Origin of the sequence: Agrobacterium sp. a22-2 (assembly GCF_012276985.1) — a bacterium.
In the GTDB taxonomy this organism is placed as follows: Bacteria; Pseudomonadota; Alphaproteobacteria; order Rhizobiales; family Rhizobiaceae; genus Allorhizobium.
Genome location: NZ_JAAXMM010000010.1, coordinates 110,138 through 221,653 on the forward strand (window position 1 = coordinate 110,138; position 111,516 = coordinate 221,653).

The 111,516-nt window shown below is 62.2% G+C and carries 109 protein-coding genes and 1 tRNA gene (2 of these 110 only partly in view); 49 read left to right on the forward strand and 61 right to left on the reverse strand.

Features of this window, described 5'->3' with window-relative positions; translation table 11 throughout:
* Positions 1-876 carry the 5' portion of an RTX toxin gene (locus HFC70_RS16720; RefSeq protein ID WP_168474412.1) on the reverse strand. 57 nt of this gene lie to the left of the window's left edge, so 876 of the gene's 933 nt are visible here — the first part of the coding sequence; it begins with the start codon at positions 874-876; its stop codon lies off the left edge, out of view.
* Positions 877-1,088: 212 nt separating this feature from the next.
* Complete coding sequence (locus tag HFC70_RS16725) at positions 1,089-2,132, reverse strand: aldo/keto reductase (protein WP_168474413.1); 1,044 nt, start codon at positions 2,130-2,132, stop codon at positions 1,089-1,091.
* A 201-nt stretch (positions 2,133-2,333) separates the two neighbouring features.
* Here HFC70_RS16725 and fabD point away from each other — a divergent pair, with 201 nt between their 5' ends.
* The 7 genes from fabD to gmk all read left to right on the forward strand — a co-directional run bounded on the left by fabD (position 2,334) and on the right by gmk (position 8,868).
* Positions 2,334-3,278 carry an ACP S-malonyltransferase gene (fabD, locus tag HFC70_RS16730; RefSeq protein WP_168474414.1) on the forward strand — a complete coding sequence of 315 codons (945 nt, stop codon included), beginning with the start codon at positions 2,334-2,336 and terminating at the stop codon, positions 3,276-3,278.
* A 36-nt stretch (positions 3,279-3,314) separates the two neighbouring features.
* Positions 3,315-4,052, forward strand: a complete 738-nt coding sequence (gene fabG / locus HFC70_RS16735) for a 3-oxoacyl-[acyl-carrier-protein] reductase (protein WP_168474415.1) — start codon at positions 3,315-3,317, stop codon at positions 4,050-4,052.
* 276 nt (positions 4,053-4,328) lie between these two features.
* The gene (locus HFC70_RS16740) at positions 4,329-4,565 is read left to right on the forward strand and encodes an acyl carrier protein (RefSeq protein WP_112649669.1); all 237 of its coding nucleotides are present in this window, start codon (positions 4,329-4,331) and stop codon (positions 4,563-4,565) included.
* A 113-nt stretch (positions 4,566-4,678) separates the two neighbouring features.
* Positions 4,679-5,941 (forward strand): beta-ketoacyl-ACP synthase II, encoded by a 1,263-nt coding sequence (fabF, locus tag HFC70_RS16745; RefSeq protein ID WP_168474416.1) that lies wholly within the window; start codon positions 4,679-4,681, stop codon positions 5,939-5,941.
* A 124-nt stretch (positions 5,942-6,065) separates the two neighbouring features.
* Positions 6,066-7,265 carry an endolytic transglycosylase MltG gene (gene mltG / locus HFC70_RS16750; protein ID WP_368669687.1) on the forward strand — a complete coding sequence of 400 codons (1,200 nt, stop codon included), beginning with the start codon at positions 6,066-6,068 and terminating at the stop codon, positions 7,263-7,265.
* Between the two features lie 45 nt (positions 7,266-7,310).
* Positions 7,311-8,201, forward strand: coding sequence for a YicC/YloC family endoribonuclease (locus HFC70_RS16755; RefSeq protein WP_168474418.1), 891 nt, complete (start codon positions 7,311-7,313; stop codon positions 8,199-8,201).
* 4 nt (positions 8,202-8,205) lie between these two features.
* Entirely contained in the window at positions 8,206-8,868 is a 663-nt protein-coding gene (gene gmk, locus HFC70_RS16760; protein WP_168474419.1) for a guanylate kinase, read from the forward strand.
* 70 nt (positions 8,869-8,938) lie between these two features.
* On the opposite strand, the gene rsmA is transcribed toward gmk, so the two are convergent.
* The 7 genes from rsmA to HFC70_RS16795 form a co-directional block, all read right to left on the reverse strand.
* On the reverse strand, positions 8,939-9,769 hold the full coding sequence (gene rsmA / locus HFC70_RS16765) for a 16S rRNA (adenine(1518)-N(6)/adenine(1519)-N(6))-dimethyltransferase RsmA (RefSeq protein ID WP_168474420.1): 831 nt from the start codon (positions 9,767-9,769) through the stop codon (positions 8,939-8,941).
* Positions 9,769-10,788, reverse strand: a complete 1,020-nt coding sequence (gene pdxA, locus HFC70_RS16770) for a 4-hydroxythreonine-4-phosphate dehydrogenase PdxA (protein ID WP_168474421.1) — start codon at positions 10,786-10,788, stop codon at positions 9,769-9,771. The genes rsmA and pdxA overlap by 1 nt, the downstream gene beginning before the upstream one ends.
* A gap of 15 nt (positions 10,789-10,803) precedes the next feature.
* Entirely contained in the window at positions 10,804-11,745 is a 942-nt protein-coding gene (locus tag HFC70_RS16775; RefSeq protein ID WP_168474422.1) for a SurA N-terminal domain-containing protein, read from the reverse strand.
* A 205-nt stretch (positions 11,746-11,950) separates the two neighbouring features.
* Positions 11,951-14,296, reverse strand: a complete 2,346-nt coding sequence (locus HFC70_RS16780; protein ID WP_168474423.1) for an LPS-assembly protein LptD — start codon at positions 14,294-14,296, stop codon at positions 11,951-11,953.
* Positions 14,296-15,384 carry an LPS export ABC transporter permease LptG gene (gene lptG / locus HFC70_RS16785; protein ID WP_168474551.1) on the reverse strand — a complete coding sequence of 363 codons (1,089 nt, stop codon included), beginning with the start codon at positions 15,382-15,384 and terminating at the stop codon, positions 14,296-14,298. Before lptG ends, HFC70_RS16780 begins: the two co-directional genes overlap by 1 nt.
* On the reverse strand, positions 15,381-16,559 hold the full coding sequence (gene lptF, locus HFC70_RS16790; RefSeq protein WP_168474424.1) for an LPS export ABC transporter permease LptF: 1,179 nt from the start codon (positions 16,557-16,559) through the stop codon (positions 15,381-15,383). The genes lptG and lptF overlap by 4 nt, the downstream gene beginning before the upstream one ends.
* Before the next feature lie 103 nt (positions 16,560-16,662).
* Positions 16,663-17,445: a phosphatase PAP2 family protein gene (locus tag HFC70_RS16795; protein ID WP_168474425.1), complete on the reverse strand. Its 783-nt coding sequence runs from the start codon at positions 17,443-17,445 to the stop codon at positions 16,663-16,665.
* A gap of 186 nt (positions 17,446-17,631) precedes the next feature.
* Between HFC70_RS16795 and HFC70_RS16800 the strand changes: the two genes are divergently transcribed.
* Entirely contained in the window at positions 17,632-19,125 is a 1,494-nt protein-coding gene (locus HFC70_RS16800) for a leucyl aminopeptidase (RefSeq protein ID WP_168474426.1), read from the forward strand.
* A gap of 20 nt (positions 19,126-19,145) precedes the next feature.
* A complete protein-coding gene (locus HFC70_RS16805; protein ID WP_168474427.1) occupies positions 19,146-19,595 on the forward strand; it encodes a DNA polymerase III subunit chi in 450 nt (149 codons plus the stop codon).
* A gap of 84 nt (positions 19,596-19,679) precedes the next feature.
* On the opposite strand, the gene HFC70_RS16810 is transcribed toward HFC70_RS16805, so the two are convergent.
* The 6 genes from HFC70_RS16810 to HFC70_RS16835 all read right to left on the reverse strand — a co-directional run bounded on the left by HFC70_RS16810 (position 19,680) and on the right by HFC70_RS16835 (position 26,034).
* Positions 19,680-20,282 carry a TadE/TadG family type IV pilus assembly protein gene (locus tag HFC70_RS16810; RefSeq protein ID WP_168474428.1) on the reverse strand — a complete coding sequence of 201 codons (603 nt, stop codon included), beginning with the start codon at positions 20,280-20,282 and terminating at the stop codon, positions 19,680-19,682.
* On the reverse strand, positions 20,282-20,791 hold the full coding sequence (locus HFC70_RS16815; RefSeq protein WP_168474429.1) for a TadE/TadG family type IV pilus assembly protein: 510 nt from the start codon (positions 20,789-20,791) through the stop codon (positions 20,282-20,284). The genes HFC70_RS16810 and HFC70_RS16815 overlap by 1 nt, the downstream gene beginning before the upstream one ends.
* A gap of 10 nt (positions 20,792-20,801) precedes the next feature.
* Positions 20,802-22,145 carry a TadE/TadG family type IV pilus assembly protein gene (locus tag HFC70_RS16820; protein WP_168474430.1) on the reverse strand — a complete coding sequence of 448 codons (1,344 nt, stop codon included), beginning with the start codon at positions 22,143-22,145 and terminating at the stop codon, positions 20,802-20,804.
* A 132-nt stretch (positions 22,146-22,277) separates the two neighbouring features.
* The gene (locus HFC70_RS16825) at positions 22,278-24,167 is read right to left on the reverse strand and encodes an ABC-F family ATP-binding cassette domain-containing protein (protein ID WP_168474431.1); all 1,890 of its coding nucleotides are present in this window, start codon (positions 24,165-24,167) and stop codon (positions 22,278-22,280) included.
* Positions 24,168-24,291: 124 nt separating this feature from the next.
* Positions 24,292-25,377: a GGDEF domain-containing protein gene (locus HFC70_RS16830; protein WP_168474432.1), complete on the reverse strand. Its 1,086-nt coding sequence runs from the start codon at positions 25,375-25,377 to the stop codon at positions 24,292-24,294.
* Between the two features lie 147 nt (positions 25,378-25,524).
* A complete protein-coding gene (locus tag HFC70_RS16835; protein ID WP_168474433.1) occupies positions 25,525-26,034 on the reverse strand; it encodes a DinB family protein in 510 nt (169 codons plus the stop codon).
* Positions 26,035-26,193: 159 nt separating this feature from the next.
* Here HFC70_RS16835 and HFC70_RS16840 point away from each other — a divergent pair, with 159 nt between their 5' ends.
* The 3 genes from HFC70_RS16840 to ndk all read left to right on the forward strand — a co-directional run bounded on the left by HFC70_RS16840 (position 26,194) and on the right by ndk (position 28,257).
* The gene (locus HFC70_RS16840) at positions 26,194-26,877 is read left to right on the forward strand and encodes a glutathione S-transferase family protein (RefSeq protein ID WP_168474434.1); all 684 of its coding nucleotides are present in this window, start codon (positions 26,194-26,196) and stop codon (positions 26,875-26,877) included.
* A gap of 98 nt (positions 26,878-26,975) precedes the next feature.
* The gene (locus HFC70_RS16845) at positions 26,976-27,686 is read left to right on the forward strand and encodes a DUF1003 domain-containing protein (protein ID WP_168474435.1); all 711 of its coding nucleotides are present in this window, start codon (positions 26,976-26,978) and stop codon (positions 27,684-27,686) included.
* A gap of 148 nt (positions 27,687-27,834) precedes the next feature.
* A complete protein-coding gene (ndk, locus tag HFC70_RS16850; protein ID WP_168474436.1) occupies positions 27,835-28,257 on the forward strand; it encodes a nucleoside-diphosphate kinase in 423 nt (140 codons plus the stop codon).
* 74 nt (positions 28,258-28,331) lie between these two features.
* Here ndk and HFC70_RS16855 read toward each other — a convergent pair whose 3' ends face one another.
* Both HFC70_RS16855 and HFC70_RS16860 read right to left on the reverse strand, forming a co-directional pair.
* Positions 28,332-28,841, reverse strand: coding sequence for a hypothetical protein (locus HFC70_RS16855; protein WP_168474437.1), 510 nt, complete (start codon positions 28,839-28,841; stop codon positions 28,332-28,334).
* Positions 28,838-29,389: a CGNR zinc finger domain-containing protein gene (locus HFC70_RS16860; protein ID WP_168474438.1), complete on the reverse strand. Its 552-nt coding sequence runs from the start codon at positions 29,387-29,389 to the stop codon at positions 28,838-28,840. Before HFC70_RS16860 ends, HFC70_RS16855 begins: the two co-directional genes overlap by 4 nt.
* A gap of 61 nt (positions 29,390-29,450) precedes the next feature.
* On the opposite strand from HFC70_RS16860, the gene HFC70_RS16865 reads away from it, so the two are divergent.
* Complete coding sequence (locus tag HFC70_RS16865; RefSeq protein ID WP_168474439.1) at positions 29,451-30,347, forward strand: branched-chain amino acid ABC transporter permease; 897 nt, start codon at positions 29,451-29,453, stop codon at positions 30,345-30,347.
* A gap of 16 nt (positions 30,348-30,363) precedes the next feature.
* Here HFC70_RS16865 and HFC70_RS16870 read toward each other — a convergent pair whose 3' ends face one another.
* The 5 genes from HFC70_RS16870 to HFC70_RS16890 all read right to left on the reverse strand — a co-directional run bounded on the left by HFC70_RS16870 (position 30,364) and on the right by HFC70_RS16890 (position 34,588).
* Positions 30,364-30,834, reverse strand: coding sequence for a molybdenum cofactor biosynthesis protein MoaE (locus HFC70_RS16870; protein ID WP_168474440.1), 471 nt, complete (start codon positions 30,832-30,834; stop codon positions 30,364-30,366).
* Positions 30,835-30,838: 4 nt separating this feature from the next.
* Complete coding sequence (gene moaD / locus HFC70_RS16875; protein WP_168474441.1) at positions 30,839-31,093, reverse strand: molybdopterin converting factor subunit 1; 255 nt, start codon at positions 31,091-31,093, stop codon at positions 30,839-30,841.
* Positions 31,093-31,680 carry a CDP-diacylglycerol--glycerol-3-phosphate 3-phosphatidyltransferase gene (gene pgsA, locus HFC70_RS16880; RefSeq protein ID WP_168474442.1) on the reverse strand — a complete coding sequence of 196 codons (588 nt, stop codon included), beginning with the start codon at positions 31,678-31,680 and terminating at the stop codon, positions 31,093-31,095. Before pgsA ends, moaD begins: the two co-directional genes overlap by 1 nt.
* Positions 31,681-31,796: 116 nt before the next feature.
* Positions 31,797-33,824, reverse strand: a complete 2,028-nt coding sequence (gene uvrC / locus HFC70_RS16885; RefSeq protein ID WP_168474443.1) for an excinuclease ABC subunit UvrC — start codon at positions 33,822-33,824, stop codon at positions 31,797-31,799.
* Positions 33,821-34,588 (reverse strand): SDR family oxidoreductase, encoded by a 768-nt coding sequence (locus tag HFC70_RS16890; RefSeq protein WP_168474444.1) that lies wholly within the window; start codon positions 34,586-34,588, stop codon positions 33,821-33,823. The genes uvrC and HFC70_RS16890 overlap by 4 nt, the downstream gene beginning before the upstream one ends.
* 370 nt (positions 34,589-34,958) lie before the next feature.
* Here HFC70_RS16890 and HFC70_RS16895 point away from each other — a divergent pair, with 370 nt between their 5' ends.
* Positions 34,959-35,600 carry an outer membrane protein gene (locus tag HFC70_RS16895; RefSeq protein ID WP_168474445.1) on the forward strand — a complete coding sequence of 214 codons (642 nt, stop codon included), beginning with the start codon at positions 34,959-34,961 and terminating at the stop codon, positions 35,598-35,600.
* A gap of 72 nt (positions 35,601-35,672) precedes the next feature.
* On the opposite strand, the gene HFC70_RS16900 is transcribed toward HFC70_RS16895, so the two are convergent.
* From HFC70_RS16900 to HFC70_RS16915, 4 genes are all read right to left on the reverse strand, one after another.
* On the reverse strand, positions 35,673-36,269 hold the full coding sequence (locus HFC70_RS16900; protein WP_168474446.1) for a glutathione S-transferase: 597 nt from the start codon (positions 36,267-36,269) through the stop codon (positions 35,673-35,675).
* A gap of 19 nt (positions 36,270-36,288) precedes the next feature.
* The gene (locus tag HFC70_RS16905) at positions 36,289-37,053 is read right to left on the reverse strand and encodes a ribonuclease (protein WP_168474552.1); all 765 of its coding nucleotides are present in this window, start codon (positions 37,051-37,053) and stop codon (positions 36,289-36,291) included.
* Positions 37,054-37,058: 5 nt separating this feature from the next.
* Complete coding sequence (locus HFC70_RS16910; protein WP_168474447.1) at positions 37,059-37,469, reverse strand: hypothetical protein; 411 nt, start codon at positions 37,467-37,469, stop codon at positions 37,059-37,061.
* A gap of 97 nt (positions 37,470-37,566) precedes the next feature.
* Positions 37,567-38,415 (reverse strand): 23S rRNA (adenine(2030)-N(6))-methyltransferase RlmJ, encoded by an 849-nt coding sequence (locus HFC70_RS16915; protein WP_168474448.1) that lies wholly within the window; start codon positions 38,413-38,415, stop codon positions 37,567-37,569.
* Positions 38,416-38,490: 75 nt separating this feature from the next.
* Here HFC70_RS16915 and HFC70_RS16920 point away from each other — a divergent pair, with 75 nt between their 5' ends.
* Positions 38,491-40,629: a molybdopterin-dependent oxidoreductase gene (locus tag HFC70_RS16920; RefSeq protein WP_168474449.1), complete on the forward strand. Its 2,139-nt coding sequence runs from the start codon at positions 38,491-38,493 to the stop codon at positions 40,627-40,629.
* A complete protein-coding gene (locus tag HFC70_RS16925; protein WP_168474450.1) occupies positions 40,626-41,228 on the forward strand; it encodes an NUDIX domain-containing protein in 603 nt (200 codons plus the stop codon). The genes HFC70_RS16920 and HFC70_RS16925 overlap by 4 nt, the downstream gene beginning before the upstream one ends.
* An 81-nt stretch (positions 41,229-41,309) precedes the next feature.
* Here HFC70_RS16925 and HFC70_RS16930 read toward each other — a convergent pair whose 3' ends face one another.
* Positions 41,310-42,260 (reverse strand): omptin family outer membrane protease, encoded by a 951-nt coding sequence (locus HFC70_RS16930; protein ID WP_168474451.1) that lies wholly within the window; start codon positions 42,258-42,260, stop codon positions 41,310-41,312.
* Between the two features lie 235 nt (positions 42,261-42,495).
* Here HFC70_RS16930 and HFC70_RS16935 point away from each other — a divergent pair, with 235 nt between their 5' ends.
* Positions 42,496-43,287: an SDR family oxidoreductase gene (locus HFC70_RS16935; protein WP_168474452.1), complete on the forward strand. Its 792-nt coding sequence runs from the start codon at positions 42,496-42,498 to the stop codon at positions 43,285-43,287.
* 9 nt (positions 43,288-43,296) lie between these two features.
* On the opposite strand, the gene purN is transcribed toward HFC70_RS16935, so the two are convergent.
* Together purN and purM are read right to left on the reverse strand one after the other, a co-directional pair.
* Positions 43,297-43,953, reverse strand: a complete 657-nt coding sequence (purN, locus tag HFC70_RS16940) for a phosphoribosylglycinamide formyltransferase (RefSeq protein ID WP_168474453.1) — start codon at positions 43,951-43,953, stop codon at positions 43,297-43,299.
* Entirely contained in the window at positions 43,950-45,023 is a 1,074-nt protein-coding gene (gene purM, locus HFC70_RS16945; RefSeq protein WP_168474454.1) for a phosphoribosylformylglycinamidine cyclo-ligase, read from the reverse strand. The genes purN and purM overlap by 4 nt, the downstream gene beginning before the upstream one ends.
* A gap of 243 nt (positions 45,024-45,266) precedes the next feature.
* On the opposite strand from purM, the gene HFC70_RS16950 reads away from it, so the two are divergent.
* The 4 genes from HFC70_RS16950 (at position 45,267) to ppx (ending at position 50,896) form a co-directional block, all read left to right on the forward strand.
* Entirely contained in the window at positions 45,267-46,394 is a 1,128-nt protein-coding gene (locus tag HFC70_RS16950) for an AI-2E family transporter (protein WP_168474455.1), read from the forward strand.
* On the forward strand, positions 46,395-47,108 hold the full coding sequence (gene hdaA / locus HFC70_RS16955) for a DnaA regulatory inactivator HdaA (protein WP_168474456.1): 714 nt from the start codon (positions 46,395-46,397) through the stop codon (positions 47,106-47,108).
* Between the two features lie 63 nt (positions 47,109-47,171).
* A complete protein-coding gene (locus HFC70_RS16960) occupies positions 47,172-49,364 on the forward strand; it encodes an RNA degradosome polyphosphate kinase (RefSeq protein ID WP_168474457.1) in 2,193 nt (730 codons plus the stop codon).
* Positions 49,365-49,375: 11 nt separating this feature from the next.
* Positions 49,376-50,896 (forward strand): exopolyphosphatase, encoded by a 1,521-nt coding sequence (gene ppx, locus HFC70_RS16965; protein WP_168474458.1) that lies wholly within the window; start codon positions 49,376-49,378, stop codon positions 50,894-50,896.
* A 31-nt stretch (positions 50,897-50,927) separates the two neighbouring features.
* Here the strand turns inward: ppx and HFC70_RS16970 are convergent, their stop codons facing one another.
* The 3 genes from HFC70_RS16970 to HFC70_RS16980 all read right to left on the reverse strand — a co-directional run bounded on the left by HFC70_RS16970 (position 50,928) and on the right by HFC70_RS16980 (position 54,541).
* Positions 50,928-51,875 (reverse strand): adenylate/guanylate cyclase domain-containing protein, encoded by a 948-nt coding sequence (locus HFC70_RS16970; RefSeq protein ID WP_246735826.1) that lies wholly within the window; start codon positions 51,873-51,875, stop codon positions 50,928-50,930.
* 313 nt (positions 51,876-52,188) lie between these two features.
* Positions 52,189-53,547 carry an esterase-like activity of phytase family protein gene (locus HFC70_RS16975; protein ID WP_168474460.1) on the reverse strand — a complete coding sequence of 453 codons (1,359 nt, stop codon included), beginning with the start codon at positions 53,545-53,547 and terminating at the stop codon, positions 52,189-52,191.
* Positions 53,548-53,644: 97 nt separating this feature from the next.
* On the reverse strand, positions 53,645-54,541 hold the full coding sequence (locus tag HFC70_RS16980) for an AraC family transcriptional regulator (protein ID WP_246735827.1): 897 nt from the start codon (positions 54,539-54,541) through the stop codon (positions 53,645-53,647).
* Here HFC70_RS16980 and HFC70_RS16985 point away from each other — a divergent pair.
* Entirely contained in the window at positions 54,540-54,947 is a 408-nt protein-coding gene (locus HFC70_RS16985) for a DUF2000 family protein (protein ID WP_168474462.1), read from the forward strand. The two genes, HFC70_RS16980 and HFC70_RS16985, sit on opposite strands and share 2 nt — an antisense overlap.
* Here the strand turns inward: HFC70_RS16985 and HFC70_RS16990 are convergent.
* The 8 genes from HFC70_RS16990 to HFC70_RS17025 all read right to left on the reverse strand — a co-directional run bounded on the left by HFC70_RS16990 (position 54,931) and on the right by HFC70_RS17025 (position 62,823).
* The gene (locus tag HFC70_RS16990) at positions 54,931-55,251 is read right to left on the reverse strand and encodes a hypothetical protein (protein ID WP_168474463.1); all 321 of its coding nucleotides are present in this window, start codon (positions 55,249-55,251) and stop codon (positions 54,931-54,933) included. The genes HFC70_RS16985 and HFC70_RS16990 overlap by 17 nt on opposite strands.
* Positions 55,252-56,256: a DUF2891 domain-containing protein gene (locus HFC70_RS16995; protein WP_168474464.1), complete on the reverse strand. Its 1,005-nt coding sequence runs from the start codon at positions 56,254-56,256 to the stop codon at positions 55,252-55,254.
* A 14-nt stretch (positions 56,257-56,270) separates the two neighbouring features.
* Positions 56,271-57,245: a small ribosomal subunit Rsm22 family protein gene (locus HFC70_RS17000; protein ID WP_168474465.1), complete on the reverse strand. Its 975-nt coding sequence runs from the start codon at positions 57,243-57,245 to the stop codon at positions 56,271-56,273.
* An 88-nt stretch (positions 57,246-57,333) separates the two neighbouring features.
* Positions 57,334-57,828, reverse strand: coding sequence for a GNAT family N-acetyltransferase (locus HFC70_RS17005; protein WP_168474466.1), 495 nt, complete (start codon positions 57,826-57,828; stop codon positions 57,334-57,336).
* A gap of 3 nt (positions 57,829-57,831) precedes the next feature.
* The gene (rnd, locus tag HFC70_RS17010; protein ID WP_168474467.1) at positions 57,832-58,977 is read right to left on the reverse strand and encodes a ribonuclease D; all 1,146 of its coding nucleotides are present in this window, start codon (positions 58,975-58,977) and stop codon (positions 57,832-57,834) included.
* Positions 58,978-59,085: 108 nt separating this feature from the next.
* Positions 59,086-59,976 carry an MBL fold metallo-hydrolase gene (locus HFC70_RS17015; RefSeq protein ID WP_168474468.1) on the reverse strand — a complete coding sequence of 297 codons (891 nt, stop codon included), beginning with the start codon at positions 59,974-59,976 and terminating at the stop codon, positions 59,086-59,088.
* A gap of 84 nt (positions 59,977-60,060) precedes the next feature.
* Positions 60,061-61,467, reverse strand: a complete 1,407-nt coding sequence (locus HFC70_RS17020) for a multicopper oxidase family protein (RefSeq protein ID WP_168474469.1) — start codon at positions 61,465-61,467, stop codon at positions 60,061-60,063.
* Positions 61,468-61,566: 99 nt separating this feature from the next.
* Complete coding sequence (locus tag HFC70_RS17025; protein WP_168474470.1) at positions 61,567-62,823, reverse strand: MFS transporter; 1,257 nt, start codon at positions 62,821-62,823, stop codon at positions 61,567-61,569.
* A 430-nt stretch (positions 62,824-63,253) separates the two neighbouring features.
* Here HFC70_RS17025 and aspS point away from each other — a divergent pair, with 430 nt between their 5' ends.
* Positions 63,254-65,044, forward strand: coding sequence for an aspartate--tRNA ligase (gene aspS, locus HFC70_RS17030; RefSeq protein ID WP_168474471.1), 1,791 nt, complete (start codon positions 63,254-63,256; stop codon positions 65,042-65,044).
* A gap of 208 nt (positions 65,045-65,252) precedes the next feature.
* On the opposite strand, the gene HFC70_RS17035 is transcribed toward aspS, so the two are convergent.
* From HFC70_RS17035 to HFC70_RS17045, 3 genes are all read right to left on the reverse strand, one after another.
* Positions 65,253-66,260, reverse strand: a complete 1,008-nt coding sequence (locus tag HFC70_RS17035) for a lysophospholipid acyltransferase family protein (protein ID WP_168474472.1) — start codon at positions 66,258-66,260, stop codon at positions 65,253-65,255.
* Entirely contained in the window at positions 66,257-67,681 is a 1,425-nt protein-coding gene (locus tag HFC70_RS17040) for a cytochrome P450 (RefSeq protein WP_168474473.1), read from the reverse strand. Before HFC70_RS17040 ends, HFC70_RS17035 begins: the two co-directional genes overlap by 4 nt.
* 185 nt (positions 67,682-67,866) lie before the next feature.
* Positions 67,867-69,063: a hypothetical protein gene (locus tag HFC70_RS17045; RefSeq protein WP_168474474.1), complete on the reverse strand. Its 1,197-nt coding sequence runs from the start codon at positions 69,061-69,063 to the stop codon at positions 67,867-67,869.
* 214 nt (positions 69,064-69,277) lie between these two features.
* Here HFC70_RS17045 and parC point away from each other — a divergent pair, with 214 nt between their 5' ends.
* Both parC and HFC70_RS17055 read left to right on the forward strand, forming a co-directional pair.
* Positions 69,278-71,554: a DNA topoisomerase IV subunit A gene (gene parC, locus HFC70_RS17050; RefSeq protein ID WP_168474475.1), complete on the forward strand. Its 2,277-nt coding sequence runs from the start codon at positions 69,278-69,280 to the stop codon at positions 71,552-71,554.
* A gap of 103 nt (positions 71,555-71,657) precedes the next feature.
* Positions 71,658-72,773, forward strand: coding sequence for a nitroreductase family protein (locus HFC70_RS17055; RefSeq protein WP_210259304.1), 1,116 nt, complete (start codon positions 71,658-71,660; stop codon positions 72,771-72,773).
* 75 nt (positions 72,774-72,848) lie between these two features.
* On the opposite strand, the gene HFC70_RS17060 is transcribed toward HFC70_RS17055, so the two are convergent.
* From HFC70_RS17060 to hemB, 3 genes are all read right to left on the reverse strand, one after another.
* Positions 72,849-73,610 carry an arginyltransferase gene (locus HFC70_RS17060; RefSeq protein WP_168474476.1) on the reverse strand — a complete coding sequence of 254 codons (762 nt, stop codon included), beginning with the start codon at positions 73,608-73,610 and terminating at the stop codon, positions 72,849-72,851.
* Between the two features lie 263 nt (positions 73,611-73,873).
* Complete coding sequence (locus tag HFC70_RS17065; RefSeq protein ID WP_168474477.1) at positions 73,874-74,332, reverse strand: RDD family protein; 459 nt, start codon at positions 74,330-74,332, stop codon at positions 73,874-73,876.
* A 74-nt stretch (positions 74,333-74,406) separates the two neighbouring features.
* Positions 74,407-75,426: a porphobilinogen synthase gene (hemB, locus tag HFC70_RS17070; RefSeq protein ID WP_168474478.1), complete on the reverse strand. Its 1,020-nt coding sequence runs from the start codon at positions 75,424-75,426 to the stop codon at positions 74,407-74,409.
* Positions 75,427-75,582: 156 nt separating this feature from the next.
* Between hemB and HFC70_RS17075 the strand changes: the two genes are divergently transcribed.
* The 11 genes from HFC70_RS17075 to HFC70_RS17125 all read left to right on the forward strand — a co-directional run bounded on the left by HFC70_RS17075 (position 75,583) and on the right by HFC70_RS17125 (position 85,392).
* Positions 75,583-76,020, forward strand: coding sequence for a DUF6163 family protein (locus tag HFC70_RS17075; RefSeq protein WP_168474554.1), 438 nt, complete (start codon positions 75,583-75,585; stop codon positions 76,018-76,020).
* Between the two features lie 130 nt (positions 76,021-76,150).
* Positions 76,151-76,660: a MarR family winged helix-turn-helix transcriptional regulator gene (locus HFC70_RS17080; RefSeq protein WP_168474479.1), complete on the forward strand. Its 510-nt coding sequence runs from the start codon at positions 76,151-76,153 to the stop codon at positions 76,658-76,660.
* A gap of 305 nt (positions 76,661-76,965) precedes the next feature.
* On the forward strand, positions 76,966-78,294 hold the full coding sequence (locus tag HFC70_RS17085) for a murein L,D-transpeptidase (RefSeq protein WP_168474480.1): 1,329 nt from the start codon (positions 76,966-76,968) through the stop codon (positions 78,292-78,294).
* A 149-nt stretch (positions 78,295-78,443) separates the two neighbouring features.
* Positions 78,444-79,943 (forward strand): FAD-binding oxidoreductase, encoded by a 1,500-nt coding sequence (locus tag HFC70_RS17090; protein ID WP_210259305.1) that lies wholly within the window; start codon positions 78,444-78,446, stop codon positions 79,941-79,943.
* 15 nt (positions 79,944-79,958) lie between these two features.
* Positions 79,959-80,363 carry a DUF4383 domain-containing protein gene (locus HFC70_RS17095; RefSeq protein WP_168474482.1) on the forward strand — a complete coding sequence of 135 codons (405 nt, stop codon included), beginning with the start codon at positions 79,959-79,961 and terminating at the stop codon, positions 80,361-80,363.
* A gap of 3 nt (positions 80,364-80,366) precedes the next feature.
* Positions 80,367-81,440, forward strand: a complete 1,074-nt coding sequence (locus HFC70_RS17100) for a hypothetical protein (RefSeq protein WP_168474483.1) — start codon at positions 80,367-80,369, stop codon at positions 81,438-81,440.
* Positions 81,424-81,759, forward strand: a complete 336-nt coding sequence (locus HFC70_RS17105; RefSeq protein ID WP_168474484.1) for a hypothetical protein — start codon at positions 81,424-81,426, stop codon at positions 81,757-81,759. Before HFC70_RS17100 ends, HFC70_RS17105 begins: the two co-directional genes overlap by 17 nt.
* 138 nt (positions 81,760-81,897) lie before the next feature.
* Complete coding sequence (glyA, locus tag HFC70_RS17110; protein ID WP_168474485.1) at positions 81,898-83,187, forward strand: serine hydroxymethyltransferase; 1,290 nt, start codon at positions 81,898-81,900, stop codon at positions 83,185-83,187.
* A 10-nt stretch (positions 83,188-83,197) separates the two neighbouring features.
* Positions 83,198-83,674: a transcriptional regulator NrdR gene (gene nrdR / locus HFC70_RS17115; RefSeq protein WP_168474486.1), complete on the forward strand. Its 477-nt coding sequence runs from the start codon at positions 83,198-83,200 to the stop codon at positions 83,672-83,674.
* Positions 83,675-83,677: 3 nt separating this feature from the next.
* The gene (gene ribD / locus HFC70_RS17120; protein ID WP_168474487.1) at positions 83,678-84,772 is read left to right on the forward strand and encodes a bifunctional diaminohydroxyphosphoribosylaminopyrimidine deaminase/5-amino-6-(5-phosphoribosylamino)uracil reductase RibD; all 1,095 of its coding nucleotides are present in this window, start codon (positions 83,678-83,680) and stop codon (positions 84,770-84,772) included.
* On the forward strand, positions 84,772-85,392 hold the full coding sequence (locus tag HFC70_RS17125; protein ID WP_168474488.1) for a riboflavin synthase: 621 nt from the start codon (positions 84,772-84,774) through the stop codon (positions 85,390-85,392). Before ribD ends, HFC70_RS17125 begins: the two co-directional genes overlap by 1 nt.
* Before the next feature lie 78 nt (positions 85,393-85,470).
* On the opposite strand, the gene HFC70_RS17130 is transcribed toward HFC70_RS17125, so the two are convergent.
* From HFC70_RS17130 to HFC70_RS17145, 4 genes are all read right to left on the reverse strand, one after another.
* Complete coding sequence (locus tag HFC70_RS17130; protein ID WP_168474489.1) at positions 85,471-86,376, reverse strand: hypothetical protein; 906 nt, start codon at positions 86,374-86,376, stop codon at positions 85,471-85,473.
* Positions 86,377-86,657: 281 nt separating this feature from the next.
* Positions 86,658-87,023, reverse strand: a complete 366-nt coding sequence (locus HFC70_RS17135; protein WP_168474490.1) for a hypothetical protein — start codon at positions 87,021-87,023, stop codon at positions 86,658-86,660.
* A 265-nt stretch (positions 87,024-87,288) separates the two neighbouring features.
* A complete protein-coding gene (locus tag HFC70_RS17140; RefSeq protein ID WP_168474491.1) occupies positions 87,289-87,564 on the reverse strand; it encodes an RcnB family protein in 276 nt (91 codons plus the stop codon).
* A 115-nt stretch (positions 87,565-87,679) separates the two neighbouring features.
* Positions 87,680-88,180, reverse strand: coding sequence for a cupin domain-containing protein (locus HFC70_RS17145; protein ID WP_168474492.1), 501 nt, complete (start codon positions 88,178-88,180; stop codon positions 87,680-87,682).
* Between the two features lie 180 nt (positions 88,181-88,360).
* Here HFC70_RS17145 and ribH point away from each other — a divergent pair, with 180 nt between their 5' ends.
* The 4 genes from ribH (at position 88,361) to HFC70_RS17165 (ending at position 92,926) form a co-directional block, all read left to right on the forward strand.
* A complete protein-coding gene (gene ribH, locus HFC70_RS17150; protein ID WP_168474493.1) occupies positions 88,361-88,819 on the forward strand; it encodes a 6,7-dimethyl-8-ribityllumazine synthase in 459 nt (152 codons plus the stop codon).
* 3 nt (positions 88,820-88,822) lie between these two features.
* Positions 88,823-89,305, forward strand: a complete 483-nt coding sequence (nusB, locus tag HFC70_RS17155) for a transcription antitermination factor NusB (RefSeq protein WP_168474494.1) — start codon at positions 88,823-88,825, stop codon at positions 89,303-89,305.
* A 28-nt stretch (positions 89,306-89,333) separates the two neighbouring features.
* Positions 89,334-90,563: an MFS transporter gene (locus HFC70_RS17160; RefSeq protein ID WP_168474495.1), complete on the forward strand. Its 1,230-nt coding sequence runs from the start codon at positions 89,334-89,336 to the stop codon at positions 90,561-90,563.
* A gap of 224 nt (positions 90,564-90,787) precedes the next feature.
* A complete protein-coding gene (locus tag HFC70_RS17165; protein WP_168474496.1) occupies positions 90,788-92,926 on the forward strand; it encodes a sodium-translocating pyrophosphatase in 2,139 nt (712 codons plus the stop codon).
* Positions 92,927-93,011: 85 nt separating this feature from the next.
* Here HFC70_RS17165 and HFC70_RS17170 read toward each other — a convergent pair whose 3' ends face one another.
* Positions 93,012-93,518 (reverse strand): outer membrane protein assembly factor BamE, encoded by a 507-nt coding sequence (locus HFC70_RS17170; RefSeq protein ID WP_168474497.1) that lies wholly within the window; start codon positions 93,516-93,518, stop codon positions 93,012-93,014.
* 279 nt (positions 93,519-93,797) lie between these two features.
* Between HFC70_RS17170 and HFC70_RS17175 the strand changes: the two genes are divergently transcribed.
* The 6 genes from HFC70_RS17175 to HFC70_RS17200 all read left to right on the forward strand — a co-directional run bounded on the left by HFC70_RS17175 (position 93,798) and on the right by HFC70_RS17200 (position 98,155).
* Complete coding sequence (locus HFC70_RS17175; protein ID WP_168474498.1) at positions 93,798-94,340, forward strand: ubiquinol-cytochrome C chaperone family protein; 543 nt, start codon at positions 93,798-93,800, stop codon at positions 94,338-94,340.
* 1 nt (position 94,341) lies between these two features.
* On the forward strand, positions 94,342-94,908 hold the full coding sequence (locus HFC70_RS17180) for a DUF177 domain-containing protein (protein ID WP_168474499.1): 567 nt from the start codon (positions 94,342-94,344) through the stop codon (positions 94,906-94,908).
* Positions 94,909-95,015: 107 nt separating this feature from the next.
* On the forward strand, positions 95,016-96,062 hold the full coding sequence (plsX, locus tag HFC70_RS17185) for a phosphate acyltransferase PlsX (protein WP_168474500.1): 1,047 nt from the start codon (positions 95,016-95,018) through the stop codon (positions 96,060-96,062).
* Positions 96,063-96,081: 19 nt separating this feature from the next.
* Entirely contained in the window at positions 96,082-97,053 is a 972-nt protein-coding gene (locus tag HFC70_RS17190) for a beta-ketoacyl-ACP synthase III (protein ID WP_168474501.1), read from the forward strand.
* A gap of 104 nt (positions 97,054-97,157) precedes the next feature.
* Positions 97,158-97,496, forward strand: coding sequence for an integration host factor subunit alpha (locus HFC70_RS17195; RefSeq protein ID WP_168474502.1), 339 nt, complete (start codon positions 97,158-97,160; stop codon positions 97,494-97,496).
* 128 nt (positions 97,497-97,624) lie between these two features.
* Positions 97,625-98,155: a MerR family transcriptional regulator gene (locus HFC70_RS17200; protein WP_168474503.1), complete on the forward strand. Its 531-nt coding sequence runs from the start codon at positions 97,625-97,627 to the stop codon at positions 98,153-98,155.
* A gap of 75 nt (positions 98,156-98,230) precedes the next feature.
* Here the strand turns inward: HFC70_RS17200 and HFC70_RS17205 are convergent, their stop codons facing one another.
* From HFC70_RS17205 to HFC70_RS17215, 3 genes are all read right to left on the reverse strand, one after another.
* Positions 98,231-98,452: a hypothetical protein gene (locus HFC70_RS17205; RefSeq protein ID WP_168474504.1), complete on the reverse strand. Its 222-nt coding sequence runs from the start codon at positions 98,450-98,452 to the stop codon at positions 98,231-98,233.
* A gap of 198 nt (positions 98,453-98,650) precedes the next feature.
* Positions 98,651-98,727, reverse strand: a tRNA-Pro gene (locus HFC70_RS17210).
* A gap of 183 nt (positions 98,728-98,910) precedes the next feature.
* Positions 98,911-99,579: a hypothetical protein gene (locus HFC70_RS17215; protein ID WP_168474505.1), complete on the reverse strand. Its 669-nt coding sequence runs from the start codon at positions 99,577-99,579 to the stop codon at positions 98,911-98,913.
* A 456-nt stretch (positions 99,580-100,035) separates the two neighbouring features.
* Between HFC70_RS17215 and HFC70_RS17220 the strand changes: the two genes are divergently transcribed.
* Positions 100,036-101,100, forward strand: a complete 1,065-nt coding sequence (locus HFC70_RS17220) for a PHB depolymerase family esterase (RefSeq protein WP_168474506.1) — start codon at positions 100,036-100,038, stop codon at positions 101,098-101,100.
* A 76-nt stretch (positions 101,101-101,176) separates the two neighbouring features.
* Here HFC70_RS17220 and HFC70_RS17225 read toward each other — a convergent pair whose 3' ends face one another.
* The 7 genes from HFC70_RS17225 to HFC70_RS17255 form a co-directional block, all read right to left on the reverse strand.
* The gene (locus HFC70_RS17225) at positions 101,177-101,326 is read right to left on the reverse strand and encodes a hypothetical protein (protein WP_168474507.1); all 150 of its coding nucleotides are present in this window, start codon (positions 101,324-101,326) and stop codon (positions 101,177-101,179) included.
* 81 nt (positions 101,327-101,407) lie between these two features.
* A complete protein-coding gene (locus tag HFC70_RS17230; RefSeq protein WP_168474508.1) occupies positions 101,408-101,704 on the reverse strand; it encodes a DNA-binding protein in 297 nt (98 codons plus the stop codon).
* 58 nt (positions 101,705-101,762) lie between these two features.
* On the reverse strand, positions 101,763-102,986 hold the full coding sequence (locus tag HFC70_RS17235; protein ID WP_168474509.1) for a glycosyltransferase family 4 protein: 1,224 nt from the start codon (positions 102,984-102,986) through the stop codon (positions 101,763-101,765).
* Complete coding sequence (locus HFC70_RS17240; RefSeq protein WP_168474510.1) at positions 102,983-104,230, reverse strand: O-antigen ligase; 1,248 nt, start codon at positions 104,228-104,230, stop codon at positions 102,983-102,985. The genes HFC70_RS17235 and HFC70_RS17240 overlap by 4 nt, the downstream gene beginning before the upstream one ends.
* A complete protein-coding gene (locus HFC70_RS17245) occupies positions 104,227-105,795 on the reverse strand; it encodes an undecaprenyl-phosphate glucose phosphotransferase (protein ID WP_168474555.1) in 1,569 nt (522 codons plus the stop codon). Before HFC70_RS17245 ends, HFC70_RS17240 begins: the two co-directional genes overlap by 4 nt.
* 273 nt (positions 105,796-106,068) lie before the next feature.
* Positions 106,069-107,220 carry a glycosyltransferase family 4 protein gene (locus tag HFC70_RS17250; RefSeq protein ID WP_168474511.1) on the reverse strand — a complete coding sequence of 384 codons (1,152 nt, stop codon included), beginning with the start codon at positions 107,218-107,220 and terminating at the stop codon, positions 106,069-106,071.
* Between the two features lie 3 nt (positions 107,221-107,223).
* The gene (locus HFC70_RS17255; RefSeq protein ID WP_168474512.1) at positions 107,224-107,799 is read right to left on the reverse strand and encodes a polysaccharide biosynthesis/export family protein; all 576 of its coding nucleotides are present in this window, start codon (positions 107,797-107,799) and stop codon (positions 107,224-107,226) included.
* 249 nt (positions 107,800-108,048) lie between these two features.
* Here HFC70_RS17255 and HFC70_RS17260 point away from each other — a divergent pair, with 249 nt between their 5' ends.
* Positions 108,049-109,734 carry a glycosyl transferase gene (locus HFC70_RS17260; protein ID WP_168474513.1) on the forward strand — a complete coding sequence of 562 codons (1,686 nt, stop codon included), beginning with the start codon at positions 108,049-108,051 and terminating at the stop codon, positions 109,732-109,734.
* Between the two features lie 212 nt (positions 109,735-109,946).
* Positions 109,947-111,516: the 5' portion of an exopolysaccharide transport family protein gene (locus HFC70_RS17265; protein ID WP_168474514.1), read on the forward strand. It continues 638 nt past the right edge of the window; only the first 1,570 of its 2,208 coding nucleotides appear in the window; the start codon lies at positions 109,947-109,949; its stop codon lies off the right edge, out of view.

Genomic DNA, 111,516 nt, shown 5'->3' on the forward strand with positions numbered 1-111,516 from the left:
GTCGCCGTCAAGGGTGCCCTCGTCGAAATTGACGGTGATCTTGTCGTCCGACCCGTTGATCAGGATCGACAGGCTGTTGCCGGAGACGGCGATCGTCATGTCGTCGGGGCTGTAGCCCTCAGTGCCGGCAAAGCGGATCGACAGGGGACCATTGGTGTTGACCGTGTCCATGCCGTCGCCGCGGGCAAAGGCATATTCGGCCTCACCGCCGTCGGTCTGGTTACCAGTATTGTTGAAAGTCACCGTGTCATTGCCGGTGCCGCCGGCGGCAAAGATCCGGGATCCCTCGAGGTAGAGCGTGTCGTCGCCGTCGCCGCCATCGACGCCGAGAATGGCGTCAGCCGAGATCTTGATCGTGTCCTTTCCGTCGCCGCCGGAGATGTTCATGGCGAGCTTGCCGGACATCTGCACCGTGTCGTCGCCGGCACCCGCTGTAATGTCGGACACAAAACCCGAGGCGATGTTGAGCGTATCATTGCCGTCGCCGCTGTCGATGCCGGCCACCGCCGCCGTCTTCACGGTCAGCGTATCGTCGCCGGCCGCCGTCGAGACATTGTAGACGGCGCGGCCGGTCAGCGTCAGCGTATCGTCACCCTCGGTGCCGGTGGCGCCGGTGATGTAGCCGAGATTTTCCTCGACGCTGGCCGTATTTGCGTCACCACTGTCGCCAAGCGCCAGGATTTCGATGATGCGCGACAGGGCGCGCTCGGCAGCGCCATCGTTCCAGGAGCGTTCGTCGGAAGCGCCGGAGAGGGGGCGAAAGCCGTTCAGGCTGCCCGAATTGCCGGCGTTGTTCGTGGCAGTGTTTCCGGAAAACAGCTGCGTCGCATAGGAAACGGCATTGGCGCTGCGATAGAATGCGTTGATGGCGGCCATGAGACGCTGAGCTTTCCATGTGCCGGGGCAGGGCGCTGATCGCCACCCCTGGCTCTTGTCTCCGCCATCATACCGGAGATTGATTACCTCATGCTTAAACACGGGCCGCGGGTCAACGCGAGCGATAACCCGATCCTCGGTAAGCAAACAGTAAACGGAAGCGCGTCAAGATCACCCGGGGCAGAGGCTCCGGGCGATGGGTGTGTCAAGGATCAGATCGGCATCGGGTAGGTGCGATGGATCTTGGCGATCTCTTTCAGCATGTCGGGCGTCAGCGTGATGTCGGCGGCCGCGATGTCGGTTTTCAGCTGCGCCATGCTGGTGGCGCCGATGATCACCGAGGCCATGAACGGCCGGGTCAGGCAGAAGGCGATCGCCAGCGCCGAGGGATCGAAGCCATGCTTGGCGGCCATGTCGAGATAGGCCTTGGTGGCCGGTTCCTGCAGCGGCTGCAGCCGTCCGCCGATATCACTGTTGATCGAGCCGCGCGAACCGACCGGCCGGGCACCGCCCTGATATTTGCCGCTCAGGATGCCGCCGGCCAGCGGCGAATAGGCCAAAAGCCCGATAGTCTCGTGGTGCGACAGCTCGGCCATGTCGAGATCGTACGCGCGGTAGAGCAGGTTATATTCGTTCTGCACGGTGGCGACGCGCGGCAGGCCCTTCGCCTCGGCGATCGACAGGTATTTCTGCGTACCCCAGGCAGTCTCGTTGGAGAGCCCGATGGCGCGGATCTTGCCGGCCTTGACGCAGTCGCCAAGCGCTTCCAGCTTTTCGGTAATGTCGGCCAGCGCCTGGGCGCGGTCCTGCGTCGAGGGGTCGTAGTTCCAGACCTGGCGGAAATGATAATGGCCGCGGTTCGGCCAGTGGATCTGGTAGAGGTCGATATAATCGGTCTTGAGCCGCTGCAGGCTGGAATCGACCGCCTCGCGCACGGCGGCAGCGGTAATCGGCGCGCCGCCGCGAATATAGGGTCGGCCGGCACCGGCCACCTTTGTGGCAAGCACCACCTGGTCGCGCTTGCCTGATTTGGCAAACCAGTTGCCGATCATCCGCTCGGTATCGGCATAGGTCTCGGGCGACAAAGGCGTGGTCGGGTAGAGTTCGGCGGTGTCGAAGAAGTTGACGCCGTTGTCCAGCGCATAGTCCATCTGCTCGAAAGCCTCTGCCTCGCTGTTCTGCGAGCCCCATGTCATGGTGCCAAGGCAGATTTCCGACACGGAAATGTCGGTGCGGCCCAGTGTGTTGTATTTCATGTCGTGGTGACCCCGGTGCTTCTGGAATGCTCGAACGAGCTGAAAGGGAAGGCGTCAATGTAGAGCGATTTTGACGCACTGCAAGATGGAACGGCCAGGAACATTAGCCGTGGAGCAGCGGCAGCCATAACCGCGCCAGACTTGACTCCCACATAAAGAATGTGAATTGGAACAAGAAAAAGCGTTAGGAAGGATACCTCCATGAGTGTGGCGTTTACATTTCCGGGTCAGGGCAGCCAGGCCGTCGGTATGGGCAAGGACCTCGCGGATGCCTATCCGGAAGCCCGTGCCGTATTCGACGAAGTCGATGAGGCGCTTGGTCAGACGCTGTCCGACATCATGTGGAATGGCCCGGAAGAGACCCTGACGCTGACCGCCAATGCCCAGCCGGCGCTGATGACTGTCTCGATTGCTGCCATCCGCGTCATGCAGGCCCGCGGCCTCAATCTCTCCGCCAAGGTCTCCTATGTCGCCGGTCATTCGCTCGGCGAATATTCGGCGCTGTGTGCTGCCGGCATGTTTTCGCTCGCCGACACGGCCCGTCTTCTGCGCATTCGCGGCAATGCCATGCAGGCCGCAGTGCCGGTCGGTGCCGGCGCCATGGCCGCGATCATCGGGCTGGAACAGGCCGATGTTCAGGCCGTCTGTTCTGAGGCCGCTGCGATCGGCCCCTGCCAGATCGCCAATGACAATGGCGGCGGCCAGATCGTCATCTCCGGCGGCAGGGAGGCTGTCGAAAAGGCAGCCGCACTTGCCACCGAGCGCGGCGCCAAGCGCGCCATCATGCTGCCGGTCTCGGCCCCCTTCCATTCGGCGCTGATGGCGCCGGCCGCCGATGCCATGCGCGACGCGCTGGCCGATGTGGCGAAAAGCAATCCGGTCGTGCCAGTCATCGCCAATGTCCGTGCAGCCCCCGTCAGCGATGCCGACGAGATTGCCGCCCTGCTGGTCGAGCAGGTCACCGGCCAGGTGCGTTGGCGCGAAACGGTGGAATGGTTTGCCGCCAACGGCGTTTCGACGGTATATGAAGTGGGCGCTGGCAAGGTGCTGACTGGGCTCGCCCGGCGGATCGACAAGACGATCACGGGTGTCGCCGTCAACTCGCCGGCCGATATCGATGCAGCGCTTGCCGCCCTGCTGGGCTGATCCAAACCTCAAGATTTGAAAACAGGGAATGAGTTCATGTTCGATTTAACCGGCCGCAAGGCGCTCGTCACCGGGGCAACCGGCGGCATCGGCGAAGAGATCGCCCGCATGCTGCACGCTCGCGGTGCCACCGTCGGCCTGCATGGAACGCGGGTCGAGAAGCTGGAGGCGCTGGCCGCCGAACTCGGTGACCGCACGCAGATCTTCCCGGCCAATCTGGCCGATCGCGACGAGGTCAAGGCGCTGGGCGAAAAGGCCGAGGCCGATCTTCAGGGCGTCGATATCCTGGTCAACAATGCCGGCATCACCAAGGACGGCCTGTTCGTCCGCATGAGCGATGCCGACTGGGACGCGGTCCTCGAAGTCAATCTCACCGCGACCTTCAGGCTGACCCGCGAGCTGACCCATCCGATGATGCGCCGCCGCTATGGCCGCATCATCAACATCACCTCGATCGTCGGCGTCACCGGCAATCCGGGCCAGGCGAACTATTGCGCCTCCAAGGCCGGCATGATCGGCTTTTCCAAGTCGCTGGCCCAGGAGATCGCCACCCGCAACGTCACCGTCAATTGCGTGGCACCGGGTTTCATCGAAAGTGCGATGACCGGAAAGCTCAACGACAAGCAGAAGGAGGGCATTATGGGTGCCATCCCGATGAAGCGCATGGGCACCGGTGCTGAAGTCGCGTCGGCTGTTCTTTATCTCGCCTCCTCCGAGGCGGGCTACATGACCGGACAGACATTGCACGTCAACGGCGGCATGGCGATGATCTGATTTACCCGCCATCCGCCCCCGCAATTGAATGCGGAGCAAGGGGAGGGTGGCGATTTTCAGGCTTTCCGGCGGGCCTAAACCATGTTAATCGGGCCTTGACTGTGAACAGTCGTCCCGAAAATGACAGGCGACGGTTGTGCTTGTGCACACGACGTAACTATGTAGACCGGGTTGAACGGGATTGCCGGCGGAACCGATGACATGCGGATCGCCGGCTTAAGACAGGGTAGGGCGCCATCGAGGCACCCTTATATTGAAAAGGTCGAGGAAACCGACATGAGCGATATCGCAGAACGCGTAAAGAAAATTGTTATTGACCATCTCGGCGTTGACGCTGAAAAAGTCGTCGAAGGCGCCAGCTTTATCGACGATCTGGGTGCGGACTCGCTCGACACGGTCGAATTGGTCATGGCCTTCGAAGAAGAATTCGGCGTTGAAATTCCTGACGATGCTGCCGATTCCATTCTGACGGTTGGCGATGCCGTGAAGTTCATCGAAAAGGCCCAGCCCTGATCGCTTGAGCATATCGTGGAGCGGGCTCATCGCCCGCTCCGTCAAGGCCCGCTTAGGCGGTCCTTTTTTTGTATACTCAGCAGTTGCTGAATGAGTGGGGTGGGTTACGGGCGATGAGACGTGTCGTTATCACCGGTACCGGCATGGTATCTCCTCTGGGCTGTGGAACAGAGATTACGTGGTCAAGGCTCCTGGCCGGCCAGAGCGGCGCCCGCCGCGTCACCGAATTCGAGGTCGAAGACCTTCCTGCGAAGATTGCCTGCCGCATTCCCGTCGGCGACGGTTCCGATGGAACCTTCAATGCCGACGACTGGATGGAGCCGAAGGAACAGCGCAAGGTCGATCCCTTCATCATTTATGCAGTCGCCGCCGCCGAGATGGCACTGAAGGATGCCGACTGGCATCCGGCCACCGATGAGGACCAGATCGCCACCGGCGTGCTGATCGGCTCCGGCATCGGCGGCATCGAGGGCATTGTCGAAGCGGGCTACACGCTGCGCGACAAAGGTCCCCGCCGCATCTCGCCGTTTTTCATTCCCGGCCGCCTGATCAACCTTGCCTCCGGCCAGGTCTCGATCCGCCACAAGCTGCGCGGCCCTAACCATTCCGTCGTCACGGCCTGTTCGACCGGCGCCCATGCGATCGGTGACGCAAGCCGCCTGATCGCGCTCGGCGATGCCGACGTCATGGTGGCCGGCGGCACGGAATCGCCGATCAGCCGTATTTCGCTGGCCGGCTTTGCCGCCTGCAAGGCGCTGTCGACCCAGTATAACGACGATCCGCAGCGCGCCTCGCGGCCCTACGACCGCGACCGCGACGGTTTCGTCATGGGCGAAGGCTCCGGCATCGTCGTGCTGGAAGAACTGGAACATGCCCGCGCCCGCGGCGCCAAGATCTATGCCGAAGTGGTCGGCTACGGCCTCTCCGGCGACGCCTTCCACATCACCGCACCGTCGGAAGACGGCGATGGCGCTTTCCGTTGCATGACCATGGCGCTGAAGCGCGCCGGCCTGACACCGGCCGACATCGATTACATCAATGCCCATGGCACCTCGACCATGGCCGACACGATCGAACTGGGCGCCGTCGAGCGGCTGGTCGGCGATGCCGCGTCCCGGATTTCCATGTCGTCCACCAAGTCGGCGACCGGCCATCTGCTGGGCGCCGCCGGTGCGATCGAGGCGATTTTCTCTGTGCTGGCCATCCGCGACGGCAAGGTGCCGCCGACGCTGAACCTCGACAATCCCGATGTCGAGACGGCGATCGATCTCGTGCCGCACAAGGCCCGGGAACGGGATGTTCGCGTTGCCCTGTCCAATTCCTTCGGGTTTGGCGGGACGAATGCGTCGCTGGTGCTTCGTCGCCTCGAGGATTGAAGCCAGACCCGGCGCAATCCCGTCGTGGCGAACGGACGACCATCCAGACGGATGGTCCCCTGAACCTGCTTTTGCCGCAATGCTTGGCCAAACAGCGGCATTATCGAAACGAAGAGGATTGCCCGTGAGCGACAACCATCAGAACGAAGGGGCCCCGTTCGGCCGCGATGGCGACAGCGCGGCCAAGGGTCCCATCATTCCCAAGTCGCCAAGTGAAGCCCTGCGTCCCGAGCGCGTGCCGCAGCCGCCCAAGCGCTCGCGGCGTGCCCGCAGCCAGCTGGTCATTTTCCTGAATTTCATCATGACCCTGACGGTCGCGGTCTGCATCATTGCCGTTGCCGCCTTCTACTATGTGATGTCGGTCTACCAGAACCCCGGGCCGCTGGCCAACAACGCCAATTTCGTGGTGCGCGCCGGTGCCGGCCTGGCCGAGATCTCCACCAGCCTGGAGCGCAACGGCGTGGTCTCCGACGCGCGCGTCTTCCGCTATGTCACGGCCACCTATCTCGACGACGGCGACACGCTGAAGGCCGGCGAATACGAAATCAAGGCTGGCGCCTCAATGAAGGACGTCATGGACCTGCTGAAATCGGGCAAGTCGATCCTCTATGCGGTCTCCTTCCCTGAAGGCCTGACGGTGTCGCAGATGTTCAAGCGGCTGGCCGACGATCCTGTGCTCGAGGGCGACATGCCGCCCGACCTGCCGAAGGAAGGCATGCTGCGTCCCGATACCTACAAATTCTCCCGCGGCACCAAGCGCGTCGAAATCATCAACCAGATGGTTGCCGCCCAGGAGCAGCTTGTGGAACAGATCTGGGAAAAGCGCGACGCCGACCTGCCGATCAAGACCCGCGACGAATTCCTCACACTTGCGTCGATCGTCGAGAAGGAAACCGGCAAGGACGACGAGCGCGCCCACGTCGCCTCGGTCTTCATCAACCGGCTGGCCAAGGGCATGCGGCTGCAGTCCGACCCGACCATCGTCTACGGCCTGTTCGGCGGCGAGGGCAAGCCGGCGGATCGGCCGATCTACCAGTCGGACCTGCAGAAGGAAACGCCCTACAACACCTATGTGATCAAGGGCCTGCCGCCGGGGCCGATTTCCAATCCCGGCCGCGCTGCCCTGGAAGCGGTCGCCAATCCCTGGCGCACCAAGGATCTCTATTTCGTGGCCGATGGCTCCGGCGGCCATGCCTTCGCAGCCACGCTCGACGAGCACAATGCCAACGTCAAGCGCTGGCGCAAGGTGGAGGCCGAACAGGCTGCCGCCAAGGGCGCTGCCGCCGACGGAAAGCCGGCCACCGATCCCGCTGTCGCGGACTGAGCCGCCACAGGAAACTGCAACGATCGAACCGTCGGAGACCAAGGCATGGCACTGCAATCGATGACCGGCTTTGCCCGCAGCGAGGGCACTGTCGGGCGCCATCGCTGGTCCTGGGAGTTCCGCTCTGTCAACGGCAAGGGGCTGGACCTGCGTCTGCGCCTGCCGCCTGGCCTCGAACTGCTTGAAACGGAGTGCCGGCGCTTGGCCGGGGCAGCATTCTCGCGCGGCAATCTGCAGATCCAGCTGACCGTCTCGGTCAGCGAAAACCGCATCGAGGCCGTGCTCAACGAAGATGCGCTGGCTGCCGTGCTTGGCCTCAGATCGCGGCTTGGAGCGGAGATCGTCGATCCCGCACCGATGCGCCTTGATGCGCTTCTGTCGATCCGCGGCCTTGTCGATTTTCGCGAGGCGGAGGATGATTCCGACGCAATCGCTGCTCGCGATGCGGCCATCGTCGAGGGCTTTGCCGCAGCCATTGCCGGCCTGCGGAGCATGCGCGAAAGCGAAGGCGAGGCGCTGGGCGACGTTCTGTCGGCGCAGATCAACCGGATCGAGGAATTGACCCTGCAGGTCGAGAACGATCCGTCGCGCACGACGGAGGAGATCGCCCGCAAGCTCGAAGGCCAGATGGCGGCCTTGATGGAGGCCGCCCCCTCGCTCGACCGCGAACGGCTTTATGCCGAGGCCGCCCTGATTGCCACCAAGGCCGATCTTCGCGAAGAACTCGACCGGCTGAAGGCCCATGTCGCTGCTGCCCGCTCTTTGCTCGCCGCCGGCGGCCCGATTGGCCGCAAGCTCGACTTTATGGCACAGGAATTCAATCGCGAATCGAATACTATCTGTTCCAAATCCAATGCCGTCGCCGTGACCGCCGCTGGCATCGAGTTGAAGGTCGTCATCGACCAGTTTCGTGAACAGGTCCAGAATCTGGAGTAGCCTTATGAATCCGGCGGTATCGTCAGTTATCAAGATAGAACGGCGCGGCCTGATGCTGGTGATTTCGTCACCGTCGGGTGCCGGGAAATCGACCATTGCCCGCACCCTGCTCGACAGCGACAAGCAGATCAGCCTGTCGGTCAGCGTCACCACCCGGCAGCGCCGCCAAAGCGAGATCGAGGGCATTCACTACCACTTCGTCTCGCAGCGCGAATTCGAGCGGCTGCGCGATTCCGATTCATTGCTGGAATGGGCGCAGGTGCACGGCAATTACTATGGTACGCCGCGCGAGGCCGTCGAAACCGCCATGTCGGAAGGCCGCGACATGCTGTTCGATATCGATTGGCAAGGCGCCCAGCAGCTGCAGGACAAGATGTCGGCCGATGTCGTGTCGATCTTCATTCTGCCGCCGACCATGACCGAGCTGCAGTCGCGCCTGCATCGCCGCGCCGAGGATACCGAAGAGGTGATCCAGACACGGCTGGCCAATTCGCGCTCCGAAATCGAGCACTGGCGCGAATACGACTATGTCATCGTCAATGACGACCTCGACACGGCCTTCAACGCCGTCCAGTCGATCGTCCGCGCCGAACGCCTGCGCCGCGACCGCCGCCACGGTCTGTTCAATTTTGTCAGTGAGTTGTTGACGGAAACGCCGGTCCGCTAACAGGCAAGGCGAAAAGCCCGCATCATTGCCGGGCGCATGATCATGCGCCCACGCCTGCAATCGTCCAGTTTTAGAGATTATTCGCCAGTGTCACGAATTCTTCGACGCTGAGCGTTTCGGCGCGGCGCTGCGGGTCGATGCCGGCGCGCGCCAGCAGCGCTTCGCCGCCGACCGGCTTGAGGCTCTGGCGCAGCATCTTGCGGCGCTGGCCGAAGGCGGCCTGGGTGACCTTCTCCAGCCTGGCGACGTCGCAGGGCAGGGGCTGAAGGCGAGGCTCGAACTGCACCACCGTGGAGGTGACTTTCGGCGGCGGCGAAAAGGCCTGCGGCGGCAGGTCGAAGGCCATATAGGCCTGCGTGCGCCAGCCACACAGCACGCCGAGCCGGCCATAATGGTCGTCTTCTTCCGTCGAGACGATTCTAAGGCCGACTTCCCGCTGGAACATCAGCGTCATCGACTGCCAGAACGGCGGCCAGCTCTTCGGCAGCAGCCAGTTGACCAGCAATTGCGTGCCGACGTTATAAGGCAGATTGGCGATGATCCTGACCGGCGTTCCGGGGGCCGCCAGCGTCTCGAAATCGATCTTCAGCGCATCGCCTTCGATCACCTCGAGCCGGCCGGGATAGTGTTCGCCGATCTCGGCCAGGGCCGGCAGGCAGCGGGCATCCCGCTCGATGACAACAAGCTTCTCGGCACCGAGCGCCAGAATGGCCCGCGTCAGTCCGCCGGGTCCGGGGCCGACCTCGATGACGGTCATGCCTTCCAGCGGGCCGGCCGTGCGGGCGATCTTCTGGGTGATGTTGAGGTCGAGCAGAAAATTCTGGCCCAATGCCTTGCGGGCATCGAGCCCGTGGCGCTGGATCACGTCGCGCAGCGGCGGCAGTCCGTCAAGGGTTGCCATCAACGACCGGCGTCCCGGCTGATCTTGTCGGCGAGCTTGATGGCGGCGACGAGGCTGTTTTCGCGGGCGATGCCTTTGCCGGCGATGCCGAAGGCGGTGCCATGGTCGGGCGAGGTGCGCACGAAGGGCAGGCCGAGCGTCACATTGACGGATTCGTCGAAATCGAGCGCCTTGACGGGGATCAGCGCCTGGTCGTGATACATGCAGATCGCCACGTCGTAGCGGCGGCGCGCATCCTCATGGAACATCGTGTCGGCCGGCAAGGGTCCGAAGGCATCGATGCCCTCGTCGCGCAGCCGCATGATGGCCTCGTGAATGATATCCTCGTCCTCGTGGCCAAGCGCCCCGCCTTCGCCGGCATGAGGGTTGAGCCCGGCAACCGCCAGACGCGGCGCGGCGATGCCGAAACGGCTCTTCAGATCGTGTGCGGTAATCCGGCATGTCTCGACGATCAGGTCTTCGGTCAGCGTCGAGGGCACGTCCTTGAGCGGAATATGGATGGTGACAGGCACGGCGCGCAGTTTCGGGCCGACCAGCATCATCACCGGCCTGACAGGTACGCCGGTCGCCTTGCCGGCCAGATCGGCCAGAAATTCCGTATGGCCGGGGAAACCGAAGCCCGCCTCGTAAAGGACGGATTTGGCAATCGGATTGGTGACGATGCCGCGCACCTTGCCGCTCATGCACAGCGAGACGGCGGTCTCGATAGCCGCGATCGTGCCGCGTGCCGTGGAGACATGCGGTTCGCCGGCAATCACATCGACGCCGGTCGAGATGGAGATGACCGGCAGGGCCTGCGGGAAGCAGGTCACGGCCTCGTCGGCTGTGACTTCGCGCAGTGGCACGTCGAGCTCCAGCAGCCGTGCCCTGACCGCCAGATTGGCGAGATCGCCGATGAAGACGAAAGGCGGCAGGGCGTGACGGTCGCGGTCGATCCATGCCGCAAGCGCGATATCCGGTCCTATGCCCGCAGGGTCGCCCTGGCTGAGGGCTAGCGGGGCGAGATCATGTGCGGGCATGGATGAATCCGGTTGTCAGCGATAGACGATCTGCGCCTTGGAGCGCAGTTCATCGAGAAATTTCTTGGAATTCGGGTCGTCCTGATTTTCTGCCTTGCCGACATCCTCGGCCCGGAACACCACCTCGGCAGCCACGTCGTCGGAGACTTCGCGCTGGTTGCAGATCGCCAGGTATTCGACGCCCTTTTCCGTGACGCGTGTCCCCGTCGTGCCGCCGCTCGCCTTTTCGATCAGCGGCTTCCACTCCGGCGGCAGTTCCGGCGCCATCACGCGGCCGAGATTGCGGATCGATACGTCGAGGTAGTTCTTGGCAAATTCCATGGCGCCGTCGCAGCCGGGAAACTTCGAACGGGACGCCTCGGCTTCCGATTTGCGCTTGCCGGTGATGGCGTTGCGTTTGGATTCCGGGACGACGAAGATGACCTGCTTGAGGAAATACTCCGTCGTCACCGGCTTCTGCTTGTTTTCCAGCAGGCGGGTCACGATGTCCTGGTTTGACAGCTTGGACTTGGCGCCGTAACGCGCATTGACCAGCCGCGGCCAGCTCATCTGCACGGCGAGATACGCCTTGAAGTGTTCGGCGCCGACGCCCGACTGGTTCAGAATGCTGGTCATCTGCGCGGCCGACAGCTTGTTGGAAGCGGCAAACCGCTCGAACGCCTTGTCGACATCGGCCGTGCTGACCGACATGCCGAGACGGGCGATTTCCTGACGCTTCAGGACTTCATCGACCATTTCTTCCTTGGCAAGCTTGCCGATATCGCCCTTCTGGCGGCGCAGCCGCATGAAGGCCGCGCGCTTGGCAATGTCACCGCTGGTGATTGCCGTCTTGTTGACCACAGCCTTGATTTCGCTGGCCGCAAAGACCGGGGCAGCACCTGGTTCGATGAATGCGAACAAGGCCAGCATGGCCGTGCCGAGCGCCAGTGTTCGTATCGCTTTCCTGCCCATGATCATCCCAAACCTTCCCCCTGCGCCGAAACGATCGCTGCCGCAGGTACGTCCCTTGTGTCTGTCTCAGTATAATAGGCGGCAGGGATTGCACAATCCTTGCGGCAAAACAATGACATCGGCGCCGCATTTCAAGTGATTTCGGCCGACCTCCACGCACGGTGTCGATAGTCTGGCGGCCCAGGCGGCCACCAGCTACGTCGGCTGGCGATCAGTTGAAGCCATCAATGTCCGTGTCACCGACCTTGACATCGCCAAGCGTTCGGAACGTCAGGCGGGCGCCGATCGACCAGTCATTGGCGGATTCGCTGTCAGGGTCGCGCTTCTCTGTGTAGACCAGTGAGAACACGGTGCATTCGTCGGCATAGGAAACGCCGACGCCATGCCGGTTGATCTCGCTGCTGTTGACGTCCCAGGTCAGCGATCCGAAGATCGACCAGTAGTCGCCGACCTTGACGGAAGTGGCGCTCTGCACCTCGTCGTTGGATTCGTCGAAGCCGTATTCCGGCTGCGCGGCAATCTGCGTATAGGTCAGGTTCGTCTGGAACTTGTCATTGTGGAAGCCGACCGTGGCGTCGGTGCGGCGCACGTCGAAGGTCTTCTCGTCGAAGCGCGCATTGGTGCTCAGCGATATGCCGTTCGGTGCCTCGAGGCCGATCATGCCGACAAAGTCGGAGACGTCGCTTTCAAGCCCGGAATTGGCGCCGGCATTGACCAGATCGTCCGTGGCGAACGAATTGAGGCCTGCCACCTGATAGGACTGGCCGAAAATGCCGCGTAGCGCAAAGCCATTGTCGAACGATCCGGTATAGCGGATGCCGACATTGGCGCGGGTGCCGCCCTCGACCCGGTCGTAGCCGGAGAACTTGTCGCGCTCGAACAGGGTAGTCGCGTCGAATACGAAGCTCTGCGCGTCTTCGTTCGGCAGTTCACCGGCCATCTGTTCGTCCGGACGGACATAGAGCTGGGCGATCGGCTCGAAGACATGGCTGCTGTTGTCCGTGGTGACAAGCCACGGATAGCGGGCCTCCAGCCCGGCGGTGACCATGTAGCGGGTCGCCGAGGCGTCATTGGTGTAGTCGCCGGTATAGCCGGCCGGCGAATCCATATCGAGACCGTAGGCATCGCCGCGGGCCGCAAGAAGCGGCGTCAGCAGCAGGCCGCCGGGCGCCGTATAGGTACGCTTCCACTCGGCTTCCGCCGTCAGGCGGGACATGGTGCCCTTCAGGCCGCGGAAACGGTCATTGATGCCGTCGCCATCGCTGTCGACCGCATCGTCGTCGAAGCGCGACAGCACGGTGAAGTTGAGGTTCGCGGACAGTTGTCCACCCGCCACCGGCTCGGGCGCATAATAGCTGTAGTCGAGAGACGGCAGCACGGTGGGCTGGCGCTTCTCGGCGGAGTCGTCCGGATCGGCATCCTGCACGTCGAAATAATAGCCGCGCATGTCGAACGAGTTCCGCTCGCCAAGGCCGGTCAGGTAGACTTGGTTGGTGTGGGTCGTGTCGTCGAGCCCGTCGAGTTCGTAGGTTCGTGCAAAGTTGTTGTCGCTCTGCAGCATGACGTCCCAGCCGAACGACCAGCGAGGATTGACCTTGAACTCGCCCTTGGAGGCCACCATGCCGCGATTGTCGTTCTCGTAGTCGCTGGTGCCGGAATCGAAGTCGTCTGAATTCATCTGGCTGATGCCGGCGATGCGCGACGTCACAGTTCCGGCTTCGAACCGCTGGCGGATTTCGGCGTCCAGCAGAACGCCCTGGCTGGAGAAGCCGGTCGCCTTGACGGTCGCGTCCATCTGGTTGGAGATCGCGTAGTAATAAGGGATCGTCAACCCGAATCCGAGATTCTCGGAGGTGCTCATTTCCGGAAACAGGAAGCCGGACTTGCGCTTCACCGTGTGGTCGGGAACTTCGATGGCCGGCACGAAGGCGATCGGGCGGCCGAACAGTTCGAAGCGTGCCTTTTCGAGCCGTACCGTATGCTTCTCGCCGTTCTGAATGACGCGCTCGGCCTTGATCTGCCACAGCGGCGGACGTTCGGGCCGCTCGGCGCAGGGCAGGCAGGCGGTGTAGACGCCGTTATAGAGCACCATGTCGCGGCCGCCGATCCGCTCGCCGCGCTCGGCCGCCAGACGGGTATTGTCGCTGGTCTCGATTCGCAGAGCATTGACGAAACCGTCGGCGAAATTGTCGGTGACATCGAGCGAATCGGCATAGAGGCGATTGCCGCCCGGCTCGACCAGTTCGATATTGCCATAGGCCATCATCCGGCCGGTCTGCTGGTTATATTCGACGCGCTGGGCCACCATCTGGTAGCCGGCATAGTTGATCTGTACGCCGCCGACGGCTGTGACCTTCTCGGCGTCCTTGTCGTATGTCAGCTCGTTTGCCGCCAGCAGAAGCTTGGAATCGGCGGGAATATTGGGCTCAAGCGAACGCACGGCCTCGGCCCCTTGTGCGCGGATGTCCGCAGCAGAAGCGAGGTATGCGCACAATGAGGCGCCAGTCAGCAGGGCCGTGACAAGCCTTCTGATATTCTTGCGGTCACTTGCCGCCACTAACCATCCTCCTGGTGAAGCAAAATCGTTGCGCCTAGGGCCGTCGCAACGACGACCGGAACCCAAGCTGCAACGAACGGAGGTACTACACCGCTGCTACCGAATGCCTTCACGAGCACTGTTACGACATAAAGCACGAAGCCCGAAATGATTCCACCCAGAATCACCGACCGCGACTGGTTGAACCGGCTAAATTTTAGGGACACGGTTGCTGCAATCAGGGTCATCGCAACCAGAAGAAAGGGGAGCGAGAGCATGGAATGGAATTGGGTCTCGAGCGCCTTGGTGGAGACGCCGAATGATTTTGCGACGGAAATTTTCTTAGAAAGCTCATAAAATGCAACGGTTTCCGGCTGAGCAAGACGCTCTTGAATGAATTCCTGTTTCAGGTTGGTACGGACTTCCGCTGTGGCGAGCCTTACGGCGATTTCGCCGGGCCGGGTTTCCGTCACATCGTTAAGCAGCCAGTAACCATCTTTCAACTTTGCCGATTCGGCATCCTGCCGCAAGATGATGCGTCCGCCGCTGTCGAAGTGAACGAGAACGGCATCGACGAGCAGCGTTCCGTTCTCGAGCACGGTATTGGCGCCGATGATGGTATCGTCATTGCCGCTGATCTGGCGCAGCCATGGAATATTGGCCGATCCGCTCGACGTGCTGCTGGCATCGCGCCAGGAGGATTCGATCTTCAGCGCCTGGCTCTGCCCCCAGGCGGCAAGCGGATTGATCACCAGCATGGTCAGCAGGCCGACCATGAAGGCGCCGGCGATGAAAGGTGTCATGAACTGCCAGACGGAAATGCCGGCAGCCCGCGCCACCACCAGTTCCGATTTCCGGTTGAGGGCGATCAGCGTCGTCATGCCGGCAAACAGCGTGATGAAGGGCACGGTCTGCTGCAGCAGGAGCGGCAGGCGCATCGCCGTGATATACAGCACGCCCGACAGCGAATAGCCGGTGAGGCCGGCCAGACGGCCGGTGATTTCGCTGAAATCGATCAGGTAGATGATCGAGGTTACGCCGATGAAGAACCAGAAGATGGTCATCGCATAGCGTTTGAGAAAATAGCGACCGAGGGTGGTAAACATCAGGAACCGCCTCCGTTCGGCTGGCGGTCGCTGCCCGGCAGGCGTTTCTCGATCGCCGTCTGCGCCCGGCTGATCAGGTTGCGCAACGGGCGGGGCAGATGGGTCTTCTTGTTGCTCAGCAGCGCCAGCGCCGCAAGCGCACCGCTCAGCATGGGCGTCGCATAGATCGCCGGCACGAAGGCGGCGTTGTTCTCGGCCTGGTTGGCGCTGTAGAAGGACAGCCAGCGCAACAGAAGCGCCAACGTCAAGGCAGCGACCATCGGATGCAGGCGGGCTTCGCGATGCGAGCGGGCGTCTCCTGCAACCACCAGGGAGATCAGGGCCAGCGACAGCGGGAAGCTCCAGTCGGCCAGGCGTCGGTGCAGTTCGGAACGGTATTCGCCGGGATGGGCCTTGACGTCGGGGTCGGTCGGGTCCGGATTGAGCAGGAACGGCAGGCCGCGGTCGGAGGCGCGCAGCCGCGCCTGGCCACGCGTCTGCGTCAGGTCCGAAAGATCGAAGGAATAGGAATCGAAGCGGACTACCGAGACATTGCCGTCGGGCGCCTTGCGGTGCACCTCGCCGTCGCGCATGATCAGCGCGGTGCCGGTCTCATCAACCGCACCTTCGCGCGCATAATAGATGAGTTCGAAGGCCGGATCGCGCGAATCCGCGACGAACAGCCCCTTCAGCACCCGGCCCGACTGGCGTTCCGAAATCTGCACGTAGAGACCTTCCTCGACCCGCCGGAAGCTCTTCTCCTCGATGACGGAGGACAACAGGTCGGCATAGGCCGCCGCGATCATGTGGCGGGCAGCAACGCGGACCTGCGGCTCGATCAGATTGGCGATCAGGAAGGACAGCAGGCTCAGGCCCACGGCAAAGGCGATGATCGGCCGGGTGATGATCGAGCGGGAGGCGCCTGCCGCATCGATGACGGCCAGTTCGGAATCGTTGTTCATCGCCGTCAGGGTCTGGGTGATGCCGATGACCAGGGCGAAGGGCATGACGATCGGGATGATCGTCGGCAGAATCAGCGTGGCAAGCGTTGCAAACGAGCCGATCGACTGGCCGCTGTCGGTGACCAGGTTGATGCGCGCCAGCACCTGCGTCGTCCATATGATGGCCAGCACCGGCAACAGGGCGGTGAGGAACATCTGCGCGACGCGCCGCAATATGTAAAGTTCAAGAAGCTTCATGCCGGACCCTGTGAGCGCCCCTATTTGCCTATGGCCGCGTCAAAAGACAAGCCCCGTTTCGTTTGGTTTGTGAACGGAGGCGTTTCCTTTTCGGGCTATGGCATCACACTTGGGCGTTAGTGCGGGCTTTCACGAGATCAAATGTGGCAAAAGTCGACGCGAAGACAGTGACGGATAGCAGCCAGCCAAGCACGACGTCGGACAGGTAGTGCCCGCCGAAACTGACGCGCATCGCCGCCATGGTCACCGACAGGACGAGGATCGGCGGCCCGAGCACCGGTCTCAGGCGGACCGGCAGCAGAATGACCAGGCAGGCCAGCCAGCCGGCTCCTGCCGCCTCGCCGGAGACGAAGGAGCAATTGCTGTCGCACAACCCGCCGAAGGAGCCAGCGGCGGTAAAATCGAGGTCGCCGCCAAACAGATCGGTCTCATTGGGCCGTGGCCGGCCGGAAAGGCTTTTCAGGATGAGATTGACCAGGATGTAGGGGCCGATGACGAAGGAGAGCAGGGCGAGCGAAATCGTCCGGGTCTTTGCCCGCTGATAGGTGGCGCCGTGATGCTGCAGGCAGCCGATCAGCAGCCAGAGCATGAACAGGGCGGCCAGCGACGGCAGGTAGAACAACACCTTGCGCAGTTTGACCAGGACCCGCTCAGCAGCATTCGGAAAGCTTCCGCAGGCAAGCGAGGTTGCCTGCGGCTCGAGACAGTCGAGGGGCTGGAAAAAGAAGCGTGCCGCGGCAATGTCCACCTGTGGAAAGGCATGAAAACCTGCCAGCAGCAGAAACCACAGCGCCGCAAACCCGAGCGCCCATTGTTGCGCCGGCCTTTCGGATATAGGCAATGCCCAGGTGGCGCGGCCGTTGATGGTTGTCACGACGAGAGACATGGCGGCATGCTTTCCAGGTCGGCATTGATCGGAGCGGTGTGTTGCCTAGCAGGTCAACATGAAAGCCGCACGACGGCTGTCGCCAACCAAAATCGGGGAGCCAGGGAACTGGCCCTTGCTTTCAGGCCCGAAACCGACATGATCGGCGCTCATTGTGTTTTCAGCATGTTTTGTAAGGTCCTGCCCATGTCCGCCAAGATCGAAATCGGCTTCGCCAAGTCTCCCCGCCTGTCTGGCGATCTCGCCATTCTCCTGAAAGCCTCCGACGCCGAGCTGCCGGCCGGCGCCGCCGAGGCCGATCCGTCGGGTGTCTTCGGCAAGGCCGCCGATATCGCGAAATTCACCGGCAAGGCGATGGGCAAGCTCGATATCGTTGCGCCGCACGGCTCGCCGGTCGACCGAATCGTCGTCATCGGCCTGGGCAAGGCGGAGGCGGTGATCGCGCATGACTGGCTGAAGGCCGGCGGCACGGCAGCCTCCGTCCTGAAATCGGTGGACAAGGTGACGATCTTCATCGACGCGCCCGGCGTCGAGGTCAGCCCCAAGGCCGCCGCCGACTTCGCGCTCGGCATGCTGCTGCGCAATTACAGCTTCGATACCTACAAGACCCGCAAGAAGGACGATGAGGAAAACGGCCCGGCCAAGCAGGTCAAGGTGACCATCGTCACGGCGGACGCTTCCGCCGCCAAGAAGGCCTTTGCCGATGCGCAGGCCGTGGCCGAGGGCGTGATCCTCGCACGCGATCTCGTCAACGAGCCGGCCAATATTCTCGGGCCTCTCGAATTTGCCGCCAAGGCCAAGGAGCTTGAAAAGCTCGGCGTCGAGGTGGAAATCCTCACTGAAAAGGACATGAAGAAGCTCGGCATGGGCGCACTGCTCGGCGTGGCGCAGGGCTCCGTCCGCTCGCCGCGCCTTGCCGTCATGCAGTGGAAGGGCGGTAAGGCCAAGGATAAGCCGATCGCGTTCGTCGGCAAGGGTGTCGTGTTCGACACCGGCGGCATCTCGATCAAGCCGGCCGGCGGCATGGAAGACATGAAGGGCGACATGGGCGGTGCGGCGGCCGTCACCGGGCTGATGCATGTCCTGGCCGCCCGCGAAGCCAAGGTCAATGTCGTCGGCATCATCGGTCTGGTCGAAAACATGCCGGACGGCAATGCACAGCGTCCGGGCGACATCGTCACCTCCATGTCCGGCCAGACCATCGAGGTCATCAATACCGATGCCGAGGGCCGTCTCGTACTGGCCGATGCGCTGTGGTACTGCAACGACCGCTTCAAGCCGGAGTTCATGATCAACCTGGCGACCCTGACCGGCGCCGTCCTGGTGGCGCTCGGCACCCAGCATGCCGGATTGTTTTCCAACAACGATACGCTCGCCGACAATCTCCTGAAGGCAGGTCTCGCCTCCAACGAGCGCCTGTGGCGCCTGCCGCTTGGCAAGGACTACGACAAGCTGATCGACAGCAAGTTTGCCGACATGAAGAACTCAAGCGGCCGCCATGCCGGCTCGATCACCGCCGCTCAGTTCCTCAAGCGCTTCGTCGGCGAGACGCCGTGGGCCCATCTCGATATCGCCGGCACGGCCATGTCTTCGCCCTCCGACGAGATCAACCAGTCCTGGGGATCGGGCTTCGGCGTGCGCCTGCTCGACGAACTGGTGCGCGCCCACTACGAGGCGTGAGCATTCGCGGAGCCACCCTTGTGACCGACGTCCTTTTCTACCACCTGACCGAAACCAGGATCGAGGACGCGCTGCCGCCGCTTTTGGAAAAAAGCGTCGAGCGCGGCTGGCGGGTGGCGGTGGAAATGCGCGACGCGGAACGCCGCGACCGGCTGGACCAGCATCTGTGGACCTATCGCGACGAGAGCTTCCTGCCGCATGGCACGGATGTTTCGGAAACGGCCGGCGAACAGCCGGTCCTTCTGACGCTGTCGGCCGACAATCTCAACCAGGCCACGGTGCGTTTCTTCATCGATGGTGCCGTGCCGGGCGAGGGGTTGCCCTATGACCGCGTGGTCTTCGTCTTCGACGGCCATGACCAGGAACAGCTGGAAGGGGCGCGGGGCCAGTGGAAGGCCCTGAAGGCGCAGGGCCATACGCTCACCTACTGGCAGCAGAACAATGAGGGACGCTGGGAAAAGAAGGCGTGAGTTTTCTGGGCAGGATGTCACGTCCGGCCCATGTCTCTTCGAAAAGCCCAGCGCCGCAACCGCTATCTCTGCCGGCAGGACTTTCTACTCTTGCGACACGGTGTTGCCGACGCGCGGTCTTGAAATCGCGCTGCTGGTCAGATGGTAGCTGTCCAGCCCGGTGATCTCGGACAGCAGCGCCGTGAAGATCGTGGTGATATCGTGCTCGACGGTCGTGACGACCAGTTGCACGCCGCTTTCGGCGATGTTTGCCGGAATATCGACGGGCGAATTGGCACCCTTGGCCAATGCTGCTGTCTGATAGCCGTAGGACCAGGCGACGGTGGCCGTGCCGGTCGAACTGACATTGAGCACCGACACAGTGACCTTGAGCGCTGCGGTATCGAAGGGTTCCAGAATGCTGACCGCGCCCTCCACCAGGGTTTCCACCCCGGACGTGCTCCAGCTCGATTCCTGGGTCATGATGTCGCTTGTGGTGGCGGAGATCTGATCGAGGCGGCGGCTGACCATCAATCCCTCGCCGAGATCCAGCGTGGCGGCAAACAACACGATGATCAGCGGCAGGATGAGCGCGAACTCAATGCCTGAAATGCCGCGGCGGTCGGCCGCCAGACGGGTGAGCAGCCGCGTGCCGCCATTGCAGTCCTTCGGGCCGGATCGACGGTCGGGAAGAGCGGGGCGGGGCATCAGAAGGGCTCGTTTCTAAACAGGGACGCGGCGGCCAGGACATAGGTTCCGTCGTCCAGGGTATGGGCGTCCACACCGGCAAAGCCGAGCACGCTGTACCACGGCAGGAAGGCCTGGATCAGCATATAGTCGCTGGAGGCGCCGGCCGAGAAGCTTTCCGTGACCGAAAGAACCCCGCCGCTGACGCCCGAGACATAGGTCGCCGACGAGAAATCGGTCATGACGACGGTCCTGACCAGCAGATTTTCCGTGCATTCGAAGGAGAGGACCATGTTGGCGCACATCTCTGTCTTGAAGTCGTCGAGATCCCAGCCTTCCGATGCGGCAATCCCGGTTCTGACCTCGCGGGCGGTGCGCTGCAGCGCTGCGTCCAGCGTGCTGTCGACGAAAAACATCAATGCCACTTCGAGGATGGCGAAGAGAAGGACAAAGAACGGCATGGCCAACAGCGCAAATTCGATGGCCGTCGCCCCATTTTCGTCCCGGACCAAAGACCGGTGCAGACGCATGGGCGGGCTCCTAGTTCGTCAGCCGGACTTTGTTGAGATACTGATGAAACAGCGTCGAAAGGCCCGCCTCGATCTCATCGGAAGAATTGGCCTGAATGAACAGGTCGCTGCTGGACGCGCAGTCCGACAGGGCGACCGGAATATACGCCAGGCGGGTCTTGCTGCCGTAACCCGATTTGATCGTGCCGCCCCAGACCGACGCATAGACGCTCGAGGACATCGTCGAGCCGACGGTCGCCTCATAACCCCAATCCCAGGTCATCGGCAGGTATTCGGTATAGAGCACACCGAAGCTGGCATTGAGATCCTTGATATCCTTACACCAATTGGGGTTGAGCGGCGTATCTGCCTTCTGCAGGCTGCCGGACGAGGTCGGAAAACGAATGCCGGAGCTGGTTTGCAGGACCCAGTTGCGCTCCGACTGCACGCCATCTGTCAGCATCAGGACCAGCTTCATTGGAGAACCCGAAGACGATCCGTCGCCCGCGGTCCCGACAAGCTTCTTCAGAGCCGTCATCGAATAGTCGAAATAGGTTGCAGGCTCCGATGTGGCGCTGGTCAGTCCGCTGGTGTCGTCGCTCAGCTTCTTGCGGGCGTCGCTGGTGGAAAAGGTCGGTGCGAGTACCTGCGTTGCCGTCTGCCCCACGGTGTAAAGGCCGACCTTGATGCGCTGGTGAGTCGTGTCATAGGTGTCGATCATGTCGAGTACTTCTTCGACGGCCGCGAGCGAGACGTCGGTGCGAAGCTGCACGCCCATGGCTTTCGCGAGCCCGTAGACCGTTGTGTATTTCTTCTTCTTGTAAGTGTATGTGGCGCCCTCGCTTGTATGGCAGGCGAAGGCGCATCCGGCGGCCGACGCCAGCATTGTCGTCTGGCCCGCAGTGGTGGCGGCCAGCAGCATGGAGGCCGATTTATCCAGCACGATGTAGACGTTCAGGTAGCTCTCGCCGGGGCCGGCCACCGAGGTGGACACGCCGACGTCGATGCTGTCGATATTGGCCACCTTCAGCAGCGTCGTCGGCACCGTGAGGGTGGCCGTCGCGGTAATCTCCTGATTGCTCGTATCGATATCGATGTCGCCGAGCGCATAACCGGCCTCTGACTCATCCGTCTGGGCCGCAAACCAGTTGTTGATCTGCTCCTCGATGGCGTCGTCATCGAGTGTGCCGACGCTCTTCACGGCAGCCAGCAGCGCGGTATCCAGGTTGGACTGCATCTTGGTTCGGATATTGTAGGCCCGCACATAGTCCAGGCTCATGCCGACGGCCGTAATCAGCGGCACCAGCAAAAGAGCGAAGGAGAGGGCAATGTTGCCGCCGCGGTGGGCAAGCAGTTTCCGAATTTTCTGGTTCATGCGCAATACCGTTAAAGAGACGCGCCAGGCGTGGGACAGTAATCGTGTCCTTATCTTTAGTATGTCGGCGTTACACTTCCGTTAACTGGTGTGGCGCGAATCGGAACTTTGTGGCAGTTGGCGAGCGTCCGCTCAGCCGGCCATTGCATCGTCATAGTCGGCGGAAAGCTCCAGCCATTGTTCTTCGGCAGCCGCAAGTCTTGCAGCCGCTTCGCCGCGCTGCTTGACCTTTTCGGCGGCCTTGGCCGGGCTCTTTTCATAGAGCGAGACATCGCCGAGTTCGGCATCGAGCGCCGCAATCAGCTTTTCGAGCTTCTTGGTCTCGGCCTCGATATCGTTGATCTTCTTGCGCAGCGGTGCCAGCGAAGCCCGACGCTCGGCCGCGAGCTTGCGCTGGTCGGCCTTGCTCGCCTGGTCGGCTACGGGTTCGGGTCTATCCTTTTCGTCTTTTTTTTTACCCGAAGAGACGATCAGGCTGCGGTACTCTTCCATATCGCCATCGAAGCTCGAAACCGTGCCGTCGTTGACCAGCCAGAACCGGTCGACGGTGGCCTCGATCAGATGGCGATCATGGCTGATCAGGATCACGGCGCCTTCGTAATCGTTGAGGGCTGCAATCAGGGCGCGGCGGCTGTCGATGTCGAGATGGTTGGTCGGCTCGTCAAGGATCAACAGGTTCGGCGCATGGAAGGCGGCAAGGCCCATGAGCAGGCGGGCCTTTTCGCCACCCGACAGATCCTTGGCGGGCGTCGCCATCTTGGCGGTTTCCAGACCCATTTGCGCGACGCGGGCGCGCACCTTGGCTTCCGGCACGCCCGGCATCAGCCGGCGCACATGCTCGACCGGCGTATCGCCGGGGACCAGGTCGTCCAACTGGTGCTGGGCGAAAAAGCCGATTTTCAGGGCGGGCGCTATCTTGATTTCGCCGCTCTCGGCCTGCAGGCGGCCGGAAATGAACTTGGCGAAGGTCGACTTGCCGTTGCCGTTCGAGCCGAGCAGCGCGATCCGGTCGTCATTGTCGATGCGCAGGTTGATATTCTTCAGGATCGGCTTGCCCGGCTCATAGCCGACGGCACCGCCATTGATGGCGATAATCGGCGAGGCAGGCTGCTTTTCCGGCTCTGGAAAGGTGATCGGCTGGACATGGTCCTCGATGACAGAGGCGACGGTGCCCATGCGTTCCAGCGCCTTGACGCGGCTTTGCGCCTGCTTGGCCTTGGAGGCCTTGGCCTTGAACCGGTCGATGAAGGTCTGCAGATGCTTGCGCGCCGCTTCGTTCTTGACCTTGGCCTTGGTCTGCAATTCGTCGGCCTCTGCCTTCTGCCGTTCGAACTGGTCGTAGCCGCCGCGGTAGAAGGTCAGCTTCTGCTCGCTGAGATGGATGATCGAGTTGACGGCTGTGTTGAGCAGGTCGCGGTCATGGCTGATGACGATGACGGTGTGCGGATAACGCCGCACGTAATCTTCCAGCCACAGCGTGCCTTCCAGATCGAGATAGTTGGTGGGCTCGTCGAGCAGCAGCAGGTCCGGCTCGGAAAAGAGGACTGCTGCCAGCGCCACGCGCATGCGCCAGCCGCCGGAAAAGGACGAGGCCGGGCGCAACTGCGCCTCTGCATTGAAGCCGAGGCCGGCAAGGATCGTCGCCGCACGCGCCTCTGCCGAATGGGCATCGATATCGGCAAGCCGCATCTGGATCTCGGCAATGCGGTGCGGATCGGTGGCGGTCTCTGCCTCCACCAGCAGGCTGGCGCGTTCCTTGTCGGCGGCCAGCACGATCTCGATCAGCGAATCCTCGGTGCCCGGCGCCTCCTGGGCCACCTGGCCGATGCGGGCGTTCTTCGGGATCGACACCGAACCGCTTTCGGCCGAGAGATCGCCGGTGATGATCTTGAACAGCGTCGACTTGCCGGCGCCGTTGCGGCCGACAAGGCCGGCCTTGGTGCCGCTCGGCAGCGAGACGCTGGCATGGTCGATCAGGAGGCGGCCGGCGATGCGGGCCGAAATATCGTTGATTGTAATCATGCCCGCGCTTTTGGCCGATGTGGGGAACAAAGGCAATATGCGGCAGGCTCTTGCACTGCACAATGACGCCGGCCGGCCCGCGGCCGATGCCGATATGCAACGTGTTCGGGCGATATTGCCGAAATCAGGCGGCGTTGCGTCCGATCGTCCGGGCGACGGCCGGGGAATAGCCGACGATCGGCGAGCGGCGGTCATGGCGCGCGGCAGCAAGCGCAGTCTCGGCCTGGCCGATCAGCTGTGTGGCGGACACGGCGTCTTGCGCCATGGCATAGCCCATCATCAGGCCGAGATTGCCCGTCGTGTTGCCGTCTTCCGTGGCGAAGACGAGATTGTCGACCACGGACGAGTGCAGCCGTTCGGCGATGCTGCGCGCCGCCTCGCTGGAGACGCCGTCGAACAGGAAGGAAAACTCATCGATGCCGGTGCGCGCCACGAAATCGTTCTTCTTGATCGACTTGCGGAAAATGGTCGCCAGCCGCTTCAGGATGCGGCCGGTCGCCGCTTCGCCATACCGGTCGACAAGGGATTTGAAGTGATCGATCTCGACGACGATCAGCGTCGTCTCGGCCGGGTTGGTATCGCCGCTGTAGAGGCTGGTGACCCGGCTCGAGAAGGCCTGGCGGTTCGGCAGATGGGTCAACCGATCGCGCAGGCTTGCTTGCCTGGCGGCCTTGGCCGCCTTTCGGGTGGCTTCCATCTGCGTGAGGCCGGCCTGCAGTGCCTGGCTCAGCGCCGTTTCCGAGCGCACGATATCGCCGGCCGCCGCCGCCAGGAAATCGAGATCGTCCATCACCTCGGACAGGCCGCGGTTCTCGTCGTCGCGGGCACCGCGAATGGTCTTTTCCAACGCCCGCGAAAACGCTTGCTTGCGGTCGATCCCCGCCGACAATTGCTGTAGGAGGTCGTTCAGCAGATCGGTGGCATCATCCTGCAGGCTTTGCTCGGCGGCGCCACAATGGCCGACCAGCCGATGCTTGAGCCCGATCTGGTCCAGCACCACCTGCGCCGGCTGGCCGTTCAACGACAGAACGTCGCGCGTCAGGTCAGCGTTGTGCCCGTACAGCGCCTCGTAGAACAGTTCGTAATTGCGCGGAAGGCCGAGCACCTGCAGCTTGACCATGGTGGCCACGACTTTCTGCAGGCTGTCAGCGGCGGTGTTTGGACGGGATTGCGCCGCGGCGGATGTCTTGCCGGAAATCAATTGGGTCATCGGGGTTCCTGGTCGAAGGGGCCGGCGGACCGTCCAAGGAGGGCGTCTCGGGATTGTCGGGTTCGCGGGCACTATATCGCCGAGACTCTTAAGTAATCCTGACATCCGTTAAGTAAGGCAATGGTCTTTGACGACGAACCGGGCGTTTCACGCCCAGGCCTTGCCCTCGGTGCGGACGAAATAGATCATGTCCAGCGACAGGCTCGGCTTGCCGAGCGCGGTCAGGATGCCATGCACCTGGCCGCGATGGTGGGTCTGGTGGTTGAAGATGTGCGAGAGCGCTGTCCGCAGTTTGTGGCTGACAGCGACCGGGTTGGTCACCGGCACATAGGTAAAATCAGCGGCAAGCCTCTCCTCCGTCAGGCCTGCGGTAAAATCGATGATGCGCCGATCCAGCAAGGTCCGCGCGGCATCGAGGCTCGCCAGGTCTTCAAACGGCCGGGCATTCAGTGCGGCGTAGGTTTCGCCATGGCCGGTCATGCGGTGCAGCCAGATCCGGTCGGCCACGAGAATATGGGTGAGCGTCGCAAACACCGAGCCGAAAAATGCGCCCTTGTCGGCGTGCAGCTCGTCGTCGGTCAGGTCTGCGGCTGCCTGGTAGACCAGCCGGTTGGCCCAGGCATTGTAGGCGGCGAACATTTGGAAATGAGACAGCATGGGCTTTTCTCCAGGTATCGCGGGATGTTGCCAGCAGACTAAACCAGTTTCGGATTTTTGGACCTGATCGGTTCCATGAATTTTCCTGATTTGATTGTTGGCGCCCGCTGGCGTCCTATAAGACGGGATTGCCCGAGACCTTCGAAAGGAGACCAGCCCATGACCCTCATCCTTTATTCGCTCTGCGGCGCCGATGCGTCCCGTCCGTTCTCGCCCCATTGCTGGAAGATCGTCATGGCCCTGCATCACAAGGGACTGGCCTTCGAGGAACGGCCCTTGCCGTTTACGGCCATTCCCACGGTCGAGCAGGGCGCCAGCAAGACCGTGCCTCTGCTGCGCGACGGCGAGCGGCTGGTGTCCGACAGTTTCGACATCGCGCTCTATCTCGACGAAACCTATTCCGATCGCCCGTCGCTGTTTGGCGGCGAGGGCGGCGAAGCCATGGCGCGCTTCATCGAAGGTTTTTCGCAGACGGTCATTCATACCGCAGCGACCCGTATCGCGCTGATGGATATCCACGATATGCTGGATACGCCCGACCAGGCCTATTTCCGCGACAGTCGCGAAAAGCGGCTCGGCAAGCCTCTCGAAGCGATTGCCGCCGGCCGTGATGCGGAGATCGCCGCATTCCCGGCCAAGCTCGAGCCGCTCCGGCATATGCTGAAGTTCCAGCCCTTCATCGGCGGCGACGGCCCGCTGTTTGCCGACTATATCCTGTTCGGAGCTCTGCAATGGCTGAGGATCACCTCCGGCAGCATTCATTTGCCGGCCGACGATCCGGCAGCCCTGTGGTTCGAACGTTGCCTCGATCTGCACGGCGCCGAAGCGCGACAGGTGGCGTGAGGCGGGCGTTCGTCCTGGCCTTTGCGAATTCTCATTGGCGGGCGCTGCCATAGGTATAAGCTCGGATCGGGAGCGGGCAACGGAAGAGCGTATATCCGATGGTACATGACCTTCGAAACACGGAGAAGCAGCGCTGCTGTGCGGTCTGCGGCCAAGCTTTCCCGCGGTCGCAACTGCGCTCGGCAGCCTTGATGCGCCCGCATCTCTTCGAACTCGTGCAGGGCGAAGTCGAGGGGTGGTCGGCAGACAGCTTTATCTGCGATGGAGACATGGCGCGCTACCGACGGCGCTATGTCGAAACGCTGCTGGAGGACGAGCGGGGCGAACTGTCCGAACTCGACCAGCGCGTGCTCGACAGCCTGGAGGCAGGGGCGTCGACGGTCCAGGAGATCGGGCGGCCCTCGACGGAGCCAAGCCCGACATTTGGAGAGAAAGCCGCCGATGCCGTGGCGTCATTCGGCGGGTCCTGGGTCTTTATCCTCTCGTTCTGTCTTTTTCTCGCATTATGGATCATGACGAATATCTGGTTGTTGCGCGCCGCGGCATTCGATCCCTATCCCTTCATCCTCCTCAACCTGCTCCTGTCCTGTGTCGCGGCCCTGCAGGCGCCGGTGATCATGATGAGCCAGCGGCGGCAGGAACAGAAGGACAGGCAGCGCGCCGAGAATGATTACATGATCAATCTGCGGGCCGAACTCGAGATTAGAAACCTGCACGAAAAGATCGACCACCAGATGGCCCATCAATGGGAACGGCTGGCCGAACTGCAGCAGATCCAGATCGACCTTTTGGAGCGGCGGGAGCGTTGAGCATCGAGAAACGCGCGGCGCAAGCAAGGCGTCACGGTTTGGCGCGGCACTGTGACGGCGCCATGAAACTTCGCCCATCCCCCTTGTTTTCAGGCCTTGAGGCGGTTAGATACCGCCCACTTTCCCTATAAGACAAAGGACGATAGACATGGCGATTGAACGCACGTTTTCGATGATCAAGCCGGATGCCACCAAGCGTAACCTGACGGGCGCCATCACCAAGATGCTCGAAGACGCCGGCCTGCGCGTCGTTGCCTCCAAGCGCGTCTGGATGAGCACCCGCGAAGCCGAAGGCTTCTACGCCGTCCACAAGGAACGCCCCTTCTTCGGCGAACTGGTCGAAGGCATGACCTCCGGCCCGACCGTCGTCCAGGTCCTGGAAGGCGAGAACGCCATCCTCAAGAACCGCGAAATCATGGGCGCCACCAACCCGGCCAATGCCGACGAAGGCACGATCCGCAAGACCCACGCTTTGTCGATCGGCGAAAATTCGGTTCACGGTTCGGATGCTCCGGAAACCGCTGCCCAGGAAATCAAGTACTGGTTCTCCGACACCGAAATCGTCGGCTGAACCAAGCCCTGAGGCATCGGCCTCATTCACTTGACGAGATTTGAAAAAAACCGGGGCGGCATGCTCCGGTTTTTTTATGGGCGGCAGCCGGCTTCGGGGGAGAAGTCGGTGCTGCCATCGGCTTTGAAGACCTCCGGGTTTTTGGTGTAGACGGCCCCCAGAACCAGCGGCTTTGCCGGCAGGATGCTTTGGTCCTCGCTCGATTTGACGGTTGTCTGCAACGTCTGGATCAGGTTGCCCTTGGCATCGCTGACGCGGATGTCGACCGTATAGGGCCGATCCTTGACGACGCAATGCAGCGCCGGGCTCTCCAGCACCACGTTGTGCTCAGATGGAAAGATCTTCGACCGCGTTACCAGCGGCGCGCCGCCGGCCGGATTTTCAAAGCGTGTTTCCACCATGCTGCCTTCGGGCAAATCGCCCTGGCGTCTGAGCGTTACCAGATAGCTGGCCTTGGCGACCCGATAGTTGAACACGACCAGCCGGCCCGCCACGGCAAGCGGCGCGTCCTTGTCCTCTCTCTGGCAGCCGGCAAGCAGCATCGCTGCGCAAGACGCCCATACAGCAATCGACCTGATCGTCATGGATCGGTCTCCTTTCGCTTTCGCTGATAATGCCGGCTGGCTTTGACGCGGTTGCCGCAGACCGCCATGTCGCACCACATCCGGCTCCTGTTCTTGCTGCGGTCGAGAAACAGCCAGCCGCACTTGGCGCAGATCTTCATGCGCTCCGGTGCCGGCTCGCCGCATAACCTCAGGGCTGAAAGGGCGGTGGCCGTTTCCAGCCCCGCCTGATCGTTGCCATGGCGCAGATTGTCGGCGATCGCCTCCAGCAAGGTGGCGAGATCGTCGCGACTGTCGTGGCCGAGCGTCCGATTGCGGAAATAGGCGTCGATCGCCTCGCGCAACTGAAGGAAACGCCTGCCGTTGTCCGGCCGCACCGGCGCAAGCCGCACCGCCAGGTCCCGCTCGGCGCAGAAGACCTGCGCGGCCGGGACGAAGGTCGCGAGCTTTACCGGATCCTCAAAGCGGTCGCGGCGCTCCAGGGGATCCATGCGCAGGATAATCGTGTTGGCAACATCGAGCGCGAGCGCTCCGCCGGAAAAGCGGTGAGGGGTCCAGGTGAAGGTCATGCTCAAAATTATAACTGGTAAAATGAATTTTGATAGTTATAAATTCGAGCGGAGATTTCGAATGGCCTATCTGTTGCAACAATTTGCCAATGCCCTGCCGCTGGCTGCGCTTTATGCGGCCCTGGCCTTCGGCTACGCGCTGATTTTCGGCATGACGCGCCGGGCCGACATCACCTATGGAGCCCTGTTTGCCTTTTCCGGTCAGATCTATGTGCTGTTTGCCGAATTCGCCTGGAACGATCTTTATCTGGTGCTGCCGGCGGCCTTGGCGCTGGGCGCCGTTGCAGCGGAACTCTATGCGCTGGCGGCCGGCGCCCTGATCGGCCGCCATGTCATGCGCCCGCTCTATCGCCTGTCTCCCAACATCGTGATCGTCGCCTCGCTGGCCGTCCTGATCATTCTTTCGGAAAGTGCGCGGCTGGCGGCCGACAGCCGCGTCCTCTGGCTGCCGCCTTTCCTGAACGCGCCCGTGGTGTTTCTGGAGGATGGCGGGTTCAGGGTGACACTGACGGTCATCCAGATGGTCAACACGGCGCTGATGGCGGCGATCGTCATCATTGGCCATGGCATCCTGCGCCACGGCCGCATCGGCCGCCTGTGGCGGGCGGTTTGCGATGATGCCAGGGCCGCCGAGTTGTGTGGCGTCGACTCCGGCTTTGCCTTTGTGGCGTCCTACCTGACGGCAACCATGATCGCTGCCGTCTGCGGCATCCTCTCGACATCCTATTACGGCGCTATGGATTTCGGCGCGGGTCTGGTCTTCGGGCTGAAAGTGGTGCTGATCGCCGCGGCCGGCGGCACGTCTTCGCCGACCCGCTCGGCACTGGGGGCCGCTGCCGTCGGGGTGGCCGAAACCCTGTGGAGCGGCTTCGGACCGATCATGTTGCGAGACCTGGTGATCGTATCGGGGTTGGTGGCCGTGCTCGTCCTCAGTCGCCGCGAGCGGGCAATACCGTGATCGGTGCTGCCAGCCGTCACCGCCAGCGGTCGCGGGCCCGGTCGTCGGCGTCGCGCGCGACAACCCAGTCGCCCGTCGATCCGTCCTTGCCGTGTTCCTTCTTCCAGAACGGGGCGGAGGTCTTGAGAAAGTCCATCATCAGGTTGGCGCCGTCGAAGGCAGCCTGCCGGTGGCTGGCGGCCGCAATCACCAGCACGATGTTCTGGCTGGGAGCGATCCGGCCGTAACGGTGGATGGCGGTCAGCGCCAGCAGGTTGAAGCGCTCGATCGCCGTCTCGCCGATCCGCCGCATCTCCGCTTCTGCCATGCCGGGATAATGCTCAAGCTCCAGCGCCGACAATGTGCCGCCTTCATCGCGGCAGAGTCCGACGAAGGAAACCACTGCTCCGATATCCGTCCGCCCGGCGCTGATGGCGCGGTTCTCCGCCGTCAGGTCGAAATCCTCGGCCTGGACGCGGATAACCGGGGAGGGAGGGGACACTGGCATGGCCCTAGCCGCCCGTCATCGGCGGGAACAGGCCGATCTCGCGCGCGCCAGCAATCGGCTCGTCATGTTCGACATGTTCCTGGTTGATCGCCACGCGAATGGCCTCGGGAAACTGCAGCGCGGATTCATATTCCTCGCCAAGGCCGCGCAGATGCTCGATCAGGTCGGCAACGGTCACGACACCTGCCGGAAGCTCCAGGTCTTCCTCACCCTTGCCGATCCGTTCGCGCACCCAGGCGAAATAGACGAGCTTGACCATCATTCGGCGTCCACGATGTGTTTGGCGCCGGCACGGAAATAGTCGTAGCCGGTGTAGATGGTCAGGATCGCGGCGACCCAGAGCAGGGTGATGCCGAGTTCCGTCGTATAGGGCAGCACCTTGTCGCCGGCCGGGCCGGCCAGCAGGAAGGCGATGGCCACCATCTGCAGCGTCGTCTTCCATTTGGCGATGCGCGTCACCGGCACGCTGACCTTCAGCGCCGCCAGATATTCGCGCAGGCCCGAGACCAGGATCTCGCGGCACAGGATGGTGATTGCGGCCCAGAGCGACCAGCCGGCAATGGTACCGTCCGCGGCCATCAGCAGCAGTACCGAGGCGACCAACAGCTTGTCGGCGATCGGATCGAGCATCCGGCCGATATTGGACGTCTGGTTCCAGATGCGCGCCAGATAGCCGTCGAGAAAATCGGTGATCGAGGCAATGACGAATAGCGTCAGGGCGGTCCAGCGGGCAAAGTCGGAGCTGGCCAGCTGTCCCTCGATAAAGAAGCACAGGACGATGAACGGCACGGCCAAAATGCGGCCGTAGGTCAGGAGATTGGGAATATTATAGGTCCGCGAAGCCATGGTGTCCTGTCTTTTGCACGATTTCAGTCGTAGATGACGGTTTTCGCCCCCGACCGTCAACACCCTCTGTCTGAATGTTTCAACACAGGTGGTGGCTTAGGCTGTTCTTCTCAATCTCAATCCGCGGCTTTTTCATGGAAATGATTGTAGACCAGCCGCGCTACCGTCTCCGAAATGCCGTCGACGGCGGTCAGGTCCGTGAGGCCCGCCCGCGATACCGCCTTGGCGGTGCCGAAATGCTGAAGCAGCGCCCGCTTGCGCGTCGGGCCGATGCCGGCGATCTCGTCGAGCGGATTGCTGACCATCTCCTTCTTGCGCCGCGCCCGATGCGAGCCGATGGCGAAACGATGCGCCTCGTCGCGCAGGCGCTGCACGAAATAGAGGACGGGATCGCGGGGCGGCAGCGTGAAATCCGCCTTGCCGGCCGCAAAGAACCGCTCGCGCCCTGCGTCGCGGTCGACACCCTTGGCGACGCCGATGGCGATCACGCTGTCGGTAATGCCGAGTTCTTCGAGAATGGTGCGCACCGCCGTCATCTGCCCCTGGCCGCCGTCGATCAGGATCACGTCGGGCCAGGCGGGGAAGGCGGTGTCTGCCGTTTCGTCCGTCGGCGGCTGGCTGCGGTCCGGCTTGCCTTCTTCCTTCAAAAGCCGCGAGAAGCGCCGTGTCATCACTTCGCGCATCATGCCGAAGTCGTCGCCCGGCGTGATGTCCGTCGATTTGATGTTGAACTTGCGATACTGGCCTTTGACGAAGCCTTCCGGTCCCGCCACCACCATGCCGCCCACCGCATTGGTGCCCATGATGTGGGAGTTGTCGTAGATCTCGATGCGGCGCGGCACGTAAGGCAGTGCAAAGGTCTCGGCAAAGCCCTGCAGCAGGCGCGATTGCGAGGCGGTCTCGGCGAGCTTGCGGCCATGGGCCTCGCGCGCATTGGCGGTGACATGGTCGACCACGTCCTTTTTGTCGCCGCGTTGCGGCACCAGCACGGTCACCCGGTAACCGGCCCGCTCCGACAGGGCGGCGGCCAGAAGGTCCTGCTCCTCGATCGTCTCGGACAGCAGCACCTGCCGGGGACAGGGTTTGTCGTCGTAGAACTGCGCCAGGAAGGCGCTGAGCACTTCGGCGCTGGACATCTGCGGATCGGCCTTCGGGAAATAGGCGCGGTTGCCCCAGTTCTGGCCGGTGCGGAAAAAGAACACCTGGATGCAGGTCAGCCCGCCCTCGTGATGGATGGCGAAGATGTCGGCTTCCTCGATGCTGGCCGGGTTGATGCCCTGATGGCTCTGCACATGGCTGAGCGCCGCCAACCGGTCGCGATAGACGGCGGCGCGCTCGAAATCGAGATCTTCGGCCGCTTCGTTCATCGCAGCCGCGATCGAGGATTTGACGTTCTGGCTCTTGCCGGACAGGAAATCCTTGGCCTCGCTCACCAGCTCGGCATAGCCGGCCTCGCTGACTTCGCCGGTGCACGGCCCCGAACAGCGCTTGATCTGGTAGAGCAGGCAGGGGCGGGTGCGGGTCTCGAACACGCTGTCGGTGCAGGTGCGCAGCAGGAAGGCGCGCTGCAGCGAATTGATGGTGCGCCCGACGGCGCTGGCCGAGGCGAAGGGGCCGAAATAATCGCCCTTCTTGGCGCGCGCGCCGCGATGCTTGTAGATCGCCGGTGCCTTGCTGTCGCCGGTGATCAGGATATAGGGAAAGCTCTTGTCATCGCGCAGCAGCACGTTGAACCGCGGCCGCAAGCGCTTGATCAGATTGGCTTCGAGCAGCAGCGCCTCGACCTCGGTGCGCGTCGTGACGAATTCCATATTGGCGGTTTCGCGCACCATGCGAACGATGCGGTTCGAATGACCGCGCCCTTGCGCATAATTGCTGACGCGCTTCTTCAGGCTGCGGGCCTTGCCGACATAGAGCACGTCGCCATCGGCATTGAACATGCGATAGACGCCGGGACTGTTGGGCAATTGCTTGACGAATTCGCCGATCAGCTCGGCGCCGGTCAGGCCGTTCTCGTTGCGATTGCCTTCCGTCCAGTCGACGGCAAGGACGGGCGCCTCGGCAACGCTGTCGATCGCGATGTCGTCGTCGTCTTCACTGCCGTCATAGAGAATGCCGCCGTCCGGCAGCTTTCCTCCCGTCATTCACGAATCTCCGCTGTGCCCGGTATGTGCCATATATGATGCTGGCCGCCGTCGAGCGCAATCATTTGGCCGGTGATCGAAGGCGTGTCAAAAAGAAAGCGGATCGTGCGGCCGAATTCCCCAAGTTCCGGCCCACGCTTCAAAGGCAGGCTGTCGATCTGCGCTTGAAAATCCTCAAGGGTCTGACGCTCGCTGATCAGCGTCGGACCGGGACCGATGCCGTTGACCCTTATGCGCGGCGCAAAGCTCTGCGCCATCGTTTGGGTGGCGGTCCACAGGGCGGCCTTCGACAGGGTATAGGAATAGAAGGTCGGCCTCAGCGCCAGCACGCGCTGGTCGATGATGTTGACGATCATGCCTTCCCGATCAGCCGGCACCTGTGCCGCAAAGGCCGCCGCCAGAATCGAGGGCGCCCGCAGATGCAGGTCGAAATGCGCGGCGAACACCGCCGCATCGAACCGCTCGGCGCTGTCCTCCTGAAAAACCGAAGCATTGTTGACCAGGAGGCCGATCGGCCCGAGCTCGCTGGCCGCGGCCTCGATCAGCCCTGCGGTCTCGTCGATCTGCCTCAGATCGGCTTTGACCGCGACAGCCCGCCCGCCAAGCCGCCGCAGATCGGCGGCAAGCGCCTCGGCCTCGGCGATGGACTGGTTGGCGTGAAGTGCCACGGCGAATCCGTGAGCTGCGAGATCTTGTGCAATGGCTCGCCCAAGTCTTTTAGCGGCTCCGGTGACAAGGGCTGTCTTTTCGATCTTGTTTTCCAAGGGTTTTCTATCCGGCAGTGGATTTGCGATGCTGCGCATATAGAGCGCGTTTCTTATTATAGAAGATCGGTTCGCGTATCGTATGGCAGGGAGTGAGTTCGGGCATTTGGATTTTCTGCAATATTAGTTCGAATATAGTTCAGTAACGTCCTGTTTACAATTTGTTATGGTTAATGAATACCCTGTGGCGGATAAGCAACGTCCCATTTTTGCCTTTCGTGTGCCTCAAAGAATTCACAATTCGGCTCTTTCAATTCCTCAATTGGATATCATTTTAACTATCGGAACGGGCAGGGACATCCGTCTGTATGTCCGAGCCGCGATAGATAGACAATCTTACGCAGGCCCGGAAACGAAAAGGAGATAAAGTATGCGTACTCTCGTTATGATTCTTATGGCCTCGTCTGCAGGTCTTTCTTTTGTCACCTCGGCGGGTGCCGCTGATGCGATCGACCAGATCCCGGAAGCTCCGGCGGTCACCGAGAACATCGTCGCTCCGGCTGGCGGCTGGGCCGGTGCCTATGTCGGTGGCGCCGCCACCTATGACAACGGCCGCTTCCGCGGTGACGACTACAATGCCAACGCCGTCGGCGGTCAGCTCTATGGCGGTTACAACATGCAGAACGGCCAGATCGTCTATGGTGCGGAAGCCGATATCGGTTACACCGGCCAGGACGGCCGCGCTGCTGCCGGCGTCACCGGCAAGGAAGGCATCAACGGTTCTATCCGTGGCCGCGTCGGCTACGACATGAACCCCTTCCTGATCTATGGTACGGCTGGTGTTGCTGCTGCCAATCACGAACTGTCCAGTGCGGCAGGCTCGGATGACAAGACGGCTCTGGGTTACACGGTCGGCGCCGGTGTCGAAGCTCTCGTCACCGACAACATCACCGCCCGCGTGGAATATCGCTACAGCGATTACCAGAAGAAGGATTTCGATGTCGGCGGCACGACCTACTCGCGCGGTTTCGACAACCACAGCGTCAAGGTCGGTATGGGCGTCAAGTTCTGATCAGCCTCTGATCGAACACAGGAAAGCCGGGCATTGCCCGGCTTTTTTGCGTTTGGAAACGGGGAGGAACTGTCAGCCCTGCGGCTTGAGCGCGGAATAATCCTCGAAACGCTTGGCGAATTTCTGTGGCCAGGCGGTCAGTTCGGTGCGGCCGTCTTCCCACTCTCCGGGAAAGCGCAGCATCAGATAGCCGATCATGGCGGCCATGGCGAAATGCCCGCCATTCAGCTTTTTACCGGTCTTCGGCAGATGGGCGTTGAGGTGATCGAGCCCGCGCACCACCTTGCTCCATTGCCGGTCGATATAGGGCTGGTGGACCTTTTCCGGCGGATGGAAGCGTTTTTCGTAGACGATGGCGACCAGGCAATCGGTAATGCCGTCGCACAGCGCTTCGAACACCTCGACCTCGGTGCGCTTGGCGTGCTTTTTCGGATACAGCGTCTTGCCGGACACGCGGTGCAGATAATGCATGATGGCGCGGCTGTCGAAGATCGCCTGACCCTCGTCGCTGACCAGCGTCGGGATCTTGCCGAGCGGATTGCACTCGACCAGTTCGACCGGGTCATCCATGGCTGCGACCTTGATCTCCTCAACGCTAACGCCGAGATAGCGGGCGGCCATACGGACCTTGGAGGAGTAGGGGGAGGTCGGGGAGTGGAGCAGTTTCATGGTTTGTCCTGTGGTTTGTTCAGTTGATGGCCGGAAGGTCTACGGATTTCAGCCGGCAGGCATTGCGGTCGACTTCCGGGCAATCGCGAAAGGCCAGTTCCTTGGTCAGGCAGATGCGGACCTCGTCGAGTTTGCCATCGTCGCAGGTGACCGCGATGCCGCGCTTGCCGAGGTCGGGGTTCTTGTCCGTGAACATGTCTTCGATCCGCTCGGTGCCGAGCCGGAGGCTGGCCAAGGCTTTGGCGTTCTTGAGTACCTCCGGGATTTTTATCCGCTCATAGGCCTGCCGGGTGACGCGGAAATAGTCCTGCTGGCTGAGGCCCGAGCAGGTGCCGTGCTTGCGCCATTCATGGCCGATCAGGCCCATGCCGGGCATGATGTCGAACAGCGACTGGCCGAGGCTGTCGGGCACGCGCTCCGCTTCGCCACTGTTGCAGAATTCCGGGTAACCGGTTTCGTTCTGTGGCCACAGGCCGTGCACGATCAGCCCGTAATCGGCATCGGTGCCGCATTGCTGGCGATTGCCGCGACCCTCGTCCGATCCGCAATAGGTCGGCGACCACGACAGCGACAGCACGTAGAAATCGAATCCCTTGCCGCGGGGAACGGCGACCGGGCGAGGCGCTGGCGATGCCGCAGTTTCGCCTGCGATCGGCTCGGTCGGTATCGCAGTTTCGCGCGAAACACCCATGTCGCCGTGCGTTTCCATTCCGTCCCGCAGTCCATAGACCGCAGCAGCAATGGCAAGCGCCGCAAGCGCGATCAGGCCGCCATAGCGAGGCAGGACATTCACCGCAAAGATGCGCAGGCCGCGCCGTAGATATGCGAGGGATCAAGGCCGCTGGCGCAGAATTCGACGCCGGATCCGAAGCCCGCCTGGGCCATATTGCTCTCGATCAGATAATAGAGCTGGCGAGCAACGCCGTCGCTGGTGACGATTTTAGCGCTGCAATGGCGCCGCTCGACCGAATGGGTCTTGTCGCCGGGCATCAACTGGTCTTGGCGAGGGGTGCCGAAATCGGCAATCGTCAGCCTTGGGGCGAGAAAGGGGCCGTGGCTGGCCGCAAACCGGGCCTTGACGGTCCAGAGGACCCAGGAATCGTTGCATTTCGGCGTCCAGTCGCCGGCATGGACCGGTGCGGTTGCGACAATCATGGTTGCGGCAATCACGCCGGCGTTGACAACAGATCTGGCGGACATGGCAGGTTCATGAGTCTCCCTGGTTTTGGGGGAGGATGTTGGCAAAGGCGGACGCGGTCAAGTGTGGAGGCGGCGGCGGCAGGTCTTATACCAAGTCTCAATCTTCGCCGCGCAGCCAGAAGCAGCGATGCGAGGCATAGCGATCCTGGGCCATGGCCTGTTTCAGCACCGGCAGCATCAGATGCATCTCGTCTTTCAGGGTGAAGGGCGGATTGACGATGATCAGCCCCGAGCCGGACAGGCCGCCCTCGCGGTCGCTGCGCACATTGAGTTCGGCGCACAGCATTTTCGGGATGTCGAGCGCCTTCAGCGCCTCGTGGAATTCGGCAAGCGGCGCGCCCTTCTTGATCGGATACCACAGGCAGTAGGTGCCGGTCGCAAACCGCCGGCAGGCCTTTGCCAGCCCGTCCACCATCCGCTCGTATTCGTTCTCGACCTCGAAAGGCGGATCGACCAGCACGATGCCGCGCTTTTCCTTGGGCGGCAGATGGGCGCCCAGCGACAGCCAGCCGTCGAGCTCGGTGATGCGCACCTGGTAATCGCCTTCGAACAGGCGGGAGAGCGTCCGGCAATCGTCCGGGTGCAGTTCCATGGCCGACAGGCGATCCTGCGGGCGAAACAGCATACGGGCAAGCTTTGGCGAGCCGGGATAGAGCGTGATCGGCCCATCGGGGTTCAACTCGCGCACCGCGTCCAGATAGGGCGCCAGCAACGGCGCCACATTGGCCGGCAGGTCGGCTTCCATCAGCTTGCCGATGCCCGTCAGCCATTCGCCGGTTTTCTGCGCCTCGTCGGAGGACAGGTCGTAAAGACCGATGCCGGCATGGGTATCGAGCACCCGGAACGCCTTATCCTTCTGCTGCATGTAGACAACGAGCCGCGCCAGCACGGCATGCTTCAGCACATCGGCGAAATTGCCCGCGTGGTAGATATGGCGGTAGTTCATGTCGAATTCCGATGGCTGTGATGATTTGTTGGAATGGGGCTTTTGAGCTTTGTCAGCTTGTCCTATACAAAAGCCATGAACATAGCGACACCCATCAAGACCCTGAGCCCCGGTCATACGACCTGTCCGCATGACTGTCCATCCACCTGCGCGCTGGAGGTCGACCTCACCGAGGACGGCCGCATCGGCCGGGTGCGCGGTGCTGCCGACAACAGCTACACGGCCGGCGTGATCTGCGCCAAGGTGGCGCGCTATGCCGAGCGCCTCTATCACCCCGACCGGCTGATGGTGCCGCAGCGCCGCAAGGGCGCCAAGGGTGCCAAGGGTGCCAAGGGTGCGGGCCTCTGGCAGGAGATTTCCTGGGACGCGGCGCTGGATGAGATCGCCAATGCCTTTGTCGCCGCCGAGCAGAAACATGGCACGGAAGCGATCTGGCCCTATTTCTACGCTGGCACCATGGGCCAGGTGCAGCGCGATTCGATCGAGCGCCTGCGCCATGCCAAGCGCTATTCCGGTTTCATGGGCACGATCTGCACCAACATGGCCTGGACCGGCTATGTCATGGGCACCGGCATGCTACGTGGCCCGGACCCGCGTGAAATGGCCAGGACCGACTGCGTGGTCATCTGGGGCACCAATGCGGTCGCCACCCAGGTCAATGTGATGACCCATGCCATCAAGGCCCGCAAGGAACGCGGCGCCAAGATCGTCGTTATCGACATCTACGACAATCCGACCATGAAGCAGGCCGACATGGCGCTGACGCTCAAGCCCGGCACCGATGCGGCGCTGGCCTGCGCGGTCATGCACATCGCCTTCCGCGACGGTTACGCCGACCGCGCCTATATGGAAAAATATGCCGACGATCCGGCGGGCCTCGAAGCGCATCTGGCGACCCGCACACCGGAGTGGGCCGCCGCGATCACGGGCCTGTCGGTCGAGGAGATCGAGGCCTTTGCACGCCTGGTCGGCACGACGAGAAAGACCTTCTTCCGCCTCGGCTATGGCTTTACCCGCAGCCGCAATGGTGCTGCGTCGATGCATGCGGCCCTGTCGGTCGCAACCGTGCTCGGCTCCTGGCAATACGAAGGCGGCGGCGCCTTTCATTCCAACAGCGATATCTTCCGGCTCAACAAGTCGGAGTTGATGGGCACCGGCTACATGGATCCGTCGATCCGCATGCTCGACCAGTCGCAGGTCGGCCGCGTGCTGACCGGCGATGCCGTCGCTCTGCGCCATGGCGGACCGGTGACGGCCATGCTGATCCAGAACACCAACCCAGTCAATGTCGCGCCCGAGCAGCGGCTGGTGAAACAGGGTTTCCTGCGCGACGACCTGTTTGTCGCCGTGCACGAGCAGTTCATGACCGAGACGGCGGAACTGGCCGATATCGTCCTGCCGGCCACCATGTTTGTCGAGCATGACGATCTCTATCGCGGCGGCGGCCAGAACCATATCCAGCTTGGCCCCAAACTGGTCGAGCCGCCGGAAACGGTGCGCACCAATCTCTTCGTCATCGAGGAACTGGCCAAGCGCCTCGGCGTCGCGGACTATCCGGGCTTCGGCCTGTCCGCCCGCGAGCATATCGACCATATCCTGACCGCCAGCGGCCGCATCGGCTTCGACGCGCTGCTCAACGACAAATGGATCGATTGCCAGCCGGATTTCGACGAGGCTCATTACCTCAACGGCTTTGCCCATCCCGATGGCAAGTTCCACTTCAAGCCGGACTGGGCCGGCGGACCCGCCCCCAATCGCCCGCCGGCCTCGGTCGGCATCCTCGGCCCGGTCGCGCAGTTTCCAGCCTTTCCCGATCAGGTGGATGTCATCGAGCTTGCCGACGAGCAGCATCCGTTCCGGCTGGCCACTTCGCCGGCTCGCAACTTCCTCAACTCGACCTTTGCCGAAACCCGCAGTTCGGTGCAGAAGGAGGGGCGCCCCGAGGTAATGGTCAGCCCCGCCGATGCGCTGGCGCTTGGCATCGAAAGCGACGATCTGGTGCGCATGGGCAATGGCCGCGGCGAAATCCGCATCCACGCCCGCGTCACCGATGCCGTCAAGCCAGGCGTGCTGGTGGCCGAAGGCCTGTGGCCCAACAAGGCGCATGTCGACGGGGAGGGCATCAATGTGCTGACCGGCGCCGATCCGGTCGCCCCGCATGGCGGTGCCGCCTTCCACGACAACAAGGTCTGGCTGACGAAAGATCTGGCGTGAGCAAGTTCGACAAGACGACCATCGAGATCGTTTCCGACGAGACCCTGTCCAAGGGCTGGAGCCACCTGCGCAAGGTGACCTTCGACTATACCAATGATGCGGCCAAGACCCATCGACTGACCTGGGAGGTTTTCGACCGTGGCGAGGCGGTTGCCGTGCTGCTGTTTGATCCGTCCCGGCAGACCGTGGTCATGGTGCGCCAGTTCCGCATTCCGGCCTATGTCAACGGCGATCCCGCCTTCCTGCTGGAAGTGCCGGCCGGTGCCACCGAAGGCGGCGATCCCCTGGCGGCGGCCTGCCGCGAGGTGCTGGAGGAGACCGGCTATCGGATTGATGCGCCGCGCCACCTGTTCAGCGCCTATATGTCGCCGGGATCGGTGACCGAGAAGGTGCATTTCTACTTTGCTGCCGTCAGTGCCGCGCAGAAGGTCGAAGACGGCGGCGGGCTCGAGGACGAGCATGAGGACCTGGAATTGCTGGACCTCGATCTGGATGCAGCCCTTCAGATGATCGCAACCGGCGAGATTTGTGACGGCAAGACCATCATGCTGCTGCAATGGGCGGCCCTCAACCGCGCCAGCCTCGACCGCCGGCCCTGACGAAAAAAACCGCGAGCACGGACCAAGCGTGCCGCGGTTTGTGAGGTGGGACGGCGGTTTTGGCCGCCGCCCGGGGATGGATCAGAACGTGCCTTTGAGGCCGACCGAGATCGACATGGCCTGGAAGGTCGCGCCGGCGGCATTGTCTTCGGAAGCGATCAGATCGCCGGTCGTCGTGTCATACATGTCCATCGACCCCTTGGCGTGGAAGACGCGCTCGAACGAGCCCGACACGTAGACGGCGGCCGACGGCGTCAGGGCATAATTGGCCCCCAGGTTGAGCGCGATCGTCGGGGCGGCATCCATGTAGTCGTAGAAGCGCGCGCTACGCATCCAGTGATCGTCGATATCGTCGATGCCGAAGCTCAAGCCGCCCTGCAGTCCGCCGGTGAAGCTGAACCGGCCGGCCGTATGCTCGACATTGGCGGCCAGGAAGCCGACCGGGATCTTCTGCTGGTAGCTGATCCCCTGTTCGCCATCGGGAAATTCCCCGACCAGGTCACGAAAATCCGGGTCGCCGCTGCTGTAGATATAGGAGCCGCCATAGGCATCCCATTTCACGTCGCTGTAGCGAAAGCCGGCGCCGAGCGCCAATGTCGTGGTTTCATTGGAATAGACGTCGCGGTCGATTTCGATCGAGCCGGTGAAATAATGGGCCAATTCCGTATCCGGATGGACGGAGCGGTCGCTCCATTCGTCGTGGGTTTCGCTCATCCAGTCATAGTCGACCATATGGCCATCGCCGCCGAAGCCGGCGGAGAATTTTGCCTTGACGCTCCAGTTCTTGTCGACATCGGCGCCGATTTCGGCCGTGTAGAGCGTGACGCCGGTGCTCTCCCAGTCGAGCTGGCTCATCTTGTGGCTGCCGGAATAGACGTATTCGCCGCCGCTGATATTGGCGAGGCCGACGCTGCCGGAAATCGTGAACATGTCGTTCGATGCGGTAAACAGCGTGTCGTCGGCCAGAGCCTGCAGCGGCAGGCCGGAGAGCAGTCCGATGGCCGCTAGGGAAACGATATGTATCTTGGTCATTTTGGTGTGCCCCACTCGAAGAATCTGGAAGGTGTTGATCGGGCGCGAACCTAAGGCTTGCCGGGCTTGGCACAAGGCCCGGCCTCGGCCACATCTGGGCGTGTTGCGGGCCAAAACTGGGGGTATCGCCAATCCGGCCGGCGAGGCGTTTGGTCGCCGCCGAGCAAACGGCTTCCGCCTTGCCGCCTGAGCCAGATCGGCTATCTATGATGCATCAAGGGTAGGGGAGAACGGCATGGCGGATCAGCAGCGCAAATGGGCCTTGGTGACAGGCGCGACCGGCGGTCTCGGCCGCGCCTTTGCGCAAGGGCTCGCCCGCCGTGGCTACAGCCTGGTGCTGAGCGCTCGTGGCGCCGACGCGCTGGAGGTTTTGGCCGGTGAGATCAGGTCTGCCCATGGGGTCGAGGTGGTGACGCAAACCGCCGATCTCGGCGAGCCCGGCGCCGCGCAGACGCTGAAATCCGCCATCGATAGCAGTGGCATCGCCATCGAAACCTTGATCAACAATGCCGGCTTCGCCGTGCATGGCCGCTTTGCCGATCAGGTCGCGGATCGGGTGACCGGCATGGTGGACGTGAACATCCGGGCGCTGACGGAATTGACCCATCTCTATGCCGGCGACATGGCGTCGCGCGGCGGTGGACATATCCTGCTGGTCGCCAGCACCGGCGCCTTCCAGCCGATCCCCGGTTATGCGGTCTATGCTGCGTCCAAGGCCTATGTTTTGTCCTTCGGGCGGGCGCTGCATCAGGAATTGCGCCGCCGCAAGGTCACCGTCACGGTCCTGTGCCCGGGGCCGACCGCGACCGGATTTTTCATCGCGGCCGGCCACCGCATCAACGCCCTTACGGCCGCCGCCATCATGCAGCCGGAACCGGTCGCCGACATCGGGCTGAAGGCGCTCTATGCCGGCAAACGGGATGTCGTGGCGGGTCTGATGAACCGGCTGACCGCATTCTCGACGCGGCTTTTGCCAACCGCATGGCTGGTGATGGGCGCCGGTTATTTCATGGGCAACCGCAAGTGATCGGCGGGTTCAGGCCGAAATGAGCGTCGCTAAGGGATCGCTGTCGGATCCGCTGCGGGTGACCGTGCCGTCTGCCGCCATGGCGACCGTGCCGTCCGACACCAGTTGCAGCGCCTTTGGATAGATCCGGTGTTCGACGGTCAGCACCCGCGCCGCCAGGCTGTCTGACGTGTCGCCCGGCAGGACCGGCACGACGGCCTGGGCGATGATCGGCCCTTCATCCATGCCTTCGGTCACGAAATGCACCGTGCAGCCGGCGACCCGCATGCCGGCTGCGATGGCGCGGTCATGGGTATGAAGCCCCGGAAAGAGCGGCAGCAGCGACGGATGGATATTGATGATCCGGCCTTCGTAAGTGCGGATGAAATCCGCCGAGAGCAGCCGCATATAGCCGGCAAGGCAAATGACATCCGGCTTCAGGTCGGCAAGTGCGGCCAGCACGGCGGCTTCATGCTCGGCCTTGCCAGCATAGGATTTGCGCTCGAAGGCAAAGGTGGCAATGCCCTCAGTCGATGCCTTGGCCAGACCGCCGGCCGAAGCCTTGTCGGAGATCACCGCGACGATCTCCGCCGGAAAATCGGCGGCTTTCGAGGCTGCCAGCAGGGCCATCATGTTCGATCCGCCGCCGGATATGAAGACGACGACGCGCTTGCGGGCTGACGTCATAGGCCGAGCTTGCCCTTGTAGATCGTGCCGGCAGCGCCGTCTTCGCGCGCCACCATGCGGCCGAGGCGGGCCACGGTCTCGCCTTCGGCTTCAAGGGCAGCCGTCACGACATCGGCGTTTTCAGCCGAAACCACGACGATCATACCGACGCCGCAGTTGAAGGTGCGCAGCATTTCGTTCTGGGCCACGCCGCCGGTGGCAGCAAGCCAGGAGAACACGGCCGGAACCGTGATGCTGTCGAGATCGATCTCGGCGGCCAGATGCTTTGGCAGGACCCGCGGGATGTTCTCCGGAAAACCGCCGCCGGTAATATGCGCCAGCGCCTTCAGGGCGCCCGTCTCGCGGATCGCCTTCAACAGCGGCTTCACATAGATACGGGTCGGGGTGAGCAGGGCCGCACCCAGCGTCATCTCGCTGGCAAAGGGTGCCGGCGCGTCCCAGTCGAGCCCGGACAGCGTGACGATCTTGCGCACCAGCGAAAACCCGTTGGAATGCACGCCGGACGAGGCAAGGCCGAGGATCACGTCGCCTTCGGCAATGTCGCCGGCCGGCAGAAGTTGCCCGCGTTCGGCAGCCCCGACCGCAAAGCCGGCCAGGTCGTAGTCGCCGCCCTTGTACATGCCTGGCATTTCGGCCGTTTCGCCGCCGATCAGCGCGCAGCCCGCCTCAAGGCAGCCGGCCGCAATGCCGCCGACGATCGCCGCGCCCTGGTCGGGATCGAGCTTGCCGGTGGCGAAATAGTCGAGGAAGAACAGCGGTTCGGCGCCCTGCACCACGAGGTCGTTGACGCACATGGCGACAAGATCGATGCCGACCGTGTCGTGGATGCCGGCGTCGATGGCGATCTTCAGCTTGGTGCCGACGCCGTCATTGGCGGCCACCAGGACCGGATCGGTAAAGCCGGCGGCCTTCAGATCGAACAGGCCGCCGAAGCCGCCGATCTCGCCGTCGGCGCCGGGCCGCCGCGTCGATTTGACGGCAGGCTTGATCTTCTCGACCATCAGGTTGCCGGCGTCGATGTCGACCCCCGCATCGCTATAGGTCAGACCGTTCCTTCCAGACTGGCTCATCCGTGTCTCCGCTGGCTTTCCGAATATCGGCTGGCAATTGCATGAGAGCGGCCGATATGCAAGCAGGATGGCATCGGTTTGGCGCTTTTCCGGCGTTTTGTGCCATGCTGCGGCCATGCGCCGCCGGCGGATTTCCCCATGCCATGTCTTTCAACCTGCTTTCCGCCCAGCCCGATTTGCTGCTATGGGTGCAGCGCAGTGCCCGTCAACGGGCTTTGCGCGGGAGAAGAAGGAAAGAGCGAAATGGTCCATCATATCAGCGCCTCGGGTTTGCGCCGTCAGCTTATGTTCTGGGTCGCGGCACTTGCCATCCTTGCCGTCTTCCTTCTGATGTTCCGCACCATCCTGCTGCCGTTCATCTGCGGCATGGCGCTGGCCTATTTCCTCGATCCCGTCGCCGACCGGCTGGAACGCATCGGCTTGAGCCGTCTGATGGCAACGGTCGTCATTCTGGTGACGTTCATCGTCGTGTTCGTACTCGCGCTGATGATCATCATCCCGGTCCTCGTCAGCCAGTTGAACGAGTTTATCCAGCATATTCCGGGCTATATCACCGACCTGCAGACGTTCATCGCCACATCCAATGCCGCCTGGCTTCCGGAATGGCTGAACGGCCAGGTTGGCACCATGAAGGAGAATTTCTCAAAACTTCTGGCCGAAGGCGCCGGCTTTGTCGGAACGCTGTTCGCGCAGATCTGGAATTCCGGCAAGGCGCTGGTCGATATCGCCTCGCTGCTGGTGGTCACACCGGTGGTCGCCTTCTACCTGCTGCTCGACTGGGACCGCATGATCGCCAAGGTCGACAGCTGGATTCCGCGCACCCAGGTTGCGGCGGTGCGCGAAATCGCCGGCGAGATGGACCGCACCATTGCCGGTTTCGTGCGCGGGCAGGGCTCGCTGTGCCTGATTCTCGGCATCTATTATGCCGTCGGCCTGTCGCTGATCGGCCTGAATTTCGGCCTGCTGATCGGCTTCTTCACCGGCATGATCAGCTTCATTCCTTATATCGGCTCGACGGTCGGCCTGATCCTGGCCGCCGGCGTGGCGCTGGTGCAGTTCTGGCCCGACTATGTCCACCTGATCATCGTGGTCGTGTTCTTCTTCTCCGGCCAGTTCATCGAGGGCAATATCCTGCAACCCAAGCTCGTCGGTCAGAGCGTCGGCCTGCATCCGGTCTGGCTGATGTTCGCGCTGTTTGCCTTCGGCGCCCTGTTCGGCTTCATCGGCGTTCTCGTGGCCGTTCCGGCCGCTGCCGCCGTTGGCGTTCTTGTCCGCTTCGCCCTGGCACGGTATCTTGAGAGCGATCTTTATTACGGGCAGGTAACGGTCATCGACAATGACGACCAGCCTCCCCGCATTACCGAGAAGTGAATGAGTGACATCAAGAAGGTCGTGGCGGAACGGGAGACCGGCGAGCAATTGCCGCTGGTGTTCAGCCATGCCGCGGCGTCGGGCCGCGACGATCTGCTGGTCTCCGACCGGCTGGCCGCAGCCGTTGCCATTATCGACAGCTGGCCGCACTGGCCGTCGCCCGTCGTCATCCTGACGGGACCTGCCGGTTCGGGCAAATCCCATCTGGCGGAAATCTGGCGGCAGTTGAGCGGAGCGCGCGACATCCGCCCGGTCGAGGGAGGGCAGGCAGCCCTTGAGGCGGCCCGTGGCCCGGTCCTGTTCGAGGATGCGGATCGCGACGGTTTCGACGAGGTCGAGCTTTTCCACGTCATCAACAGTGTGCGGGAAAACGGCCGAAGCCTGCTGATCACCTCGCGCAGCTGGCCGCTGTCCTGGCCGGTCGCCCTGCCGGACCTGCGCTCCCGCCTCAAGGCGGCGACCATGGTCGAGATCGGCGAGCCGGATGAAGAATTATTGTCCCAGGTGATCGTTAAACTGTTTTCCGATCGCCAGCTTAATATCGATGACAAGATTGCCGGTTATATCGTTCAGCGGATGGAGCGGTCACTGGCCGCCGCCCAGGACATCGTCGATCGGATCGACCGTCTGGCGCTGTCGCGGCGGACGAAGATCACGCGGTCTCTTGCGGCGGAAGTGTTGAACCGGCTCTACCGGCAGGACGAGCACGACTGAGTGTCACAGTGCCGTCGTCATATTGTTATAATTGGCCGATGAAGGCTAACGAAGGGCGGAAAAATGGATTCGGTTGTCACTGAGACGAACTCCGGCGAAATCGAGGAAAACAAGGTGCCGGACGATCTCCTGTCCAGTCCTTCCCGGTTCATCAATCGGGAATTTTCCTGGCTGCAGTTCAACCGCCGCGTTCTGGAAGAGACCTTGAACACCGCGCATCCGCTGCTCGAGCGCATTCGCTTCCTGTCGATCTCCGCCGCCAACCTCGATGAATTCTTCATGGTGCGCGTTGCCGGTCTTGAAGGCCAGGTCCGCCAGAACATCACCGTGCGCAGCCCTGACGGCAAGACGCCGGCCGAGCAGCTGGAAGACATCCTCAAGGAAATCGACAATCTGCAGATGGAGCAGCAGGCTTCGCTCGCGGTGCTGCAGCAATATCTCGCCAAGGAAGACATTCTGATCGTACGGCCGGGCGCGTTGTCGCAGGACGATCGCACCTGGCTGGAGACAGCCTTCGAGGAGGCCATCTTCCCGGTTCTGACGCCCCTGTCGATCGACCCGGCCCATCCGTTCCCGTTCATTCCCAATCTCGGCTTCTCGATGGGCCTGCAGCTCGAAAGCCTGCGCGGTCGCGAGCCGATGACGGCGCTGTTGCGCCTGCCGCCGGCGCTTGATCGTTTCATCCGCCTGCCGGACGACAAGAACACCATCCGCTACATCACCCTTGAAGATGCGGTCGGCATGTTCATCCACCGGCTCTATCCGGGCTACGAGGTCAAGGGCTTCGGCACGTTCCGCATCATCCGGGACAGCGATATCGAAGTCGAGGAAGAGGCCGAGGATCTGGTGCGCTTCTTCGAGACGGCCCTGAAGCGCCGCCGTCGCGGCTCGGTGATCCGGATCGAGACCGACAGCGAAATGCCGGTCGCTCTGCGCCAGTTCGTCGTGCACGAACTGGGTGTGCCCGACAATCGCGTCGCCGTCCTGCCGGGCCTTCTGGCCCTCAACACCATTTCCGAAATCGCCAAGGCGCCGCGCGATGACCTGCGCTTCGAGCCGTACAATGCCCGATTTCCCGAACGGGTGAGAGAGCATGCCGGCGACTGCCTGGCGGCGATCCGCGAAAAGGACATGATCGTCCACCATCCCTATGAGAGCTTCGACGTGGTCGTGCAGTTCCTACTGCAGGCCGCCCGTGATCCGGACGTTCTCGCCATCAAGCAGACCCTCTATCGCACCTCGAACGACAGCCCGATCGTCCGCGCCCTGATCGACGCGGCGGAGGCGGGCAAATCCGTGACCGCCCTGGTCGAGCTGAAGGCCCGTTTCGACGAAGAGGCCAATATCCGCTGGGCGCGCGACCTGGAGCGCGCCGGCGTGCAGGTCGTGTTCGGCTTCATCGAGCTGAAGACCCATGCCAAGATGTCGATGGTGGTGCGCCGCGAAGACGGCAAGCTCCGGACCTATTGCCATCTCGGCACCGGCAATTATCACCCGGTCACCGCCAAGATCTACACCGACCTGTCCTTCTTCACCTGCAATCCGAAGATCGCCCATGACATGGCGAACATCTTCAACTTCATCACCGGCTACGGCGAACCGGAAGAGAGCATGAAGCTGGCGGTCTCGCCCTATACGCTGCGGCCGCGCATCCTGAGGCATATCGAGGAAGAGACGGTCAATGCCAAGGCCGGCCGCCCGTCCGCCATCTGGATGAAGATGAACTCGCTGGTCGATCCGGAAATCATCGACGCGCTCTATCGGGCCAGCCAGGCCGGCGTCGAGGTCGATCTGGTCATCCGCGGCATCTGCTGCCTGCGCCCGAAAGTGCCTGGGCTGTCGGACAATATCCGCGTCAAGTCGATCGTCGGGCGCTTCCTGGAGCACAGCCGCATCTTCTGCTTCGGCAACGGTCATCGCCTGCCGTCGGAACATGCGCTGGTCTATATCGGTTCGGCCGACATGATGCCGCGCAATCTCGACCGCCGCGTCGAGACGCTGGTACCACTCATTAACCCGACCGTGCATGAGCAGGTGCTTTCGCAGATTATGCTGGGCAATCTCATTGACAACCAGCAAAGCTACGAGATATTGGCCGACGGAACTTCGCGGCGCATGGAAGTGCGCGCCGGGGAAGAGCCGTTCAACGCGCAGCACTATTTCATGACCAATCCAAGTCTTTCGGGACGCGGTGAATCCCTGAAATCGAGCGCGCCGAAACTGATTGCCGGAGTGATTTCCGGCCGGAAAAACTAAGCTGGAACTTTATGACCCGATCTGAAGCTCAGGGGCGTTTGCCTGGCATCGCCCCTGTCTCCGTCATCGATATTGGCTCCAATTCGATCCGTCTTGTCATCTATGAGGGTCTGTCGCGGGCGCCGACGGTTCTTTTCAATGAAAAAGTGCTGTGCGGCCTGGGCAAGGGCCTGGCAACCACCGGCCGCATGGACGAGGACGGCGTGCAGCGGGCCTTGGCGTCGCTCCGGCGCTTCGGCGCTTTGTCGCGTCAGGCCCAGGCAACCGCCATGTATGTCCTGGCGACCGCTGCTGCCCGCGAGGCGAGTAACGGACCGGATTTCATCGCCAAGGCCGAGAGCATTCTCGATCACAAGATCGAAGTGTTGACGGGCGAGGAGGAAGCCCATTATTCGGCCCTCGGCGTGATCAGCGGCTTTCATGAGCCGGACGGCATTGCCGGTGATCTCGGCGGCGGCTCGCTGGAACTGGTCGACATCTCGGGCAACAGCATCAGCCAGGGCATGACCCTGCCGCTCGGCGGCCTGCGCCTGTCGGAAACCGCCGGCGGCTCCCTGCCGAAGGCCAGAGCGCTGGCCCGCAAGCACATCGGTGCCGTGTCCATGATGGGAAAAGGCGTCGGACGGACTTTCTATGCAGTCGGCGGCACCTGGCGCAACATTGCCAAGCTGCACATGGAAATGGGCAAATACCCGTTGCACATGATGCAGGGCTATGAATTGTCCGTCGAGGAAATTACCCGCTTCCTCGACGAGATCATATCGGGCGCTAACGCCCGCGATCCGGCCTGGGCGACCATTTCCAAGAGCCGTCGCGCCCTGCTGCCGTTCGGTGCCATCGCAATGCGCGAAGTCATCGAGGCGATGAAGCCGTCCAGCGTCTGCTTCTCGGCGCAGGGGGTGCGCGAAGGTTATCTCTATTCGCTGCTGTCGGAAGAGGAGCGCACGGTCGATCCTCTGCTGGCCGCCGCCGACGAACTGGCGATCCTTCGGGCAAGGTCGCCCGAACATGCCAGGGAACTGGCCGACTGGACCGGCCGGATGATGCATTTCTTCGATGCGGCAGAGACCGGCGAGGAGGTCCGCTATCGCCGGGCCGCTTGCCTGCTGGCGGATATCAGCTGGCGAGCCCATCCGGACTATCGCGGCCTGCAGGCGCTCAACGTCATTGCCCATTCGTCCTTTGTCGGCATCACCCATCCGGGCCGTGCCTTCATTGCGCTCACCAACTACTACAGGTTCGAAGGCCTTTATGACGACGGTCGGACGGGACCGCTTGCCGCCATTGCCACGGAACGGCTGCTGGAGCGCGCCAAGCTGCTTGGCGGACTGCTGCGTGTCGTCTACCTGTTCTCGGCCTCGATGCCGGGCATCGTCCACAACCTGACCTTCGCCCGTGCCTCGCGCCCGGATCTCGACCTCGAATTCATCGTACCGTCCGCCTATCGCGATTTTGCCGGCGAACGGCTTGATGGCCGGCTGCAGCAATTGGCCAAGCTGACCGGCAAGCGCCTGGCGTTTCGGTTCCAGTAGCCTGTCGTTTGCGGGAATACCGGGAATCGCTTTAGATTTTTTCGAGAGCTACGACGCCGAGCGGCTGGTCGCGTCCCTTCAGCATATAGGTGCCGAGCGGCTCGGCCCTGATTCCGGTGGGTAGGACGGTGAAGTCGAACAAATCGCTCGACATCAGCACCGGGCGATCTACCGACTTGCAGAGGGCCTCAAGCCGCGCGGTGGTGTTCACGACATCGCCGAAATACGTGATCTTGTGGTGGTCGACGCCAATTTCGGCCGTGACCACGCTTCCCCCATGCAGGGCCGCCCGCAATTGTGGCACACGCCCGTATTTTTCCTGCCAGCGCGCCGCATCCGCTTCGATTTGCGCGAGGATGTCGAAGACGCAGGCGACGCTGCGGCCGGCATTGTCGCATCGGCCCGAGTTCCGACTGGGATGCAACGGCCAGCTGATGATGGCCGCATCCCCCACATAGTCGTCGATCGTGCCGCCATGGCGGATGACGGGCTCGCAAATGCCGCCGAAGATCGCGCCGATGAACTCCTGCGCCTTGAGGTCACCAAACGTCTCGGCGTAACTCGTCGAGCCGGCGAGATCGATGAACAGGAAGATTCGCTCCTCCTGGATCGGACGTCGATACCGACCGGTCAACAGGCTGAGGAAGACGTCGCGCCCAAGCAATTGGCGGATCCGCATGACCGAGATACCCAGGAAGAACAGGATCAGTGTGTAGGCGAGCGTCTTCGGCGGGATGATCAATACATCTTCCCACGAACCGGTGATTTGCCCGGTTCCCTTCAGCAGCACCCCAGCCGCAGCAAAGCCCAGGCCGGCCAGAACGAAATAGATCAGGATTGTCGAGAGGAAATAGGTGGGTGTCGGCAGGCGCCTGATGCGGGCATGAAGGCCACGCAAAATGAAACCCCGTTCAAAGACAATCAGCGGCATTGTGCAGAAATTTGCAAACACCATCGCGACAACATGGCCGTTGCGCATGTCGAAAACGAATGTGTAAAGCACGCCGCACAGCGAAATCAGGGCAATCATCAACGCCCAGCGCAGGTGCGACAGTCTCAGAATATCCAGTATGCCCCTGCGGCATTGATCAATCATTGCTAGTTACACGGAACTCGCTTCGGTACGTCTGTCGGACAATAGCCGCTTTACGAGACCGGGCAAGAGAAAGGCAGGCAATTCTCATCACCGTACCGTGTCCTGTCCCGCCGACGGCCGCCAGCAAGGAGACTGTGCATGGAAAAGAGGTGCCGGCCGCTTGCGGGCCGGCACCCCGTCGACATGGAAGCTACGCTTACTTGGCGGCGAGGAAATCGCCGACTTCGAGCAGCACGAACTCGTTGTCGTCCGCCTTGTCGAGCGCCCGGCCGGCCGAGAACGGCAGGTTGTTGTCATTGCCGACGACGATATGGGTCGGGTCGATGACGTCGACGTCCTCGATGGTGACGAAGGGCATGTCGTAGAAGCCTTCGCCGCCGCCCTGGCGCTTCTTGTTGTCCGGATCGGCGATCTTCATCAGGTCGATATAGCCGATCTTGCGAGCGGCCTTGCCGGCGTTCTCGTCGGTCATCTCGATCTTGTAGATGCGCTTGTGCTTAGCGGGAACCGCAAAGCAGGTCGGCTCGGGCTTCTTCGGATCGGCGCAGGCCTTTTCAGCCGTGCCGGCACCGTTGTCGCGCTCGATGACCAGAGCCGTGGTGGCGTCGATCATGTTGAAGTCGCCGATCGCCTCGCCGCCTTCCGACAGCGGATAGAGCCAGGAGCGGCCGGTCCAGGCCTTCGAGGCAACGTCCAGCTCGATGATGCGGAGCGCCGTCAGGCCGTCGGCCTTCTCGACCGAACCGTCCTCGAGATAGAGCGGGCCTTCCAGCAGGCCGTAGAGTTTGGCGCCGTCCTTCGACATGGCAAGACCTTCATAACCGCCCGAGCGCTTCAGGTTGAAGGCTGGCAGCTTGGCCGTCGGATTGGCTGGAACGACCAGGGTGGCATTGTCCGGCGACTTGACATCGGTCTCGCCGGCCTTCGTGGCGATTACGTCGGTGAGCTTGCCGTCCTTGCTAAACTTCAAGAGATAGGGGCCGAACTCCTCGCCCACCCAGAAACCGTCGGCAACCGGCTGGATCGATTCGACGTCGAAATCCGCACCGGTCAGGTAGCGCTGTTCGGCACCTTCCATGACGATCGGGAAGGGGGCTCGTCTGTCCGGGTCGGACAGGAACACGGTTTCGATCGGCTCGACCTTGCCATTGTCCCAGTCGAACTTGATGTGATGCAGCATCAGCATGGAATCGCTGGAATTGGCCTTGGAGCCGAAGCCGTTGTCGGACAGGCTCCAGAACGTGCCGTCTTCCATGGTCTTGATGCCGGAAAAGCCCTGCATGGCCTGGCCGTCGAAGGGCATGGAGAGACCGGTCGGGCGGACGCCGTCCTTGCCGGGCACGGTGCCGAGCGCGTCGGTGCGCTTGCGGTCGGCCGTGGTGAACTTGCCCGAGGTCTGGAGATGGGCCGGCGCATCGGCCGGGGCCTTGATGATGCTGTTGGCCGGCAGGATCGCATGGGAGACGAGCTTGGCCGGGAAGGCCTTCTCCTCGGCAAGCACAGGGGCTGCGATGAAGAGGCAAAGCGAGACGGAGGCGAAAAGAGCTTTTTTCATAAGATCACCAATGATGAGCGGGAGTTGACGCCGCAGCCATAGGCGGTGTCGATGTCCGCCCGATTGCGGCGCCATGAAATTTTGGTGACAGGTGGGGTTATACCCGGATCAGTTCCTGCCAGCGTCCGGGCGTCAGGCCGTAGCTCTTCTTGAAATGCCGGGTGAAATGGCTCTGGTCGGCAAAGCCGGCCTCCATGGCGGCCTCCGCCAGCGGCGCGCCGGACAGCATGGCGCGGCGGGCGCTCTCCAGCCGTCGCATGACCAGATAGCGATGCGGGCTGGTGCCGGTCAGGCGCCGGAACTGGCGCGCCAGCGTATAGCGGTCGAGCCCCGTCAGCGCCTCGAGGTCCTGCGAGGTGACCGTCTGCTCGCTATGTTCCCGCAGATAGGCGGTCGCCCGGTCGACTGCGGTTCTGGCCGATGCCTCCGACCTCTGTGCCGGCATGCCGGCATGGCGCTGCAGGCCGGCGGCAATGCGGGCCAGCACATCATCGAAGGCCAGCACATCGGGGTTCGCCTCGATATCCGTCAGCGCTTCGCTGAGCGCCCGGGCGAAGTCAGGGTCGCTGAACACCGGAGTGGCGACGAAAGGCAAGCTCACATCCGTCTCGCCGCCCGCCTGGCGGATCAGTTCGGGCGCAACATAGAGCATACGGTAGCGCAGGCCATCCTCGGTGCCGGCCGCCCCGTCATGCAGTTCATCGGGATGCAGCACGATGATATTGCCCGGCTGGCTGAAACGGCTTTCGCCGCGATAGTGGAAGGTCTGCACGCCGGAAAGCGTTAGCCCCAGCGCATAGGTGTCGTGGCGGTGCGGCGCAAAGCCGTTGCCGCGGAACGAGGCCTCGATGCGCTCGATGCCGAGCGCCGTCGGGCCGGTGCGGATGCCGTCGGCAAGGATCCTGCACGAACGTTCAAGACCATCGGTTGCCGGGCCTGCTACCTCGGGCGAAACCGCCAGGCGGCCCTGGTGACCCTGACTGGAGTAAGACATGTTCGATACCAAATTCGTCATCGTGCTGCGCGACGATCTCGCGCCGTGGCAGAAGCTCAACGTTACCGCCTTTCTGACCAGCGGCATAGTCGCGGCCACGCCGTCGATCATCGGCGAGGCCTATCGCGACGCGAGCGGCAATCTCTACAATCCGCTCAGCATCCAGCCGATCGTCGTGCTGGGCGCCGACCAGGAAACCCTGCGCACCATCCACCGTCGCGCGCTGGAACGCGAGGTCACGACATCACTCTATATCGAGGAAATGTTTGCAACCGGCCACGATGCCGCCAACCGGGCCGTCTTTGCCGAATATGGACCGGATGATGCCAAAGTGGTCGGCATTGCCCTGCGCACCGACAAGAAGATCGCCGACAAGATCACCAAGGGCGCTAAGCTGCACGGATAAAGTCGATACCAAGCTCGATCGCGATCGGGGCGAGGATCACGACGGCGCCGACGGGCGTGGCAAAGCCCAGGAGAAAGAACACGGCGACGCTGACCAGAAGATAGGCGCCCCAGGCGATGCGCTGCGGCGTGCGTAACCCGGCGACGCCGACGGCCAGATTGGCCAGGGCAAAGGAGATCACAAGCACGTTGGCAGCGCCCGGTTCTATCAAGCCAGCCTTGGAAACACTCCTGAGCGCGAGTGCAAAGGCTGCAATGATGAGCGCGAGGGCAATCAGCCTTTTCGATGGGATCACGTCCAGCAATCAGGCCTCCAGCGCCAGAACGGCAAAGCTCGCCAGCCAGTGTTCGCCCATATAGTCGCCCGCCACATGCGGCAGGGCGGCATCGAGATGATGCAGGGCAGCGGTCTCCATGATTGCTCGACGTGGATCATCTGCCGGCAAGGCCCTGGCGAGCGACCGCCAGCACCAGGCGCGGCTGAGGTTCAGGCCGTCGAGATGGGCGATCTTGCCGTCGGAGCGGTCCGATACCGCGGCCGGGCTGAACAGGGTTGCCGGCCGGCGCAGCGCAATCTCAGGCAGGAAACACTCGAACCATGGCAGGAAGTCGGAGGCCGGCATCAGCCGGTGCAGGCATTCCGCTTCGATCAGGGTGGACGACAGAAAATCGTCGCCGGACGGCTCGCCCCAGGCAGGGCAGGCACTATCGCTGCCGTACCAGCGCAAAGCCGTGGTGTGCAGCAGGGTTAGGAACGCTTGGTCGCCGGCCGCTTCGGCATAGTCTGCGGCAAGCCGCAGGGCGAAGGCCGTGTTGAAATGGGTGCCGACCCGCACCGGATAGGTGGCAAGCGGCAGGAAGGTATGGAAGTTGCGGACGATGCGGTCCGTCAGCGGCGCCAACGTGTTCCCCCAGGCCGGATTGTCCGCTGCGTGCAGCTCTGCGGCAAGCTTCAGCAGCCAGCCCCAGCCATAGGGCCGCTCATAGCCGCGCGCCGAAGGACGCTCGAAATAGGCGCATTCGCCGGCCACCTTGTCGGCCACGAACATTGCGTCGAACAGGGCCTGGATGGCGGACGCTGCCGGCATGTCGGGAAAGCGGCGCAACAGGGTGGCCAGCAGCCAGTAGCCATGCACGCAGGAATGCCAGTCATAGCTGCCGTAGAAGATCGGATGCAGCATGCTGGGTGCCGCGACATCCTCTGCACCTTCCATGCCGTGGAGGATGTGGTTCGGAAACTCGCGCCGCACATGGCCAAGGGCGATCTGCGCAAAGCGTTCGGCGGTCTCGGCATCCAACTTACGGCTCATGGCGCAGTCTCCGGTCAATCCTGTGAAAGGTGGAGCAGGTCGCCCCAGTCGGCGCGCCGTGCCTGGCGAAAGGCCTCGCCGTCGCGACGGCTGATGACGGTCTCCTGCGCCGTGCCGTCGCTCAGACAGAGCTTCAACCGGCCGACGCCGCCCGACACGCGCGGCGGCGAGAGGACACGGGCGCCGGAGCGCGTGATCGGCTGCCTTGCGGCGGCGACAAAGATGTATTTCTCGTCTTCCCACGGCACATCGGCCTGCTTGACCTGGCGGTGGATGCGCGACCGCGCCACCCGGCGGGAAAAATGGCACCAGTCGGGCGACACGATCGGGCAGGCGGCCTGGTGCGGGCAGGGGGCGATCAGAAAGGCCCCGACCTCAAGCAGTGTCTGGCGAGCGGTGAGGATGCGCTTCCAGCCGGCCGGCGTGCCGGGTTCAATGATGACGATCGTGTCCGTGGTCAACTCGAACAGCTTTCGCGTCACCTCGGCGATGCGGTTTTCGGCCAGTTCGTCCAGCACATAGGCAAGCGTCACCAGATCCGCCTTTTCCATCTGCGGCAGATCGCCGAGAATATCTCCGGCCCGCCAGTCGCAGGTGAGGGAAAGCGCGCCGGACAGGGTTTCTCCGACCTTGCGGATGGCGGGGCTTGCCTCCAGCATCGTTGCCGATTGCAGGCCGGGCCAACAGTCGGCCGCGGCCCACAGCGCCGTGCCGGGACCGGCGCCGACATCGATCTGGCGTTTCGGCGAAAATGTATCATGCACTTCGGCCACCGCATCCAGGGCGGCGCGCACCGCAGCAAAGGTGGCGGGCAGGCGGGCGGCGAGATAGGCCTTGGCGGCAAGCTCGTCGCTCAGGTGCAGCTGCCCGTCGCGCACCTCGCGGCGATAGCGGTTGGACAACCGCTCGGCAGCCTTCATCAGGGGGTCGAGAGGCTGGTGTTCGAGCAGGCGCTCGACGGCGCTCTTCAGGGCGGCTGGCAATTCCACGGGGGCGGTATCCGGTCAGTCGGTGCGTTGATGGAGGATTAGAGCAAGTGCGCCGGTTTGACGAGACGCAAAGTCGTGCGCGGCTACTCTAGCGCCGCGCTTCCCATTCCGGCCGGAGGATCGACATCATCACGCTGTCAAGGCGATTGCCGTCCGGAGCGAGGATTGCTTCGCGCTTGATGCCTTCCTCGACATAACCGAGCTTGCCATAGACATGCCGGGCACGGTCATTGTTGGCGATCACGTTGAGCCACAGCCGATGGGTCGGGGTCTGCTCGAACACCCAGTCGATACAAAGCTGCACCATCCGACTGCCGCTGCCCTTGCCGGTGTCGCGAACGGCCAGCCGCTTGATGAAGAGATTGCCGGACGGATCGTCGAAATCCCGCAGGAAGACGAAGCCGAAATCGTTGCCCTTGCCATCTACGCCGATCAGATAGGCGCAGGTCGGATCGGCGAAATGCGCGACATGCTGTTCCTGCGAAAACCGGCCGATGAACTGCTCGTAGCCCGGCTGGCGTTCGACGTCCATGATGAAGCCGATGTCATCGGCGGTTGCGCGGCGCAGGCGGATGTCGGCCATGGCTCAGAGCTCCACGGCCTCGACCTTCTTGCCGACGAAGCGCAGCGCCACATGACCCTCGATCAGCTTCAGCGCGGCATCGCCGAACAGCTCGCGCCTCCAGCCATGCATGGCCGGCACGTCGGCAGCCTCGCCATCGGCGGCGATCTTGTCGAGATCCTCGCTGTTGGCGATCATCTTGGCGGCCACGCCATGTTTTTCCGACGTCAGCCGCAGCAGAACTTTAAGCAGTTCGACGGCTGCCGCCGCACCCTCGGGCGCATGGCTGTGACGATGCGCCTGCGGCCATTCCGATTTCGGCAGGGCGAGCGCGGCGTTGACGGCGTCGATGATCGCTGTGCCCGACGAGGAGCGTTCCCAGCCTTTCGGCACGGTGCGAAGCCGGCCGAGCGCTTCGGAATCCTTCGGCTGCTGCTGGGCGATCTCGTAGATCGCATCGTCCTTCAGAACCCGCGAGCGCGGCACGTTGCGGTTGCGGGCCTCGCGTTCGCGCCAGGCGGTGACCGAACGCATCACGGCCAGTTCCTGCGGCTTCTTCAGCCGCATCTTCAGCCGCTGCCAGGCATCGTCAGGATGCAGGTCATAGGTCTCGCGGGATTCCAGAACCGCCATCTCTTCCGTCAGCCAGCCGGCGCGGCCTTCGCGCTCCAGCTCGGCCTTCAGCTTCAGATAGACGTCGCGCAGATGGGTGACATCGGCCAGCGCATAGTCGAGCTGCTTTTCCGACAGCGGCCGGCGGCTCCAGTCGGTGAATCGCGACGACTTGTCGAGCGCCACGCCTTTGACCTTCTGCACCAGCTGGTCATAAGACACGCTGTCGCCGAAGCCGCAGACCATGGCCGCCACTTGCGTGTCGAAGATCGGATGCGGAATGAGATTGCCGAGATGGAAGACGATTTCGATGTCCTGGCGGGCGGCATGGAACACCTTGACCACATTGGTGTCGGCCATCAGCGCGAAGAACGGCGCCAGGTCGATGCCCTTGGCGAGAGGATCGACGATCACCTCGAGATCGGGGCTTGCCATCTGGATCAGGCAGAGTTCGGGCCAGAAGGTGGTTTCGCGCAGAAACTCGGTATCGATCGTTACGAATTCCGATTGGGCGAGTTGGCGGCAAGCCTCCTCAAGCGCAGCAGTGGTTTCAATCATTTCAGCTCGGTCATCGAAAATTGCGTTGTCAATCTTCCTTCCCCTTTAGACCGGGGATGTCAAGGCGAAGGGCCGGCTTGCGGTGCCGTTCACGGGCCGGGTCAACCGTTATTTCGCAAGCGCCACGCCACGCATTGCTGCGATGTTCTGGCGGTGGACGGCCTCATAGGGTTCGAAATAGCCGATCCGCCCCGCCGCCACATCCTCCGCCACGAATTGCGCCAGCGTCAGCGTGTCGAGATCGGCGTGAGACACATCATCCAGCAGCCGCTGCAGATAATCGCGATTGGCCTCGATCAGGCCTGTTCCGTAGCCGCCGGCCTCGATCACCGCCGGATCGCCGTGATTGGGCAGGATGCGGCGGGTCGGCAGGGTGAGCAGGCGGTTCAGTTCGCGGATATGGGTCGCCGTGTGCTCCGGCTCGGAGATATAGGTGACGGTATCCTCCACCGTGTCGCCGGCAAACAGCAGGCCTTCGTCCGGCAGCCACATCACGGTGCCATCGGCGCTGTGAATGTCGAATTGCAGTAGTTCGACGGTGCGGGGCCCGAGCGTCAGCACCAGCCGCTCGCGAAAAAGCCGGTTGGGCATGACCAGCGGCTTGATCGGCGGGTCGCTCTCCTCCAGTTTGGCACGATTGGCCTCGAGCGTCTCGGCGGTCAGATGATTGGCGATGATCTCGCAATCGGCAAAGACTTCGTTGCCGGCCACATGATCGGTGTGCCAATGGCTGAGCACGACGCGAATGCCCGTCACCCCGAGGCTCTCCAGATGGCGGCGGATGGCGCGGGCGTGATCGAGCGAGATATGGGTGTCGTAGACCACGGCCTCTGGACCTTCGACGATCGCATAGGTCGCCACACCCAGCGCATAGGCACCATCGTCCAGCCAGTTTTCGTCCTGAGAATGCAGCCGCTTGCCGGCAATCCGTCCGTCATAATAGGCAAAGATGCCGGGATAGGGCGTGAGAATGGAAAGTGTCGCGGAAAGGTCGGGCACGGCAGGCGTCCTTGGGCATCGAGGTTTCAGCAGCCAAAGACGCGGTATAGAACGCCGTCTGTCAAGACCGTCGGGACCGCCGGATCAGACGATGCGGATATAGCTGGTCATGCCGGTCTTCTGGTGCTCGATGACGTGGCAGTGGAACACCCAGTCGCCGGGATTGTCGGCCACCACCGCCAACTGCACCTTCTCGTCCGGCAGGATCAGATAGGTATCCGAGACCAGCGGCAGCACCGGCCGGGTCGAGGACGACAGCACATGGAAATTCATGCCGTGGATATGGATCGGATGGGCGTGCGGCGTGACGTTTTCGAGGTTGAGGATATAGGTCTGGCCACGCTTCAGCTCGGCAAGCGGCGCCATCGGATCGGCGCTGTCGCCCGGCCACGGCACCTTGTTGATTGCCCAGAACGAATAGCCGAGCGTGCCGCAGATCGAATCGCGGGCCGCGTTTTCGGCCGTGGCGCTCAAAAGCAGCGGAATCTGCTGAGCGTTTGACAGGTCGGGCGCCGGCGCCGGATTGGGCTCAAGCGCCGGTACGTCGCCAAGATCGCGCTTCAGGGACGTGCCGACCGCACGGAACGCGGCGACGGTCTTGGGCGCGCTCGGCCTGACATCGCAGAGCGTCACGATCTGGCCTTCGTCGTCGGGCATGCGCAGGATCAGGTCGAGCCGCTGGCCGGGCGCCACGATGGCCATGTCGAGCGGCATGGGCGCCGGCACCGGCTGGCCGTCGATGGCGGCAATCAGCGCGTCCGCGCCGTCGAGCTTCAGATTGTAGATCCGCGTCACGTCGGTCGCGGCAATGCGCAGCCGCACGAGACCGCCGGTGGGCAGGTCCTGCTGCGGTTCGATCTGCCAGTTGGCGGTCCGCACCGTGCCGAACGTGCCGGTCTTGGCCGCGTCGCGCGGCTTGAACTGTTCGATGAACTGGCTGTTGCCGCCGAGCCGCCAGTCGCGCAGGTTGAGCGCGATCTCGGCGTCGAACACCGGATCGTTGGGATCCTCGACGATCAACAGGCCGGTCAGGCCGCGGCCGATCTGCTCCAGCGTATTGCAATGGGGGTGATACCAGAAGGTGCCGGCATCCGGCGGCGTGAAGGCATAGTCGAAGCTGTCGCCGGCATAGATATAGGGCTGCGTCAGGAACGGCACGCCGTCCATGCCGTTGGCGATGCGTAGGCCGTGCCAGTGCACCGTGGTCGGTTCCTCGAGGCGATTGGTGAATTTGAGCGCGAAGGCCTCGCCGCGTCTCATGCGCAAGGTCGGCGGCATGGCGCCGTCGATGCCGCCCGGCTGGCGATAGGTCATCATGCCGCGGGTCGTCGCCTTGCCGTCAATCAGCGCGTCGGTGATGGCGGCCTCCAGCTGATAAGGGTCGCTCGAGGCAAAGGCGCCGGAGACCTTGCCCGCCAGCCCGAGACCCAGGCCATAGGCGCCGGCAATGGCGGACCCTTTCAGCAAGGTGCGGCGCGACAGGGGCAACATGGCACTCTCCGGATGGGGTGTTCTCTGTGTCTTTTTAAAGTTGAGTTTCGAAATCAGCAATCAGGAAACGATGGCCATCTTGCCGCAGGCCCAACCGGATCATGTCCGGTCGGTCTTGTCCTGTGATGGCTCGGCGGGCGGCGCGCCGGCCAGCTTGCTGAAGAAGGTCGATGTGCGCAGCAGATTGCGAAAGCCCATGCGGCGTTCCGTCGTCGGCACACCCTCGCGCACCGTCATGCGCTGCAGCGTGTAGGCCAGGAAACAGGTGAGCACGACGGCGGTGTAGTAGAACAGGGCATGCGGCCCGAACAGGTCGATCATGAACGAGGCAAACAGCGGCCCGATGACGGCGCCGAGCGACCAGAAGAACAGCGTGCCGGCCGAGACCAGCGCATGCTGGCCGGGAGCGGCGTGGTCGTTGGCATGGGCCGAACAGAGCGAATAGAGCGGCATGGCAAAGGCGCCGAACAGGAAGATGCCGGCATAGTTGAGCCACGGGCTGCTATCAGCAAACAGCGCGATGAACAGGCTGGCGGCCAGCGACCCGAGCGTCGCCACGAGAATGATCTGCCGGCGGTCGAGCTTGTCGGAATAATGGCCGAGCGGATATTGCAGCACGACGCCGGCAAAGATGCCGACGCTCATGAAGGTGGCGATCGAGGTGACCGACATGCCGATGCCATCGGCATAGATCGGCCCGAGCGAGCGGAAGCTGGAATTGGTCAGGCCGACGACGACGCAGCCGATGGTGGCCAGCGGCGAGACGCGCCACAGCGTGCGCACATCGAACCGCACATGGGCCGGCGCCTCCGGGCTCGAGCGGTCGGCAAACGAGATCGGCACCAGCGACAGGGTCAGCGCCATGGAGATGATGGCAAACAGCTGGAAGCCGTCGAGCCCGACGGCGGGGATCATGTACTGCGCCAGCGTCACGGCGCCGAGATCGACGAAACGGTAGACCGACAGGGTGCGCGCCCTGGTGTCATTGGTGACGCGGGCGTTCAGCCAGCTTTCCACCACCGCAAACAGGCCGGCGAAACACAGGCCCTGGACGAGCCGCATCAGGAACCAGCTGGTCGGGTCGATGAACAGAACCATGCAGATCGAGGCGGCCGAGGCGATCGCCGCCAGCGCCGAGAAGGCACGGATATGGCCGATCGAGCGGATGATCCGCGTCACATAGATGCAGCCGATCGCAAAGCCGATATTGTAACCGGTGCCGATCATGCCGATCATCGACGGCGAAAACCCCTCCTGCAGGGCGCGCAGCGAAATGAAGGTGCCTTGCAAACCGTTGCCGCCAATCAGGATGCCGGCGGTAATCAGAAGGGGAATCAGGGCACGAATCTGCGACATCGGGGAAATTCTGCTGAAAAAGAGGGCGATTGCGGGATGAATCACCAGCGCTAGAGCACACATTAGGCAGGAAAGCGACGCTTTGACAGGCAGAATCGCGCAAAATGCGCAAAAGCTGCTTTATGCTACGGTTCCGGCCATTTCAGCACAATCTGCGGCCCGGACGTCTCCGTTGATGCCCGGCTGCGCCGTTGGCCCGCTGGACGGGAGGCGGGTTCGGGCGCTTGCCTTCGACCGTCGAATTGGGACGAGTGTGCTGGTATGTCAGGCGAATCGATGTCATGGCGTGCGGCCGTCTCGGATCGTCCAGGCGCGCCAAGCCTTGACAAATCACCCCACTCATGCGCTTTTCCGCCCGATTTTCCTCATGCCAGCCGGGCTGTGTCTGTCGCGCCTGTGCTGACGCCAAAAATGTCCAGGAACCTTTGAAATGCACCGTTATCGCAGCCACACCTGTGCCGCTCTCCGCAAGTCCGATGTCGGCGCCACCGTCCGCCTGTCCGGCTGGGTCCATCGCGTCCGCGACCATGGCGGCCTGCTGTTCATCGATCTGCGCGACCATTACGGCATCACCCAGGTGGTGGCCGACCCGGACAGCCCCGCCTTCAAGCTGGCCGAGACCGTGCGCGGCGAATGGGTGATCCGCATCGACGGCCTGGTCAAGGCCCGCTCGGAAGAGACCATCAACAAGACCATGGCGACCGGCGAGGTCGAACTCTATGCCCAGGAGATCGAGGTCCTGGCGGCTGCCAAGGAACTGCCGCTGCCGGTGTTCGGCGAGCCGGATTATCCCGAAGACGTGCGCCTGAAGTACCGCTTCCTCGACCTGCGCCGCGACACGCTGCACAAGAACATCGTCAAGCGCACGCAGATCATCTCCGACATGCGCCGCCGCATGGGCGAGATCGGCTTTGCCGAATATTCGACGCCGATCCTGACCGCCTCTTCGCCGGAAGGTGCACGCGACTTCCTCGTTCCGTCGCGTATCCATGAAGGAAAATTCTTCGCCCTGCCGCAGGCGCCGCAGCAGTACAAGCAGCTGCTGATGGTGGCCGGCTTCGACCGCTACTTCCAGATCGCCCCGTGCTTCCGCGACGAAGACCCGCGCGCCGACCGCCTGCCGGGCGAATTCTACCAGCTCGACCTGGAAATGAGCTTCGTCACCCAGGAAGACGTCTGGGACACCATGGGTCCCGTGATGACCGGCGTGTTCGAGCAGTTTGCCGAAGGCAAGCCGGTGACCAAGGACTGGCCGCGCATTCCTTATGACGTGGCGATCCGCAAATACGGCACCGACAAGCCGGATCTGCGCAACCCGATCGTGATGGAAGGGGTGACCGACCATTTCCGCGACTCCGGCTTCAAGGTCTTCGCCGGCATGATCGCGTCCAACCCGAAGGTCGAGATCTGGGCCATTCCCGCCAAGACAGGTGGTTCGCGCGCCTTCTGCGACCGCATGAATGCCTGGGCGCAAGGCGCCGGCCAGCCGGGCCTCGGCTACATCTTCTGGAAGGAAGAGGACGGCAAGATTGCCGGCTCCGGTCCGCTCGCCAAGAATATCGGCGAGGAGCGCACTGACGCGATCCGCACGCAGCTCGGCCTTGAGGCCGGTGACGCCTGCTTCTTCGTGGCCGGCGATCCGGCGAAGTTCTACAAGTTTGCCGGCGAAGCCCGCACCCGCGCCGGCGAGGAACTGAACCTTGTCGACCGCGACCGGTTCGAGCTGTGCTGGATCATCGACTTCCCGTTCTACGAATGGAACGAGGACGAGAAGAAGGTCGATTTCGCCCACAATCCGTTCTCCATGCCGCAGGGCGGCATCGATGCGCTGGAGAACCAGGACCCGCTGACGATCAAGGCCTACCAGTATGACGCCGTCTGCAACGGCTTTGAAATCGCCTCCGGTTCGATCCGTAACCAGTCGCCGGAACTGATGGTCAAGGCCTTCGAAAAGGTCGGCCTCAGCCAGGCCGATGTCGAGGAGCGTTTTGGCGGCATGTATCGTGCCTTCCAGTACGGGGCGCCTCCCCATGGCGGCGCCGCCTTCGGCATCGACCGTGTCGTCATGCTGCTGGTCGGTGCGAAGAACCTGCGCGAAGTCACGCTGTTCCCGATGAACCAGCAGGCCCAGGACTTGCTGATGAACGCCCCGGCACCGGCCACACCGACCCAGCTGCGCGAACTGGCGCTGCGCGTCGTGCCGACGCCGAAGAAGGACTGAGCTTGATGTGAGGGCGGCTTGTCTGCCTCAACGTGCTAGCCCCTCATCCGCCTGCCGGCACCTTCTCCCCGTTTTGACGGGGAGAAGGACGAGCGCCGCATAGGTCAACGCTGATCTCAGGCGTTGAGTGGGGGCACGTCCCCTCTCCCCGCTTGCGGGGAGAGGGCTAGGGTGAGGGGCAAGGTCGATAACCGATGCCGTCGCATCCTCAGTCCGCGACAATCGCATTGTCGAGGAAGAACCATTGGTCGAGATGGGCCCGGATCATCGGTTCGATCACCGAATTGAGCAAAGCGATATCCTCGATGATCCGTTCGCCGTTCTTGGCCTCCGGCGGCAGGGTGATCGGCGGCAGCGCCTGGCAGACGAAGGTGAAGCCGTCTTTGCGCAGATTGTACCACGGGCAGATCGTCGCCCCGGTCATGCGGGCGAGCCGGATGGTCATCGCCAGATTGCCTTCCAGATGCGGCTTGCGGCCGAACAGCGGGCCGCGGATCTTGCCGCCGACACCTTCGTCGCAGAAGGCCGAGACGATGCCGCCGCTTTTCAGCACCCGCACGGCCGGGCGAATGCCTTCAAGGCCCGGTGGCAGGAAGTTGAGGCCGTTCTTGCGGCGCACACGCTCCGAAATCCATGCCTTGGCGCGGCCCGGCGGCGGCGTGTAATTGACATAAGGCACCAGGCCGGCGCGCTTCAGCACGATCGGGCCGATCTCCCAATTGCCGAGATGCATGCCGACGAAGATCACCGGCCCGCGCTTGGCGGCGTCCGCGACCCATTCGATATTGTGCACCTCGATGCGTTCGGGGTGATTTGCCAGCCGGTTGATCACCGAAAACTCGGTCATCAACCGCCCCTGGGTGCGACAGTTCTCAAGGAACAGCGCTTCCTGCTCGGCAGAGCTCAGATGCGGGCACAGTTTTGCGATCGTGGCGCGGGCGCGCTTTTCGGCCGCCTTGTGAAAGCGGGGGATGGCGAAGACGCCGAGACGCGCGCCGAAATTCGAACAGGCATCCATCGGCAAGAGCTTCAGGCCGAAATGGCCGAGAAGATGCAGGCCGTTCCAGATATTGTCGCTGATCCAGTAGCGCGTAAATGCCGCCCGCCGCTCGCCGCCGGCCATCAGGTCGGCAAGGCCCGGCCGCTCCGCCCGGCGGAAGATCCAGGCCTTGCGCTTGGCGATGCCGTCCCTGGTCGGTTCCTTTGGCGCGCTCATGCCGCGTGGTCCTGGCGGCGGTGCAGGGTCACCGGCAATCCGCCTTTCGGCCGCAGGGTCAGGCGGCAGATCGGCTCGACCTTGTGATCTTCGGCGACGCGAACCTTGTATTTCTGGGCAATGATCGCGAGACACAGGATCGATTCCGTCAGGCCGAAATGCAGGCCGGGGCAGACCCGCGGTCCGCTGGCAAAGGGAATGTAGCTGTAGGGCGTCGGACGCTTGCCATTCATGAAGCGCTCGGGCTTGAACAGATGCGGGTCTTCGAACAGGCCGGCGGTGCGGTGCAGGATCCACGGCACGATCAGCACCAGCGCGCCCGGCGCCACGTCGATATCGCCGATCTTGTCGGCCTGCTTGGCCTGGCGGGCAAGGATCGGCACCGGCGGATAGAGCCGCAGGGTCTCCTCGATGATCGCCTTGCAGAGTTCCAGCTTCGGCACGTCGTCGATCGTCGGCGTGCGGTCGCCGCAGACCTTTGCGATTTCCGCATGCAGCGCCTTTTCGACCCATTCGGCGCGCGACAGCAGATACCACGACCAAGTCAGCGTCGCCGCCGTGGTCTCGTGGCCGGCCATGAAAATGGTCGCTGCCTCGTTGCGTAGCGCCACCTGGTCGAGTTTGAGCTCCGGATTGCGCTGCTGCCGGCGGATCAGCAGTTCGACCATGGAATTGTGGTCGCCGCGCCCGGCCAGGTGATCCTCCACCACCTTGTCGATGATGCCGTGGATGCGCTTCACCGAGCGGCGCAGCGACGGCGTGCGCAGCACCGGCAGGCCTTCGTCGAAACCGAGGAAATAGCCGATATTGATACTGTCGATCAGCGACTGGTAGCTGGTGAAGCTGTCGGTCACCGCATCGGCGCTGTCCTTGCCGAGCTGGTTGCCGAACACGCTTCTGGAAATGATCTCGGCGGTCAGGCCCGCCATCTCGTGCAGGGCGTTGACGGTCGCACCTTCCGGCATGCCGTCCCAGCGATGCACCAGTTCGGTTGCCGTCTTCTCCATCACCGGGCCGAAGGTCGGCACGCGGTTCATGTGCACGATATCGGAGACCAGCGAGCGGCGCTGCTTCCAGGTCTCGCCATCGGAAATGAACAGGCCGTCGCCCAGCAGATATTCCAGCGCCCGGCGCATCTGCGGGCTCTTGCGCTCGAAATTCTCGTGGCGCTTGACCACGACCTGGCGGATCATGTCGGGCGAATTGACCACGACGATCTGCCGCCCGAGCAGCTTGATCTGGGAAACCTTCTCGATGTAGTCGCTGGCCCGCCAGATCGACAGGAAGTCGGCGCGCGCCTGCAACAGCAGTTGCAGCGGCTTGCCCGGCGCTCCTGAATAATACTTGGCATGGGCCGGCTCGAAGACCTCGCCGGAAAGCTGTTCCTTGAATTCGACAGGGCGCTGTAGCCAGGAGAGCATGAAGGATCCGATCATTGCCTGCAGGTGCCGTTCGGGTTTAGCGGCCCGTGGCGAGGCGTCAACCCATCGGCGCCAGATTAGCCCGAATTTGATGCCGGCAGAATATCGGCAAGGCCGGCGCACCTGTGACGAATGCGCGCTGCCGGCGGACCGGCAGCGGCAGGTTCAAAGGGATGCTGCCGGCATCAGTCGTTGGCCGTCACGTCGATGCCGAGCACCTTCGGCAGCGTTTCCGGCGCACCCATGCTGGCTCCCATGATCATCGGGAACGGCACCGGGTTTTCCGGAGCAGCCGTGATGGTGAAGCTTTCCGGCTTGTCGATATAGGCGTTGACGGCGGCCGAGACGGTGTTCTGGATGTCGCCGAGCTTGGCCTGGGCCAAAAGCAGGGGAACCATGCCCTTGACCATCTGGCCGATATCCTCGCCCGACATGCCGCCCTGCTGGGCGCCGGCGTAATCCAGGCCGCGCTTGGTGATGCCGTCGTCCTCGAAGCGGATCTCGGCGCCGACGAAGTTCATCTGCTGGGCAAGGCCGAGCATGGCAAGGCCGGCGGCCTGCTGGGCTTGCTGGTTGTTCGGATCGGTCTGCATGGTGCGGGCCGTTTCCTGCAACTGCTTGACCAGTTCCATCGTGTAGCCGGACAGGGTGAAGGCGAGGTTCAGGCGGCCGATGCTGGCGAAATCGAAGGCATATTCCTCGACGTCGATCGTACCGCTCGGCAGCTCCCAGCTGCCCTTCATCGTCACCTTGCCGTCGAGCGACGTCAGGCCGAGCTTCTCGATCGCCTCCTTGGACTTTGCATCCTCGACCATGCTGAGGTCGCCCTTGATGCCGGTGACCTCGCCTTCGAAGCTGAGCGTCGTACCTTCATCGTCGACGCCCATTTCGGCACTGGATTCGGCAATCGAGAACACCGGCTTGCCGTCGACCGTGACGGAAATCGGGCCGCTATGGGCTTCCTCGTAGAGCATCAGCGAATCGATGTCGCCGCTGGTCGTGCTGGCCGGTACATGAATGCCGGCAAGGTAGAGATCGGCCACCGAGAAACTGGCCTTGTCTTGGATGAAGTTGATGGCCGGAAAATCCAGCCGCTCGATATAATAGGCGCCGCCGTCTTCTTCGCTGACCCCTTTGAGGGTCAGGTCGCCGACCGGCAGAGGCTTGGCATCCGGCGTGTTGACCGTCAGCGTGACCCCCTTGAGCAACACGTCGTCGCCATCGACCTCCACGGCACTGGCGGAGATCTTGCCGCTGCCGGCCGCATAGGCGGCATTGATCTTGGCGAGCAGATCCTGTCCGTCCAGCGCCCAGACCGGGCCGGGAAGCATGACGAGAGCAGCGCCCGCGAGGAAAAGTCTGGTGGTGCTGAAGTAGGTCATCAAGGGTCCTCTTGAATGGTGAATGTCCGAAAATCCGTTATCGGCATGAAGAGCATGTCTTTTATAGGATCGGCCCGCAAAAGTTCCACCGCTTTTGCACTTGTCGATCAATTTGTCAGAACTTGCTGTGACTGTGGTCATAAGCCCTGGTAATCCACAGCCGCGCACCCTTGCTTGCCTTGCCGGAACAGGGCTTCTCGGTTAGTCAGAAACCATGGGAAAAGATCTTGTGCCCCCGCCGGATGGTGGGGATAACGTTACGCCGGTCGATTTGAAGGCTGCGCTCGAAGAGCGCTATCTGGCCTATGCCTTGTCGACCATCATGCACCGGGCGCTTCCCGATGTCCGCGACGGACTGAAGCCGGTGCATCGCCGCATCATCCATGCGATGAGCGAAATGGGCATCCGGCCGAATTCGGCCTTTAAGAAATGCGCCCGTATCGTTGGCGACGTGATCGGTAAGTTCCACCCGCATGGCGACCAGTCGGTCTATGACGCGCTGGTCCGCCTCGCGCAGGATTTCTCGCAGCGCTATCCCGTGGTCGACGGCCAGGGCAATTTCGGCAATATCGACGGCGACAGCGCGGCGGCCTATCGTTACACCGAAGCGCGCATGACCGATGTCGCGGCGCTGCTGCTCGAAGGCATCGAGCAGGATGCCGTCGATTTCCGCCCGACCTATAACGAGGAAGACGACGAGCCTGTCGTGCTGCCGGGCGCCTTCCCGAACCTGCTCGCCAACGGCTCGTCCGGCATTGCGGTCGGCATGGCGACCTCCATCCCGCCGCACAATGCCCACGAACTCTGCGACGCCGCGCTGTATCTGATCAAGAATCCCGGCGCGAGCGTCGAGGAGTTGATGTATGATCCGGCCCATCCGCAGAAGGGCGGCATCGAAGGTCCCGACTTCCCGACCGGTGGCGTCATCGTCGAGAGCCGCGAGAGCATGCTGGAAACCTACCGCACCGGCCGCGGCGGTTTCCGCGTGCGGGCCAAGTGGGAAACGGAGGATCTGGGCCGGGGTGGTTATCAGATCATCATCACCCAGATCCCGTTCCAGGTGCAGAAGTCGCGTCTGATCGAGAAGATCGCCGAGCTGTTGATCGCCCGCCGCCTGCCACTGCTCGAAGACATTCGCGACGAATCGGCCGAAGACGTCCGCGTCGTGCTGATCCCGAAGAGCCGCACGGTCGATCCGACCATCCTGATGGAATCGCTGTTCAAGCTGACCGAGCTCGAAAGCCGCTTCCCGCTCAACATGAACGTGCTTTCGATGGGCCGCGTACCGCGGGTCATGGCGCTGAACGAGGTTTTGAGCGAGTGGCTGGCGCATCGCAAGGACGTGCTGATCCGCCGTTCGAAATTCCGGCTGGCGGCCATCGACAAGCGGCTGGAGATCCTCGGCGGCCTGCTGATCGCCTATCTCAACCTCGACGAGGTGATCCGCATCATCCGCGAGGAGGACGAGCCCAAGCCCGTGCTGATCGAGCGGTTCACGCTCACTGATCTGCAGGCGGAATCGATCCTCAACATGCGGCTGCGCAATTTGCGCAAGCTGGAAGAATTCGAGATCCGCAAGGAATTCGACGAACTGTCGGCTGAAAAGGCCGAGATCGAGACGCTGCTCGCCTCCGACGACAAGCAGTGGCAGACCATCGCCTGGGAAATCGGCGAGGTGAAGAAGAAATATGCCAAGGCGACCGAACTCGGCCGCCGCCGCTCGCAATTCGCCAATGCACCGGAGGCCGATCTCGAAGCCATCCAGCACGCGATGATCGAGAAGGAACCGATCACCGTCGTCGTCTCGGAAAAGGGCTGGATCAGGGCGCTGAAGGGCCATATCTCCGATACCTCCACTTTGACCTTCAAGGAAGGCGACGGCCTGCGGGTAGCCTTCCCGGCCCAGACCACCGACAAGATCCTGCTGCTGACCACCGGCGGCAAGGCCTATACGCTCGGCGCCGACAAGCTGCCGGGCGGCCGAGGCCATGGCGAGCCGATCCGCATCATGGTTGACATGGAAAACGATCAGGACATCCTGACCGCCTTCGTGCACGATCCGCATCGCAAGCTGCTCTTGGCCTCCACCGCTGGCAACGGCTTCGTGATCGCCGAGAACGAAATGATCGCCAATACCCGCAAGGGCAAGCAGATCATGAACGTTGCCATGCCGGACGAGGCCAAGCTTGTTGTCACCGTCAGCGGCGATCATGTGGCGATCGTCGGCGAAAACCGCAAGCTGCTGGTCTTCCCGCTGGCGCAGATCCCGGAAATGACCCGCGGCAAGGGCGTCCGCCTGCAGCGCTACAAGGATGGCGGCGTCTCCGACATCCGCTGCTTCGTGATGGCCGACGGCCTGACCTGGGCCGACAGCGCCGGTCGCACCTTCACCAAGACCATGGCCGAACTGGTCGAATGGCAGGGCGACCGCGCCACGGCCGGCCGCGCCGTGCCCAAGGGCTTCCCGCGCAGCGGCAAGTTCTCCGGCTGATCGGCGGCAAGCCTTAGCGGACGGTAGCCTCTCGGCTTGACCGGGATCAAGGTCGCGCCTATCGCAGCGGGTAGTGTCCGTTTGACGACAGGAGTGACGGCCGATGTCCATATCGATCAGCAGGCGAGCGGTTTTGACCGGGGCAGGCGGTGTGCTGGCGCTGGGCGTCGGGGCGTCCGTGCTTGATTTTCGCACTTCCGCCGAGGCTTACCGGCGCTATGTGGAAGATCAGCGGGCAGCACTGTCCGGCCCGGCGGACGCCCATGCGCTGGTGCGCTATGCGACGCTTGCCGCCAATGGCCACAATACCCAGCCCTGGCGCTTCCGGATCGGCCCGGACGAAATTGCCATCTCTCCGGATATCGCCCGCCGCACGCCGGTGGTCGATCCTGACGATCACCATCTCTATGTCAGCCTCGGCTGCGCGCTTGAAAATCTGGTGCTGGCGGCCGGCGCCAGCGGGCAGGGGACGAATGTGGTGATCGGCGAAGACGGGCAGACCGGTGCCTCGGTCAGGCTGTCCGGCACATTTGCGCCGGGCGCCGACGATACGGCAATGTTCGAAGCCATTCCCCGCCGCCAATCCTGCCGCGCGCTCTATGACGGTAAGCCCGTCGCCGCGGAAGACTTGGCGCATCTGAAGACGGCGTCGCTGGTACCCGGCGTCGATCTGGTGCTGCTGACCGATCGCCCGCAGATCGATGCCGTGCGCGATCTCGTGATCGCCGGCAACGATGCCCAGATGGCCGACCCGGCCTTCCTGCGGGAATTGAAGGACTGGCTGCGCTTCAGCCCGAAAACCGCCCGCGAGACCGGAGATGGCCTCTATGCAGCGGCCAGCGGCAATCCCGCCTTGCCGGAATGGCTGGGCCGGACGGCCTTCGACCTGGTGTTCAAGGCGCCGGCTGAAAACGAGAAATATGCCCGGCAGATGGACAGTTCGGCCGGCGTCGCCGTGTTTTCGGCCGTCAGCGAAGGTCCCGCCGGTTGGATGGCGGTCGGCCGCGCCTGCCAGCGCTTCTGCCTGATGGCGACCGCCCTTGGCCTCAAGACCGCCTTCGTCAACCAGCCCGTTGAGGTGGCCGGCCTGCGCCCGCAATTGGCCGCGATATCAGGGCTTGGCGCCCGTCGCCCGGATATCGTCCTGCGGTTCGGCCGGACCAGCCAGGTCCTGCCATTCTCGGCCCGCCGTCCGGTCGAGGCGGTGCTGGTCGCCTGAACCATGCAGTTGGCAGGATTTGTGCCGGCAGTGCGCTGCTTCTTCGATGCCGCTTCAAGGTGCCAGGCGTCACCGTCACTCGCTGTCGGTCCCGGGCGCGCTGTCCACTCGTTCCCAGCCCTGGTTCATCAGGTGTTCCTGCGGCAGGAAGCGGATCTTGTAGTCCATCTTGCGTGAGCCCTTGACCCAGTAGCCGAGATAGACATGCGGCAGGCCGAGGGTCTGCGCCCGGGTGATATGATCGAGTACCATGAAAGTGCCGAGCGAGCGCTTGGCATGGGCCGGATCGAAGAACGAATAGACCATCGACAGCCCGTCACTCATCATGTCGGACAGGGCCACGCCGATCAGTTCGCCCTTGTCCTGGTGCGGGCCGGTCGGACGCAGCCGATATTCGATGATGCGCGTCCGGACGTGGGTGTCTTCCACCATGATGGCGAAATCGAGCGCCGACATGTCGGACATGCCGCCATTCTGATGGCGATGGTCGAGATAGCGGCGGAAGATCGAGAACTGTTCGGTGGAGGGCTGGGCGGGAAAGGCGGTGGCGACGATATCCCGGTTGTCGGCAAGCACGCGGCGCATCGAGCGCGTCGGCGTGAATTCCTTGGCGAGGATGCGCACGGAAATACAGGCCCGGCAGGATTCGCAGGCCGGCCGGTAGGCGATGTTCTGCGACCGTCGAAAGCCGCCCTGGGTCAGCAGGTCGTTCATGTCGGTGGCGCGCGGGCCGACGAGGTGGGTAAAGACCTTGCGCTCCATTTCTCCGGGCAAGTACGGGCAGACAGCCGGCGCCGTGAGATAGAATTGCGGAGAGGTCGGTGTCTGTGTGTTCATCTCACCTGTGCCGTGGGCCGTGCTGGACGCCAGATTCCATTAGCATGGCGAAAGAATGAAAAACGTCAACCGGATGATGGCGGCGATGGGGGTCCCGCGCGCAAAAGGTCCGGTCTGGCGCAGTAACGGCCGGATCTGTCGGGGGAGAAAGGGCACAAACTGCAATCGGATCAGACCATCAGGGTTTTGTAGTCGACCGATTCGCCAGCGGAGGCGATCGGAACAAGCGGCACGTAAGCACCGCTCCGTCAGGGGGCGGTGGATCAGTTGGTGCGGATCGAGGCGGTGCCGATCAGCAGGTCGTGCACGAGACGCGAGCGTTCGGTGAAGAGGCCGGCCAAGAGGATCAGCGGCGTCAGCACCGAATTGAGGATCCAGAACAGCGCCAGATGAGCGATCGCGGTGATGAAGTCGATCTTCTGGCCGTCGAGCCGGATCATCGCGATGCCCATGGCCCGCATGCCCGGCGTCGCCTGCGAGGGACCGGCCAGTGACAGGCCGAAATAGAGCCCGGCGACGACGAAGAACAGGATCGGATAAAGCAGGAAACCGAGCCCCAGCGTCAGGATGCCGAGAAAGAACACCAGCACGGCCGCCGGCACCCAGAGGGCCGCCACCAGCAGATAGTCGATCAGGAAGGCGAACACGCGGCGCGACAGCACGCCGCTATAGGCTCGCCAGTCTTCCGGCGCGGCATAGGACGGGTTCGGGTCGAGGCTCATGGGACGGCTTCCTTTCGCGTTATTCCAATGAAATATGGGGAAGAGCCGTCGACATTACAATCCGTGAGCGCCGGTCAGCCGCCGCGTTTGTCGAGCAGCTTTGCCACGTCCATGGCGAAATAGCTGAGGATGCCGTCGCAACCGGCCCGCTTGAAGCACAACAGCGTTTCCATCATCACCCTTTCGCCGTCGATCCAGCCATTCATGGCGGCGGCCTTGATCTGGGTATATTCGCCCGACACCTGATAGGCGAAGACCGGCAGGCCAAAACTTTCCTTCAGGCGCCAACAGATGTCGAGATAGGGCAGGCCGGGTTTGACCATCAGCATGTCGGCGCCTTCTTCGACGTCCAGCGCCGCATCGCGGATCGCCTCGGTGCCGTTGGCCGGGTCGATGTAATAGGCCTTCTTGTCGCCCTTCAGCAGGCCGCCGGTGCTGATCGCCTCGCGGTAGGGACCGTAGAAGCCGGAGGAGAATTTTGTCGCATAGGACATGATGCCGACCGACTGGTGTCCGTTTGCATCCAGCCCGCGGCGGATCGCCCCGATGCGACCGTCCATCATGTCGGAGGGCGCGATGATATCGGCGCCGGCATCGGCCTGGAGAATGGCCGCCTTGACGATCTGCTCGACCGTCTCGTCGTTGACGATATCGTCGCCGCGCAGGATGCCGTCATGGCCGTGGCTGGTGAAAGGGTCGAGCGCGACGTCGGTGATGACACCGATATTGGGCACCGCCTTCTTGATGGCGGCCGTCGTCCGGTTGATCAGGTTATTGGCTTCCAGGATGTGGGAACCAGTCTCGTCGCGCAACTCCATCTCGATATTGGGAAAGGTGGCGAGCGCCGGAATGCCGAGATCGGCGGCAGCCTTGGCCGCTTCCACTGCTTTGTCGACCGTCATGCGGTTGACGCCCGGCATGGCGGCGATCGGCTCGCTGATACCGGTGCCGGGAATGACGAAGATCGGCCAGATCAGATCGTCGACGGTCAGCCGGTTTTCCTGCACCAGACGGCGCGTCCAGTCGGCCTTGCGGTTGCGCCGCATGCGGCGGTGGCCGGTGATCTCGTCGACCAGATGTATCTTGTCCTGCATGGATTTGCGCCCCGCTGTCTTGAAAGCCCGAAATCGGCCGAATGTGATCGGATATGCGGGCTGCATATCATGGCGGAAAAGTTTTGCACACTCCAAGGCCCGCCGTGCCGGGCTGGAGACTGGCGGCAGATCGTCGCTGCGCCTATCTTCGCAGATATGGAAGATGATTCTGCACATGTGCCAAAACGAAGCCTGACCGAGACGCTGTTTGTCGCATTCCTGCGCATCGTGGCGATCTCGTGCCTGTGGCTGGGCATTCAATACTGGTCCATGCTGGTCGGCTATTCTCTGCAGGGGCACGCCCGCTTCGATCTGCTCAGCCTGCCGTGGAAGGTGGCGGCCTCCAGCCTGGCTGTCGGCTTTCCCGTCGCCGCGCTTGGCCTGTGGATGGCCGTATCCTGGGGCCCCGTGATCTGGGTTGTCACGGCCGGCGGCCAGGTCCTGATGCACGGCGTCTGGCCGGAGATCTTCGGACACAACGCGCTGATCGTCCCGATGCATCTCTTGGTGGCGGTGGTCTATATGGTCTTTCGTGCCGCGCTCTGGCTTGAAAAGCGACACAAGGCGCAGGAAATAAGAGTTGATTTACCCTGATGGGAGGTCGGTTGACGGTAAGTTCCTGTTAAGCCTGCGTTTTAAGTAGAATTTTATTCGCATTGGATAGTGTGTCTCTCAAGGCGGGCAAAACAACAAGAGCCGCCGCTAAAACAGTGAGGCAGACACAATGAACACGAAAATCAAGCCACAGCCGATCGCCATCGATCCTGAAGAACAGACGATCCGTTCTCTCTACATGGAATCCCTGCACCTGGTGGAACGTCTTCACCGCCGCCTTCTCGACGTCATCAAGGACGAGTTCGACCGCCAGGGCCGCAACGACGTCAATGCCGTCCAGGCCCTGCTGCTGTTCAACATCGGCAACTCGGAACTGACCGCCGGCGAACTGCGCTCGCGCGGCTACTATCTCGGCTCCAACGTCTCCTACAACGTCAAGAAGCTGGTCGACCTCGGCTTCATCAACCACTCCCGTTCGCGTGTCGACCGTCGCTCGGTTCGCATCAGCCTGACGGAACAGGGCCAGGACGTGGCCGAGACCGTCGCCAAGCTTTACGACCGCCATATCGGCTCGATCCAGAAGGTCGGCGGCATCGGCACGGACGAGTTCACCAACATGAACAAGCTGCTGCAGCGCCTCGACCGTTTCTGGAACGACTCGATCATGTATCGCCTGTAAGGCGTTACCTCTTCCTCCGATTGGAGCTCGGTCCGGGTACGCATGACGCGTATCCGGCCGCTCGTCGTTTCCGACATCCACCACCCGGCACAACCGCAACACACTCTTGTGAGCACAATCCACCTGACACGCTTTGGCCATATTGATATGGGAGCCGCTGAGGTTAAGTATTAAGGGTCGGAGCATCGCTCAATGGGCGATGTAAGCTCCAGGCTTGCTGGTCGGCGGCGAGTGTTCGTCGCTTTTTCTTAACCATGTGCGTGTAAGCCCGTGGGATGATGGCGGAATAGGAAGCGGTAGGAAAAATGTCGAAAAAGACAGGAATGGTTGCCGTCTCGCGTCGCGCTTTGTTGCGTGGTGTGGCAGCAGCCGGTGCAACGGTTCTGGCTGGCCAGGCAATGGCCCAGACGGCGATTGACGAATTGATCAATGCGCCGCGGCGCGGCAACTGGGACGACCAGTTCGACGCCAAGGCCTCTCGCACGGTTGCCGGCGTCGTTTCGAACAATCCGATGCTGAGCCCCAACAATTTCATCAACATGCAGCAGGCGATCACCGATTACCAGACGATCGTTGCCAATGGCGGCTGGCCGCAGGTCAATCCGAGCATCAAGCTGCGCCTTGGCGCCGTCGATCCCTCGGTCCAGGTGCTGCGCCAGCGCCTGATGATCTCGGGCGATCTGCCGCGCTCGGCCGGCCTTTCCAATTCCTTCGACAGCTATGTCGACGGCGCCGTCAAGCGCTTCCAGTCGCGTCACGGCCTGCCGGAAGACGGTGTGCTCGGCGAGTTCTCGCTGAAGGCCCTCAACATCTCGGCAGACGTTCGCCTCAACCAGCTCAACGTCAACTTCCAGCGCCTGCAGGATACGCTCGCCAAGCCGCTGGAGGCCCGCTACATCGTCGTCAACATTCCGGCTGCCTATGTCGAGGCCGTTGAGAACGACCAGGTCGCGTTGCGCAATTCCGCGATCGTCGGTCGTATCAGCCGCCCATCGCCGCTGGTCAGCTCCAAGGTCTCCGACATCATCCTCAATCCTTACTGGACCGCGCCGCGCTCGATCGTCGAAAAGGACATCGTGCCGCTGATGCAGAAGGATCCGACCTATCTGGCGCGCAACAGCATCCGCCTGATCGACGGCAACGGCAACGAAGTGGCGCCGGAAAGCGTCGACTGGTTCGCGCCGAAGGCGCCGAACCTGATGTTCCGCCAGGACCCGGGCAAGATCAACGCCATGTCCTCGACGAAGATCAACTTCCCGAGCCCCGACGCCGTCTACATGCATGACACGCCCACTCAAGGGTTGTTCAACAAGCTGATGCGCTTCGAATCCTCCGGCTGCGTGCGCGTGCAGAACGTCCGCGACCTGATCGTCTGGGTGCTGAAGAACACCCCTGGCTGGAACCGCCAGCAAATCGAGCGGGTGATCGCAAGCCGCGTCAATACTCCCATCCAGGTCTCCGACGAGATCGGCGTGCACTGGGTCTACATCACCGCCTGGTCGGCCAAGGACCGCGTCGTGCAGTTCCGCGATGACATCTATGAGAAGGACGGCGACCAGCAGTTGGCGTTGCAGACCAATATCGGCCAGGAACAGATCTCCGGCTCGGTCGAAGACGACATCCTGCCGCAATAGTCGCTTTTGACGTTTTTTTAAGACAAAGGCCGCGCCCGCCAAGGAGCGCGGCTTTTTTGTGCCGGCTTGCTGCCGATGAACGAACTTCGTACAAGGCAGATATCGCCGCGGCCGGACAGGCCGCGGGACGATCTGATCAAGCGGGGGACATGCCGGTGGGGCCAATTGCGCGCAGGACGGTGCTGATCGGGGCGGGAGCATTGGCCGGTGGTCTGGTGACCCGAACCGTGATGCGGAACGACCGACCGGCAGGCTCCGTCTTTCCAGCCGAACCGATGCCGGGTGAGGGGGAAATTCTCAACGATGCCGGCCTGTTGAGCCCGACGCGGGTGGCAGCGCACGTGACCCTTGCGAACGATCGGCGCGAAGCGCTGGTTACGAGCCTGCAGGCCGAACTTGCGCAGGCGCGCAGCGCGGGCCGGCCGGTTGTCGTCAGCGCCGCCCGCCACTCCATGGGCGGCCAGAGCCTCGTGGCGAACGGCTCCGTCGTCACGCTCGACAAGGGCTGGCTGGAGGCGGACACCCAGAACAAGACCTGCCGCGTTTCGGCCGGCATGCGCTGGAGCGAGGTGATCGCAAGGCTCGACGCCATCGGCTTCTCGCCAAAAGTCATGCAGTCCAACAATGATTTCGGCGTGGCCAGCACCTTTTCGGTCAATGCCCATGGCTGGCCGGTGCCGTGGAGCGCCTTTGGCAGCACGGTGCGTTCGATCCTGCTGATGTTGGCCTCCGGCGAACTGGCGACCTGCTCGCGCACGGAAAATACCGAACTGCTCAACCTCGCCATGGGCGGTTACGGTCTGGTCGGCGCCATTGTCGAGCTGGAAATGGAGATCGTGCCGAACCGTAATCTGGAGCCGACTTTCGAGCGTATGCCGGGCGACCAGTTCGGCAAGCGATTCGTCGAGGTGCTGAAATCCGATCCGACCATCGAGATGGCCTATGGCCGGCTCGACGTGACGATCGGCTCCTTTTTCGACGAGGCGCTGCTGATCACCTATCGGCCGGCCGAGGACCAGTCGCAACTGCCGGCCGCCAGCGGTTCGGGCATCGTCAGCCATGTCGCGGCAAAGATTTTCCGGGCGCAGCTTCAATCGGACCGCATCAAGACCCTGCGTTGGGCGATGGAGACCACCATCGGCCCGAGCATGGCCTCGGGCCTTGCCACCCGCAACAGCCTGATGAACGAGCCGGCGGTGACGCTGGACGACGGCGATGCGACGCGCACCGATATCCTGCACGAATATTTCGTCTCGCCGGATCGGTTCGCCGATTTCGTGGCCGCCTGCCGGGACATCATCCCGTCGTCCTACCAGGAACTGCTGAACGTCACCCTGCGTTTCGTCGATACCGATCGTGACAGCGTGCTGGCCTATGCGACCGAGCCGCGCATCGCGGCCGTCATGCTGTTTTCGCAGGAAATGACGGTGCGCGGCGAAGGCGACATGGCGCGCATGACCGCGGCGCTGATCGAACGGGTGCTGGAGATCGGCGGAACCTATTATCTGCCCTATCGGCCGCATGCGCGGCCGGACCAGTTCGTGCGCGGCTACGGCCGGGCCGCGGAATTTGCCGCGGCCAAACGCCGGCTCGATCCCGATCTGCTGTTTCGCAACGGGCTCTGGGACAACTATATTGCGGCCCTGTGAGGCCGGGAGAAGACGATGACCAAGCTGCGCTGGATTGCTCTGTTCTATATGGTGGCCCTGCTGGTGGCGGCTAGCCTCAACTATATACCCGGCCTGACGGACGCCGAGGGCCGCGCCTTCGGTATTTTCGCGCTCGATATCTTCGATGATCTGCTGCATCTGGTCTCGGCCCTCTGGGCGGGCATTGCCGCCTATCTCTCCAGCCGTGCGGCCCGCAGTTTCCTGCTCTATTTCGGCATTCTCTATCTCGGCGACGGGTTGCTGGGGCTGGCGACCGGATCAGGGTATCTCGATCTTGGAATTCTCAACTATGGAATCCAGGACCTGCCCTTCGGCTTCAAGATCCTGGCCAACCTGCCGCATATCGCGCTGGGCGGCGGGGCGGTGCTGTCGGCCTATCTGTTTCGCCGGGAGGCCTGAGGCATGGATTTTCTGTTGCGTGCCTTGAAATGGCTGGTCGGCCTGGCGGTCCTCGGTATCGTGCTTCTCCTGCTGCCGGTCGGTTATGTAGAGACCTTCTGCAAGGCCAACCCTGAGGAGCAGAGTTTTCGGCCGCTGATCACCGAGCCGGAGTTTCAGCGCGCCGAGGCCAACAGCTACCTGACCTATCCCGAATGGCATATCGTCTATGCCTATGAAGGGCTCGCCCATGTGCTTGCGACCAATGACGAGCATGCCTTCGGCTATCTGCGCAGCGTTACCAGCTTCTGGTCGTCGTTCTGCGCGCTCAATCAGCAAGCCGGCCGCCATGGCGGGGCTGACGGGGCGACCCGCAGCACGATCCATGTGATCGGCGTCAGCTTCACGCTCGAAATGGCGATGAAGGCGGCCTATGAGGAAACGCTCGGCCATCTCTTCGCGCTGGTCCGCGGCCCGGACAAGACGCCGCAGGATCTTTATGCGGCGCGCATGGCCGAAGACTACGGCCGCTTCCTGCATCAGACGCCCTGGTACAAGTACGATTTCCAGAGAGCCATCGACGGCCTCTGGGCCGAGCCGGCCGACAGCGTGCGCGGCTGGGAGCGCCGGCTGGCGCTGGGCGGCGAATGGAAGGCGAAGGTCGCCTATGCCAGCGCGATCGAGCAGGCCGTGATGGCAACCGGCGAGGCGAAGCTTTCGATCCGCTCGGTCGTCAGGGGTCTGCCGGTGGCCGAACTCTCGGCGATCCCCGATGTAACGATCATCCAGGAGACACCGGCCTATCTGGTCATCGAGACGCCGCGCTACCGGGCCTTCACCGACATCCTGCGGCAGATCGCCGACCGGGGCGGCATGGTCAGCGAAATCGCCGGCAATGACGACATCATGGTATCGGTGGTAACCGACAGCGTCGACGCCGAGCCTGTCTTCGACAGAGCCGAGGTGATTTCGCGCATCCACCGCGATGGGTTTGCCGGTGACCGCTTGCTGTTGAAGACCAAGGTGGCTGATCTGGCGGCGCTGTTTGCCGAAGTGAAGGCCGGGCAGGCGACGCTTGAACATGTCTATGACTATTGAGGCCGGCGCAGGCTCGATCGGTCGCGCCTTCGGCCCTAGGCTTGCCCGCAGCCTTGCCGTGCTCATCGCCCTTTTGGCCGGCTGGATTGCCGCCATGGCAATTGTGACGGCATTGGCCGGGCCGCTGGTGCCGGCAGTGATCGTCATCGGCCCGACAGCCGCCTCGCATCTGCCCGAGGGGGCCGGCATGCTTGGCGGCGGTCCGCGCCGCGTGATCGTGACGGGCGAGGCGCCGCATTTCGTGCGCAGCCTCTATGCCTCCGGTGCCTGGCTGGTGCTGCCGGCGCTGCGCAACGGTTGCCTTGATCTGGGCGGCTGAGCCGTCGGCCAAAACGGCAATCTGCGGCCTTTCGACCGTCCATCGCTCTTTGATGCGCAAATGTCGTTCCCCGTATTGCTCTAAGCCGTGCGGAACGTTAAGACCCCTTGGCATCAACCCGTTCAGGAGCCTGCAATCATGTCGAACACCGATGCCTTCTTCTCCCGCCCGCTGGCCGAAGCCGATCCGGACATTTTTGGCGCGATTGAAAAGGAGCTCGGTCGGCAACGCCACGAGATCGAGCTGATCGCCTCTGAAAACATCGTGTCGCGCGCCGTGCTCGAAGCCCAGGGCTCGATCATGACCAACAAATATGCCGAGGGTTATCCGGGCAAGCGCTACTACGGTGGCTGCCAGTTCGTCGATATCGCCGAAGAACTGGCCATCGAGCGCGCCAAGAAGCTGTTCGGCGTCAATTTCGCCAACGTGCAGCCCAATTCTGGCAGCCAGATGAACCAGGCCGTGTTCTTGGCTCTGCTGCAGCCGGGCGACACCTTCATGGGCCTCGACCTCAACTCGGGCGGTCACCTGACGCACGGTTCGCCGGTTAACATGTCCGGCAAGTGGTTCAACGTCGTGTCCTACGGCGTGCGCGAAGGCGACAACCTGCTCGACATGGACGCCGTTGCCGAGAGTGCCCGCAAGCACAAGCCGAAGCTGATCATTGCCGGCGGCACCGCCTATTCCCGCATCTGGGACTGGAAGCGTTTCCGCGAGATCGCCGACGAAGTCGGCGCTTGGCTGATGGTCGACATGGCGCATATTGCAGGCCTCGTCGCCGGCAACCAGCATCCGTCGCCGTTCCCGCACTGCCATGTCGCCACCACCACGACCCACAAGTCGCTGCGTGGACCGCGCGGCGGCATGATCCTCACCAATGACGAGGATCTGGCCAAGAAGTTCAACTCCGCCGTCTTCCCCGGCCTGCAGGGTGGCCCGCTGATGCATGTCATTGCCGCCAAGGCCGTTGCCTTGGGCGAGGCGCTGCAGCCGGAATTCCAGGATTATGCCGCCCAGATCGTCAAGAACGCCAAGGCGCTGTCCGAAACACTGGTGGCCGGCGGTCTCGACATCGTCTCGGGCGGCACCGACAACCACCTGATGCTGGTCGACCTGCGCAAGAAGAACGCCACCGGCAAGCGCGCCGAGGCAGCTCTTGGCCGCGCTTACGTCACCTGCAACAAGAACGGCATCCCGTTTGACCCGGAAAAGCCCTTCGTCACCTCCGGCGTCCGTCTCGGCACGCCGGCCGGCACGACCCGCGGCTTCAAGGAAGCCGAGTTCCGCGAGATCGGCAACCTGATCGTCGAGGTTCTCGACGGCCTGAAGGTCGCCAATTCGGACGAGGGCAATGCGGCGGCGGAAGCATCGGTGCGCGAAAAGGTCATAGGCCTGACCAACCGCTTCCCGATGTATCCGTACCTTTAAAGGAGAGCCGATGCGCTGCCCCTTCTGCGGATCTGACGATACCCAGGTCAAGGACTCGCGCCCGGCGGAGGATAATACCTCCATCCGCCGGCGTCGCATCTGTCCTGATTGTGGTGGCCGCTTCACGACCTTCGAACGGGTGCAACTGCGTGAACTGATGGTCTTGAAAAAGACCGGCCGCAAGGTGCCGTTCGCGCGCGACAAGCTGGTGCGGTCCTTCGAGATCGCACTGCGCAAGCGCCCGGTCGACCGCGACCGCATCGAGCGGGCGGTGTCGGGCATCGTGCGCCGGCTGGAAAGCTCCGGCGAAACCGAAATCTCGTCCGAGGAAATCGGCCTGCAGGTGCTGGAAGCCCTGAAGAGCCTCGATGATGTCGGTTTCGTGCGCTATGCCTCGGTCTATCGCGACTTCTCCCATGCCGAGGATTTCGAAAACGTCATCGCCGAAATCAACGCAAAAATCTCCCGCGACAGCGGTGGGGAGTGAGCCTTGTCCGGCTCCTCCCATGACCGGCGCTACATGGCGGCCGCAATCCGCCTGTCGCTGACCCATCTGGGACAGACCTCCACCAATCCCTCCGTCGGCTGCATCATCGTCAAGGACGGCAGGATAGTCGGCCGCGGTGTGACGGCCTTGAGCGGTCGGCCCCATGCCGAAACGCAGGCGCTTGCCGATGCCGGCGAACAGGCGAGGGGGGCGACAGCCTATGTCACGCTCGAACCCTGTTCCCATCACGGCCGCACGCCGCCCTGCGCCAATGCGCTGGTGGAGGCCGGCATAACCCGCGTCGTCGTGGCCGTCACCGATCCCGATCCCCGCGTGTCGGGCCGGGGCCTGAAGATCCTCGAGGATTCGGGCATAGAGGTGACGACGGGCGTCTTGGAGCAGCCGGCCCGCCGGGCGCTCGCCTACTACCTCTCCCGCCAGACGAAAAAACGCCCCTATGTGATTCTGAAGCTTGCCGTATCGGCTGACGGCATGATCGGCCGGGCAGGCGCCGGCCAGGTCCGTATCACCGGCGATCAGTCGCGCGCTGCCGTTCAGTCCCTGCGGGCCGAGACGGATGCGATCCTGGTCGGCATCGGCACGGCGCTGGCCGACGATCCGGAACTGACGGTGCGCATTCCGGGCCTCGAATCGCGGTCGCCCGTCCGCATCGTTCTTGATCGCAGTCTGGAGCTTTCTCTAACCTCAAGGCTGGTGCGGACTGCGCGGGATGTGCCGGTCGTGATCGCGACGTCCTCCGCTCGTCTTGCCCGTGGCACTCATTACGATGAACGCCGTACCGCCCTTCAATCTGAGGGCGTCGAGGTGATAGAGGTCGGATCGCTCACTGACCTGCTAATGACGCTCGCCTTGCGCGGCGTCTCGTCCCTGCTGGTCGAAGGCGGGGCAGGCGTGGCGAGCGCCTTTCTTGACGCAGGTCTCGTCGATCGTATCCTGCTGTTCCAGGGGCCGGGCAAAATCGGCACGGACGGCATTGCATCGCCGCTGACAACAGCCAATATACCCGATGAATTCTCCCATCACCGCCAAAAGCGGTTCGGTGCGGATCTCTGCGATTGTTTTGAAAGAGCCTTTTGATGTTTACCGGCATTGTCACCGATATCGGCACCGTTGAGAGCGTTACTCCCTTGAAAGAGGGTGTGAAGCTGCGGATCGCCACCAATTACGACCCCGCCACCATCGACATGGGCGCCTCGATCGCCCATTCCGGCACCTGCCTGACCGTGACCGGCTTGCCGGAAGAGGGCAGCAATGCCCGCTGGTTCGAGGTCGAGGCCTGGGAAGAGGCGCTGCGCCTGACGACGATCGCGTCCTGGGCCAAGGGCACCCATATCAACCTGGAGCGCTCGCTGAAGATCGGCGACGAACTGGGCGGCCATATCGTCTCTGGCCATGTCGACGGCAAGGCGGAGATAATCGCCGTCACCGCTGAAGGCGACGCGACGCGCTACACCCTGCGGGTGCCGGAGCCACTGGCGCGCTTCGTGGCGCCGAAGGGCTCGGTGGCCCTCGACGGCACATCGCTGACCGTCAACAAGGTCGATCACTGCGATTTCGATGTGCTGCTGATCCGTCATACGCTGGAAGTCACGACATGGGGTGAGCGAAAGGTAGGCGACTTCGTCAATTTCGAGGTCGATACCATGGCGCGCTATGCCGCCAGGCTTGCGGAATTCCCGGCCGCGCGGCCGGAATAAGGGGCAACCTGCTTCAGATATGTAAAAGGCCCAGGCAGAGATGCCCGGGCCTTGTCTGTTTTGTGTGACGTCGTCAGCTTAGCGAACGACCATCAGGTCTTCTTCTTCATCGCGTTGGCGACCGCCGAGGGCTGCGGCAACGCTGGCGATGAAGGCGCCGACCAGCAGCGACAGGGCCCCGATCAGAGAGACGGTGGTTGCCGTCTTCTTGGCGGTGTCGGCAGCTTCCTGCGCGGCAACCTTGGTTTCCTCGATCGTGGCAAGGGTTGCATCGACCCGGGTCCGGGCATCGGCCTCGGTCAGTCCCGTGCGGGTGGCGACAACCTGCGACAGATAGGCCTTGTCAGCGTCCGGCATGGTACCGTCGACGGCGCCATTGACCAGGATCCGTGAGACCTGAGCCGTAATCTGTTCGTCGGCCTGGCCGGCCGGAACGGCCGCCGGGTTTGCCGGGCGCAGCAGCGAATCGGTGAAATAGTCGACCGAGAAGCCGTTGCCGCTCGGATCGGCCTGCGATGCGGCGACAATACCGGCCGCACCGGTTGCACCTGCCGCAGTGGCAGTTGCCTGCACACCGACACCGATGGCCGACGAGACGGCCGAACTCAGAACGCCGGCCACCAGAAGGGTGCCGAGTGCCCAACCGAGAAAGCCGTGGGCGGTATCGCGGAAGAAGACCTCATCCGTATGGATACCCACCCATTTCGTCCGCAGACGGCCGGTCAGATAACCGCCGAGCCCGGCCGACAGCCATTGCACGATGATCAGCCAGACGGCTGTGGCAGCTCCGATGGTGACGAGCGAGCTGCTCTCGCCGGAAAACGGCGACACCATCGCCAGGCCGAGGCCCGAGCCGACCAGCAGCAGGACCACGGTAATGGCCGATGCGGCCACGGCACCTGCGATGATCGCACCCCAGGATACGGCGGATTTCGACGATTCGACCGGCATGACGTTGGTGGAGGAGGAGACTGGTATGGCCATCTCCACCCCCTAGCGCCAGAAGAGCATGATAAGGATGATCAGCGGGATCGGAACCCCCAGAAACCAAAGCAAAATACCACGACCCATGATGTCCTCCTGTCAGCAATGCTGAGTTTTGTTTTGTGAGACTGCGAGAGCGACAAAGCCGCTTTCGCTGACCCGATAACCGTGGAGGCGCGGTTTTGTTCCTCAAGGACAAGGGGCCCGAAAATGCATTCGGCCCCCGCGCCATGATCGCGCAGGGGCCGTTCCGGATCTTATATTCTTGGCAGAGACAGGTCTTAGCGGACGTAGATCGTCAGGCCGCCATCGGCGGCCTGTTCGGCCGCAATGATGTTGCTGAGCTCGACCTTCTGGGTCTTCAGATCATTCGAGAGTACCTTGTTGGCCTTGATGGAGGCCTGCAATTCCAGGCTCTCTTTCGATTTGGCCGGGTTTCGCTCATGGTAGCGGGCAAAGACCGGATCGGACCTGTCGAGCGAATCGAGCGCCACGACATTGAAGCGAGGCGCCTTGTCGTTTTTCACGATGGCGTCGATCTGTTGCGGCGTCTTCACCATCTTGCTGGCATCGGACGCATAGCTGTAGCTGCCGAAGGCGATGGCGGACATAAGGGTGGCGCTGGCAATTTTCGCAAAGGGATTCATTGTTTTTCTCCTTTCAATGAAACCTGCGGTCGGGACTATTCCCGGTGGCCGTGCAAGGAGAGATATTGGATCTGATTGCGGCTTTTTCTGGAATTAAGCCTTTGAATTACATTAAGAATAATTCATTTTGACAGTCATCAATTTGCCCGATTCGAGGCGGCCGCAGAAGGCTATCTGCCGTCCTTGACGGATAGCCTTCTGCGGCCGCCAAACAAAAAACGCGGCCCGAAGACCGCGTTTGCCGTTGGCGTCTTTGAAATATGGCTTATCGACCCATGGCGCTGACGATCAAGCCGGTGGCGACGTTGATCAGCACATAGGTGCCGTCGACCTCAACCCAGCGTTCGCCATGGCCGGGACTGCGCAGCTTGCGCTGCTTGAAATCCTGATCTGATACACGGTGGCCGCGATGCTCCGGCGGCAGCATCTTGCCCTTCTTGAGAATGATGGGCTGCTGCTGGCTTGCCGGCGGCTTTTTGTGGTCCTGCGCAAAGGCGGCGGGCGCGAGGAAAAAAGAAGCGCTTATCAGGGCGACGATCATTTTATTCATATCAATTCCTTTCATCGATGCAGCGAGAACGCGTCACCAATGGAATTGATCCGATTATAAATTATTAAAATTATGTAACATAACTATTTTGTGATGGCCGAGCCGTTCAGCTGCCGGGCTCGCCATCCCAGTAATCGAGCGACCCCGTCGAGCGGACCATCTGCCGGAACACCGGCCGGCCCTTGGCATCGTTGGTCTTGGTCAGCACCTTGCCTGAGTCGGGATATTCCACCACTTCGGTCTTCGCCTTGGTCGAGACCGCCAGATAAGTCAGTAGCTCGTCGCCCGTGTTGATGATCTGGTGCGCCGTATCCGGCCCGCCGGCCGGCGCCCCCAGCACATCGCCCGCCTTGCATTCCAGCCGCGCGCTGCCTAGCCGGTAGGTTCCCCGTCCCGACAGGATGATGAAGAGCTCGTCTTCCACATGGTGATTGTGGAACGGACAGGAGGCCTTGCCGGGCGGGACCTCGCTGTAGCTGATGCCGAGGCCCTTGAGACCAAGGGCGGCCCCGATGGTGGCATCGGCACCGGCATAGAACGTGCCTTGCGAAAACGGCTCGAGGATGAGGTCGCGCAAAGTGACGATGGCTTTGGCAGTGTCGGACATCGGATCATCCTGATTTGGCGACGAGGCGCCCTGGGAGTGGTATGGAAAGCCGCACAATGCAAGAAAAGCGGCATTTCCGACAGGCCTTTCTAAAAACACTTGCCATTGGCGGTCCGCCGTGGTTTGACCGCCCTCTGCTCGGCGCTCGCCGTATTTTCCGTCCGATTTAGGGTGAAGATCATGCCAGACAACACATCCGCGCCGCATCTTTTGATCGTTGAAGCGCGCTTTTACGACGACATGGCCGATGCCCTGCTCGACGGTGCGAAATCCGCACTGGACGAAGCCGGCGCCAGCTATGACATCATCACCGTTCCCGGTGCCCTCGAAATTCCCGCAGCCATTTCCATGGCGCTCGATGGCGCCGACCAGGGCGGCACGGACTATGACGGCTTTGTCGCGCTCGGCATGGTCATCCGCGGCGAAACCTTCCATTTCGACATCGTCGCGACCGAATCCTCCCGTGCCCTGATGGATCTTGCCGTGTCGGAATCGCTGCCGATCGGCAACGGTATCATGACCGTCGAGAACGAGGCACAGGCCTGGGCCCGCGTTCGCAAGTCGGAAAAGGACAAGGGCGGCTTCGCGGCCCGTGCGGCTTTGACGATGATCGAACTGAAGACGAAACTGGGCGGCTGAGCCATGACGACCGAAGACAACAAGCCGGTGATCAAGACCGCCAACCAGCGCGGCGCCGCCCGCCTTGCCGCCGTCCAGGCCCTCTACCAGATGGATATCGGCGGTACCGGCGTACTCGAAGTCGTCGCCGAATACGAGACGCATCGCCTTGGCCAGGAGCTCGATGGCGACACCTATCTGAAGGCCGATGCCTCGTGGTTCCGCTCCATCGTTGCCGGCGTCGTGCGCGACCAGACCGTCATCGACCCACTGATCCGTCAGGCGCTGCAGGACGACTGGTCCCTATCGCGCATGGACAGCACGGTCCGCGCCATTCTGCGCGCCGGCGCCTTCGAACTGCTGGAACGCAAGGACGTTCCGATTGCGGTGATCGTCACGGAATATGTCGAAATCGCCCATGCGTTTTTCGAGGACGAGGAACCGAAGCTGGTCAATGCGGTTCTCGATCGCATCGCCAAGCAGGTTCGGGTTCAAGCGGCCAAGTAAACAGAACGACGACATCGGAGAGCAGGTCATGAGTGCTGGCGACGGGCAGGGGATCGAAGGTCAACTGCGCGCCGCCAAGCGCAACGTGATGATTCTCGCCGCCGCTCAGTCGATCCTGGGTTCGGCGGCGCCTCTAAGCTTCGCGGTCGGCGGCCTTGCCGGCTATCAGTTGCTCGGCGCCGACAAGTCTCTGGCGACCGCTCCCCTGACCGGTTTCAATATCGGCGTGGCCATTGGTGCCATTGTCGTTGCCACGCTGTCGCGCTTTCTCGGGCGCAAGGCGAGCTTCATGCTCGGCGCCGCCATGGCCGCCATCGGCGGCGCTGTCGCAGCCCTTGCTCTGTTCCGCTCCGAATTCTGGCTTTTTGCTTTCGGCCTGCTGCTGATCGGCCTGTCCGGCGGTTTCACCCAGAAGATCCGCTTTGCCGCCGCGGATGCCTCGCCGTCCTTCTACAAGGGCAAGGCGATCTCGTGGATCCTCGCCGGCGGCATCATTTCGGCCATTGTCGGGCCGCAACTGGCCATCTGGGCCAAGGACGCCTTTGAACCCGTGCTGTTTGCCGGCGCCTTCATCGGCCTGATCCCGCTCATGCTGGCCGCCATCGTCGTGCTGTCCTTTCTGAAGCTGCCAGAACCCGTCGGCAAGGTCGGCCTGAACGGCGAGGCTGCCCGACCCTTACGCGAAATCGTCATGACGCAGCGCTTCGTCACCGGCCTGATCTGTGGCATCAGCTCCTACGCGCTGATGACCTTCATGATGACCGGGGCGCCGCTGGCCATGGTCGTCGGCTGCGGATTTTCGTCCGATCTGGCGACCCTTGGCATCCAGTGGCATGTCATTGCCATGTTCGCCCCGAGCTTTTTCACCGGCATGCTGATCACCCGTTTCGGAACCGAGAAGGTCGTCGCGGCCGGCCTCGTCATTCTGATGGCCTGCGCCATCGTCGCCCATCTGGGTGTCGAACTCTGGAATTTCTGGAGCGCGCTTGTCCTGCTCGGTATCGGCTGGAACTTCGGCTTCATCGGCGCGACCGCCATCGTCGCGTCGAGCTATCGGCCGCATGAGGCCGACAAGGTGCAGGGCTTCCACGACATCGTGCTGTTCGGCATCGTGGCGCTGTCGTCCTTTTCCTCGGGCAAGGTGTTTTCCGCCTATGGCTGGTCGATCATGAACCTGGTCATCTGGCCGGTGACCATCACCTGCCTCGTTCTGGTCATCCTGCAGATGCGCACTACTGCCCGCGCCAAGTCGGCTTGAAACCGGATCTCATTGCTTTTCACAACTTGTGGTCTGTCAAGAACCGGCGCGACAATTCGCCGGTTCGCTCGGTCGTCGGAGCGAAAAAGCAGCACTTGACGCAATCCCTTCCTCAACGCAATCTCGCCCCGTGCCGGTAGGCCTCTGAGGAGCGGCCGAGACCAGGCGCGCAATTACGACCTCGCGGAGGAGCATGGCGTGGTCGATGCTGGAGGGTATTGCGAATGACAGTTTTATTGGGCGTGATCTTATGCGGCTTGCTTTCGATCGCCTATGCGGTCTGGGCTACCAAATCCGTACTTGCCGCCGATCAAGGCAATGCACGCATGCAGGAGATCGCCGGTTATATCCGTGAAGGCGCACAGGCCTATCTGATGCGCCAGTATATCACCATTGCCATGGTGGGCGCAGTCGTCTTTGTGCTTGCCTGGTTTCTTCTCTCGGGCGCGGCTGCGATCGGCTTCCTGATCGGCGCCGTCCTGTCCGGCGCTGCCGGCTTTATCGGCATGCATGTGTCCGTTCGTGCCAATGTGCGTACGGCCCAGGCCGCATCCCAGAGCCTGGCTGCCGGCCTCGACATCGCCTTCAAGTCCGGCGCCATCACCGGCATGCTGGTGGCGGGCCTCGCCCTGCTCGGCGTCGCAGTCTATTTCTATGTCCTGACGGCATTGCTAGGCCATGAAAGCGGCTCGCGCGAGGTTATCGACGCGCTTGTGGCGCTGGGCTTCGGCGCATCGCTGATCTCCATTTTCGCCCGTCTGGGCGGCGGCATCTTCACCAAGGGTGCCGATGTCGGCGGCGATCTCGTCGGCAAGGTCGAAGCCGGCATTCCGGAGGACGACCCGCGCAACCCGGCCACCATCGCCGACAATGTCGGCGACAATGTCGGCGATTGCGCCGGCATGGCAGCCGACCTGTTCGAGACCTATGCCGTGTCTGTCGTCGCCACCATGGTGCTTGCCGCGATCTTCTTTGCCGCAAGCCCTCTGCTTGAAACCGTGATGATCTATCCGCTGGCGATCTGCGGGGCCTGCATCATCACCTCGATCATCGGTACGTTCTTCGTCAAGCTGGGCACCAATGGCTCGATCATGGGCGCCCTCTACAAGGGGCTGATCGTCACCGGCCTCCTGTCCATTCTCGGCCTTGCCGGTGCCACCTCGTCCACCGTCGGCTGGGGCTCGATCGGCACCGTCGCCGGCATGGACATCACCGGCACCAACCTGTTTATCTGCGGCATCCTCGGCCTGGTCGTGACGGCGCTGATCGTGGTGATCACCGAATATTATACCGGCACCAACAAGCGTCCGGTCAATTCCATCGCCCAGGCATCGGTCACCGGCCATGGCACCAACGTCATCCAGGGCCTGGCGGTTTCCCTGGAATCCACGGCATTGCCGGCCATCGTCATCGTTGGCGGCATCATCACGACCTACCAGTTCGCCGGCCTGTTCGGCACGGCGATCGCCGTCACCACCATGCTCGGCCTTGCCGGCATGATCGTCGCGCTCGATGCCTTCGGCCCGGTCACCGACAATGCCGGCGGCATTGCCGAAATGGCCCATCTGCCGCCGGAAGTACGCAAGTCCACCGACGCGCTCGACGCCGTCGGCAACACCACCAAGGCCGTCACCAAGGGTTATGCCATCGGGTCTGCCGGCCTCGGCGCGCTCGTGCTGTTTGCCGCCTATTCCAACGACCTGCAGTTCTTTGCCGCCAACAGCGACAAATATCCGTATTTCGCTGACATGGGCGATATCTCTTTCAGCCTTTCCAACCCATACGTCGTCGCTGGCCTGATCTTCGGCGGTCTCATTCCCTACCTGTTCGGCGGCATTGCCATGACCGCGGTTGGTCGGGCGGCAGGCTCCATCGTCGAGGAAGTCCGCCGGCAGTTCCGCGAAAATCCTGGCATCATGCTGGGAACCGTCAAGCCGGACTACGGCCGGGCAGTCGACCTTTTGACCAAGGCCGCGATCCGGGAAATGATCATCCCCTCGCTACTGCCGGTTCTGGCGCCGCTGGTCGTCTATTTCGGCGTACTGCTGGTTTCAGGATCCAAGGCCTCGGCCTTCGCCGCTCTTGGCGCATCGCTGCTCGGTGTCATCGTCAACGGCCTGTTCGTTGCCATTTCCATGACGTCCGGCGGCGGCGCCTGGGACAATGCCAAGAAGAGCTTCGAGGACGGTTTCGTCGATAAGGATGGCACCACCCATCTGAAGGGATCGGACGCCCACAAGGCATCCGTCACCGGTGATACGGTCGGCGATCCCTACAAGGATACGGCAGGCCCTGCCGTCAATCCGGCAATCAAGATCACCAACATCGTCGCCCTGCTTCTGCTGGCCGTGCTGGCCGGCTGATCCGGGATCTGCCGAACGACAAAAAATAACCCGCGGCTTCCGGTGAAGCCGCGGGTTATCTGTTTCCGAATATGTCTGCTGAAGCTCAGAGCCCGCCGAACAGGTTCTTGACGCTGTTGGCAGCACCGCCGCCGCCCGACAGGATCTGCTGCAGGAAGGTGAGGTCCTTGCCGCCGGTCGGTGTGGTGCGCGAGATCGTGTCGAACACCTTGCCGTCCTGAAGCGTGTAGTTCGAACGCTGCGCGACGACGCCGTCCTTGTCGAAGTAGATCGCCAGGACCTGCTGGTCGACCAGCTTCTGCTTCATGAAGGCAACCGAGCGGGTGCGCTTCTGGGAGATATAGTAGAATACTTCGCCGTCGAAGGTCGCCGTGGTGGACGGCGTGCCGAGCGAGAGAATGACCTGTTCGCGGCTGGAGCCGACAGGAACAAGCGCCAGCGCTTCCTGGTCGACGATATAACCGTTGTGAAAGACTTCACCGGTCTGGCAGCCGGACAGGCCGCCGACGACCAACAGGGCGGCAATGGCGGCTCCGCTAATAAATGTTCTGTCCGAACCGAAATACCGTCTCTTCAACGACGCGTCTCCCATATACTCAAACTGCTGGCCTTGCCGGCACTTCAGATGTCCTGTTGCGCACATCATTATGGCCTTTCCGGGGACACCGGAACAGGATCTGGCCCTAGAGATGTAGCCGCCTTGCCGGCCACACGAACCTGGCAATGCGGGCACAAAAGACCCCATGACGGAAAGTGGCTCTGGTCGAAACGGCATTGCAATTCACGACTGCTTCGGTAAACCAGCTTTCGCGATCATGCAACATGGCCTTGGCCAGTCAGACCGCTCCGTGCTGAGAAATTGGACATATAAATGCTATTCGGGCTGTTCCGTCAGAAGAAACACAATCGGATCATCGTCGACCGGCAATATGCGGCGCTGACCGCGCTCGGGCGCGATCCTTTCTTTTACACCGATCTCGATGTTCCCGACACCGTGATGGGCCGGCTGGAAATGCTGTCCGTTGCGATGATTCTGTATTTCCGTCGCACCCGGTCGGCCGGCCAGAGCGGCCGGGAAGTGGCGCAGGAGATCATCGACGCGTTTTTCCAGGATATCGATTATTCGATTCGCGAACTGGGCATCGGCGACCAGACGGTTCCCAAACGCATGAAAAAATTGGCCGGCAGGTTCTACGGCCGGCTTGAATCCTATTCCGCGGCACTCGATCTAAAGGATGTGTCGGCATTGTCCGCCGCCCTGCAGCGCAATATCCATCCGGAGCAGGCCGATGCTCCTGATATGGCAGGGCTGGCCGAATGGATGCTGGCCGCCGACAAGCACCTGGACGGTGTGTCCGACGAGACCGTTGCGACCGGAACGGTTCAAATGACTGTGCCTGGAGGGCGCGACTGAGATGACCACACACGATGCAGGCGCCGGCGATGCGCCATTCTCCTACCTGGTCAAGGTGGGCCATATTTCCGCCAATCCCGTTCAGGTCCGCCTGGAAGCCGACGAGCGCGAGCGCCAGGGCCTCGCAAAGCTCTGGCAGGTCAGCGCCGTCAACGAATTGCGCGCCGAACTGCAGATCGGCCGCTGGAAGAAGGACGGCATTCGCATCAAGGGCCGGGTCAAGGGCGAACTGGTCCAGGCCTGCGTCGTGACGCTGGAGCCGGTCGTGTCGCGCTTCAGCGAGGAGATCGAGCAGATGTACGTGCCGGAAGGCTCGAAGCTCGCCCGGATCGTCGTCGACGGTGTCGCCGAAATGGTGCTCGACCCCGATGGCCCCGACGCGCCGGAGACCTTTGTCGGCGATACGATCGATGCCGGCGTGCTGGTGAGCGAGTTCGCAGCGCTGGCCATCGACCCCTATCCCAAGAAGGACGGCGTCGAGTTTGCCGGCCATTCCGACACACCTGCCGAAGAGGTGCGCCGTCCGTCTCCCTTTGCCGTGCTAAAGGACTGGAAAAAGGACCAGTAGCAATGTGTTGATGTCGCAAGGCGGTACAAACCAGTTGTGCGCGACAGCAAAAACGGTATTTTGGCCGAAATTTCGCCAGGACGGCGAAAAGCAAGGATCAGGGACGCGTGATCAGAATTTCTCTTGATGTGATGGGCGGCGACTTTGGTCCGGAAGTTGTCATCCCAGGCGCTGCCAAGGCGCTCGAACGCCATCCCGAGGTGACGTTTTTGCTGTTCGGGCAGCAGGCCCGGTGCGAACCGATCCTGAACAAATACCCCAAGCTCAAGGAACGCTCCGTCCTGCACGATTGCGAAATCGCCGTCGGCATGGATGAGAAGCCGAGCCAGGCGTTGCGCCGCGGCCGCTACGTGTCCAGCATGTGGCGGTCGATTGAGGCGGTCAAGACGGGGCAGGCCGATGTCGTGGTCTCGGCCGGCAATACCGGCGCCCTGATGGCCATGGCGAAATTCTGCCTGCGCACCATGGCCAATGTCGAGCGGCCGGCCATTGCGGCGATCTGGCCGACCCTGAACGGCGAGAGCATCGTTCTCGACGTCGGCGCGACGATCGGCGCCGATGCGCAGCAGCTTCTGGATTTTGCGCTGATGGGCGGAGCCATGGCGCGCGCCCTGTTCGAGGTGGAGCGGCCGATGGTCGGCCTTCTGAACGTCGGCGTCGAGGAGATCAAGGGTCAGGAAGAGGTGAAGGAAGCCGGTCGCCTGATCCGCGAAGCCGGGCTCGACACCATGGACTATTACGGTTTCGTCGAAGGCGACGATCTGGGCAAGGGCACGGTGGATGTCGTCGTGACCGAAGGCTTCACCGGCAATATCGCGCTCAAGACCGCCGAGGGCACCGCCCGCCAGATCGCCGAATACCTGCGGGCTGCCATGTCGCGCACATTGATGGCCAAGATCGGTTACATCCTGGCCAAGGGCGCCTTCGATCGGTTGCGCGAGAAGATGGATCCCCGCAAGGTCAATGGCGGCGTGTTCCTGGGCCTCAACGGCATTGTCATCAAGAGCCATGGCGGTACGGACGCCGAGGGCTTTGCAGCGGCCATCGACGTCGGCTACGACATGGCCCGCAACGGCCTGACACAGAAGATAGAAAATGATTTGAAGAAATATCATGCCCGCCATCCGTCCAGTGCGGGACCGGAAGCAGCGTGATCGACAGGGTAGGGAAGTAATGATTCGTTCAGTGGTTCGCGGTTTCGGAGCGGCGCTTCCGAAGCGAGTGATGTCCAATCGCGAGCTCGAAAGCCGCGTCGACACGACGGACGAGTGGATCGTGCAGCGCACCGGCATTCGCCAGCGCTATATCGCCGGCGAAGGCGAAACGACCGCGTCACTCGGCGAGGCGGCAGCACGCCAGGCGCTCGACAGGGCCGGTCTGACCGTTGCCGATATCGACCTGATCATCGTCGCCACCTCGACACCCGACAACACCTTTCCGGCAGCTGCCGTCAACATCCAGCACCGGCTCGGTATGAGCCATGGCTTTGCCTTCGACGTGCAGGCTGTCTGTTCCGGCTTCGTCTACGCCATGACCACAGCCGATCTCTATATCCGCGGCGGCATGGCCCGGCGCGTGCTGGTCATTGGCGCCGAAACCTTTTCGCGCATTCTCGACTGGACCGACCGCACGACCTGCGTGCTGTTCGGCGACGGCGCCGGCGCGCTGGTGCTGGAGGGCCAGGAAGGGACCGGTGCGATTGCGGACCGCGGCATTTTGGCGTCCAAACTGCGCTCCGACGGCGCCCATCGCGAAAAGCTCTATGTCGACGGCGGGCCGTCGACCACCGGCACGGTCGGGCATTTGCGCATGGAGGGCCGCGAGGTCTTCAAGCATGCGGTTGGCATGATCACCGACGTGATCGAGGCGACGTTCGAAGCGACCGGCACGACGGCCGATGATATCGACTGGCTGGTACCCCATCAGGCCAACCGGCGCATCATCGACGCTTCTGCCAAAAAGCTCGGTATCCCGTTGGAGAAGGTCGTGGTGACGGTGGACCTGCATGGCAACACCTCTGCCGCCTCCATTCCACTGGCGCTGGAGACCGCTGCTGCGGATGGCCGCATCAAGCAGGGCGATCTGGTTCTGCTGGAGGCAATGGGCGGCGGCTTTACCTGGGGCGCGGTGCTGCTAAGATGGTAGTTCAATTCGAAAAATGCGACTCATAACAGGTGCTTGACCGACACGCCCAAGGGCAATAGTCTCAAGCGGCTTTGAAATATGGTTTAGTGATCGGGCGGGATACGATGACCGGAAAGACAGTGACGCGGGCAGACTTGGCGGAATCAGTCTTTCGAAAGGTTGGATTGTCGCGAACCGAATCGGCCGAACTGGTCGAGACCGTCATCGACGAGATCTGCAATGCGATCGTTCGGGGCGAAGTCGTCAAGCTGTCGTCCTTCGCCACCTTCCAGGTGCGCAGCAAGAACGAGCGCATCGGCCGCAATCCCAAGACCGGCGAGGAAGTGCCGATCTCGCCGCGCCGGGTGATGACCTTCAAGGCCTCCAACGTGCTGAAGCAGCGGATCTTGCGGTCGCACATCGCGCGGCGCGCCAAGCAAAAGCCGCAGAACCCGGCTGTCTAGAGGCCGGCTCCCGGCGGAATTTATCCACCGGTTCATCGGATCACTTGAATTCTTTGTCGTAAACCGCTCGAATATCTACGATTCGCAGCGCGGCATGCTTTGCCTGATATCGTGTGGGGACTAACAAGTTGGACAAGAGCCCGGACGCCTTTCGCACCATCAGCGAAGTCGCAGACGACCTTGATTTGCCCCAGCACGTCCTGCGGTTCTGGGAAACGCGCTTTCTGCAGATCAAGCCGATGAAGCGCGGCGGCGGGCGGCGCTATTACCGGCCCGACGACGTGGAACTGCTGAAGGGCATCCGCCATCTGCTCTATGATCACGGCTACACCATCAAGGGCGTCCAGAAGCTCCTGAAAACCAACGGCAACCGTTTCGTCATGGCCGTGGCAAACGGCGACCTGGCTACGATGGAATCGCTGGTCGCGGCCAATGCCGGCGCCAACGAGCCGAAGCTGAGCCACGCGGACGATGACCAGATCGTCGGCCAGCCCAAGGTCAAGGTCAGCGGCCGCTTCTTCGGCTTCGGCGGCAGCGACGACGATATTCCCGAAGTCTCCGTCGGCAAGGTCGCGGTCGGCAAGGAAGACAGGGCCCTGTTGCAGGAGGCGCTTTACGACCTCCTGGAATGCAAGCGGCTGCTCGATCAGGTCCGCTGATTGCGGGCGTCTCCAAGGCAAAAAGATGGCCGAACCTGACGATCCGGCCTGTGAAACGGTCTGGAGGCTGTCGCTCTATTCCGTGACCGTGGTCTCGGTCGGCGTTTGTTGGGATTTCAGCATCAGCGTTTGATCAGCAGTGGATTGCTTTTCGGTCGAAACGCTTAAGACGCTGGCCGTCTGGATTGTCGTGTCGACATCGGCGGATGCCGTCGTCTTGATATGGCCGGCGCAGTCGGCCCATGCCGCACCAGTCGAGAGGCTGAGAACTGCGGCAATTGTCATAACTGCTTTCATCGTCGTACTCCTCGGTTTGCATTAGCAATGTAGCAGATGGCCGCTGCATCGCGAAATCACAAACGGGGGAGCGTGGAAAGACCGGGTTTCGGGCGAAATATCGGTCCACGTCCGTCAAAGGGAGGATCTGCCATAAAGGCATGCGGTTCTTTTCTGAACCACTCAATCACTGCATGGGGGCTAAGTGATTGATTTAATTGGTCGGGGCGGCCGGATTTGAACCGACGACCCCTTGACCCCCAGTCAAGTGCGCTACCGGGCTGCGCTACGCCCCGACCTGCCTAAACGGCTCGTTCCCATTAGAGACTAGCCCATCATCGTGCAAGCGAAAAATGAGATCCAGAGTGCGAATAAATAATTTACGGGGTTGATTATCGTTCTGTAGGAGGCTTTCGCAAGCGAAGGCCCATGCGTCTAAGTCAAACGGTTTGCTAGGCTCGGCTAGCCCGGTGCGGCATCTAACTTTCCGTGTGCGCCCAACGCGTTATGAACCGGTCGCTGGCCTTTTTTATTCGGCGATTATGTTGGGCGGCAATCTTTAAAGTCTCAGAAAATAGGGCGCAATTTTCGGCGCCTTTTAGAGTTGCGCACCTCTGATCTTCCTGGTCTGTTTTATTATATTCAACTTTATCTTTAAATAGTTCCATATTCGTTCTTATTACATCAATATAGGCAGAGGGAACAAAAGCGATTTTATCAAATTCTTCGAATATGTTACTCATAAATGTATATGTAAGCTGCTCTATATCTTTTAGATTTTTATGTGAAAATATAACTTCAACAGTTTCTTTGTTACGAAATAATCTTCTTAGCCGGGTTATCCTATAAAAGTGAACCTTGCTTAGATGATTAATGCGTCTCGCTAAAGCTTTGTTTCCCTGTAATTGAATATTTGCGCTCTCTTGTTGGATTCTCTTCATCTCGCGAATAGTCCACAACGCAAAAAGTGCAGTTACCCATCCGCTGCCGGCCCCTACCCACTCGCGAAAACATGATGAGTCTCCCTTGCAGAAGAACGCTTCAGTTAAGATTGGGTTGCTGTAAGCGAAGAAAAACACAGCAAAGAACAATGTTGTCAAAATAATCAGAGCCAGCCAGCAACAAAGTCTTTTCCAGCCTTTGGTCATGTCGCGCCTCATTTGTAGTCCTAAATATCAGTTAGAATTATCAATGCCGTGAAATGGCATGGGGGGCAGCGAATCTTGTGGCCTCCTCGTTCGACGCCATTAAGGATTGGATCAGCATTCCTTTCAAGAATTTTATCTTTCATTCCGTCAATGAAACCTAAGCCGAATGCATGCGGTTGAAAGCCACAACCTGAGCCATACCTGAGACTCGGAATATATCAACCATTTAGTGCCAAGCCTGGCTGGATCTTAATTTGATTTGCGGCGAAAGGGTTGGGATATCCTGACTTTGCCTTATATATGTTGCAATGCAACATGACAGTTCTTGCCAGGGTTCGTTGCGGCCGGCTAGCGCACAGGACGTTTGCATGTCCGCGCCGGCCATGGTGATAAAATTCGGAACAGAAGGGCCGGGCAACGCTTATCCCTTCCGAACCCAGAGAAAGCGATCTGTCCATGCGTCTGAAATTCCCTATGCCGTTTTCCTCCGTGATGCGACAACAGAAGAAGTGGCAGAAGGCGCTCTCCAAGATCATGGAGCCGACGACTGCGCCGGCAAAGGCCCGACCGCGTCAAACCCGGCCGTCCGGTGCACGTCTGCATGAAGTCGTGGCCTTCGGCGCCAATCCCGGCGGCCTGCGCATGCTGGAATATGTTCCGCCGCAGTTGAAGGCCGGTGCCCCCCTGGTCGTCGTCCTGCATGGTTGCCTGCAGAACGCCGTCGATTTCGACCGCGGCAGCGGCTGGTCGCGGCTGGCCAAGGAGATGGGATTTGCGCTGCTCTACCCCGAACAGCGGCCCAATAACAATTCCAACCTGTGCTTCAACTGGTTCCGCCCGAGTTCGGTGGCGCGCGATCGCGGCGAGTTGATGTCGATCCGCCAGATGATCGACAACCTGAGCCAGCGCCATAAGATCTCGCCGGATCGCATCTTCGTGATGGGCCTGTCGGCCGGCGGCGCCATGACTTCGGCCCTCCTTGCAGTCTATCCCGATCTGTTTGCCGGCGGTGCGATCATCGCCGGCCTGCCGTACGGTGCTGCCCGCGATGCCATGTCGGCCATGTCTGTGATGAAGTCGGGTGCCAATCGTTCGGCCCGTGAATGGGGTGACCTGGTGCGCAGCGCCACGCCGGACATCCGTAGCCTGCCGAAGATCTCGATCTGGCACGGCATGGCGGATCGGGTCGTCAACGTCACCAATGCCCATGCCAGTCTGCATCAATGGCTGGATCTCCACGGGTTACCCGAGGAGGCGGCGAGAGAGGAGATGGATGGATCGCGCCTGACGCGCACATGGCTGGCCCCGGATGGCGATGTCGCCATCGAACTGCATCTGGTGCATGGCATGGACCACGGCCTTGCCGTATCACCGCTTGCCGGTCGGCAGCCCCACCGCGAATCGGTACCCTTCATGCTGGAGCAGGGGATTTGCACACCGACGGAGCTGGCCGCATCATGGGGCCTCGCTCAGGGGAGGGTGATCAGGAAGAGGAATGGTGTGGGGCGCGCCGGGCTATAAGCCGGCCTGTCGGGCGAGTGCTCGAACGGGGCTGAAAGGCGTGAGGGATACGCCTGACCGCCCCGGAGGCAAAGCCTCATTTTTCTTCGATGGCGATGCCGTCGCGGCCGATGGAAAGCTGGACGCCGTCCGGCTTGCTTTCCTCCTGGTAGACGTAGACGCCAAGGCCGATCACGGCGATGACGAGGGCGCCGATGACGAAATAAAGACCGTTGTTCCGGTTCATATAGTTATCTCCTGTGCGTAAGGGCAGGCGGAGAATGTCGCAGAGCGAAAATTGTTCCATCGGCATGGAACAATTCTACCTTCAGTCGTCGTTTGCGGCGTTGAGATTCTCTGGCCGGATGGTCTGTTCGACGAGATCACGGGCGGCAAATCGCACACCGGCACCGCCGCTCGAGCCATCGCCATCGTTGACGAAGACGATACCCTTGGCCTCATAGGCGCGGCGAAGGGTTCGTACGGCAATGTCTTCGACCTGAGCCAGCCTGTCGCTCTCGCAATCCGAGATGACGGATACCGGCAGGCCGCTGGCCTTGGAACTCTCCTCCAGCGTCAGACCCAGAAGCGCCCGCGCGGCGCGATATTGTGCAGCTGTATACATAGTAGAAATATAGGCCTGCCTGGCAGAAGGTCAATGCTCGGCCAGGCCCCCAGGCGCTTTAACGGAAGGCCAGTCCATCGGCCACATCGGTGCGGGCGTCCTTCTGGCTTGCAATCGCAAGCGGTCGCTCGCTCAGCAGGTCTTGGTAGACCTGCAAGGTTTCCTCGACCATTTTATCGAGCCCGTATCGGCCCCGCCGCGAGAGGGCGCCGGCTTCAAGCCGCCTGCGAGTCTCAAGATTGGCAAAGGACAGCATGGCTTCGGCCAGCGGCGCCGGGTTGTCGGTATTGGGAATGAGACAGCCGTTGATGCCGTGTTCGAGCACGGTTCCGGCCCCGCCGACATCGGAAAGGATCAGCGGCTTGCCGGCCGCAGCCGCTTCCAGCATGACATAGGACATCGCCTCGTAGCGGCTGGGCGTCACCAGGGCATCGAAGGCCTGGATCGCCTCGCTGCCGGCGACATCGGCGCTGAGTGTCACGCGATCAGACAGACCGGCAGATGTGATCATCGCCCGGATCGTCGCTTCGAGTTCGCCGAAGCCGATGATGACGAGATGGGAGAGAGGAAACCGTGGCGCGATGCGCTCGAAGGCGGCGATCAGCCGTTCCGGCGCCTTTTGCGGCGACAGGCGTCCGATGAAGCCGAACACGAAGGCATCGTCCGACACGCCAAGCCTGGCGCGCATCTCGTGCACTCGGTTTTCGGGCGGCGTGGCAACGCCGTTGACGACGACGCGCAGCGTCTCGGCTGGAATGCCAAGCGACAGGCCGTGGTCGTATTCGTTGCCGGACACGCAGATGATGCGGTCGCTGAAGGTACGGCCAAGCAGGCCTTCGACCATGCCATAGACCAGCCGACCCTTGGGGCCGAGCGTCGGGTCCATGGTACGGAAGGCATGCGGCGTATAGACCCTCGGCACATGCGGTCCGGGAAACCTCAGCCGCGTCAGCGCGCCGGCCTTGGAGCTGTGACCATGCACGATGTCGAATGGGCCGTGGCACTTGATGATCCGGCGGATCGCCAGCAGCGCCTTGGCATCCCATGGGCCGACGGCCCGCCGCATATCGACGCTCAGCACTTCGCTCAGCCCCAGGCCCTGCAGTTCCTCGACGAACCGTGCCTCGGCGCGCAGCGGCGAATAGACAGCGGTCACGTCGTGGCCGCGCTCCTGCAGCGCCTTGCACAGGTCGAGGAAATGCCGGCCCGAACCGCCGCCGCTTGGCTCCAGAACCTGCAGCAGCTTCAGCCGTGACGTATCCGGCTTTGTCGGTTCGCTCATGCGGCGAGCCCTCCGCGTGATCTGTCTTTCTGCCAGCGGTTTTCCAGGGCGCCGCAGCCCCAGACGATACCGAGAAGCAGGTAGAAATGCCGCCAGTGGTCGGTGTCGATGACATTGCCGATCGCCGAATGGCCGATGATGACGATCCAGGCGATCATCAGGTAGGGCTGCCACGGCCGGTCGCGCAGCAGGAGCTTGAAGCCGATCCACAGCGTCCAGAGTAGCATGGTGATATAGGTGACGAAGCCGAGCCAGCCGTAGGTGGTCAGAGATTTCAGCCAGATATTGTGCTCGTCCTCCGGAAAGATCCGGCTGAAGGTCATCGGCCCGATGCCGAGCGGATGTTCCATGGACATCAGGAAGCCGATGCGGTGGCGATCGAAGCGGCCGAGATGCCCGCCGTCATAGTCCTGCACGAGCTGGGTGCGGTTGAAGAACAGGCTGTTGACCTGCTCGAACTGCAGCGCGATCACCAGCACCACGACCATCAGCACCATGGCCGTCAGCGACAGGAACAGGATCTTCATCCGGAAGGCGCCGGTTCTTTCCTTGAGCAGCAGGATGAAGACCATGGCGACGGCGGAAAACAGGAAGAGCGCCCAGGCGGCGCGGGAAAACGACAGGAAAACGCCGAGCGCAATGATGAGCAGGCCCGCGACCTTGAACGGCGCTTCGATCAGCCTGCCGGTCAGGAGCCCGTGCATCAGGTAGAGCGACGGCGCGATCAGGAAGGGGCCGAAGACGTTGGGGTCCTGAAAGGCCCCCTTGGCCCGGTCATAGAGGGTGAAGACCTCGGAGCCCGGAAAGGCATGGAAATAGCCGAGGATTCCGAGCATCGACGTGATGACGGCGGCTGCCACCCAGGCCCGAAAAATCAGCCGCAGCCGCTGCTGTCCATCCTCGATGATGGCGGCGTAGAAGACCGAGGTCAGCGCCAGGAACAATGAGACGGCGATATACATCGGCCCGTCGCCAAGATCGCTCATCACGGTCAGCGACAGCATGCCGCCGACATTGAAGACCAGCAGCAAAGCCAGCAACGGTGCGACATGGCGCGAGATTTTCAGGCCCAGCAGAAACCAGACCGCGATCTGGCCGACCATCAGCAATTCGTAAGGCGCCGGCTCGGAGATCACGAAGCCCGACAGGAAGACGCCGAAGCCGACCATGGCCGAGCCGAACAGCGTCAGGGCCGCGGCATGCGGCCTGAACGGCGCTGCGTGATGGGCTTCGATCGCGCTCAATAGGCGTTTTCCGTATTCAGGAGCCGGATCGGCGTCAGGAACAGGATCTTCAGGTCGAACAGCAGCGACCAGTTCTCGATATAGTAGAGATCGTAGGCCGTGCGGAACTTGATCTTCTCGTCATTGTCGATCTCGCCGCGCCAGCCATTGATCTGCGCCCAGCCGGTGACACCCGGCTTGACCCGGTGACGGGCAAAATAGCCTTCGACGACTTCGCCATAGAGCCGGTCGTGGGTCTGGGCGAGAACCGCATGCGGTCGCGGCCCGACCAGCGACAGGTCGCCGCGCAGCACGTTGAAGATCTGCGGCAGTTCGTCGATCGAGGATTTGCGAAGAAAGCGCCCGATCGGCGTAACACGGGGATCGCCCTTGGTGACGGCACGCTTGGCGGTCGGATCGCTCATGTCGGTATACATCGAGCGGAATTTCAGGACATTGATGACTTCGTTGTTGAAGCCATGCCGCTTCTGGACGAACAGCACCGGCCCCTTGGAACTCAGCTTGACGGCGATCGCCGCGCCGATGAACACCGGCCAGAGCAAAAGCAGGGCGACGATGCTGAAGAACACGTCGAAAATCCGTTTGGCCACCGAATCCCAGTCGCGGATCGGCCGGTCGAGAATGTCGAGCATCGGCACGGCGCCGATATGGGAATAGGAGCGCGGCCGGAAGCGCAGGCTGTTGGAATGGGCGGCGAGCCGGATGTCGACCGGCAGCACCCACAGCATTCTCAGGAGTTCCAGAATGCGGGCCTCGGCGCTGAGCGGCAGCGAGATGATCAGCATGTCGATATGGGCCTGGCGGGCGAATTCGACCAGTTCCTGCACCGTCCCGAGCTTGGGATAGCCGGCGACGATGGTCGGCGAGCGGTCCGAGCCGCGATCGTCGAAGATGCCGCAGATGCGGATGTCGTTGTCCTGCTGCTGTTCGATGGCGCGGATCAGGTCTTTGGCGGGCTGGCCGCCGCCGACGATGACGGCGCGCCGTTCCATGATGCCGTTTCGTGCCCAACGCCGGATGCCGAAGGCCAGCAGATAGCGTTCGACCAGAAGGAAGAGCGCACCGGCCGCATACCACGAGATCACCCAGCCACGGGAATAAAGATCGCCCGATTTCAGCAGGAACAAGGCAAGTGCCACCAGCGAGAAGGCGATCGTCCAGGCCCCGACGATGCGCGGCATCGACCGCAAGGGTCGGCGCAGGGCCGGCACTTGGTAACAATCGGCCAGCTGCAGCAGCAGGATGCTGAGCGCCGAGCCGAGAAAGGCCACCGCCAGATACATGATGAACGGCGAGAAATGCTCCTTGGCAAGGAAATGATGGGTGGCGAGACCCGTCGCAAACAGCGAGCTGAATTCCAGCAGCCGGAGCTGGCCGATGATGATGTTCGGCGAATAATTGCTGTCCTGGAACTGGCCGGCGATCTGGCGGGCAAATGCGTTGATCTCGCCCGTCTCGAGGACGGTGTTCGGCGGTGCCGGCGCCTTGTCGCCGCCGGCCGTCTCCCGGACCTTGCGGCGCAGGGCATCCACATCGAATGGCTCGGATTTTTCCTGCTGGTTCATGACATCGACCCGCCTCTTCATTGCTTTGGTCCTAACAGAAAGGTCCTAAGAAACGTTTATGTAGGCCCAAGGATTTGAAGGGGGCACGAGTCGAAACGGCCAGATAATGTTCCCGTTCGGGACAACGGGTGGCAAGTATCGATGGACGCTCTCCAAAGGTTTACAGACATCATGCCGGAGCCGAGGGACTATGGTCTCTTCGCTGCCACGACTGGACGACCGATCACCCCGGCCGACTTCGCGCCGCTTCGGCGCGCGCCTGGGCCGGCTTGATCAGGCGGCGCCGATTGCCGTCAGCCGTTCGCGGTAAAGTGCCAGGATGCCGTCGGCCATGACAGAGGCGGAGAATTTCGCCTTGAAATCGTCCAGGCTCGGCATCGTGCTGGCGTGCCAGCCGGGCGTCGTCACGGCCTTGGCCATGACGCGGGCGAGGTCGTCGGGATCGTCGGGATTGACCAGCGCTTCGCTGTCGGCACCGAGCATTTCCGGAATGCCGCCGACCCGGGTGGCAATCACCGTCTTGGCCGCACCGAGCGCTTCCAGAACGATATAGGGCATGGATTCGGCGCGCGATGGAACGACCACGATATTGGACATGGAAAAGGCGTCCTGGACCGGCATGGCGGGCAGCAGGCCGATCCGCCGGCCGAGACCGCGCTGGGTCATCATCGCATCGTATTTGTCCCGGTCGGGGCCGTCGCCGACCACCAGCGCCGAAAGCGGATGCTTGACCATGCGCTCCGTTCGGGCAAAGGCGTCGATGAACACATCAGGGCCTTTCAAGTCCCGCAGCATGCCGACATAGAGAAAATGCACGCCGTCGGAGCGGGTCGGGATGGCGCCGATATCCGCATCGCTGATGCCGTTATAGATCATCCGCGCGCTGCAGCGGGGGATACCCACCTTGGCTTCGTAGGTCTTTCGCTCGAAATCGCAGACGAAGACGATGGCGTCCGTCATCGATTCCAGCAGGCGCTCCATGGTGAAGATCGCCCGGCCGGCAAGGCTTGCCGGATCGTAGTGCAGACTGCCGCCATGGGGGGAATAGACGCGGGCAACGCGATACCTTTTGACCCGCAACACTGAACCGATGATGCGTGCCAGCGCGCCGCCCTTGGCGCCGTGACCGTGCAAAACATCCGGTTGCAAACTTTTGATTTCGTTGTAGCTGCTCCACAGGGCACGCGCGTCGCCATAGCCGACCGTACGGTGGATCGGCAGGCGCGTCAGGCCAAGCGAAAGATAGGGGCGGATCTGGTCGAAGAGCCTGTCCTCGTGCTCTCCACCGGTCGTGCTGTCGCAGACGATGCCGACCTTGTGGCCCGCATTGCTGTGATGCTCGGCGAGATCGCGCACATGCCGGAAAATTCCGCCGACAGGCGAGCGAAAGCAATGAATGATGCGAAGCGGTTCGGTCTGCGGCATCGATCAGAACAGCCGTTCACGGATGTAGATCGTGTCTCCGGCCAGAATGGGATCCGTGATCGGCACGCGGCCCGTGACGATCTCGCCGTTGATCTTGCGGGTCACGTCGACATCGCGCTGGTTGGCGCGGTTCGAGAAGCCGCCGGCAACCGCAACGGCGTTCAGAACGGTCATACCGGCAACGTAGGAATACTGCCCCGGCTGGCCGACTTCGCCCATCACGAAGATCGAGCGGTAACGGTCGATCTCGATGGTGACGTCGGGATCGCGCAGATAGCCCTGGCGGAGCTTCTGGGCAATCGCACCTTCCAGCTGGGGAAGGGTCTGGCCGCGGGCAGCCACCTGGCCGATCAACGGGAAGGCGATATAGCCGGCCTGGTCGACGGTATAGGAATTGCTGAGGCTGGCCTGTTCGAAGACCGTGACGCGCAGGCGGTCGCCGCTGTCCAGCCGGTAGGGCTGGATGGTCGCCTCATGAAATACCTTGGGCGCCGGCTTGTAGGACGAACAGCCGGACAGCACGGCCATAGTGACGGCGGCGATCGCGATGATAACCTGTCTTGCTCGAGCCAATATCATGCGCCAACGCGCTCCCAGGACGGATTCAACTTGGGTCTGTTATCAAACGGTTAGGGTTAATGGCCGGTAAACAAAGCGTCGCGCTTTATTAGCAGCGTGCGGTTTTTCCTGATCTTTGACACAAAGCCTAAGAGGCGGATCACATCGGCGCTGTAGAGCCGTGACGCAAGCCACGTGCATCCTTGTTGTTTCATACTGCCATTTTAATGCACGCAATGATAGGTACTATTGATTTAGGGATAACTAATGATGAGCGTTTCCGCATTGGTTATGGAGAAGCAGAAATCCGGTGACTTCCTGGGGGTGGTCAAACTCCTGAAGCCTCTCGCCGACGAGGGCGACGGCCTTGATGCAGCCGCTTTGGTACGGCTGGCGCAGAGCTGCTACCGTATTGGCCACGTACAGGATGCTGCCTCGTACTATCACCGGGCAGCAGGCATGGCCGGTGCGCCTCGCCAACAACTGCTGGAACTCGCGTTCACGCTCTTCCGGCAAGCCAAGCACAAAGAACTGGCATTTGGCGCGGCACGCGACGTCCTCGAATACAATCCTGGCCATGAGGGCGCTGCGCGTTACTTCCGCCATCACGTTCACTATCGGCTCGATATGGAGGAGCTTGAGCGCTCGGATGGGGAAGCCCTGGAGAAAATCCGGGCCGGCGATGCGTTTCAGATCCGGACCGAGCTGCTGCTCGATCACATCGCCTGGTGCGGCGACGAAGCATTAAATGCTTTGATCCAGACCCAGAACGGCAAGACCTTCAGTCCGGAGGCGCGGGCACGGCGCCGCAGCCGGCCGCATCCTTTCGCCGACAAGATTCGGGTTGGCTATCTGTCGAACGATTGGTCGGACGAGCATGCAACCCTGAAGCTCCTGCAGCGTGTGCTGGAGCTTCATGACGAAAACACATTCGAGATCACTTTGTTCTGCTACACCGAGGACAATTTGGTTGCCACCGATCGGGTGTTCAGGGAGCGATTTGGCGACAAAATCGTCAGGATCGGCCATCTGCCGACGGAAGACGCGGCGCAATTGATCAAAGCGCGCAGTATCGACATCCTTGTCGATTTGAAGGGGCATACCAACAAGTCGTGGATCGATCTTGTCAATGCCGGCCCTGCGCCCGTGCAGGTGGCGTATTTGGGCTATCCCGGATCGGGTGTCGGCATCGACTGCGACTACATTACCTGCGACCGTATCGTTTGCCCGGAGACAAGGGCGCCCTTTTTCCATGAAAAGTTCTGCTGGCTACCAGATAGCTATCAGCCGAACGACGACAGCAACCGTGCTTTGCCCCCTGCACCGAGCAGAAGCCAACTCGGTCTGCCGGACGAGGCGACCGTACTCGTCTCCGCCAACAATGTACGCAAGATCTCGCCGGAAACCTTCCGTCTCTGGATGGCAGTCCTTGCCCGCGCACCCCGTACCGTCCTGTGGATGGTATGCAACGATCCCGTGGCCAGAGGCAATTTCAGCAGGGCTGTTGCAAATGCCGGCATCGCTCCGGAACGCATCATCTACGCGAACTCCGCAGGCTATCCGGCCCACATCGCACGTTTGCGGGCAGCGGACATCGGGCTCGATACGTTCCCCTGCAACGGCCATACCACGACGTCTGACAAGCTCTGGGCCGGCCTGCCTGTCGTGACCAAGAAGGGCAGCAATTTTTCGTCGAGAGTTTCGGAAAGCCTGTTGCGGGCCATGCAACTGCCGGAGTTGGTTGCCGAAAATGGGGATCGCTATGTGGATCTCTGCGTTGAACTCGCGTCCGATGCCGAAAGGCTGCGCGCACTCAAAACGCGCATTGAATCCGGCAGGACGACCGCCGCGCTGTTCGACAGCAGGCGATACACGCGCAACCTGGAGAGAGCATTTCAGATGATCCATGAGCGTGCCAAGAATGGGCTGGAGCCGGCGCACCTGGCTGTCGAATGAGGCCAGTTGACAGTCGTTGATCGCTGGATGGACCGCGGACTGAAGCTGGATACGGTTGCCATAGGCGAACATCCGGCAGCTCTGTGCTTGCTTGACGGAAGACCCATTGGTCGTTTCCCACGGATCTTCCGAACAACATGTCAATGCGCCTTAACGCTTGGGTTACCATGTTGCTTTACTTTCTGGGCCAATAAGTACCAGGAGTAACGGTCATGTCGGGTTCAGGCAGCAGCAATCAACAGGACGTGGATATCGATCTTAGCCAACTCATGCGTGCCATCTGGCAGCGCAAGGGCCGTATCCTCGTGGTGACTGCCGTGGCTGCCGGGCTCGCCTTTGCCGGCGCCAGCATGATTTCGCCGAGCTACAAGAGCGAAACCCGCATCCTGATCGAAGCTCGCGCCGCCAGTTACGCCGCCGAGCAGACGCGGCTGACCGGTTCCGAGCCGGTGCTCGACGAGCTGAACATCGTCAGCCAGGTGCAATTGCTGCGCTCGGTCGATCTTATCAAACAGGTCGCCCGCGATCTGAAACTCTATGATCTGGAAGAGTTCGACCCCGATACCAATCCCTCGGCGCTGTCCGACATCATGGTCCTGCTCGGCCTGAAGAAAAGCCCGCTCGATCTGGCGCCCGAAGAGCGGGTGTTGAAGGCCTTCCAGGAAAAGCTGCAGGTCTACCAGGTCGAAAAGTCGCGCGTCATCGGCATCGAGTTTACCTCCAAGGACCCGAAACTGGCCGCGGCCATCCCCAATGCCATGGTCAAGGTCTACCTGTCGCTGCAGAGCGGCGCCAAGCTCGACAGCAATTCCGAAGCGGCCCGCTGGCTGGAGCCGGAAATCGCCAATCTGCGCGAGAAGGTGAGGGAGGCCGAGCAGAAGATCGCCGATTACCGATCCTCGTCCGATCTGCTGCGCACCAGCGAAACGTCCACCTTCGCCAATCAGCAGCTGAACGACATTTCGGTCGAACTGGCCCGTGTGCGCGGCGAGCGGGCCAATGCCGAGGCCAAGGCCGAGAATGTCAAGGCAGCGCTTGAAGCCGGCAAGCCGACCGATACGCTGGACGCCGTCATATCTTCACAGGCGATCCAGCAGCTCAAGCAATCGGAATCGGCTATCCGCTCGCAGATCTCCGATCTGTCCACCAGCCTACTCGACGGCCATCCGCGGCTCAAAGCCCTGCGCTCGCAGCTGAGCGGCATCCGCGAACAGATCGCCGGCGAAACCCGCAAGATCGTCGCAAGCCTCGAAAGCGAAGCCAATGTCTCGCGCATCCGCGAACGCCAGCTCGTTCAGCAGCTGAATGCCGTCAAGGCCGACTCGGCCCGTGCCGGCGAGGACGAGGTCGGCCTGAAGGCGCTGGAACGTGAGGCCGTCGCCCAGCGCCAGCTGCTGGAGACCTATCTTGCCCGCTACCGGGAAGCCAGCACCCGCCTCGACAAGGGCTCCAGCCCGGCCGATGCCCGCATCATTTCCCAGGCATCCGAGCCGTCCGAGCCGAGCTTCCCCAAGGTCCTGCCGATCACCATCGTTGCGGCCGTCGCCGCCTTCATTCTCTGTGCCGTGGCGATCATGCTTGCCGAACTGTTCAGCGGCCGTGCCTTGCGCCCGGTCAACGCTTCAGCCATCGGCAACCCGGTCGATGACGAACCGGAATACGCTGTGACCACGCCGGTCGCCGATGCACATGTTCAGAAACCCTTAGCGCCGCGCCCGGCAACCGGCGCCCTTCCGGCAAGCCTGCTGACCGCGGCGGCCGATCCGGCACCCATGCCGGATA

What these genes read in the sequence shown, in the direction of transcription:
- hemB (WP_168474478.1), bottom strand. Translation starts at nt 75,426, where the DNA reads ATGCAGGACAAGATACATCTGGTCGACGAGATCACCGGCCACCGCCGC.
- HFC70_RS16775 (WP_168474422.1), bottom strand. Translation starts at nt 11,745, where the DNA reads ATGATCATGGGCAGGAAAGCGATACGAACACTGGCGCTCGGCACGGCC.
- HFC70_RS17220 (WP_168474506.1), top strand. Translation starts at nt 100,036, where the DNA reads ATGCGTCTGAAATTCCCTATGCCGTTTTCCTCCGTGATGCGACAACAG.
- HFC70_RS17045 (WP_168474474.1), bottom strand. Translation starts at nt 69,063, where the DNA reads ATGACCTACTTCAGCACCACCAGACTTTTCCTCGCGGGCGCTGCTCTC.
- HFC70_RS17250 (WP_168474511.1), bottom strand. Translation starts at nt 107,220, where the DNA reads ATGCCGCAGACCGAACCGCTTCGCATCATTCATTGCTTTCGCTCGCCT.
- HFC70_RS16755 (WP_168474418.1), top strand. Translation starts at nt 7,311, where the DNA reads ATGGCACTGCAATCGATGACCGGCTTTGCCCGCAGCGAGGGCACTGTC.
- HFC70_RS16740 (WP_112649669.1), top strand. Translation starts at nt 4,329, where the DNA reads ATGAGCGATATCGCAGAACGCGTAAAGAAAATTGTTATTGACCATCTC.
- HFC70_RS16855 (WP_168474437.1), bottom strand. Translation starts at nt 28,841, where the DNA reads ATGACGATCAGGTCGATTGCTGTATGGGCGTCTTGCGCAGCGATGCTG.
- HFC70_RS17215 (WP_168474505.1), bottom strand. Translation starts at nt 99,579, where the DNA reads ATGACCAAAGGCTGGAAAAGACTTTGTTGCTGGCTGGCTCTGATTATT.
- HFC70_RS17235 (WP_168474509.1), bottom strand. Translation starts at nt 102,986, where the DNA reads ATGAGCGAACCGACAAAGCCGGATACGTCACGGCTGAAGCTGCTGCAG.
- HFC70_RS16815 (WP_168474429.1), bottom strand. Translation starts at nt 20,791, where the DNA reads ATGCGTCTGCACCGGTCTTTGGTCCGGGACGAAAATGGGGCGACGGCC.
- HFC70_RS16980 (WP_246735827.1), bottom strand. Translation starts at nt 54,541, where the DNA reads ATGTCTTACTCCAGTCAGGGTCACCAGGGCCGCCTGGCGGTTTCGCCC.
- HFC70_RS16810 (WP_168474428.1), bottom strand. Translation starts at nt 20,282, where the DNA reads ATGCCCCGCCCCGCTCTTCCCGACCGTCGATCCGGCCCGAAGGACTGC.
- HFC70_RS16985 (WP_168474462.1), top strand. Translation starts at nt 54,540, where the DNA reads ATGTTCGATACCAAATTCGTCATCGTGCTGCGCGACGATCTCGCGCCG.
- HFC70_RS16960 (WP_168474457.1), top strand. Translation starts at nt 47,172, where the DNA reads ATGGATTCGGTTGTCACTGAGACGAACTCCGGCGAAATCGAGGAAAAC.
- HFC70_RS16910 (WP_168474447.1), bottom strand. Translation starts at nt 37,469, where the DNA reads ATGTCCGCCAGATCTGTTGTCAACGCCGGCGTGATTGCCGCAACCATG.
- HFC70_RS17135 (WP_168474490.1), bottom strand. Translation starts at nt 87,023, where the DNA reads ATGAATCCCTTTGCGAAAATTGCCAGCGCCACCCTTATGTCCGCCATC.
- HFC70_RS17105 (WP_168474484.1), top strand. Translation starts at nt 81,424, where the DNA reads ATGTCTATGACTATTGAGGCCGGCGCAGGCTCGATCGGTCGCGCCTTC.
- HFC70_RS17225 (WP_168474507.1), bottom strand. Translation starts at nt 101,326, where the DNA reads ATGAACCGGAACAACGGTCTTTATTTCGTCATCGGCGCCCTCGTCATC.
- rnd (WP_168474467.1), bottom strand. Translation starts at nt 58,977, where the DNA reads ATGATTGAAACCACTGCTGCGCTTGAGGAGGCTTGCCGCCAACTCGCC.
- HFC70_RS17180 (WP_168474499.1), top strand. Translation starts at nt 94,342, where the DNA reads ATGACCACACACGATGCAGGCGCCGGCGATGCGCCATTCTCCTACCTG.
- aspS (WP_168474471.1), top strand. Translation starts at nt 63,254, where the DNA reads ATGCACCGTTATCGCAGCCACACCTGTGCCGCTCTCCGCAAGTCCGAT.
- HFC70_RS17080 (WP_168474479.1), top strand. Translation starts at nt 76,151, where the DNA reads ATGAACACGAAAATCAAGCCACAGCCGATCGCCATCGATCCTGAAGAA.
- HFC70_RS16930 (WP_168474451.1), bottom strand. Translation starts at nt 42,260, where the DNA reads ATGACCAAGATACATATCGTTTCCCTAGCGGCCATCGGACTGCTCTCC.
- HFC70_RS17165 (WP_168474496.1), top strand. Translation starts at nt 90,788, where the DNA reads ATGACAGTTTTATTGGGCGTGATCTTATGCGGCTTGCTTTCGATCGCC.
- HFC70_RS17060 (WP_168474476.1), bottom strand. Translation starts at nt 73,610, where the DNA reads ATGAACACACAGACACCGACCTCTCCGCAATTCTATCTCACGGCGCCG.
- pgsA (WP_168474442.1), bottom strand. Translation starts at nt 31,680, where the DNA reads ATGGCTTCGCGGACCTATAATATTCCCAATCTCCTGACCTACGGCCGC.
- gmk (WP_168474419.1), top strand. Translation starts at nt 8,206, where the DNA reads ATGAATCCGGCGGTATCGTCAGTTATCAAGATAGAACGGCGCGGCCTG.
- HFC70_RS16895 (WP_168474445.1), top strand. Translation starts at nt 34,959, where the DNA reads ATGCGTACTCTCGTTATGATTCTTATGGCCTCGTCTGCAGGTCTTTCT.
- HFC70_RS17090 (WP_210259305.1), top strand. Translation starts at nt 78,444, where the DNA reads ATGCCGGTGGGGCCAATTGCGCGCAGGACGGTGCTGATCGGGGCGGGA.
- HFC70_RS17160 (WP_168474495.1), top strand. Translation starts at nt 89,334, where the DNA reads ATGAGTGCTGGCGACGGGCAGGGGATCGAAGGTCAACTGCGCGCCGCC.
- HFC70_RS17140 (WP_168474491.1), bottom strand. Translation starts at nt 87,564, where the DNA reads ATGATCGTCGCCCTGATAAGCGCTTCTTTTTTCCTCGCGCCCGCCGCC.
- HFC70_RS16915 (WP_168474448.1), bottom strand. Translation starts at nt 38,415, where the DNA reads ATGAACTACCGCCATATCTACCACGCGGGCAATTTCGCCGATGTGCTG.
- HFC70_RS16820 (WP_168474430.1), bottom strand. Translation starts at nt 22,145, where the DNA reads ATGAACCAGAAAATTCGGAAACTGCTTGCCCACCGCGGCGGCAACATT.
- HFC70_RS16900 (WP_168474446.1), bottom strand. Translation starts at nt 36,269, where the DNA reads ATGAAACTGCTCCACTCCCCGACCTCCCCCTACTCCTCCAAGGTCCGT.
- HFC70_RS17205 (WP_168474504.1), bottom strand. Translation starts at nt 98,452, where the DNA reads ATGAAAGCAGTTATGACAATTGCCGCAGTTCTCAGCCTCTCGACTGGT.
- HFC70_RS16920 (WP_168474449.1), top strand. Translation starts at nt 38,491, where the DNA reads ATGAACATAGCGACACCCATCAAGACCCTGAGCCCCGGTCATACGACC.
- HFC70_RS17230 (WP_168474508.1), bottom strand. Translation starts at nt 101,704, where the DNA reads ATGTATACAGCTGCACAATATCGCGCCGCGCGGGCGCTTCTGGGTCTG.
- HFC70_RS17255 (WP_168474512.1), bottom strand. Translation starts at nt 107,799, where the DNA reads ATGATATTGGCTCGAGCAAGACAGGTTATCATCGCGATCGCCGCCGTC.
- purN (WP_168474453.1), bottom strand. Translation starts at nt 43,953, where the DNA reads ATGACGTCAGCCCGCAAGCGCGTCGTCGTCTTCATATCCGGCGGCGGA.
- HFC70_RS16860 (WP_168474438.1), bottom strand. Translation starts at nt 29,389, where the DNA reads ATGACCTTCACCTGGACCCCTCACCGCTTTTCCGGCGGAGCGCTCGCG.
- HFC70_RS16825 (WP_168474431.1), bottom strand. Translation starts at nt 24,167, where the DNA reads ATGATTACAATCAACGATATTTCGGCCCGCATCGCCGGCCGCCTCCTG.
- HFC70_RS16975 (WP_168474460.1), bottom strand. Translation starts at nt 53,547, where the DNA reads ATGAAAAAAGCTCTTTTCGCCTCCGTCTCGCTTTGCCTCTTCATCGCA.
- nusB (WP_168474494.1), top strand. Translation starts at nt 88,823, where the DNA reads ATGACGACCGAAGACAACAAGCCGGTGATCAAGACCGCCAACCAGCGC.
- fabF (WP_168474416.1), top strand. Translation starts at nt 4,679, where the DNA reads ATGAGACGTGTCGTTATCACCGGTACCGGCATGGTATCTCCTCTGGGC.
- HFC70_RS17100 (WP_168474483.1), top strand. Translation starts at nt 80,367, where the DNA reads ATGGATTTTCTGTTGCGTGCCTTGAAATGGCTGGTCGGCCTGGCGGTC.
- HFC70_RS16840 (WP_168474434.1), top strand. Translation starts at nt 26,194, where the DNA reads ATGACCCTCATCCTTTATTCGCTCTGCGGCGCCGATGCGTCCCGTCCG.
- hdaA (WP_168474456.1), top strand. Translation starts at nt 46,395, where the DNA reads ATGAGTGACATCAAGAAGGTCGTGGCGGAACGGGAGACCGGCGAGCAA.
- HFC70_RS17035 (WP_168474472.1), bottom strand. Translation starts at nt 66,260, where the DNA reads ATGAGCGCGCCAAAGGAACCGACCAGGGACGGCATCGCCAAGCGCAAG.
- HFC70_RS16935 (WP_168474452.1), top strand. Translation starts at nt 42,496, where the DNA reads ATGGCGGATCAGCAGCGCAAATGGGCCTTGGTGACAGGCGCGACCGGC.
- purM (WP_168474454.1), bottom strand. Translation starts at nt 45,023, where the DNA reads ATGAGCCAGTCTGGAAGGAACGGTCTGACCTATAGCGATGCGGGGGTC.
- HFC70_RS17125 (WP_168474488.1), top strand. Translation starts at nt 84,772, where the DNA reads ATGTTTACCGGCATTGTCACCGATATCGGCACCGTTGAGAGCGTTACT.
- HFC70_RS17075 (WP_168474554.1), top strand. Translation starts at nt 75,583, where the DNA reads ATGGAAGATGATTCTGCACATGTGCCAAAACGAAGCCTGACCGAGACG.
- fabG (WP_168474415.1), top strand. Translation starts at nt 3,315, where the DNA reads ATGTTCGATTTAACCGGCCGCAAGGCGCTCGTCACCGGGGCAACCGGC.
- HFC70_RS17175 (WP_168474498.1), top strand. Translation starts at nt 93,798, where the DNA reads ATGCTATTCGGGCTGTTCCGTCAGAAGAAACACAATCGGATCATCGTC.
- HFC70_RS17145 (WP_168474492.1), bottom strand. Translation starts at nt 88,180, where the DNA reads ATGTCCGACACTGCCAAAGCCATCGTCACTTTGCGCGACCTCATCCTC.
- HFC70_RS16725 (WP_168474413.1), bottom strand. Translation starts at nt 2,132, where the DNA reads ATGAAATACAACACACTGGGCCGCACCGACATTTCCGTGTCGGAAATC.
- HFC70_RS16870 (WP_168474440.1), bottom strand. Translation starts at nt 30,834, where the DNA reads ATGCCAGTGTCCCCTCCCTCCCCGGTTATCCGCGTCCAGGCCGAGGAT.
- HFC70_RS17005 (WP_168474466.1), bottom strand. Translation starts at nt 57,828, where the DNA reads ATGGCCGACATCCGCCTGCGCCGCGCAACCGCCGATGACATCGGCTTC.
- HFC70_RS16835 (WP_168474433.1), bottom strand. Translation starts at nt 26,034, where the DNA reads ATGCTGTCTCATTTCCAAATGTTCGCCGCCTACAATGCCTGGGCCAAC.
- HFC70_RS17055 (WP_210259304.1), top strand. Translation starts at nt 71,658, where the DNA reads ATGTCCATATCGATCAGCAGGCGAGCGGTTTTGACCGGGGCAGGCGGT.
- HFC70_RS17260 (WP_168474513.1), top strand. Translation starts at nt 108,049, where the DNA reads ATGAGCGTTTCCGCATTGGTTATGGAGAAGCAGAAATCCGGTGACTTC.
- HFC70_RS17065 (WP_168474477.1), bottom strand. Translation starts at nt 74,332, where the DNA reads ATGAGCCTCGACCCGAACCCGTCCTATGCCGCGCCGGAAGACTGGCGA.
- HFC70_RS16970 (WP_246735826.1), bottom strand. Translation starts at nt 51,875, where the DNA reads ATGCGCAACGGCCATGTTGTCGCGATGGTGTTTGCAAATTTCTGCACA.
- moaD (WP_168474441.1), bottom strand. Translation starts at nt 31,093, where the DNA reads ATGGTCAAGCTCGTCTATTTCGCCTGGGTGCGCGAACGGATCGGCAAG.
- HFC70_RS16865 (WP_168474439.1), top strand. Translation starts at nt 29,451, where the DNA reads ATGGCCTATCTGTTGCAACAATTTGCCAATGCCCTGCCGCTGGCTGCG.
- HFC70_RS17245 (WP_168474555.1), bottom strand. Translation starts at nt 105,795, where the DNA reads ATGAACCAGCAGGAAAAATCCGAGCCATTCGATGTGGATGCCCTGCGC.
- HFC70_RS17025 (WP_168474470.1), bottom strand. Translation starts at nt 62,823, where the DNA reads ATGTCGCAGATTCGTGCCCTGATTCCCCTTCTGATTACCGCCGGCATC.
- HFC70_RS17190 (WP_168474501.1), top strand. Translation starts at nt 96,082, where the DNA reads ATGATTCGTTCAGTGGTTCGCGGTTTCGGAGCGGCGCTTCCGAAGCGA.
- glyA (WP_168474485.1), top strand. Translation starts at nt 81,898, where the DNA reads ATGTCGAACACCGATGCCTTCTTCTCCCGCCCGCTGGCCGAAGCCGAT.
- pdxA (WP_168474421.1), bottom strand. Translation starts at nt 10,788, where the DNA reads ATGCCCGCACATGATCTCGCCCCGCTAGCCCTCAGCCAGGGCGACCCT.
- HFC70_RS17040 (WP_168474473.1), bottom strand. Translation starts at nt 67,681, where the DNA reads ATGCTCTCCTGGCTACAGCGCCCTGTCGAATTCAAGGAACAGCTTTCC.
- HFC70_RS17170 (WP_168474497.1), bottom strand. Translation starts at nt 93,518, where the DNA reads ATGGGAGACGCGTCGTTGAAGAGACGGTATTTCGGTTCGGACAGAACA.
- HFC70_RS17130 (WP_168474489.1), bottom strand. Translation starts at nt 86,376, where the DNA reads ATGGCCATACCAGTCTCCTCCTCCACCAACGTCATGCCGGTCGAATCG.
- rsmA (WP_168474420.1), bottom strand. Translation starts at nt 9,769, where the DNA reads ATGGCAACCCTTGACGGACTGCCGCCGCTGCGCGACGTGATCCAGCGC.
- HFC70_RS16845 (WP_168474435.1), top strand. Translation starts at nt 26,976, where the DNA reads ATGGTACATGACCTTCGAAACACGGAGAAGCAGCGCTGCTGTGCGGTC.
- HFC70_RS16830 (WP_168474432.1), bottom strand. Translation starts at nt 25,377, where the DNA reads ATGACCCAATTGATTTCCGGCAAGACATCCGCCGCGGCGCAATCCCGT.
- nrdR (WP_168474486.1), top strand. Translation starts at nt 83,198, where the DNA reads ATGCGCTGCCCCTTCTGCGGATCTGACGATACCCAGGTCAAGGACTCG.
- HFC70_RS17095 (WP_168474482.1), top strand. Translation starts at nt 79,959, where the DNA reads ATGACCAAGCTGCGCTGGATTGCTCTGTTCTATATGGTGGCCCTGCTG.
- HFC70_RS16800 (WP_168474426.1), top strand. Translation starts at nt 17,632, where the DNA reads ATGTCCGCCAAGATCGAAATCGGCTTCGCCAAGTCTCCCCGCCTGTCT.
- HFC70_RS17195 (WP_168474502.1), top strand. Translation starts at nt 97,158, where the DNA reads ATGACCGGAAAGACAGTGACGCGGGCAGACTTGGCGGAATCAGTCTTT.
- HFC70_RS16950 (WP_168474455.1), top strand. Translation starts at nt 45,267, where the DNA reads ATGGTCCATCATATCAGCGCCTCGGGTTTGCGCCGTCAGCTTATGTTC.
- uvrC (WP_168474443.1), bottom strand. Translation starts at nt 33,824, where the DNA reads ATGACGGGAGGAAAGCTGCCGGACGGCGGCATTCTCTATGACGGCAGT.
- ppx (WP_168474458.1), top strand. Translation starts at nt 49,376, where the DNA reads ATGACCCGATCTGAAGCTCAGGGGCGTTTGCCTGGCATCGCCCCTGTC.
- HFC70_RS16795 (WP_168474425.1), bottom strand. Translation starts at nt 17,445, where the DNA reads ATGTCTCTCGTCGTGACAACCATCAACGGCCGCGCCACCTGGGCATTG.
- lptF (WP_168474424.1), bottom strand. Translation starts at nt 16,559, where the DNA reads ATGAAGCTTCTTGAACTTTACATATTGCGGCGCGTCGCGCAGATGTTC.
- ndk (WP_168474436.1), top strand. Translation starts at nt 27,835, where the DNA reads ATGGCGATTGAACGCACGTTTTCGATGATCAAGCCGGATGCCACCAAG.
- HFC70_RS16995 (WP_168474464.1), bottom strand. Translation starts at nt 56,256, where the DNA reads ATGAGCCGTAAGTTGGATGCCGAGACCGCCGAACGCTTTGCGCAGATC.
- fabD (WP_168474414.1), top strand. Translation starts at nt 2,334, where the DNA reads ATGAGTGTGGCGTTTACATTTCCGGGTCAGGGCAGCCAGGCCGTCGGT.
- ribH (WP_168474493.1), top strand. Translation starts at nt 88,361, where the DNA reads ATGCCAGACAACACATCCGCGCCGCATCTTTTGATCGTTGAAGCGCGC.
- parC (WP_168474475.1), top strand. Translation starts at nt 69,278, where the DNA reads ATGGGAAAAGATCTTGTGCCCCCGCCGGATGGTGGGGATAACGTTACG.
- HFC70_RS17020 (WP_168474469.1), bottom strand. Translation starts at nt 61,467, where the DNA reads ATGTTGCCCCTGTCGCGCCGCACCTTGCTGAAAGGGTCCGCCATTGCC.
- HFC70_RS17085 (WP_168474480.1), top strand. Translation starts at nt 76,966, where the DNA reads ATGTCGAAAAAGACAGGAATGGTTGCCGTCTCGCGTCGCGCTTTGTTG.